The organism is Streptomyces sp. Wb2n-11 (assembly GCF_001049855.1).
In the GTDB taxonomy this organism is placed as follows: Bacteria; Actinomycetota; Actinomycetes; order Streptomycetales; family Streptomycetaceae; genus Streptomyces; species Streptomyces altiplanensis.
Genome location: NZ_CVPB01000001.1, coordinates 3,624,342 through 3,736,665 on the forward strand (window position 1 = coordinate 3,624,342; position 112,324 = coordinate 3,736,665).

101 protein-coding genes, 13 tRNA genes, 1 other RNA gene and 2 pseudogenes (2 of these 117 only partly in view) are annotated in these 112,324 nt (G+C 71.6%); 59 read left to right on the forward strand and 58 right to left on the reverse strand.

Annotated features, from left to right (window positions below):
* The 5 genes from BN1555_RS16475 to BN1555_RS16495 form a co-directional block, all read left to right on the forward strand.
* On the forward strand, positions 1 to 903 hold the 3' portion of the coding sequence (locus BN1555_RS16475) for an ABC transporter ATP-binding protein (protein WP_255306423.1). 141 nt of this gene lie to the left of the window's left edge; only the last 903 of its 1,044 coding nucleotides appear in the window; its start codon lies off the left edge, out of view; its stop codon occupies positions 901 to 903.
* Positions 893 to 1,801 (forward strand): ABC transporter permease, encoded by a 909-nt coding sequence (locus BN1555_RS16480; RefSeq protein ID WP_093800105.1) that lies wholly within the window; start codon positions 893 to 895, stop codon positions 1,799 to 1,801. Before BN1555_RS16475 ends, BN1555_RS16480 begins: the two co-directional genes overlap by 11 nt.
* Positions 1,798 to 2,709 carry an ABC transporter ATP-binding protein gene (locus tag BN1555_RS16485; RefSeq protein WP_093800106.1) on the forward strand — a complete coding sequence of 304 codons (912 nt, stop codon included), beginning with the start codon at positions 1,798 to 1,800 and terminating at the stop codon, positions 2,707 to 2,709. The genes BN1555_RS16480 and BN1555_RS16485 overlap by 4 nt, the downstream gene beginning before the upstream one ends.
* Positions 2,710 to 2,727: 18 nt before the next feature.
* Entirely contained in the window at positions 2,728 to 3,447 is a 720-nt protein-coding gene (locus BN1555_RS16490) for an ABC transporter permease (RefSeq protein ID WP_093803436.1), read from the forward strand.
* Positions 3,448 to 3,715: 268 nt separating this feature from the next.
* Positions 3,716 to 4,429 (forward strand): hypothetical protein, encoded by a 714-nt coding sequence (locus BN1555_RS16495; protein WP_093800107.1) that lies wholly within the window; start codon positions 3,716 to 3,718, stop codon positions 4,427 to 4,429.
* Between the two features lie 21 nt (positions 4,430 to 4,450).
* Here BN1555_RS16495 and BN1555_RS16500 read toward each other — a convergent pair whose 3' ends face one another.
* The 12 genes from BN1555_RS16500 to BN1555_RS16555 all read right to left on the reverse strand — a co-directional run bounded on the left by BN1555_RS16500 (position 4,451) and on the right by BN1555_RS16555 (position 16,740).
* The gene (locus BN1555_RS16500) at positions 4,451 to 4,813 is read right to left on the reverse strand and encodes a DUF488 domain-containing protein (RefSeq protein ID WP_176710048.1); all 363 of its coding nucleotides are present in this window, start codon (positions 4,811 to 4,813) and stop codon (positions 4,451 to 4,453) included.
* A gap of 13 nt (positions 4,814 to 4,826) precedes the next feature.
* A complete protein-coding gene (locus tag BN1555_RS16505) occupies positions 4,827 to 6,065 on the reverse strand; it encodes a CynX/NimT family MFS transporter (protein WP_255306424.1) in 1,239 nt (412 codons plus the stop codon).
* Between the two features lie 106 nt (positions 6,066 to 6,171).
* On the reverse strand, positions 6,172 to 6,846 hold the full coding sequence (locus BN1555_RS16510) for a FadR/GntR family transcriptional regulator (protein ID WP_093800110.1): 675 nt from the start codon (positions 6,844 to 6,846) through the stop codon (positions 6,172 to 6,174).
* A 213-nt stretch (positions 6,847 to 7,059) separates the two neighbouring features.
* A complete protein-coding gene (locus BN1555_RS16515) occupies positions 7,060 to 7,878 on the reverse strand; it encodes an HAD family hydrolase (RefSeq protein WP_093800111.1) in 819 nt (272 codons plus the stop codon).
* Positions 7,875 to 9,152, reverse strand: a complete 1,278-nt coding sequence (serS, locus tag BN1555_RS16520) for a serine--tRNA ligase (protein ID WP_093800112.1) — start codon at positions 9,150 to 9,152, stop codon at positions 7,875 to 7,877. The genes BN1555_RS16515 and serS overlap by 4 nt, the downstream gene beginning before the upstream one ends.
* Positions 9,153 to 9,734: 582 nt before the next feature.
* A complete protein-coding gene (gene pheA, locus BN1555_RS16525) occupies positions 9,735 to 10,670 on the reverse strand; it encodes a prephenate dehydratase (protein ID WP_093800113.1) in 936 nt (311 codons plus the stop codon).
* 41 nt (positions 10,671 to 10,711) lie between these two features.
* Positions 10,712 to 11,980 (reverse strand): iron uptake transporter deferrochelatase/peroxidase subunit, encoded by a 1,269-nt coding sequence (efeB, locus tag BN1555_RS16530; protein WP_176710049.1) that lies wholly within the window; start codon positions 11,978 to 11,980, stop codon positions 10,712 to 10,714.
* Positions 11,981 to 11,985: 5 nt separating this feature from the next.
* Positions 11,986 to 13,914, reverse strand: coding sequence for a copper resistance CopC/CopD family protein (locus tag BN1555_RS16535; protein ID WP_093800114.1), 1,929 nt, complete (start codon positions 13,912 to 13,914; stop codon positions 11,986 to 11,988).
* A 14-nt stretch (positions 13,915 to 13,928) separates the two neighbouring features.
* Positions 13,929 to 14,387, reverse strand: a complete 459-nt coding sequence (locus BN1555_RS16540; protein WP_093800115.1) for a copper chaperone PCu(A)C — start codon at positions 14,385 to 14,387, stop codon at positions 13,929 to 13,931.
* Positions 14,384 to 15,043 (reverse strand): SCO family protein, encoded by a 660-nt coding sequence (locus BN1555_RS16545; RefSeq protein ID WP_093800116.1) that lies wholly within the window; start codon positions 15,041 to 15,043, stop codon positions 14,384 to 14,386. Before BN1555_RS16545 ends, BN1555_RS16540 begins: the two co-directional genes overlap by 4 nt.
* 50 nt (positions 15,044 to 15,093) lie before the next feature.
* Entirely contained in the window at positions 15,094 to 15,837 is a 744-nt protein-coding gene (locus BN1555_RS16550) for a YcnI family copper-binding membrane protein (protein ID WP_093800117.1), read from the reverse strand.
* A gap of 111 nt (positions 15,838 to 15,948) precedes the next feature.
* On the reverse strand, positions 15,949 to 16,740 hold the full coding sequence (locus BN1555_RS16555; RefSeq protein ID WP_093800118.1) for a hypothetical protein: 792 nt from the start codon (positions 16,738 to 16,740) through the stop codon (positions 15,949 to 15,951).
* Between the two features lie 181 nt (positions 16,741 to 16,921).
* Here BN1555_RS16555 and BN1555_RS16560 point away from each other — a divergent pair, with 181 nt between their 5' ends.
* Entirely contained in the window at positions 16,922 to 17,380 is a 459-nt protein-coding gene (locus BN1555_RS16560) for an ATP-binding protein (protein ID WP_093800119.1), read from the forward strand.
* Positions 17,381 to 17,411: 31 nt separating this feature from the next.
* Here the strand turns inward: BN1555_RS16560 and BN1555_RS16565 are convergent, their stop codons facing one another.
* Both BN1555_RS16565 and BN1555_RS16570 read right to left on the reverse strand, forming a co-directional pair.
* On the reverse strand, positions 17,412 to 18,881 hold the full coding sequence (locus BN1555_RS16565; protein ID WP_093800120.1) for an aminopeptidase P family protein: 1,470 nt from the start codon (positions 18,879 to 18,881) through the stop codon (positions 17,412 to 17,414).
* Between the two features lie 88 nt (positions 18,882 to 18,969).
* Positions 18,970 to 20,493 carry a PP2C family protein-serine/threonine phosphatase gene (locus tag BN1555_RS16570; protein ID WP_093800121.1) on the reverse strand — a complete coding sequence of 508 codons (1,524 nt, stop codon included), beginning with the start codon at positions 20,491 to 20,493 and terminating at the stop codon, positions 18,970 to 18,972.
* A gap of 444 nt (positions 20,494 to 20,937) precedes the next feature.
* Between BN1555_RS16570 and BN1555_RS16575 the strand changes: the two genes are divergently transcribed.
* Positions 20,938 to 21,642 carry a bifunctional DNA primase/polymerase gene (locus BN1555_RS16575; protein WP_093800122.1) on the forward strand — a complete coding sequence of 235 codons (705 nt, stop codon included), beginning with the start codon at positions 20,938 to 20,940 and terminating at the stop codon, positions 21,640 to 21,642.
* A 202-nt stretch (positions 21,643 to 21,844) separates the two neighbouring features.
* On the forward strand, positions 21,845 to 22,477 hold the full coding sequence (locus tag BN1555_RS16580) for a hypothetical protein (RefSeq protein ID WP_255306055.1): 633 nt from the start codon (positions 21,845 to 21,847) through the stop codon (positions 22,475 to 22,477).
* A gap of 204 nt (positions 22,478 to 22,681) precedes the next feature.
* Here BN1555_RS16580 and BN1555_RS16585 read toward each other — a convergent pair whose 3' ends face one another.
* The 3 genes from BN1555_RS16585 to BN1555_RS16595 form a co-directional block, all read right to left on the reverse strand.
* On the reverse strand, positions 22,682 to 23,656 hold the full coding sequence (locus tag BN1555_RS16585; protein WP_093800124.1) for a DUF5926 family protein: 975 nt from the start codon (positions 23,654 to 23,656) through the stop codon (positions 22,682 to 22,684).
* 136 nt (positions 23,657 to 23,792) lie between these two features.
* Positions 23,793 to 24,350, reverse strand: a complete 558-nt coding sequence (locus tag BN1555_RS16590; RefSeq protein ID WP_093800125.1) for an ATP-binding protein — start codon at positions 24,348 to 24,350, stop codon at positions 23,793 to 23,795.
* 95 nt (positions 24,351 to 24,445) lie between these two features.
* A complete protein-coding gene (locus tag BN1555_RS16595) occupies positions 24,446 to 25,264 on the reverse strand; it encodes a glycerophosphodiester phosphodiesterase (RefSeq protein ID WP_093800126.1) in 819 nt (272 codons plus the stop codon).
* A gap of 224 nt (positions 25,265 to 25,488) precedes the next feature.
* Here BN1555_RS16595 and BN1555_RS16600 point away from each other — a divergent pair, with 224 nt between their 5' ends.
* Together BN1555_RS16600 and BN1555_RS16605 are read left to right on the forward strand one after the other, a co-directional pair.
* Positions 25,489 to 27,036, forward strand: coding sequence for a S1C family serine protease (locus BN1555_RS16600; protein ID WP_093800127.1), 1,548 nt, complete (start codon positions 25,489 to 25,491; stop codon positions 27,034 to 27,036).
* Positions 27,037 to 27,079: 43 nt separating this feature from the next.
* Positions 27,080 to 27,164, forward strand: a tRNA-Ser gene (locus BN1555_RS16605).
* A gap of 103 nt (positions 27,165 to 27,267) precedes the next feature.
* Here BN1555_RS16605 and BN1555_RS16610 read toward each other — a convergent pair.
* Complete coding sequence (locus BN1555_RS16610; RefSeq protein WP_093800128.1) at positions 27,268 to 28,137, reverse strand: bifunctional DNA primase/polymerase; 870 nt, start codon at positions 28,135 to 28,137, stop codon at positions 27,268 to 27,270.
* A 358-nt stretch (positions 28,138 to 28,495) separates the two neighbouring features.
* Between BN1555_RS16610 and BN1555_RS16615 the strand changes: the two genes are divergently transcribed.
* The 3 genes from BN1555_RS16615 to BN1555_RS16625 all read left to right on the forward strand — a co-directional run bounded on the left by BN1555_RS16615 (position 28,496) and on the right by BN1555_RS16625 (position 31,885).
* Positions 28,496 to 29,368, forward strand: coding sequence for a DUF1906 domain-containing protein (locus BN1555_RS16615; RefSeq protein WP_093800129.1), 873 nt, complete (start codon positions 28,496 to 28,498; stop codon positions 29,366 to 29,368).
* A gap of 174 nt (positions 29,369 to 29,542) precedes the next feature.
* On the forward strand, positions 29,543 to 30,112 hold the full coding sequence (locus tag BN1555_RS16620) for a SigE family RNA polymerase sigma factor (protein WP_093800130.1): 570 nt from the start codon (positions 29,543 to 29,545) through the stop codon (positions 30,110 to 30,112).
* Positions 30,113 to 30,238: 126 nt separating this feature from the next.
* Positions 30,239 to 31,885, forward strand: a complete 1,647-nt coding sequence (locus tag BN1555_RS16625) for a long-chain fatty acid--CoA ligase (RefSeq protein WP_093800131.1) — start codon at positions 30,239 to 30,241, stop codon at positions 31,883 to 31,885.
* Between the two features lie 66 nt (positions 31,886 to 31,951).
* On the opposite strand, the gene BN1555_RS16630 is transcribed toward BN1555_RS16625, so the two are convergent.
* Both BN1555_RS16630 and BN1555_RS16635 read right to left on the reverse strand, forming a co-directional pair.
* Positions 31,952 to 35,890 carry a hybrid sensor histidine kinase/response regulator gene (locus BN1555_RS16630; protein WP_093800132.1) on the reverse strand — a complete coding sequence of 1,313 codons (3,939 nt, stop codon included), beginning with the start codon at positions 35,888 to 35,890 and terminating at the stop codon, positions 31,952 to 31,954.
* A 235-nt stretch (positions 35,891 to 36,125) separates the two neighbouring features.
* Positions 36,126 to 36,596, reverse strand: a complete 471-nt coding sequence (locus BN1555_RS16635; protein ID WP_093800133.1) for an SSI family serine proteinase inhibitor — start codon at positions 36,594 to 36,596, stop codon at positions 36,126 to 36,128.
* A 194-nt stretch (positions 36,597 to 36,790) separates the two neighbouring features.
* Between BN1555_RS16635 and BN1555_RS16640 the strand changes: the two genes are divergently transcribed.
* From BN1555_RS16640 to BN1555_RS16695, 12 genes are all read left to right on the forward strand, one after another.
* A tRNA-Ser gene (locus BN1555_RS16640) sits at positions 36,791 to 36,881 on the forward strand.
* A 173-nt stretch (positions 36,882 to 37,054) separates the two neighbouring features.
* A tRNA-Arg gene (locus BN1555_RS16645) sits at positions 37,055 to 37,127 on the forward strand.
* An 80-nt stretch (positions 37,128 to 37,207) separates the two neighbouring features.
* The gene (locus BN1555_RS16650) at positions 37,208 to 38,113 is read left to right on the forward strand and encodes a DUF2797 domain-containing protein (RefSeq protein WP_093800134.1); all 906 of its coding nucleotides are present in this window, start codon (positions 37,208 to 37,210) and stop codon (positions 38,111 to 38,113) included.
* 86 nt (positions 38,114 to 38,199) lie between these two features.
* A complete protein-coding gene (locus tag BN1555_RS16655; protein WP_093800135.1) occupies positions 38,200 to 39,132 on the forward strand; it encodes an amidohydrolase family protein in 933 nt (310 codons plus the stop codon).
* Positions 39,133 to 39,257: 125 nt separating this feature from the next.
* Positions 39,258 to 39,980: a response regulator transcription factor gene (locus tag BN1555_RS16660; protein ID WP_093800136.1), complete on the forward strand. Its 723-nt coding sequence runs from the start codon at positions 39,258 to 39,260 to the stop codon at positions 39,978 to 39,980.
* A gap of 3 nt (positions 39,981 to 39,983) precedes the next feature.
* The gene (locus tag BN1555_RS16665) at positions 39,984 to 41,483 is read left to right on the forward strand and encodes a sensor histidine kinase (RefSeq protein WP_255306056.1); all 1,500 of its coding nucleotides are present in this window, start codon (positions 39,984 to 39,986) and stop codon (positions 41,481 to 41,483) included.
* Between the two features lie 63 nt (positions 41,484 to 41,546).
* Complete coding sequence (locus BN1555_RS16670; RefSeq protein ID WP_093800137.1) at positions 41,547 to 42,836, forward strand: bifunctional glycosyltransferase family 2/GtrA family protein; 1,290 nt, start codon at positions 41,547 to 41,549, stop codon at positions 42,834 to 42,836.
* Positions 42,833 to 44,824 (forward strand): ArnT family glycosyltransferase, encoded by a 1,992-nt coding sequence (locus tag BN1555_RS16675; RefSeq protein ID WP_093800138.1) that lies wholly within the window; start codon positions 42,833 to 42,835, stop codon positions 44,822 to 44,824. Before BN1555_RS16670 ends, BN1555_RS16675 begins: the two co-directional genes overlap by 4 nt.
* Positions 44,825 to 44,950: 126 nt before the next feature.
* Positions 44,951 to 45,697 (forward strand): MFS transporter, encoded by a 747-nt coding sequence (locus BN1555_RS16680; protein ID WP_255306425.1) that lies wholly within the window; start codon positions 44,951 to 44,953, stop codon positions 45,695 to 45,697.
* Between the two features lie 74 nt (positions 45,698 to 45,771).
* Positions 45,772 to 46,527, forward strand: coding sequence for a TetR/AcrR family transcriptional regulator (locus tag BN1555_RS16685; RefSeq protein WP_093800140.1), 756 nt, complete (start codon positions 45,772 to 45,774; stop codon positions 46,525 to 46,527).
* A gap of 194 nt (positions 46,528 to 46,721) precedes the next feature.
* Positions 46,722 to 47,399, forward strand: a complete 678-nt coding sequence (locus BN1555_RS16690) for a GAF and ANTAR domain-containing protein (protein WP_093800141.1) — start codon at positions 46,722 to 46,724, stop codon at positions 47,397 to 47,399.
* Between the two features lie 40 nt (positions 47,400 to 47,439).
* Complete coding sequence (locus BN1555_RS16695) at positions 47,440 to 48,207, forward strand: GAF and ANTAR domain-containing protein (RefSeq protein WP_093800142.1); 768 nt, start codon at positions 47,440 to 47,442, stop codon at positions 48,205 to 48,207.
* 24 nt (positions 48,208 to 48,231) lie between these two features.
* On the opposite strand, the gene BN1555_RS16700 is transcribed toward BN1555_RS16695, so the two are convergent.
* The 3 genes from BN1555_RS16700 to BN1555_RS16710 all read right to left on the reverse strand — a co-directional run bounded on the left by BN1555_RS16700 (position 48,232) and on the right by BN1555_RS16710 (position 52,138).
* Positions 48,232 to 49,050: a YceI family protein gene (locus tag BN1555_RS16700; RefSeq protein WP_093800143.1), complete on the reverse strand. Its 819-nt coding sequence runs from the start codon at positions 49,048 to 49,050 to the stop codon at positions 48,232 to 48,234.
* 148 nt (positions 49,051 to 49,198) lie between these two features.
* Positions 49,199 to 51,637: an MFS transporter gene (locus BN1555_RS16705; protein WP_093800144.1), complete on the reverse strand. Its 2,439-nt coding sequence runs from the start codon at positions 51,635 to 51,637 to the stop codon at positions 49,199 to 49,201.
* Between the two features lie 15 nt (positions 51,638 to 51,652).
* Positions 51,653 to 52,138, reverse strand: coding sequence for a MarR family winged helix-turn-helix transcriptional regulator (locus BN1555_RS16710; protein ID WP_093800145.1), 486 nt, complete (start codon positions 52,136 to 52,138; stop codon positions 51,653 to 51,655).
* Between the two features lie 232 nt (positions 52,139 to 52,370).
* Here BN1555_RS16710 and BN1555_RS16715 point away from each other — a divergent pair, with 232 nt between their 5' ends.
* Positions 52,371 to 52,586, forward strand: coding sequence for a hypothetical protein (locus BN1555_RS16715; protein ID WP_093803440.1), 216 nt, complete (start codon positions 52,371 to 52,373; stop codon positions 52,584 to 52,586).
* Positions 52,587 to 52,711: 125 nt separating this feature from the next.
* On the opposite strand, the gene BN1555_RS16720 is transcribed toward BN1555_RS16715, so the two are convergent.
* The 8 genes from BN1555_RS16720 to BN1555_RS16750 form a co-directional block, all read right to left on the reverse strand.
* Positions 52,712 to 53,575, reverse strand: a complete 864-nt coding sequence (locus BN1555_RS16720) for an RNA polymerase sigma factor SigF (RefSeq protein ID WP_093800146.1) — start codon at positions 53,573 to 53,575, stop codon at positions 52,712 to 52,714.
* Between the two features lie 210 nt (positions 53,576 to 53,785).
* Positions 53,786 to 54,646, reverse strand: coding sequence for an RNA polymerase sigma factor SigF (locus tag BN1555_RS16725; protein ID WP_093803441.1), 861 nt, complete (start codon positions 54,644 to 54,646; stop codon positions 53,786 to 53,788).
* A gap of 179 nt (positions 54,647 to 54,825) precedes the next feature.
* Positions 54,826 to 55,119 carry a Dabb family protein gene (locus BN1555_RS16730; RefSeq protein WP_093800147.1) on the reverse strand — a complete coding sequence of 98 codons (294 nt, stop codon included), beginning with the start codon at positions 55,117 to 55,119 and terminating at the stop codon, positions 54,826 to 54,828.
* A 31-nt stretch (positions 55,120 to 55,150) separates the two neighbouring features.
* Positions 55,151 to 55,315, reverse strand: a complete 165-nt coding sequence (locus BN1555_RS38985; RefSeq protein WP_176710050.1) for a hypothetical protein — start codon at positions 55,313 to 55,315, stop codon at positions 55,151 to 55,153.
* Between the two features lie 141 nt (positions 55,316 to 55,456).
* A tRNA-Ser gene (locus BN1555_RS16735) sits at positions 55,457 to 55,543 on the reverse strand.
* A gap of 70 nt (positions 55,544 to 55,613) precedes the next feature.
* A complete protein-coding gene (tadA, locus tag BN1555_RS16740; RefSeq protein WP_093803442.1) occupies positions 55,614 to 56,042 on the reverse strand; it encodes a tRNA adenosine(34) deaminase TadA in 429 nt (142 codons plus the stop codon).
* An 80-nt stretch (positions 56,043 to 56,122) separates the two neighbouring features.
* Positions 56,123 to 56,665 (reverse strand): tRNA adenosine deaminase-associated protein, encoded by a 543-nt coding sequence (locus BN1555_RS16745; protein WP_093800148.1) that lies wholly within the window; start codon positions 56,663 to 56,665, stop codon positions 56,123 to 56,125.
* A 184-nt stretch (positions 56,666 to 56,849) separates the two neighbouring features.
* Positions 56,850 to 57,035, reverse strand: a complete 186-nt coding sequence (locus BN1555_RS16750) for a hypothetical protein (protein WP_093803443.1) — start codon at positions 57,033 to 57,035, stop codon at positions 56,850 to 56,852.
* Positions 57,036 to 57,141: 106 nt separating this feature from the next.
* On the opposite strand from BN1555_RS16750, the gene upp reads away from it, so the two are divergent.
* Positions 57,142 to 57,777, forward strand: a complete 636-nt coding sequence (upp, locus tag BN1555_RS16755; RefSeq protein WP_093800149.1) for a uracil phosphoribosyltransferase — start codon at positions 57,142 to 57,144, stop codon at positions 57,775 to 57,777.
* Between the two features lie 25 nt (positions 57,778 to 57,802).
* Here upp and BN1555_RS16760 read toward each other — a convergent pair whose 3' ends face one another.
* The 4 genes and pseudogenes from BN1555_RS16760 to BN1555_RS16775 all read right to left on the reverse strand — a co-directional run bounded on the left by BN1555_RS16760 (position 57,803) and on the right by BN1555_RS16775 (position 62,389).
* Positions 57,803 to 58,429: a LytR C-terminal domain-containing protein gene (locus BN1555_RS16760; protein ID WP_093800150.1), complete on the reverse strand. Its 627-nt coding sequence runs from the start codon at positions 58,427 to 58,429 to the stop codon at positions 57,803 to 57,805.
* A gap of 126 nt (positions 58,430 to 58,555) precedes the next feature.
* A complete protein-coding gene (locus tag BN1555_RS16765) occupies positions 58,556 to 58,858 on the reverse strand; it encodes a type II toxin-antitoxin system VapB family antitoxin (RefSeq protein ID WP_093800151.1) in 303 nt (100 codons plus the stop codon).
* A 472-nt stretch (positions 58,859 to 59,330) separates the two neighbouring features.
* Positions 59,331 to 59,981 (reverse strand): annotated as a pseudogene (locus tag BN1555_RS16770) (ATP-binding cassette domain-containing protein); the annotation flags it as partial.
* Between the two features lie 113 nt (positions 59,982 to 60,094).
* On the reverse strand, positions 60,095 to 62,389 hold the full coding sequence (locus tag BN1555_RS16775; protein WP_093800153.1) for an ATP-binding cassette domain-containing protein: 2,295 nt from the start codon (positions 62,387 to 62,389) through the stop codon (positions 60,095 to 60,097).
* Positions 62,390 to 62,691: 302 nt separating this feature from the next.
* On the opposite strand from BN1555_RS16775, the gene BN1555_RS16780 reads away from it, so the two are divergent.
* The 4 genes from BN1555_RS16780 to BN1555_RS16795 all read left to right on the forward strand — a co-directional run bounded on the left by BN1555_RS16780 (position 62,692) and on the right by BN1555_RS16795 (position 64,884).
* On the forward strand, positions 62,692 to 62,907 hold the full coding sequence (locus BN1555_RS16780; RefSeq protein ID WP_093800154.1) for a hypothetical protein: 216 nt from the start codon (positions 62,692 to 62,694) through the stop codon (positions 62,905 to 62,907).
* A 354-nt stretch (positions 62,908 to 63,261) separates the two neighbouring features.
* Complete coding sequence (locus BN1555_RS16785) at positions 63,262 to 63,645, forward strand: hypothetical protein (RefSeq protein WP_141662859.1); 384 nt, start codon at positions 63,262 to 63,264, stop codon at positions 63,643 to 63,645.
* A 73-nt stretch (positions 63,646 to 63,718) separates the two neighbouring features.
* A complete protein-coding gene (locus BN1555_RS16790) occupies positions 63,719 to 64,276 on the forward strand; it encodes a helix-turn-helix domain-containing protein (RefSeq protein WP_093800156.1) in 558 nt (185 codons plus the stop codon).
* Positions 64,273 to 64,884: a GNAT family N-acetyltransferase gene (locus BN1555_RS16795; protein WP_093800157.1), complete on the forward strand. Its 612-nt coding sequence runs from the start codon at positions 64,273 to 64,275 to the stop codon at positions 64,882 to 64,884. The genes BN1555_RS16790 and BN1555_RS16795 overlap by 4 nt, the downstream gene beginning before the upstream one ends.
* A gap of 67 nt (positions 64,885 to 64,951) precedes the next feature.
* Here BN1555_RS16795 and BN1555_RS16800 read toward each other — a convergent pair whose 3' ends face one another.
* Positions 64,952 to 65,344, reverse strand: a complete 393-nt coding sequence (locus tag BN1555_RS16800) for a TetR family transcriptional regulator C-terminal domain-containing protein (protein ID WP_255306058.1) — start codon at positions 65,342 to 65,344, stop codon at positions 64,952 to 64,954.
* Between the two features lie 83 nt (positions 65,345 to 65,427).
* A pseudogene (locus BN1555_RS41620) lies at positions 65,428 to 65,631 on the reverse strand (TetR family transcriptional regulator); the annotation flags it as partial.
* Positions 65,632 to 65,646: 15 nt separating this feature from the next.
* Here BN1555_RS41620 and BN1555_RS16805 point away from each other — a divergent pair.
* Positions 65,647 to 66,678 (forward strand): carboxylesterase family protein, encoded by a 1,032-nt coding sequence (locus BN1555_RS16805; RefSeq protein ID WP_176710051.1) that lies wholly within the window; start codon positions 65,647 to 65,649, stop codon positions 66,676 to 66,678.
* Positions 66,675 to 67,181 (forward strand): carboxylesterase family protein, encoded by a 507-nt coding sequence (locus BN1555_RS16810; protein WP_093800159.1) that lies wholly within the window; start codon positions 66,675 to 66,677, stop codon positions 67,179 to 67,181. The genes BN1555_RS16805 and BN1555_RS16810 overlap by 4 nt, the downstream gene beginning before the upstream one ends.
* A gap of 66 nt (positions 67,182 to 67,247) precedes the next feature.
* Here BN1555_RS16810 and BN1555_RS16815 read toward each other — a convergent pair.
* Positions 67,248 to 67,335, reverse strand: a tRNA-Ser gene (locus BN1555_RS16815).
* A 98-nt stretch (positions 67,336 to 67,433) separates the two neighbouring features.
* On the opposite strand from BN1555_RS16815, the gene ffs reads away from it, so the two are divergent.
* From ffs to BN1555_RS16845, 6 genes are all read left to right on the forward strand, one after another.
* Positions 67,434 to 67,532, forward strand: an RNA gene (ffs, locus tag BN1555_RS16820) — signal recognition particle sRNA small type.
* Between the two features lie 42 nt (positions 67,533 to 67,574).
* Positions 67,575 to 69,719 (forward strand): DNA polymerase III subunit gamma and tau, encoded by a 2,145-nt coding sequence (locus BN1555_RS16825; RefSeq protein WP_093800160.1) that lies wholly within the window; start codon positions 67,575 to 67,577, stop codon positions 69,717 to 69,719.
* Between the two features lie 61 nt (positions 69,720 to 69,780).
* A complete protein-coding gene (purD, locus tag BN1555_RS16830) occupies positions 69,781 to 71,034 on the forward strand; it encodes a phosphoribosylamine--glycine ligase (protein WP_093800161.1) in 1,254 nt (417 codons plus the stop codon).
* A 220-nt stretch (positions 71,035 to 71,254) separates the two neighbouring features.
* Entirely contained in the window at positions 71,255 to 72,928 is a 1,674-nt protein-coding gene (locus BN1555_RS16835; RefSeq protein ID WP_093800162.1) for a M48 family metalloprotease, read from the forward strand.
* 349 nt (positions 72,929 to 73,277) lie between these two features.
* Positions 73,278 to 74,786 carry a N,N-dimethylformamidase beta subunit family domain-containing protein gene (locus BN1555_RS16840; protein ID WP_093800163.1) on the forward strand — a complete coding sequence of 503 codons (1,509 nt, stop codon included), beginning with the start codon at positions 73,278 to 73,280 and terminating at the stop codon, positions 74,784 to 74,786.
* An 85-nt stretch (positions 74,787 to 74,871) separates the two neighbouring features.
* The gene (locus tag BN1555_RS16845) at positions 74,872 to 75,771 is read left to right on the forward strand and encodes a phosphoribosylaminoimidazolesuccinocarboxamide synthase (RefSeq protein WP_093800164.1); all 900 of its coding nucleotides are present in this window, start codon (positions 74,872 to 74,874) and stop codon (positions 75,769 to 75,771) included.
* Positions 75,772 to 75,823: 52 nt separating this feature from the next.
* Here BN1555_RS16845 and BN1555_RS16850 read toward each other — a convergent pair.
* The 8 genes from BN1555_RS16850 to BN1555_RS16885 all read right to left on the reverse strand — a co-directional run bounded on the left by BN1555_RS16850 (position 75,824) and on the right by BN1555_RS16885 (position 80,352).
* Positions 75,824 to 75,896 (reverse strand) — tRNA-Gly (locus BN1555_RS16850).
* Between the two features lie 22 nt (positions 75,897 to 75,918).
* A complete protein-coding gene (locus BN1555_RS16855; protein WP_093800165.1) occupies positions 75,919 to 76,542 on the reverse strand; it encodes a response regulator transcription factor in 624 nt (207 codons plus the stop codon).
* The gene (locus tag BN1555_RS16860) at positions 76,539 to 77,834 is read right to left on the reverse strand and encodes a sensor histidine kinase (protein WP_093800166.1); all 1,296 of its coding nucleotides are present in this window, start codon (positions 77,832 to 77,834) and stop codon (positions 76,539 to 76,541) included. The genes BN1555_RS16855 and BN1555_RS16860 overlap by 4 nt, the downstream gene beginning before the upstream one ends.
* Positions 77,835 to 77,866: 32 nt before the next feature.
* Positions 77,867 to 78,634, reverse strand: a complete 768-nt coding sequence (locus BN1555_RS16865) for an ABC transporter permease (protein WP_093800167.1) — start codon at positions 78,632 to 78,634, stop codon at positions 77,867 to 77,869.
* Positions 78,631 to 79,602, reverse strand: coding sequence for an ABC transporter ATP-binding protein (locus tag BN1555_RS16870; protein ID WP_093800168.1), 972 nt, complete (start codon positions 79,600 to 79,602; stop codon positions 78,631 to 78,633). The genes BN1555_RS16865 and BN1555_RS16870 overlap by 4 nt, the downstream gene beginning before the upstream one ends.
* Positions 79,603 to 79,736: 134 nt before the next feature.
* Positions 79,737 to 79,809, reverse strand: a tRNA-Gly gene (locus tag BN1555_RS16875).
* A gap of 53 nt (positions 79,810 to 79,862) precedes the next feature.
* Positions 79,863 to 79,934, reverse strand: a tRNA-Gly gene (locus BN1555_RS16880).
* Between the two features lie 100 nt (positions 79,935 to 80,034).
* On the reverse strand, positions 80,035 to 80,352 hold the full coding sequence (locus BN1555_RS16885) for a histone-like nucleoid-structuring protein Lsr2 (protein ID WP_093800169.1): 318 nt from the start codon (positions 80,350 to 80,352) through the stop codon (positions 80,035 to 80,037).
* Positions 80,353 to 80,664: 312 nt separating this feature from the next.
* Here BN1555_RS16885 and purS point away from each other — a divergent pair, with 312 nt between their 5' ends.
* The 3 genes from purS to purL are packed head-to-tail and all read left to right on the forward strand — an operon-like array spanning position 80,665 to position 83,839.
* The gene (gene purS, locus BN1555_RS16890; protein ID WP_093800170.1) at positions 80,665 to 80,916 is read left to right on the forward strand and encodes a phosphoribosylformylglycinamidine synthase subunit PurS; all 252 of its coding nucleotides are present in this window, start codon (positions 80,665 to 80,667) and stop codon (positions 80,914 to 80,916) included.
* Positions 80,913 to 81,593: a phosphoribosylformylglycinamidine synthase subunit PurQ gene (purQ, locus tag BN1555_RS16895; protein WP_093800171.1), complete on the forward strand. Its 681-nt coding sequence runs from the start codon at positions 80,913 to 80,915 to the stop codon at positions 81,591 to 81,593. The genes purS and purQ overlap by 4 nt, the downstream gene beginning before the upstream one ends.
* On the forward strand, positions 81,590 to 83,839 hold the full coding sequence (gene purL / locus BN1555_RS16900; RefSeq protein ID WP_093800172.1) for a phosphoribosylformylglycinamidine synthase subunit PurL: 2,250 nt from the start codon (positions 81,590 to 81,592) through the stop codon (positions 83,837 to 83,839). Before purQ ends, purL begins: the two co-directional genes overlap by 4 nt.
* A gap of 91 nt (positions 83,840 to 83,930) precedes the next feature.
* On the opposite strand, the gene BN1555_RS16905 is transcribed toward purL, so the two are convergent.
* Positions 83,931 to 84,470: a nuclear transport factor 2 family protein gene (locus BN1555_RS16905; RefSeq protein ID WP_369688979.1), complete on the reverse strand. Its 540-nt coding sequence runs from the start codon at positions 84,468 to 84,470 to the stop codon at positions 83,931 to 83,933.
* Between BN1555_RS16905 and BN1555_RS16910 the strand changes: the two genes are divergently transcribed.
* The 3 genes from BN1555_RS16910 (at position 84,469) to BN1555_RS16920 (ending at position 87,108) form a co-directional block, all read left to right on the forward strand.
* Entirely contained in the window at positions 84,469 to 85,269 is an 801-nt protein-coding gene (locus BN1555_RS16910) for a maleylpyruvate isomerase family mycothiol-dependent enzyme (RefSeq protein WP_093800174.1), read from the forward strand. The genes BN1555_RS16905 and BN1555_RS16910 overlap by 2 nt on opposite strands.
* A gap of 169 nt (positions 85,270 to 85,438) precedes the next feature.
* Positions 85,439 to 86,230 (forward strand): putative protein N(5)-glutamine methyltransferase, encoded by a 792-nt coding sequence (locus BN1555_RS16915; protein ID WP_093800175.1) that lies wholly within the window; start codon positions 85,439 to 85,441, stop codon positions 86,228 to 86,230.
* Complete coding sequence (locus BN1555_RS16920; protein WP_369688980.1) at positions 86,227 to 87,108, forward strand: META domain-containing protein; 882 nt, start codon at positions 86,227 to 86,229, stop codon at positions 87,106 to 87,108. Before BN1555_RS16915 ends, BN1555_RS16920 begins: the two co-directional genes overlap by 4 nt.
* A gap of 72 nt (positions 87,109 to 87,180) precedes the next feature.
* On the opposite strand, the gene BN1555_RS16925 is transcribed toward BN1555_RS16920, so the two are convergent.
* Together BN1555_RS16925 and BN1555_RS41625 are read right to left on the reverse strand one after the other, a co-directional pair.
* Positions 87,181 to 88,608, reverse strand: a complete 1,428-nt coding sequence (locus BN1555_RS16925; protein ID WP_255306060.1) for a sulfatase-like hydrolase/transferase — start codon at positions 88,606 to 88,608, stop codon at positions 87,181 to 87,183.
* A gap of 149 nt (positions 88,609 to 88,757) precedes the next feature.
* Entirely contained in the window at positions 88,758 to 88,850 is a 93-nt protein-coding gene (locus BN1555_RS41625) for a putative leader peptide (RefSeq protein ID WP_369688981.1), read from the reverse strand.
* A gap of 115 nt (positions 88,851 to 88,965) precedes the next feature.
* Between BN1555_RS41625 and purF the strand changes: the two genes are divergently transcribed.
* Together purF and purM are read left to right on the forward strand one after the other, a co-directional pair.
* The gene (gene purF, locus BN1555_RS16930) at positions 88,966 to 90,489 is read left to right on the forward strand and encodes an amidophosphoribosyltransferase (RefSeq protein WP_093800176.1); all 1,524 of its coding nucleotides are present in this window, start codon (positions 88,966 to 88,968) and stop codon (positions 90,487 to 90,489) included.
* A 35-nt stretch (positions 90,490 to 90,524) separates the two neighbouring features.
* Entirely contained in the window at positions 90,525 to 91,619 is a 1,095-nt protein-coding gene (gene purM / locus BN1555_RS16935) for a phosphoribosylformylglycinamidine cyclo-ligase (RefSeq protein ID WP_093800177.1), read from the forward strand.
* Positions 91,620 to 91,703: 84 nt separating this feature from the next.
* Here purM and BN1555_RS16940 read toward each other — a convergent pair whose 3' ends face one another.
* The gene (locus BN1555_RS16940) at positions 91,704 to 91,958 is read right to left on the reverse strand and encodes a DUF3073 domain-containing protein (protein WP_028815102.1); all 255 of its coding nucleotides are present in this window, start codon (positions 91,956 to 91,958) and stop codon (positions 91,704 to 91,706) included.
* 288 nt (positions 91,959 to 92,246) lie between these two features.
* Positions 92,247 to 93,329, reverse strand: coding sequence for a Leu/Phe/Val dehydrogenase (locus BN1555_RS16945; protein WP_093803446.1), 1,083 nt, complete (start codon positions 93,327 to 93,329; stop codon positions 92,247 to 92,249).
* 188 nt (positions 93,330 to 93,517) lie between these two features.
* On the opposite strand from BN1555_RS16945, the gene BN1555_RS16950 reads away from it, so the two are divergent.
* Together BN1555_RS16950 and bldC are read left to right on the forward strand one after the other, a co-directional pair.
* On the forward strand, positions 93,518 to 94,369 hold the full coding sequence (locus tag BN1555_RS16950; protein WP_093800178.1) for a DUF8083 family protein: 852 nt from the start codon (positions 93,518 to 93,520) through the stop codon (positions 94,367 to 94,369).
* A gap of 472 nt (positions 94,370 to 94,841) precedes the next feature.
* Positions 94,842 to 95,048 (forward strand): developmental transcriptional regulator BldC, encoded by a 207-nt coding sequence (bldC, locus tag BN1555_RS16955; RefSeq protein ID WP_003949541.1) that lies wholly within the window; start codon positions 94,842 to 94,844, stop codon positions 95,046 to 95,048.
* Between the two features lie 422 nt (positions 95,049 to 95,470).
* Here the strand turns inward: bldC and BN1555_RS16960 are convergent, their stop codons facing one another.
* From BN1555_RS16960 to hrpA, 3 genes are all read right to left on the reverse strand, one after another.
* The gene (locus tag BN1555_RS16960) at positions 95,471 to 95,698 is read right to left on the reverse strand and encodes a DUF6274 family protein (protein WP_093800179.1); all 228 of its coding nucleotides are present in this window, start codon (positions 95,696 to 95,698) and stop codon (positions 95,471 to 95,473) included.
* A gap of 125 nt (positions 95,699 to 95,823) precedes the next feature.
* Positions 95,824 to 95,898 (reverse strand) — tRNA-Asp (locus BN1555_RS16965).
* 93 nt (positions 95,899 to 95,991) lie between these two features.
* Positions 95,992 to 99,912 carry an ATP-dependent RNA helicase HrpA gene (gene hrpA, locus BN1555_RS16970; RefSeq protein ID WP_093800180.1) on the reverse strand — a complete coding sequence of 1,307 codons (3,921 nt, stop codon included), beginning with the start codon at positions 99,910 to 99,912 and terminating at the stop codon, positions 95,992 to 95,994.
* A 115-nt stretch (positions 99,913 to 100,027) separates the two neighbouring features.
* Between hrpA and BN1555_RS16975 the strand changes: the two genes are divergently transcribed.
* The 3 genes from BN1555_RS16975 to BN1555_RS16985 all read left to right on the forward strand — a co-directional run bounded on the left by BN1555_RS16975 (position 100,028) and on the right by BN1555_RS16985 (position 102,364).
* A complete protein-coding gene (locus BN1555_RS16975) occupies positions 100,028 to 100,474 on the forward strand; it encodes a hypothetical protein (protein WP_093800181.1) in 447 nt (148 codons plus the stop codon).
* Between the two features lie 265 nt (positions 100,475 to 100,739).
* Positions 100,740 to 101,531 (forward strand): DsbA family protein, encoded by a 792-nt coding sequence (locus BN1555_RS16980; protein ID WP_093800182.1) that lies wholly within the window; start codon positions 100,740 to 100,742, stop codon positions 101,529 to 101,531.
* A complete protein-coding gene (locus BN1555_RS16985) occupies positions 101,528 to 102,364 on the forward strand; it encodes a cytochrome c biogenesis CcdA family protein (RefSeq protein ID WP_093800183.1) in 837 nt (278 codons plus the stop codon). Before BN1555_RS16980 ends, BN1555_RS16985 begins: the two co-directional genes overlap by 4 nt.
* 37 nt (positions 102,365 to 102,401) lie before the next feature.
* Here the strand turns inward: BN1555_RS16985 and BN1555_RS16990 are convergent.
* The 4 genes from BN1555_RS16990 to BN1555_RS17005 form a co-directional block, all read right to left on the reverse strand.
* Positions 102,402 to 102,478: transfer RNA gene (locus BN1555_RS16990), tRNA-Phe, on the reverse strand.
* Positions 102,479 to 102,500: 22 nt separating this feature from the next.
* Positions 102,501 to 102,575, reverse strand: a tRNA-Asp gene (locus tag BN1555_RS16995).
* 39 nt (positions 102,576 to 102,614) lie between these two features.
* A tRNA-Glu gene (locus tag BN1555_RS17000) sits at positions 102,615 to 102,687 on the reverse strand.
* Between the two features lie 79 nt (positions 102,688 to 102,766).
* On the reverse strand, positions 102,767 to 104,323 hold the full coding sequence (locus tag BN1555_RS17005) for a metallophosphoesterase family protein (protein ID WP_093800184.1): 1,557 nt from the start codon (positions 104,321 to 104,323) through the stop codon (positions 102,767 to 102,769).
* A gap of 87 nt (positions 104,324 to 104,410) precedes the next feature.
* Here BN1555_RS17005 and BN1555_RS17010 point away from each other — a divergent pair, with 87 nt between their 5' ends.
* The 7 genes from BN1555_RS17010 to BN1555_RS17040 form a co-directional block, all read left to right on the forward strand.
* Positions 104,411 to 104,773, forward strand: coding sequence for a metallopeptidase family protein (locus BN1555_RS17010; RefSeq protein WP_218058192.1), 363 nt, complete (start codon positions 104,411 to 104,413; stop codon positions 104,771 to 104,773).
* Between the two features lie 44 nt (positions 104,774 to 104,817).
* Positions 104,818 to 105,243 carry a fluoride efflux transporter FluC gene (locus BN1555_RS17015; RefSeq protein WP_255306426.1) on the forward strand — a complete coding sequence of 142 codons (426 nt, stop codon included), beginning with the start codon at positions 104,818 to 104,820 and terminating at the stop codon, positions 105,241 to 105,243.
* Complete coding sequence (locus BN1555_RS17020) at positions 105,240 to 105,602, forward strand: fluoride efflux transporter FluC (protein WP_093800186.1); 363 nt, start codon at positions 105,240 to 105,242, stop codon at positions 105,600 to 105,602. The genes BN1555_RS17015 and BN1555_RS17020 overlap by 4 nt, the downstream gene beginning before the upstream one ends.
* 299 nt (positions 105,603 to 105,901) lie before the next feature.
* Positions 105,902 to 106,438, forward strand: coding sequence for a hypothetical protein (locus tag BN1555_RS17025; protein WP_141662860.1), 537 nt, complete (start codon positions 105,902 to 105,904; stop codon positions 106,436 to 106,438).
* Positions 106,439 to 106,664: 226 nt separating this feature from the next.
* Positions 106,665 to 108,890 carry a DEAD/DEAH box helicase gene (locus tag BN1555_RS17030; RefSeq protein WP_093800188.1) on the forward strand — a complete coding sequence of 742 codons (2,226 nt, stop codon included), beginning with the start codon at positions 106,665 to 106,667 and terminating at the stop codon, positions 108,888 to 108,890.
* Between the two features lie 442 nt (positions 108,891 to 109,332).
* Entirely contained in the window at positions 109,333 to 112,212 is a 2,880-nt protein-coding gene (locus BN1555_RS17035) for an FG-GAP repeat domain-containing protein (protein WP_141662861.1), read from the forward strand.
* A gap of 87 nt (positions 112,213 to 112,299) precedes the next feature.
* Positions 112,300 to 112,324, forward strand: a tRNA-Lys gene (locus tag BN1555_RS17040); it runs 48 nt beyond the window's last position.

Consider the following 112,324-nt stretch of genomic DNA (forward strand, 5'->3'; position numbering starts at 1 on the left):
GGTCTGTCCCCCGCCACGGAAGGCACGGCCGCCGTACTCGGCCTCGACGTCGCCACCAGCGGCGGCGCCATCCGCGAGCAGGTCGGCTACATGCCCGAGCACGACGCGCTGCCACCCGACGTCTCGGCCACCGAGTTCGTCGTCCACATGGCGCGCATGTCGGGGCTCCCGCCGACCGCCGCCCGCGAGCGCACCGCCGACACGCTGCGCCACGTCGGCCTGTACGAGGAGCGCTACCGCCCCATCGGCGGCTACTCGACCGGCATGAAACAGCGCGTGAAACTGGCCCAGGCCCTGGTCCACGACCCGAAGCTGGTGCTTCTCGACGAGCCGACCAACGGTCTCGACCCGGTCGGCCGCGACGAGATGCTCGGTCTCATCCGCCGCGTCCACACCGACTTCGGCATCTCGGTGCTGGTCACCTCGCACCTCCTCGGCGAACTGGAGCGCACCTGCGACCACGTCGTCGTCGTCGACGGCGGCAAGCTGCTCCGCTCCAGTTCCACCAGCGACTTCACGCAGACCACCACCACCCTCGCCGTGGAAGTGACCGACAGCGACGCCCACCCCGACGGCACCCGCGCCCTGCGCGAGGCGCTGACCGCCGCGGGAGCGACGCTCCACGCGCGTGGGGAGGACGGCCTGCCGGGCGCGGGCCACATCCTGCTCGTCGAAGCGACCGGCGAGGAGACGTACGACCTGGTGCGGGACACCGTCGCCGGCCTCGGGATCGGGCTCGTACGGATGGAACAGCGCCGCCACCGCATCGCGGAGGTCTTCCGCGCAGGCGCAGGCACAGACGCTCATGTCGCATCGGACGCTCACGCCGCATCGGACGCCGAGGCCGCCCGCGAGCCCTTCGCCGCCGTACAGCAGAAGGGAGGCGGCCGCGATGGCGTCTGACCTCACGACACCGCCGGGCACCGACCCGACCCGTATCCACAACATCGGCTACCGGTCGTACGACGGCCCGCGCCTGGGCCGGGCGTACGCACGCCGCTCGCTCTTCTCGCAGTCCCTGCGCGGCGCGTACGGACTGGGCCGCAGCGCCAAGTCCAAGGTGCTGCCGATGATCCTCTTCGCGGTGATGTGCCTGGTCGCGGCGATCATCGTCGCGGTCGCCGTCGCCACCCCCGGCATGACGGACCTGCCGCTGGAGTACACGCGGTACGCGATCGTCATGCAGGCCGTCGTCGGCCTCTACCTGGCCTCCCAGGCCCCGCAGTCCGTCTCGCGCGACCTGCGCTTCAAAACGGTCCCGCTGTACTTCTCGCGGCCCATCGAACGCGTCGACTACGTCCTCGCCAAGTACGCCGCGATGGCGTCGGCCCTCTTCATCCTCACGGCGACCCCCCTGGTGATCCTGTACGCCGGTGCGCTGCTCGCCGAATTCGACTTCGCGGACCAGACGAAGGCGTTCGCACAGGGGCTGGTCTCCGTGGCACTGCTCTCCGTCCTCTTCGCCGGCCTCGGCCTGGTGATGGCCGCCCTCACCCCGCGCCGCGGCTTCGGCGTGGCCGCCGTCATCGCCGTACTGACGATCTCGTACGGCGCGGTGTCCACGGTCCAGGTGATCGCCTGGGAGCAGGGTTCCACCGGGGCGGTCGAATGGCTCGGCCTCTTCTCGCCCCTCACGCTGATCGACGGCGTGCAGACCGCCTTCCTCGGCGCCACTTCCGCCTTCCCCGGAGGGGAGGGCCCCTCGGTCGGCAGCGGCGTGGTCTACCTGCTCGCCGTCCTCGCGCTCATCCTCGGCTCGTACGCCGTGCTGATGCGCCGCTACCGAAAGGTCGGGCTGTGACCACCATCGACATCGACCACACCTCGCGCTGGTTCGGCAACGTGGTGGCCGTCAACGACGTCACCATGCGCGTCGGCCCGGGTGTGACCGGACTGCTCGGCCCCAACGGCGCCGGCAAGTCCACCCTGATCAACATGATGGGCGGCTTCCTCGCCCCCTCGACCGGCACCGTCACCCTCGACGGAAAGCCGATCTGGCGCAACGAAGCCGTCTACAAGGAGATCGGCATCGTTCCCGAGCGGGAGGCGATGTACGACTTCCTCACCGGACGCGAATTCGTCGTCGCCAACGCCGAACTGCACGGCCTGACCGCCGGGGCGGCCCAGCAGGCGCTCGCGACCGTCGAGATGGAATACGCGCAGGACCGCAAGATCGCGACGTACAGCAAGGGCATGCGCCAGCGCGTGAAGATGGCCTCCGCCCTCGTCCACGATCCGTCGGTGCTGCTCCTGGACGAGCCGTTCAACGGCATGGACCCGCGCCAGCGCATGCAGCTGATGGACCTGCTGCGGCGGATGGGCGCGGAGGGCCGTACGGTCCTCTTCTCCTCCCACATCCTGGAGGAGGTCGAGCAGCTCGCCTCGCACATCGAAGTGATCGTGGCCGGACGGCACGCCGCCTCCGGCGACTTCCGCAGGATCCGCCGCCTGATGACGGACCGCCCGCACCGCTATCTCGTACGGTCCAGCGACGACCGGGCACTCGCCGCCGCGCTGATCGCGGACCCGTCGACGGCGGGCATCGAAGTGGACGTCACGGAGGGCGCCCTGCGCATCCAGGCCGTCGACTTCGGCCGGTTCACGACGCTGCTCCCGCGGGTCGCCCGTGCGCACGGCATCCGGCTGCTGACGGTCTCGCCCTCCGACGAGTCGCTCGAATCGGTCTTCTCCTACCTCGTAGCGGCCTGAAAGGAGCTTGCAGCGATGATCTACGAACCCACAGTCGCCCGGCTCACCTACCGGGCCCTCCTCGGCCGCCGCCGGGCCGCCGTCCTCTTCGTCCTGCCGGCCCTGCTGATCGCCATCGCGGTCGCGGTACGGCTGCTCACGGGAGCGGACGACCAGATCGCGTCGGACGTCCTGGGCGGCTTCGCGATCGCCACGATGATCCCGCTGATCGGCGTGATCGCGGGCACCGGTGCCATCGGACCGGAGATCGACGACGGCTCGATCGTCTACCTGCTCGCCAAGCCGGTGAAGCGGCCCACGATCATCTTCACCAAGCTCATCGTCGCGATCGCCGTGACGATGGCCTTCTCCGCGATCCCCACGTTCGTCGCGGGGATGATCCTCAACGGCAACGGCGGCCAGATCGCCATCGCCTACACGGTCGCGGCGCTGGTCGCCTCGGTCGCGTACAGCGCGATCTTCCTGCTGCTCGGTACGGTCACCCGGCACGCGGTGGTCTTCGGCCTCGTCTACGCGCTGGTGTGGGAGACCCTCTTCGGCAGCCTCGTCCCGGGCGCGCGCACGCTCAGTGTCCAGCAGTGGGCGCTGTCCCTGGCCGAACGGATCGGAGCGAACGGCGCGATCACCTCGGACGTCGCCCTGCCGACGGCGGTGGTGCTGCTGGTGGCGGTCACGGCGGCCGCGACCTGGTACGCGGGCCAGAAACTCCGCACGCTGACCCTGGCCGGCGAGGAGTAAGCGGAACACCGGCCTCCGTCAACCCCCGTTCACTGAGCGGGGGTTGACGCATTTCCGTGCAATTGTACGCTTATCGGCTCGTTGTTCCCTGTGCGTGGAGGCAACTGGAATCTGAGACGTCGAGCGTTCGTGAATACGGGGATGGCCGGTGCCGGAGCGGATCCGGGCCGGTCACCGGAGTGAGTAGCCGCCTTGAGCGCCCTCCGCCCCCAGAAAAGCCCGGGGACAGGGCTGTCCATCACCGGCTTTCACGACGGAAGGCATCCTCATGCCATCAGAAGTCACCCTGCTCGAATCGCGCATGATGCGCGACGAGCACCCGGGGCGCGTCGACGTCCTCGACAAGGTCAAGGCGCTTGTCATGCTCCCGAACGGAGTTCACGTTCGCACAGAGGACGTGGCCCGGCGCTTCGAAGTATCCACAGAGATGCTGAAGAAGGTGGTCCAGTGCCATCGGGCCGAATTCAACGAGAACGGGTTGCAAGTACTGCGAGGGGATGACCTGCGCGTTTTCCGGAGGGACATCTTGTCCCTCCGGAACGACGACCTGGGGACAGGTTATCCACAGGCGGCCACGAATCTCACCCTCCACACCCGCCGGGCCGTCCTCAACGGAGCGATGCTTCTTCGCGACAGCGACATCGCCCGCTGCGTCCGTACGTACCTCCTCGACGCAGAGGAGAGCGGCCGCCGCACGGGCTACGCATCGCTCGACCGCCGCGTCACCAAGATCGAGTCCCACCTCGACACGGTGGGGCACGCGCTCCAGGAGCTCGGCCCCGTCATCAACGGGATCTCCGTACGGTTCGACCGCCTCGACGCCACCCACCAGGTGGTCGGTGCCATGAGCAACCGGCTCTGCGATCTCTCCGACCACATGCGCCGCATGGAGGATCGGATCGACCGCAGGCTCGACGACGTGTCCTACCGGCTGAGCGCCCTGGAGCGCGGTCAGCGCGGCAAGAGGGGTGAGCGCCGCTGATCCGTCGCCGCCGCCGGGACCTCAGGTCAGCAGCAGCCGCCGCAGTACGGCGGTGTGCCCGCGGTCCGGGTCCCTGGCGGCGGTGAGCAGGGTGATCCGGTCGCCCGCCTTCGCGAGCTCACGCAGGTCGCGAAGGGCCGCGGCCGCTTCGGGACCGGCCAGCTCGGCCTCGTAACGTCGGGTGAACTCCTTGAAGCCGCCGGAAGGGCCGTGGTACCAGCGGCGCAACTCCGTCGACGGGGTGAGGGCCTTCGGCCACTCGTCGACCTCCGCCGTCTCCTTGCTCAGGCCGCGTGGCCACAGCCGGTCCACCAGGACGCGCGTACCGTCGTCGGGCGACGGCGGCTCGTACACCCTGCGCACTCTCACATCGGTTCGGGTCACGAGGACCAGCCTGCTACACCTTCCGGTCGCGCGCCGCGAACAGCCCCACCACCAGGGCAGCCGCGCACACCCCCAGCATCAGGGCGATCGGCAGCGTCCAGTTTCCCGTCGCCTCGTACACCGCGCCGGCCGCCAGCGGGCCCGCCGCGGCCAGCAGGTAACCCACCGTCTGCGCCATCCCGGACAGCCGGGCCGCCGTCACCGCGTCCCCCGAGCGCAGCACGATCAGCGTCAGCGCCAGGCCTACCGCGCCGCCCTGGCCGACACCGAGCACCGCGGACCAGATCCAGGCGCCGGACACCGGGGCGGTCATCAGACCGGTGTAACCGGCCGCGACCATGGTCGTGACCACGACGACCAGCGGGCGCTGACTGCGCATCCGGCCGGCCAGCAGCGGTACGCCGAACGCGCCCGCGATCTGGATGAGGTTGTTGAAGGCGAAGACCACACCAGCGGTGGAGCGGCTCATTCCGTGGTCCGTGAAGATCGTCGGCATCCAGGCGATCAGGACGTACGACCAGAGCGACTGCAACCCCATGAAGAGCGTGACCTGCCACGCCAGCGCGGACCGCCACACGCTGCGGGTGCGGTCGCCGCGCGCCGGCGCCGCGACCCGTACCTCATGTCCCGTACGGCAGCGTGCGATCAGCACCTGCGGCAGCCACGCCACGGCGGCGACCACGGCGAGCAGCGACCAGAAAGCCAGCGACGCCTCCCAGCTGTTCCCGAACGCCTTCTCCAGCGGCACCGAAGCGGCCGCCGCGACCGTCGCGCCCGCGATCATCGCGCCGGTGTAGACCGACGTCATCGGGGCGGCCCGGTCGGGGAAGTCACGCTTGATCAGGCCCGGCATCAGGACGTTGAGCAGGGAGATCGCCAGACCGATCAGCAGGCTGCCGCCGTACAGCGCCGGCACCTGGGGAACGACGCGCACCACGATGCCCACGCCGAGCAGGAGCAGCGCGCAGAACAGCACCAGTTCGGTGCCGAACCGCCGCCCCAGCCACGGCGCGACCAGCGCGCCCACACCGAGGAAGAGCACCGGCACCGATGTCACCAGGCTGGTCGCCGTCGACGACAGCCCGAACGTCTCGCTGATCTCGCTCACCAGCGGCGACGCACTCGCGAGCGCCGCCCGCATGTTGACGGACGCGAGCACGATCCCGATCAGCAGCATCACCGGACGGGCGGGCAACGCCCTTCTCGCGACGTCCCCTTGAGGCGACGGCCGTACGTCGGCCTCGGCATCCAGGAGGAGCTGATCAGAATCCGGGCGTGACAAAACGAGCACCTTTCACAGGGAGAAGGGGGGAAGGCAGAAGGGAAGAAGGGAAAAGGAGGGAGGGCCGGGGCGGAGGTCAGGTGCCGATCAGGGCGGTGACGACGTCGATCGGCACCTGGAGGACCGCCCGTGCGGCCCGTTCCGCCGCCGCCGGGTCACCGCTCTCGATCGCGTCGACCAGCGCCGCGTGCGCGGCGAGGTCGATCGGCGGCATCTCGTGGTCGCCGAGCGAGGTGACCAGCGTCTCGTGCACCTGGGTGGAGAAGAACCGGTAGACCTCGGTGAACGCGGTGTTGTGCGTCGCCTCGACGATGCCGAGGTGGAAGGCGAGGTCGGCGTCGGCGGCCCGGTCGCCCTGTTCGTGCAGCTCGGCGAGGGCGTGGCGCAGCGTGCGCAGATTCGCCTCGTCGCGCCGTACGGCCGCCAGCCTCGCCGCCTCGGCCTCCAGCGCTACCCGCAGTTCCAGTACGTCCAGTACGCCCGCGTGCCGCATGCCGCGCAGCACCGCTGCCGGATCCGCGGCCGAGCGTACGAAGGTGCCGTTGCCCTGCCGCGATTCCAGGAGCCCGGCGTGCACGAGCACGCGCACCGCCTCACGCACCGTGTTGCGGCCGACGCCGAGCTGTTCGGCGAGCTCGTGCTCGGTCGGGATCCGGTCGCCGACGGCCCACTCGCCCTCCGCCAGCTGGGCCCGCAACTGCTCCACGACGGTGTCCACCAGGGACTTCCGCCCCGCCGCCCGCAGCGCCATGCCCGCCTCCGCTTCGCCGGCCGCCCACTGGCCGGCCGCTCACTGGTCACCGAGCAATTCGCCCGGTTGCCCAGTCATCCTACAACTCGGCATATGGGTGGCACCGTCCTGCGGGCCCGGGCACAGTGGTGACGTACACCTCACGGGGGAAGGGTGTTGGCCGGTGACGTATCCACCCGGCCAACACTCGCCATGCGTCCTCTGCCACCGGCCTCAGCCGGACAGCAACTGCTCCAGCACCACCGCGATGCCGTCGTGGTCGTTCGACGCCGTGATCTCGTGCGCCACGGCCTTGAGTTCGTCGTGCGCGTTGGCCATCGCCACGCCGTGCGCCGCCCAGCCGAACATCGGGATGTCGTTCGGCATGTCGCCGAAGGCGATCGTGTCCGAGGCCCTGAGTTTCAGCCGCCGCGCCGCCAGCGACAGGCCCGTCGCCTTGCTCAGGCCCAGCGGGAGGAGCTCGACCACGCCGGGGCCCGCCATGACCACGTCGACCAGGCTGCCGACGGTCTGGCGCGCGACCCGCGCCAGCTCGTCGTCGTCCAGGTCGGGGTGCTGGATGTAGACCTTGTTCAGCGGCGCCGACCACAGCTCGGCCGGGTCCTCGAAGGCGACGTACGGAAGCGGGCCTTCCTGCACCCGGTAGCCCACCCCGACCAGCACTTCGCCGTCCAGGCCGTCGCGGCTCGCGGCGAGCGCCAGCGGGCCGGTCTCCGCCTCGATCTTGGCCAGCGCCAGCCCGGCCAGCTGCCGGTCCAGCGTCACCGAGGTCAGCAGCCGGTGTTCGCCGGCGTGGTAGACCTGCGCGCCCTGGCCGCAGACCGCGAGACCCTCGTAGCCCAGATCGTCCAGGATGTGACGGGTCCACGGGACCGCGCGCCCGGTGACGACGATGTGGGCCGCGCCCGCCGCCGTGACGGCGGCGAGCGCTTCGCGCGTACGGACCGAGACGGTGTCGTCGGAGCGCAGCAGCGTCCCGTCGAGGTCGGTCGCGACGAGTTTGTACGGGAACGGCCGGGAAGCGGTGCTCACTTGGAAAGGGGCTCCAGGATCTCTCGTCCCCCGAGGTACGGGCGCAGCACTTCCGGCACCCGCACCGAGCCGTCGGCCTGCTGGTGGTTCTCCAGGATCGCCACGATCGTGCGCGGTACGGCGCACAGCGTGCCGTTCAGCGTCGCGAGCGGCTGCACCTTCTTGCCCTCGCGCATCCGGATCGCCAGCCGGCGCGACTGGAACTCCAGGCAGTTCGACGCGGACGTCAGCTCGCGGTACTTGCCCTGCGTCGGGATCCACGCCTCGCAGTCGTACTTGCGGGAGGCCGAGGCACCCAGGTCACCACTGGCCACGTCGATCACCTGGAACGGCAGCTCCAGCGACGACAGCCACTGCTTCTCCCAGGCCAGCAGCCGCTCCAGCTCGGCCTCGGAGTCCGCCGGGTCGACGTACGAGAACATCTCGACCTTGTCGAACTGGTGCACCCGGAAGATGCCCCGGGTGTCCTTCCCGTACGTACCGGCCTCGCGGCGGAAGCACGGCGAGAAGCCGGCGTACCGCAGCGGCAGCTTGTCGGCGTCGATGATCTCGTCCATGTGGTACGCCGCGAGGGGGACCTCGGAGGTGCCGACCAGGTAGTAGTCGTCCTTCTCCAGGTGGTAGACGTTCTCGGCGGCCTGGCCGAGGAAGCCCGTGCCCTCCATGGCGCGGGGCCGGACCAGCGCGGGCGTCAGCATCGGGACCAGGCCGGCCTCGGTGGCCTGCGCGATCGCCGCGTTGACGAGGGCGAGTTCGAGGAGCGCGCCGATGCCGGTCAGGTAGTAGAAGCGCGAGCCGGACACCTTGGCGCCGCGCTCGACGTCGATCGCGCCGAGTGCCTCGCCGAGCTCCAGGTGGTCCTTGGGCTCGAAGCCCTCGGCCGCGAAGTCGCGCGGGGTGCCGACGGTCTCCCGTACGACGAAGTCCTCCTCGCCGCCCACGGGGACGTCGGGGTGGACGATGTTGCCGAGCTGGAGCAGCAGCCGCTTGGACTCCTCGGCCGCCTCGTCCTGCTCGGCGTCGGCGGCCTTGACGGCGGCGGAGAGCTCGCCGGCCTTCTTCAGCAGCTCGGCCTTCTCGTCGCCGGAGGCCTTGGGGATGAGTTTGCCGAGCGACTTCTGCTCGGAGCGGAGTTCGTCGAAGCGGACGCTGGACGACCTGCGCCGCTCGTCGGCGGAGAGGAGAGCGTCGACGAGGGCGACGTCTTCTCCACGGGCGCGCTGGGAGGCGCGAACACGGTCGGGGTCCTCACGGAGCAGGCGAAGGTCAATCACCCCACCAGGCTACCCGCGACCGCTTCCGCTGATCGACCTGATATCGCATTGCGTGGCGCTTTGTCCGTATTGCGCAAATCCGGCCGGTGGTGACGGGGGTGCTTCGGCCGCCCGCCGCCGCGCGTCAATAAAACGTGCCCTATTCCTCGAAACGGGGCACTTCCCTCCGCTCGCCTTGACGCTTCTCCCTTGAGTGGGGCGGGAGTTGGCGAACGGGTTGTCCACAGGAATGCGCGCCCCCCGCAACTTATCCACAGGCTGTGCGAAAGATCTGTGGACACCGGAAGAGATCGTTCCGAAAGGTCGGGAGGGCGAAGGATTCCTTGCTGAAACCTACTTCACACACTCATTCGGGTGGGAATTACTCGCTCTAAAGTGTTGATCAATGGAATTGAGGTGACGGAACCCCGTCTGCCCGTACTGCTGCACTGTGGAAGGAAGGAGGCCGTCCGAGCTGCTTTGTCGACAATGTCGGCATGTGTTGTCGACTTGTCCCCAGGGTGGAAACCAGCCCTGTGGATAACTTCTGTGGGTAACGCGGGCCTCCGGCGACCTCCAGCGAGAGGACGGGCGCCCGGCCGGTCAGACCCGCCCGTCCTGGCTCCGCGCCAGCCAGTCCGACGCCGCCACGAACTCCGCGTCCGAGGTCCCCGGCCGCAGCGCCCGTACGTCCTCGGCCGCCACACCGGCCCGCGGGTACGACCCGAGGAACCGCACCTTCGGGCAGATCCGTTTGAGCCCCATCAGGGCCTCGCCCACCCGCCGGTCCGAGATGTGGCCCTCGGCGTCCACGGCGAAGCAGTAGTTGCCGATCCCCGCACCTGTGGGCCGCGACTGGATCAGCATCAGGTTGACCCCGCGCACCGCGAATTCCTGGAGCAGTTCGAGCAGCGCGCCCGGGTGGTCGTCGCCCAGCCAGATGACCACGGACGTCTTGTCCGCCCCGGTCGGCGCCGCCGGCCGCGCGGGCCGCCCCACCAGCACGAAGCGGGTCTGCGCGTTGACCGCGTCGTGGATCTCGGTGACGAGCGGTACGAGACCGTACGTCGCCGCGGCGAACTCACCCGCGAAGGCCGCGTCGTACCGGCCCTCCTGCACCAGCCGGGCCCCGTCCGCGTTCGACGCCGCGGACTCCCACAGCGCGTCCGGCAGGTTCGCCGCCATCCAGTTGCGGACCTGGGGCTGGGCGGCGGGGTGCGCGGTGACCGTCTTGATGTCGGAGAGCCGGGTGCCGGGACGGACCAGCAGCGCGAAGGTGATCGACAGCAGCACCTCGCGGTAGATCATCAGCGGTTCGCCGGACGTCAGCTCGTCGAGGGTGGCGCTGATCCCGCCCTCGACGGAGTTCTCGATCGGTACGAGCGCCGCCGCCGCCTCCCCGCACCGCACCGCGTCGAGGGCGGCCGGTACGGACACCATCGGGACGAGCTCCCGGGTGGCGGCTTCCGGGAGCGTACGGAGGGCGACCTCGGTGAAGGTGCCTTCGGGACCGAGATAGGCATAGCGCGTGGCCGACATACGGTCACCCTAATGCGCCGTGCGGGACGCGTGCCGCGTCCTCACGACTCCAGCAGCCGCTGTCCCACGTACTCCCCGTCCCGCGCCCCGCCCGGCACCGCGAACAGCCCGCTCGCCTCGTGCCGGATGAACGGCGACAGCGCGTCCCCCCGGTCGAGCTTGCGCTGCACCGGAACGAAGCCGCGCAGCGGATCCGCCTGCCAGCAGATGAAGAGCAGCCCCGCGTCCGGCGTACCGTCGGCGGCGATCCCGTCGTGGTAGGAGAACGGCCGCCGCAGCATCGCCGCGCCGCCGTTCTGCTCGGGCGCGGAGATACGGGCGTGCGCGTTGGAGGCGATGACGAGCTTGCCGTCGGGCCCGGTCTTCTCCAGGTCGGGCTCGGTGGTCTCGCTCCCGCCGGTCAGCGGGGCGCCGTCGCTCTTCCTGCGCCCGATGACCTTCTCCTGCTCGCCGCGCGCCAGCTTCTCCCAGTCGTCGAGGAGCATACGGATGCGGCGTACGACGGCGTACGAGCCGCCCGCCATCCATCCCGGCCCCTCGCCGCTCCCGTCCGCCGGTACGAAGATCCGCCGGTCGAAGTCGGCCTCGGACGGCTTCGGGTTGCCCGTCCCGTCGACCTGTCCCATCAGGTTGCGGGCGGTCATCGGCTGCGCGGTCGCGCCCGGGGAACGGTTGAAACCGTTCATCTGCCACCGCACCCGGGCGGCTTCCCCCGCCTCCCACTGGATCGCGCGCAGCGCGTGGAAGGCGACCAGTGCGTCGTCGGAGCCGATCTGCACCCACAGGTCGCCGTCGCTGCGCCGCGCGTCGAGGTGGTCGGAGGAGAAGTCGGGCAGTGGGTCGAGCGCGACAGGGCGCTGTCTGTCCAGGCCCGTGCGGCCGAAGAAGGTGCGTCCGAAGCCGAAGGTGACGGTCAGCGAGGAGGGCCCCGCGTCCAGCGCCACCCCGGTGTCGGCGTCCCCGAACGGCTCGCCCGCCGTCATCCTCCGCGCCGCCGCCGACCAGCGCCGCAGCAGGGCAGCGGCCTCCTTGCGCCCGGCGCCCGGCGCCAGGTCGAAGGCGACGAGGTGGCCGCGGGCCTGGAGGGGCGTGGTGATGCCGGCCTGGTGCTCGCCGTGGAAGGGGACGGCGGTGGAGCCGACGGACGCCAGCGCCTTCGCGCCCCCGTCGTCCCCGCCGGAGCCCGAGACCGCGGCGTACCCGGCCGCTCCGCCCCCGGCGCCGAGCACCAGGCCCGCGGCGCCGGCCGCGCCCGCCGCCCCGAGCAGCCGCCTCCTCGGTATGCCGTTGTCGATGTCGCTGTCACTCACGCCGGTCAGCCGATCTTCACGTTCTTCTTCACGGTCACTTGGTCGATGTCGGAGGTGCGTACGGTCACTTCGAGCTCCCAGGTCCCCGGCATGGGGATCTGCACTCCGTCGGCGCTCCAGTGTCCGGTGGCGATGCGGTCGGGGACGACGGGCAGCGGCCCGATCTCCTTGGCGTTGTTCGTGAACGCGACCTTCAGTTCGGGTGCGTCCATGGCCCGTCCGTTGGGCCGCTCCAGCCACACGTGCAGGGCGTTGCCACCCGAGCGCCCCGGGTCGAGCTCGACCCGGGCGGTGCCCCTGCCGTCCTCGCCGCCCGTGTCGAAGGGGACGCGGACGTCGACCGGGCGGTCGGGGACGGCGGCGGTGGCGGACCCGCTCCGGCCCGCCTCCTTCTCCTCGGTGCGTCCGGGCTCGGTGCTCGTCAGTACGGTCGTCACGGCCAGGACCACCACGGCGACCGCGGCCTCCGCCAGTACGGAGCGCCGCAGCCCGAGCCGCCCGGGGTCGGCGTCCCGTACCCGCTTCACGCGCGCGGTGGTCATCGCGGCCTTCTGCCGGGCGAGCTGCGCGGCCCGCGCGGGGTCCTCGGGCACGGTGACCGGCTCGGCCTCCGCCTCCGGCGCTTCCTGCTCCCCGGCCCGCTCTTCGGCCCGCTCCCCGGACGTCGCGGCGGCCTCCGCCTCCGGCACGAGCCGCTCCCCGAGCCGCCCCGTCCAGCGCCGTGAGAACCACGCGGTCCCGACGAGGACGGTGACCAGAGCGATCTTGACGAGCAGGAGCCGTCCGTACGCCGTCCCGGTCAGCGCCGACCAGGAACCGACCTGCCGCCAGGACTGGTAGAGCCCGGTCGCGGCCAGCACGGCTACGCCCGCGAAGGCCACGCGGGAGAAGTTCCGTACGGCGCCGCGTTCGATGTCCGGCACCCGGTAGAGCGCGACCAGCAGCGCGGCCAGGCCGCCCAGCCAGGTCGCGACGGCCAGCAGGTGCAGTATGTCGACGGGCATCGCGAGGCCGGTCTGGATGCCGGTCGACGCGTGCTCGGAGAGCGCCCAGGTCGCCGCGATCCCCGCGGCCAGTACGCCGCCGCCCAGGGCGAGTCCGAAGGTGAGGTCCTTCTTCTCCTGGGGGTCCTCCCGCTTCGCGTACGCCCCGAACAGCACGGCGACGAAGAGCGCGGCCGCGCCGAGCAGCAGCAGCCGCGAGACGAGCGAGGCGCCGGCCCTGGTGTCCAGCACGGCCTTGAGCCCGCTGAGGTCGAAGGCGTCGGCGAGTTTCCCGGAGCCGGTGTAGGGCGCGCGGAGCAACAGCATGACCAGCGTCGACGCGGTCAGCGTGATCCAGCCCCGCACGACGAGGCGCTGCAGCGGCCGCTCGCCCGCGCCGCGCTGCCAGCAGGCCAGGACGAAGGCGCCGCCGCCGACGAGGAGGACGAAGCCGGCGTACGCGGTGTAGCGGGCGATGCCGTAGAGCGCGCCGACGATGCCGCCGCCCGCGGACTGCTCGGGCAGGGCGACGGTGGTCTTGGAGGGGGCGCCGACGGAGAAGGTGAAGGCGCCGGAGATGGGGTGGCTGTCGGCGGAGACGGCCTGCCAGGCGACGGTGTACGTGCCGTCCGGCAGCCCGGCGTGCAGGGAGACGCCGTACTTGACGACGCCCCCGGCGCTCATGTCGCGCACTTCGCCGGTGTCGGAGCGCTTGCCGCTCGGCTCCAGTACGCGGATCGAGTCGTCCCCGAGAGCGATCTTCTCGGAGAAGGTGAGGGTGACCTGCTCGGGCGCGGTGGCGACCACCGCCCCGTCCTTCGGGTCGCTCCCGGTCAGCGCGGCGTGCGCGGACGCGGGAGCGGCTCCTGCGAGGAGGGTGCCGAGGAGCGCTGCGGTGACGAGCAGCAGCCTGATCACTGCGGCTCCGAAGGGCGGGGCGGTTGCGGGCATGGCGGGTCAGTCCCTCACTGCTTCTTCGGGTTGTGGGTGGTCTCCTTCACGGGAAGCTCGGCCCTGACCGGGCCGGCCTTCTCGAAGTGCAGTTCCACGGACACCTTGTCGCCCTGCTCGGGCTTCTTCCTGAGCTCCATGAACATCAGGTGGTTCCCGCCGCGTTCGAGGTTCAGCTCGCCGTCCGCGGGAACGTCGAAGGACTCGACCTCCTGCATCTTCTGGCCCGTGGTCCGGTGGATCGTGACCTCCTCCGCGATGTCACTGGTGACGGAGGTGAGCCTGTCCGCCGTGTCGCTGTCGTTCCTCACGGTCAGGAAGCCGGCGGCCATGTCGTCCATGACCGGCTCCGGCATGAAGGCTCCCTCGATCTTCAGCTCGGGTCCGCCGCTCCCGGACCCGGTGGAGCAGCCCGCCAGTACGAGGCCCGCGGTGAGGGCCGCGACCGCGGCGAGGGTGGTGCGGCGGTTCACGGGTTCTCCCCCTCGACCAGCTCCGGGAGGTCCTCGGTGTAGTCGTCGGCGGTGGTGTCGTCGCCGTACAGCACGTACCCGGTGTCGGTCTTCGGGGAGAACGCGACGACCTGGGCGCCGTGCATGGAGACGACCGAGCCGTCCTTCTCCTTCTTCGGCGGGTCGATGCCGATGCCCATTTGGCGGGCCCCGGCCTGGATGGCCGGGAAGTCGCCGGTGAGTCCGGTGAAGGCGGGGTCGCCCGCGCCCTTGAGCCACTTGCCGAGCGCCTCGGGGGTGTCCCGTTCGGGGTCGGTGGTGACGAAGACGACCTGGAGCTTGTCCCGGTCGGCCGGGGGGAGCTTCTTGTACGCGATGGCGATGTTGCTCATCGTCAGCGGGCAGACGTCGGGGCAGTTGGTGTAGCCGAAGTAGATGAGCGTCGGCTTGCCCTTGGTCCGCTCGCGCAGGTCGTACTTCTTGCCGTGGGTGTCGGTGAGGACGAGGTCCGGCTTCTTGAAGGGCCGGTCGAGTACGGTCGCGGCCTTCTCGTCCGTACCGGTGGAGACGTCGGAGACGGGGCTGGAGCCGCTGTCGGCCTTGTCGCCGGCGCAGGAGGACAGGGTGAGCGCGGTCGTGGCGACGAGCGCCACGGCCAGCGCGTTCTTCTTGAGCATGGAGGTGGGTCCCGGTGTTTCAGTGAGGGTGCGGGGGGTGTCGGGAGACGTCAGGAGGTGCGGCGGCGGCCGGCGAGGATGCCGAAGGCCACACCCGCGGCACCCACGACGATGCCGACGACGCCGAGGACGCGGGCGGTCGTGTCGCTGCCGGCGGTGTCGCCGTCGGCGGCCGTCCCGCTCTCGTGGCCGTCGTCGGCCTTGGCGGTCTCCTCGCTCTCGCTCTTGGCCGCATCGGCGGAGCCGCCGTGGTGGTCGTCGCCGGCGGGCTCGCTCAGCCTGAGGACGGCGGCGGGGTGCTCCGGCTCCTCCTCGCCCTCCTTGGGCTCCTCGATCCAGCGGACGACTTCCTTGTTGTCGTACGTCTGGACGGCCTTGAGGACCAGCTGGTCGGCGTCCTCCGGCAGCTGTCCGAGGGAGAGCGGGAATTGCTGGAACTCGCCGGGACCGATCTTGCCGCCGCTCCAGGTGACCTTGGAGACGGCCTCGTCGATCTCCCTGCCGTGGACCTTCAGCGGCTTGTCGAGCTTCGTCTTGGTGACGTCGGCCTCCCAGCCGGGCACGGGCTGCGGCATCACGGAGGACAGCGGGTGGTCGGCGGGGAAGGAGACCTCGAGTTTGACGGTCGAGGCGTTGTCCCGCTCGTTGGGCACCTTGACGTTGACGGTGGCGTAGCCGCCCTTCTCGGCGGAACCGACGGGCTGTACGCCGACGTGCGCGAAGGCCGTTCCCGCGAAGAGCAGGACGGTGGAAGCGGCGGCGGCAGCGGCGACGGAGACACGGGTGATGTTCATGTGGTGAGCACTCCACGGAGCGGGGAAGGGTGTTCCGGCGCGCGGGTGCGCACCGGCATCACGACGCCGCTCCCGTGACGTGGTGTGTGCTGTTCCGGGGAGTGCGCCGTGTCAGGCTGCGAGTACGAGCGCCGCGGCGGGCGGTCCGCGCCTGATCACCGTGTGCTGGAGGGCTTCCCCGGCCGGCCGCAGGGGCGTGACGAAGGGGGTGCGCAGGGCGCGCGGCCCGTGCGCGGGCGCCCCGGGGAGCAGGCCGGCGCGCAGCGACCGTACGAGCGCCAGGGCGGCGCGCAGGGACCGTACGAGCGCGCCTTCCGCGACCCCGTGGGCCGACAGCAGGACCAGCCGGGACAGCGCGCTCTCACCGCGTCGCAGGAGCCATCCGGTCGCGACGGCTGCCAGCAGGTGGCCGAGCAGCATGGGGAGGGTGGGCAGCAGCCCGGCGGCCGCACTCGGGTGCGCGGCGTGCGCGAGGTGCTGCTGCGTCGTGTGTACGGACGCGGGGTCGATGCCCGCCTCGGTGATGATCCGCCGCGCTTCGGCCGTGCTGAGCGGCAGTGCGCCCGCGCCGCACACGAGCTTCGCGGCGAAGGCGCGCAGCGAGGTGTCGGTGGCCGCGCTCTCGAGGGCAGGGCTGTGCTGGCCGAGTGCGAAGAGGGCGTGCAGGGCGAGCTGCCCGCAGGCCAGTGCGGCGGCGATGGCGGGCATCGAGCGCGCGCGTCCGGCGAGCGGGGCGACCAGGCCGAACAGGGCGGTGGCGCCGAGCGCCAGCGTCCACCAGGGGACGGTGGCGCAGGACGCCATGACGTGTCCTGTCGCGGACAGCACGACGCAGACCGCGGTGAACACCGCGGTCCTCAGCAACCGCAGACCGGCTCCGGCGTGTGCGACGGACGTAGACATGGCTTCGACATCATCGCATTGCGCCCCCCGGTATGCCTACGGCAGGTCCAGGAGCGCATACACCGGCGTAAGAAGTGCTCGCGTCGGCCGAATGAGCGCAAACACGTTGACTCCACGCTTATGGAGCGTTGCTCACGGCTATACGTAACCGTATGTCGAGCCGCAGCCAGGAGGCTGGAGCATGAGCATCTGGTGGTCTCTCCACTTGCGGCGCGAAGCCGCGAGCGTTCCGCTCGCCCGCCGCCTTCTGCTCGGCACCATGGAGACGGCGGGGGTTGATCCGGACGTCTCCTACGACCTGTCGGTCGCGCTCAGCGAAGCCTGTGCGAACGCGGTCGAGCACGGCGGGGACGAGCGGTCCGGAGTCCCCTGCGCGGAGTACCGCGTGACCGCTTACCTGGACGGCGAGAAATGCCGTATCGAGGTCGCCGACTCCGGGCCGGGCTTTCCCCCCTCGCGGCGGAACCGCCCCGCCGCACCACGTCCCGCGCCCGCCTCGGCGGAGAGCGGCAGAGGCCTGTGCCTGATCGAGCAGCTCGCCGATCACGTGCATTTCGGGAACAGGCCGGGGCACGGCGCGGTGGTCAGCTTCGACAAGATCCTGAAATGGCGCGAGGGCGCGCTGCTCAAGGTGTCCTGAAGGCCCTGAGCGGCACGCCCGCGCGGGTACGTCAGCCCTGCTTGACCTGCGCCATCCAGGTCTCGACCTCGTCGGAGCGGCGCGGCAGCGCTGCCGACAGGTTCAGGTTGCCGTCCTCGGTGACGAGGATGTCGTCCTCGATGCGCACGCCGATGCCGCGGTACTCCTCGGGCACGGTCAGGTCGTCGGCCTGGAAGTACAGGCCGGGCTCGACGGTCAGGCACATGCCCGGCTCCAGCGTGCCGTCGGCGTACGCCTCGCGGCGGGCGGCGGCGCAGTCGTGGACGTCCATGCCGAGCATGTGGCCGGTGCCGTGCAGGGTCCAGCGGCGCTGGAGGCCGAGCTCCAGGACCTTCTCGACCGGGCCTTCGACGAGGCCCCACTCGACGAGCTTCTCGGTGAGCACGCGCTGCGAGGCGTCGTGGAAGTCGCGGTACTTGGCGCCGGGCCTCACGGCGGCGATCCCGGCTTCCTGGGCCTCGTACACCGCGTCGTAGATCTTGCGCTGGAGGTCGGTGAAGGTGCCGTTGATCGGCAGGGTGCGCGTGATGTCGGCGGTGTAGAGGGTGTGGGTCTCCACGCCGGCGTCGAGCAGCAGCAGGTCGCCGGAGCGCACGTCGCCGTCGTTGCGCACCCAGTGGAGGGTGGTGGCGTGCGGTCCGGCGGCGCAGATGGAGCCGTAACCGATGTCGTTGCCCTCGACGCGGGCGCGCAGGAAGAAGGTTCCTTCGATGTAGCGCTCGCTGGTCGCCTCGGCCTTGTCGAGGATCCTGACGACGTCCTCGAAGCCGCGGACGGTGGAGTCGACGGCCTTCTGGAGCTCGCCGATCTCGAACTCGTCCTTCACGGCGCGGGCCTCGGAGAGGTGGACGCGCAGCTCCTCGTCGCGCTCGGCGGTGACCTTGTCGGTCAGCGCGGCCTCGACGGCGGCGTCGTGCCCGCGGACGCACCGGACCGGTCCGGTGGCTTCCTTCAGCGCGGCGGTCAGTTCGCGGACGTCCTTGGCGGGGATCCCGAGGATCTGCTCGGCCTCGGTGAGGGAGTGACGGCGGCCGACCCACAGCTCGCCCTGGCCGTCGAGCCAGAACTCGCCGTTCTCACGGTCGGAGCGGGGCAGCAGGTAGACCGTCGCGTCGTGGCCCCCCTCGGCTTCCGGGCGGGGTTCCAGCACGAGGACGCCGTCCTGGGTCTGGTCGCCGGTGAGGTACGCGTACTCGGTGGAGGCGCGGAAGGCGTACTCGGTGTCGTTCGAGCGGGTCTTGAGGTTGCCCGCGGGGATCACGAGACGCTCACCGGGGAAGCGCGCGGAGAGCGCGGCGCGGCGGTCGGCGGTGTGCCGGGCCTGCGCGATCGGCTCCAGGCCGTGCAGCTCGGTGTCGGCCCAGCCGGACTTCATGTTCTCGGCGAGCTCGTCGGAAACGCCCGGGTACAGGCCGTTCTTCCGCTGCTTGATCGGCTCTTCGGTCTCTTCCGGGGTCTCCGGGCTGAGCTCTTCGGACACGACTGTCTCCTTGATACGACACTGGACCGCCCTCCATCGTATGTGCGGCGGGAAGACGGCCCAGGACCTTGTGGACAACTGTGAGGAATCAGTCGAACCGTGCCGCCAGCAGCACGATGTCCTCCGCCGAGTCCGCCGTGTCGCCGCCGTCCGGCAGCGCGGTCCGCAGCACGTGGTCGGCGATCGCTCCCGGGTCGTCCCTGTCGGCCCTGGGCACGCTCGCGGCGGCCGCGTGCAGCCGTGCGAAGGCGCGGTCCATCGGGTCACCGGTGCGCTGGAGCAGCCCGTCGGTGTAGAGGAGGACTGTTTCGCCGGGTGCGGGCGCGAACTCCACGCTCGGAGCCTCCCAGCAGGACAGCATGCCCAGCGGTGCGGAGAGCGACGTCTCGACGTACTCGGTGCGCCGGGCGCCGATGACGAGCGGCGGGCTGTGCCCGGCCCCGGCCAGCACGATGCGGCTCCCCCGGCCTCCGGCCCGGAGGGCTCCGGCCGGTTCGCAGTAGGCGAAGAGCGTGGTGGCCGACCGGGCGGGTTCGGTGAGCCGGAGCAGCAGTTCCAGGTCGGACAGTACGGCGACGGGGTCCTCGCCCTCCATCACGGCGTACGCCCGGAGGCCGGCCCGCAGCCGCCCCATCGCGGCCAGGGCGCTGGGCCCCGATCCGGAGACCGATCCGACGGCCAGTCCCAGGGCGCCCTCGGGCAGCGGCAGCGCGTCGTACCAGTCGCCGCCGCCGTGCGGTCCGGTGCGGTGGCGGGCGGCGAGCCGCACCCCGGGGACCCGGGGCAGCCTGCTGGGCAGCAGTTCCTCGGCGACGGTCGCCACCTGCGCGCGGGCGTGCTCCAGTTCCATCAGCCGGGCCAGGTGCTCGGCGGCGTAGCGCGTGTAGAGACCGGCGAGGTGACGCCGGCGCTCCGTGGGTTCGGCCGGTTCGTCGTACAGCCAGACGGCCGCGCCGAGCCGCGGGGAGGTCTCGGCGGCCAGGGGCAGCGCGTAACTGGCGGCATAGCCGAGGCGCGCCGCGACTTCGCGGTGGCGCGGGTCGAGTCCCGGCTCGCCGAGGAGGTCGGGGTGGGCGACCTCGCCGGGGCGGGGGGACCCGGGGAGGCCGTCGAGGAGCCGGCCGTACGACATGGCGCCGCGCGGCACGGTCTCGATGTGGCCGAGGTCGGCGTGGCCGAGGCCGAGGCCGACGGTGGTGGACGGGCCGTCGTCCTCGGCCGGACCGAGGACGACGAAGCCGCGGCGGGCGCCCACGAGGGCGGCGCCGGCGCGGAGCAGTTCGTGCAGCGCGCCGTCGGTCGAACGGGTGCGGGCCAGGCGCTCGGTGAGTTCGTGCAGGGTGGTGAGGTCGGAGACCCAGCCCGCGAGCCGGTCCTGGAGCACCGCACCCGCGGCGGGTGGGGCAGGGGTGGGCGGAAGGGGTGCGACATTGTGTGTGGGGGAGGGAACTGCTGGATCGATTCCAGCCACTTTCCGTACGTGTGGGGCGCTCATGATCGCAGGCTTTCCTGCTGGTGCGTTCTGCTCAATAGCATCGCAAACCCCCATGTCATTCTGCGCCGCTATCAATGCATCCACATGTACACGTACATGTGAGGCGATGTCCAGCATCGCGATCGTGGGACTCTTGGTGTCTGTGGGGATAGTCAACTTGGCTTAAAAATGCCACACACGGCCGTAATTTGAGGTCGACTGAGGGCGTTCGACAGTGCGTCATATCAGCCGTGACGGGTACCTAATCGGTGATGGCCAGGGGCAGTTGGGACCGCCCTGGAACCTGGTGGCGGGACCGGGCGTCTTAACCGCCGCGGGCCGTGCCCCATCCCCGAGTGGCGGGACCGCAGCACTACGGATCTCCTACGGATCAGTTAAGCGCCATGCGTGCGCCACCCTCCGCTACGTTTCACGCTCAGCCCCAGGGGCTGCCCGTGCCGCAGGCTGGAAGTGCGGCGATGTGCCACCAGTACGCAGCCAGTACGCGACGTGCACGACCAGTGAAGACGCACACACAGTGCGATATGGACCTCGGCGTTCAACGGAAAGGAACGAGCGCTCATGCGCGAGATCCTCGGAAGGCGACGCAGGCTCCTTCGGTTCCGGCGGAGTGCGGGGCCTGCCCGACTCGGTGCGGCGCTGACCTGCGCCACCGCTTGGCAGTGGCCCGTACTCCCCGGCGTGGGGCTGAAGGCGTCCGGCGGACGCGGCGGCCGTGGCAGCCGCGACGGCCTTGGGCAGGGCTGTGCCTGCCCCGATCCCGAATGCGCGGTGCCCGGCGCGCACCCCTTCGATCCGGGCATCCTGGCGGCCACCACCGACGAACGCATGATCCGCTGGTGGTGGACCAACCGTCCGACGGCCCCCGTCGTGCTGGCCACCGGGGGCGCGGCTCCGTGCGCGATCAGCCTCCCCGCGGTCGCCGGCGCCGTCGCGCTGACGGCGCTCGACGGCATGGGGATGCGCCTCGGCCCGGTCGTCGCGACCCCGACCCGCTGGTCGCTGCTGGTCGCCCCGTACTCCCTGGAGCGGCTCGGTGAGTTGCTGTACGCCAAGGACTGGGTGCCCAGTTCGCTGCGGTTCCACGGAGAGGGCGGCTACCTGGTGCTGCCGCCCTCGGAGACGGGCACCGGACAGGTGCGCTGGGAGAGGGCGCCCCTGGCGGGTTCGGCCGCGCCCTGGTTGCCGGACGTCGAGGCGGTCGTGGACGCGCTGGTCGCGGCGAGCAGCGGCGCACCGGACGGCGGCAGCCGGCTCGCGTACTGAGTGCGCGTGCTGAGCGGGTGTGCGTGAGGCCGGCGGCTGTTGTACGACGGCGCGCCGCCGGCTCACCCGTACGGGTGCGGGGGAGCCCGTGTTCCGGGGGATTCCGGAGGACTCGGGCGCGCGGCGGCCCTGACGGGGGCCATCCGTCGATACCTTCGGCTCACCGCAAGAACCTCCGGGCAGCTGACAGGTGGGACCCGCCTTGAACCTCCGCATGATCGGGCTCGCGGCCGTCGTGGTGTTCACCGTCCTGTTGCCTCTGGCCGGCGCGTCGGCGGAGCCCGAGCCCGCACCCGCGCCCGACGACGCCAAGGCCGCTCCGGCGACCGTTCCCGGGAATGCCCCCGGGACTGTTCCCGGGAACGCCCCCGCGGCCCTTCCCGGGAGCGTCTCCGTGACCGTCCCCGGGAGCGCTTCCCGGGCCACCTCTTCGCCCGCGCCGCTGCCCGCCCCTCCGTCGGTCCCCCCGACCACCCCTCCGTCCGGCAGTGACCCGGCCGCACGGTGCGGCCCCGAGCTCAGCTCTCCGGAAGGCGTCGAGGGCCAGACCTGTGTGCTGACCGACGGCGACGACACGTGGGCGCGCACCTACTACCGCAATGCCACGGGTACGGAACTGCGTTCCGTACTCACTCTGATGGGCCCCGGCGGCCGGACCGTTCAGATGCATTGCACGGTGAGCGCCGAGGACGAGCCGGGAGTATGCGAAACACCGCGTGAACCGTCGCGCGGAAAGGCCGCCGAATATTCGGCGGTGTCGGAGTTCGCCGAGGCGGGAGACGGCCCGCTGCTGCTGCGTTCGGGGAGCAACCCGACTTCTCCCGCACCCCGCTGACCGTATGGTTACGGAGAGTGGCGGGTCGGGGCACGGAAAGGCCCGGTCGCTGGCGACGGGGGATGCACCAGCGACCGGGCTTTCAGAACCGTAACAAGATATCCACGGTTGGCAAATCTGATCCCCCCTATTCGGACAGGGGTTTACCTGCCGATATGGGGAGTTGTGACCGGAGTCGCCGGCCGTCCGCGGGAAGGGCGGCTGTCAGCTGAGCGTCACCTGGCGGTTGGTGAGTCCGCCCCGCGCGCGGCGCTCCTCCGGGGTCAGCGGGGCGTCCGACGCGAGGGCAGCGGCGAGACGCTCGGCGAACTCCGCGGCGGGCTTCTCGATGTCCTCCGCCTTGATCTCGCTCGGCAGGTCCCACACCGGAACCATCAGCCCGTGCGCCCGGAAGGAACCGACCAGGCGGGTTCCCTCGCCGAGCGAGGAGGTGCCGGCGGCATGCAGCCGGGCGAGCGCGTCGAGGAGCTGCTCCTCGGCGTGCGGCATGACCCAGCGCAGGTGGTTCTTGTCGGGGGTCTCGCACCAGTACGCGGCGTCGACGCCGGACAGCCTGACGGTGGGGATCGCGGCGGCGTTGGCACGCTCCAGGGAGGCGCTCACCTCGGGCGTCGCGTTCTCCGCGTCGGGCACCCAGAACTCGAAGCCGGAGTGCACTTCCGGCTCGAACGCGGCGTCCGGGTCGAGCAGGTCCTGGAGGCGCGGACCGTCCGCCGGGGCGCGTTCGGCCGTCACCGGGGAGCCGGGCTTCGCGGTCAGCGCACGCCGCAGGGTGTCCGCGAGGTCGCGGCTGAGGTCACCGGAGGGGGTGTCGTTCTGCAGGCCGAGCAGGACGGAACCGTCGTCGCGGCGCAGGGCGGGCCAGGCCATCGGCAGTACGGTCGCCAGCGTGACGGAGGGGACGCCGTCCGGCAGCCCGTCCTTCAGCGTCAGCGCCGCGGTCGCGGCCGGCACCAGTTCGCGCAGGGCGACCCAGTCGCTCTCGCCGGCCAGGCCCTCGAAGGGGCGCTGGACCAGCTCGGTGACGGCGTGCGAGGCGGCGCGGCCGTGGCAGGCCTTGTAGCGGCGGCCGGAGCCGCACGGGCAGGGTTCGCGGGCTCCGACGACCGGCACCTCCCCGCTGCTCACCTGGGCCTGCGGCTTGGTACCCCTTGCGGGCTGGGGGCGCTTCTTGGCCATGGCTTGGCTTCTCCCGTTCACGGCAGTGCTGTGTCGGGCGCGAGCCTAGTCGCTGAGACGCCCCCGGTCGGGACCGGCGAGGTCGGTTCGGGGCCCGGCCCCCGCCCGGCCGGGCCGGTTCGGGAACCGGTTCCGGTCAGTCCAGGTCGTCGAACGGGACCGCGAAGTCCAGTCCCGGAACCGCGACGCGCGTGGCGAAGTCGTCGCGTCGGTGCCCCTCGGTGACGTTCGCCCACACCGTGACCTCGCCGGACGCGTTGTCCCGTACGCCCCAGTCCCGTGCCAGCGCCGTGATGATGTTGAGCCCGCGGCCGCCGCGTGCGGTGACCGAGGGCGTGGCTGGAACCGGCCGGGTGGGACCGCCTCCGTCCGTCACTTCGACGGTCAGCCTGCCCGACGTGTCGACGTGCCATGCGGCACGTACGTCACCGTCGCCCACCTCGGCCTGCCCCAGTGGCCTGCCGTGGCGGCAGGAGTTGCTGAGCAGTTCGGACAGGATCAGTACGGCATCGTCGATGACCGAATCGGACACCCCGTTGATGCGCAGTTCGTCGCGCATACGGCGTCTTGCCTCACCCACGCCCGCAGGGCCATGGGGTACGGCCATGCTCGACGACGTGGGCACTTCTCGTGCCACCACCAACGCCACCCCCGAGACCTCCTTCACCCCACGCCAGGGAGTGAATGCCCCAATGGCCTGAACCGGAAACCGGACAAGTGCCGGTCAGTGACGCACTCGCGCTGATCGAATACGGACCGAACGCGCCGGTGCACTCCCTGTAGTGGAAATTATGAGCGGCCCAGTTGGGAAAGTACCTGCTTCGGGCGGTTTGTGATGATCGCTTCCACGCCGAGGCGTTCGCAGAGTTCGACGTCCTCCGGCTCGTTCACCGTCCAGACGTGCACCGGATGGCCCGCGCGGTGCAGCCGTTCGATGTAGCGGGGGTGGCTGCGGACGATCCGGATGCCGGGACCCGCGATGTGCGCGCCGGCCGGAAGCCGCCCGTCGCGCAGGAGCGGGGAGGCGAACTGCATCAGGTAGACGGTGGGGAGGGTGGGCGCGGCGGCCGCCACCCGGTGCAGCGAGCGCGCCGAGAAGCTCATGACGCGTACGGGTGAGGGCTCGCCGGCCACGGGGGCGTCCAGGCCGAAGCGCTTCAGCAGCTGGAGCAGCCGTTCCTCGACCTGTCCGGCCCAGCGGGTGGGGTGCTTGGTCTCGATGGCCAGCTCGACGCGGCGCCCGGCGTCCGAGACCAGCTCAAGAAGGCGCTCCAGGGTGAGTACGGAGGTGAACTCACCAGGGCTGTGCCCCCTGGCCGGGTCCCAGTCCGGCGACTCCTCGCCGCCCTGCCAGGAGCCGAAGTCGAGGGCGGCGAGGTCGGCCAGTTCGAGGGCGGAGACGGCGCCTCGGCCGTTGGAAGTGCGGTTCACCCGGCGGTCGTGGACGCATACCAGGTGCCCGTCCGCGGTGAGCCGTACATCGCACTCGAGGGCGTCCGCGCCGTCCTCGATGGCCTTGGTGTACGCCGCCAGGGTGTGCTCGGGGGCGTCCTCGGAGGCGCCGCGGTGAGCGACGACTTGGATGGTGTGCTGCCGGGCGTGGGTCACTGCGTCATGGTGTCACCGTGGAGGGGCAGGCGCGTAGACACATCACGGGGGAGCCGGTTCGGCCCTTCTCGGGATGCGGGTGTTTTGACCGATGTAAAGGATGTTCCGTGGATGCACAGGAACCGCTTACGGCCGTCTGATGTGCGGTGAGAAAAGCTGACAGCGGACACTTGCACAGTGGTGACGTTGACCAAGACCGACGTGGTACCGAGGAGAAGAGAGCTGTGAGCACCGAGAACGAGGGCACTGCGGTTCCGGCCGCCCCGTCAGCACCTCCCGTGCCGGTGGCCGCTCCCGGGCCCGCCTCCGACACCACGGGCACGAACGCCGCGGACCCCGGCCACGAGCCGGCGCCGCCCGCCGCGAGCCAGTCCGCCCAGAACCCCGACTCCGGCCGGCCCGTCGGGAACCCCGCCCCCGACCGGCCCGCCCACGACCCCACGACGCAGGGGCACACCCCCACCCCGCAGCCGGGGTACATGCCCGTGCCGCAGCCCGTGGCTCCTGCCCCGCAGCCGCCGGGGCAGCCCGGGGCAGGATGGCCGCCGCCCCCGCCCTCCCACCCCACCTACGGCGGCGGTGGCAGCGGTGACGGCGGCGGTCCCGGGTGGGGCGCGCCCATGGGGCCCGTACCCCCCGCCCACAGGAAAAAGCGCGCCGGCGGTCTCGTCGCCGGGGTGCTGGCCGCCGCGCTGGTCGCGGGCGGCGTCGGCGGCGGCATCGGGTACTGGGCCGCCGAGCGGGGCGACAGCCCCACCGACTCGACCACCGTCTCCGCTTCCGGCAACGCGAAGGACTTCAAGCGCGACCCGGGCACCGTCGCGGCGGTCGCGGCCAAGGCCCTGCCGAGCGTCGTCACCATCGAGGCGCAGGGCGGCGACGGCGAGGGCGGCACGGGAACGGGCTTCGTCTACGACGTGCAGGGCCACATCGTCACCAACAACCACGTGGTGGCGTCCGCGGCGGACGGCGGCGACCTGTCGGTCACCTTCTCCAACGGCAAGGAGTACGACGCCGAGGTGGTCGGCCGCGCGCAGGGCTACGACGTGGCCGTGCTGAAGCTGAAGAACGCCCCCTCCGGTCTGGCCCCGCTGCCGCTGGGCAACTCGGACAAGGTCGCGGTCGGCGACTCGACGATCGCCATCGGCGCGCCCTTCGGCCTGTCGAACACGGTGACCACCGGCATCATCAGCGCCAAGAACCGGCCCGTGGCCTCGGGCGACGGCCAGAACAGCAAGGCGTCGTACATGAGCGCCCTGCAGACCGACGCGTCGATCAACCCGGGCAACTCGGGGGGACCGCTGCTCGATTCGAGCGGCGCCGTCATCGGCATCAACTCGGCCATCCAGTCGGCCGGCACCGGTGGCTTCGGCCAGTCCCAGGCGGGCTCCATCGGCCTGGGCTTCGCGATCCCCGTCAACCAGGCGAACACGGTCGCCCAGCAGCTGATCAAGACGGGCCGGCCGGTCTACCCGGTGATCGGTGCCACGGTCTCCATGGACCCGAAGGGCGACGGCGGCGCCGTCATCGCGGACCGTGGCACGGGCGGCACCCCGGCGGTCCCGTCGGACAGCCCGGCGGGCAAGGCCGGTCTGAAGGCGGGCGACGTCATCACCAAGCTCGACGACCGGGTGATCGACAGCGGTCCGACCCTGATCAGCGAGATCTGGACCCACAAGCCGGGCGACAAGGTCACGCTCACGTACGAGCGCGACGGCAAGACCTCGACGGTCGAAGTCACCCTGGGCCAGCGGGAAGGCGACGACAGCTGACCGGTTAGGCTGTCCTCGCGCCACCGCGGGCCGGTGGCGCGAGGGTGGGTTGCCCGAGCGGCCTAAGGGAACGGTCTTGAAAACCGTCGTGGCGCGAGTCACCGTGGGTTCAAATCCCACACCCACCGCAGTACGTCCGAAGGGGCGTCCGGAGTCTCCGGACGCCCCTTCGGCGTGTCCGGCGCCCTGCTTCGTGCTCTCACGCGCGGTGCCGGTGCCGTGTGCGCGGGCTCAGGACGCCGTGGTGAGGCGGGCGGCGGAGGCGAGGGTGGCGCGGGCCTCGCGGTCGGTGAGACCCGCGTGGACGGCCGCTTCGGCGAGCGCGTCCGCGAGGGAGTCGCCGATGCCGTTCTCGTACGCGCGGCAAGCAGCCCAGAACAGGCGGGTGTTGCGCTGGCCCTCGTGTGCCGCCCGTACGAACTGGACCAGGCCGTGGCCGCGGCCGGTCCCGTCGGCGGGGTGGCCCGCGCGGGGGTGGGAACGCGCGGGGGGCGTGAGGAGGCGCAGGAGCGCGCTGGGGCAGGGGGCCGGCGCGAGGTGGCCGGTGCCGGGCGCGGTGCGGTAGATGCCGTGGGTGGTGAGGGAGCCGGGGCCCACCAGGTAGCCGCCGGTACCGCGGATGTCGATGCCGGGGGCGAGGCGGCTCGCGGAGTTGGGGACGGTGACGCCGGGCGGGCCGGTCAGCCAGATGTGGCGGCCGCCGCTGGGGGTGAGGACGACGACGGTCTCCGGGATCGTGAAGAGGTGCCGCAGTGCCAGGTGCCGGAGGGACGCGGTGGCGTCGGTGTCCGATTTCGTGTCGAGGTCGATGCCGATGAGGTGGTGCGGGGGCCGGCCGCAGGCGATGCCGTAGCCGGTGGCCCAGGGGGCGGCGGCGAAGAGGGCGCGGACGGCGGCGGGGTCGGCGGTGGCGTCGTGGACGCCGTGTCCCGGGCGCCCGCACTCGCCCCGGCACAGGAACGGTTCGGGGGCGTCCCGGTGCGGGGAGCGCAGGGCGGGGAGCTTGGTGCGGGACAGGGGGATGACGGGGAGCCCGCGCTCGGCGGCGGAGAGAGCGTGGGCGAGGGCCAGGGTGGCGGCGCGCCGGTCGGAGGTGGCCATGAATCTATTTTCGTACTCACGTTCGAAGAAAGGAAGGGGGCGGGCGGGGGAAGGGGCCGACCGGAAATGTGCTGGAACGCTTCTTCCCTTGCCGTGTCCGGGTTGCGGGGTGCGGTGAGGGTGAGCCGGGGCCCGGCCGGGGTCTGTGCTGAGGGGTGAACGACGGCCTGCGTGACGGTGCTCCCGGCACCGTCACGCAGGCCGTTCCCGTTCCGGCCCGATCGCGGCCGGGTTCGGCCGACTGGGTTCGGCCGGCCGGGTACGCGGTTCCCACCGTCCGGGTTGAACCTGGGCGCGGATGGCTGACGGCGGGGTGTGAGAGGCGCCCGGCGGCGCCGGGGGCACGTTCACTCTCCCCATGCACCTGCAGAGACTCCTCGGATACGCAGTCGCGCTGGTGGCCGTGGTCGGACTGCTGGGCGTTCCGCAACAGGCGGACGCGCAGTCGGGAGCCCCGGCCCCCGCTCCCGCCCCGGCCCCCGCTCCCGCCCCGGCCCCCGTCGCGGCCCCCACCGTGACCTTCCGCGGCCGGGCCTTCGACACCTGCCTGACCCCGTCGCTCTCCACCCTGCGGGCCTGGCGCTCCTCCCCGTACCGGGCCGTCGGCGTCTACTTCGGAGGCCGCGGCCGGGCCTGCCCCAAGCAGAGCAACCTCACCAAGAAGTGGGTGGCGGACGTGGACCGGCTGGGCTGGCGGCTGCTGCCCGTCTTCGTCGGCTCGCAGTCCCCCTGCGTACTGGCCAAGAACAAGCGGCACGTCAGGATGGGCAACGCGCCCTGGCGCCAGGGCAAGAAGGAGGCCAGGGAGGCGGTCGGCGCGGCGAAGAAGCTGGGCATGCTCAAGGGCAGCGCGCTCTACCTCGACATGGAGGCGTACGACGCGGGGAACAGCCGCTGCGCCCGTACCACCCTCGACTTCGTCCGCGGCTGGAGCCGCGAAGTGCGCAAGTACGCGTACCTCCCCGGCTTCTACAGCAGCGCGGATTCCGGCGTGCGGCACATGGAGCGCGCCCGCAAGGCGAAGGAGGCGGACCTGCCGTCGGCGATGTGGTTCGCCCGCTGGAACGGCAAGCCGTCGCTGTACGGCGAGCGGTCCCTGTCCGACCGGGCCTGGACGCCGCACCGCCGCATCCACCAGTACGCCGGGAACGTCACGGAGAAGCACGGCGGCCGGCGCCTGAACATCGACCGCAACGCGGTGGACGCCCCTGTCGCCCGGATCCGCCCCTGACCTGCCACAACGGGCGATGAGCCGGCCCTGCCCCCGAGACGCGCCCCTTACGGAAGCCCGGGCGTCCTCCACCCTCAGGAGGTGGGGCCGGCACCACCCCTACAACCTGAGGCGGATCCGGCTTCGGGACCTGTGGCCGATCCGCGGCGCGGTACCCGCTCCTAGCGTGGAGCCATGACCACGCCTGTCCGCACCAGCGCACCCAAGGCGGCGACGAGGGCGCCGGCGACGGCACCCGCGCCCTATCCGTCGTTCTCCGTGTACGTCCGCGCCCGGGGGCCCGTGCTGCTGCGCACCGCGCGCTCGCTCATCGCGAACCCGTGCGACGCGGAGGACCTGCTGCAGACGGCGCTCACCAAGACGTACGTCGCCTGGGACCGCATCGAGGACCACCGCGCCCTCGACGGCTACGTACGCCGCGCCCTGCTCAACACCCGCACCTCCCAGTGGCGCAAGCGCAAGGTCGACGAGTTCACCACCGACGAGCTGCCCGAGCCCGCCGCCACCGCCGCCGCCACGGCCGCCGACCCCGCCGAACGGCAGGTGCTGCGCGACGCGATGTGGCGGGCGGTCATGAAGCTGCCGGACCGCCAGCGCGCGATGGTCGTCCTGCGCTACTACGAGGACCTCAGCGAGGTTCAGACGGCCGAGGTCCTGGGCGTCTCCGTCGGTACGGTCAAGAGCGCCGTCTCGCGCGCCCTCGGCAAGCTCCGCGAGGACCCGGAGCTGTCCCCGGCCCGCTGACCTCCTCCGGCCTCCCCGCGGGGCCCGGACGATTCGTACTCCCGGAAGTAGTGACATACCGAGCGGTACGTGCGCAGAATCAGGCCACCCTTATTACTGCCACGTAGCGCCCACCGGGAGGACGCCGTGCTGAGCACCATGCAGGACGTACCACTGACCGTGACCCGCATCCTGACGCACGGGATGACGATCCACGGCCGCTCACAGGTCACCACCTGGACTGGTGAGACCGAGCCCCGGCGCCGCACCTTCGCCGAGACCGGCGAGCGCGCGATCCGGCTCGCGAACGCCCTGCGCGACGAGCTCGGGGTCGACGGCGACCAGCGGATCGCGACCCTCATGTGGAACAACTGCGAGCACGTGGAGGCGTATCTCGCGATCCCCTCCATGGGCGCCGTGCTCCACCCGCTCAACCTGCGCCTGCCCCCCGAGCAGCTGGCCTGGATCGTCAACCACGCCGCCGACCGCGTCGTCATCGCCGACGGCTCGCTGCTGCCGCTGCTCGCGCCGCTCCTGCCGCACCTGAGGACCGTCGAGCACGTGGTCGTGTCGGGCCCCGGGGACCGCTCGCTCCTCGACGGCTGCGCGCCGCGCGTGCACGAGTACGAGGACCTGATCGCGGACCGCCCCACCACGTACGACTGGCCCGAGCTGGACGAACGCGCCGCCGCGGCCATGTGCTACACCTCCGGCACCACCGGTGACCCCAAGGGCGTCGTCTACTCCCATCGCTCCCTCTACCTGCACTCCATGCAGGTCAACATGGCCGAGTCGATGGGCCTGACCGACCGCGACACCACCCTCGTCGTCGTGCCGCAGTTCCACGTCATGGCCTGGGGGCTGCCGCACGCCACCTTCCTGACCGGCATCAACATGCTCATGCCGGACCGGTTCCTCCAGCCCGCCCCGCTCGCCGAGATGATCGAGCGCGAGAAGCCGACGCACGCCGCCGCCGTCCCCACCATCTGGCAGGGCCTGCTCGCCGAGGTCACGGCCAACCCCCGCGACCTCTCCTCCATGGCGAGCGTCACCATCGGCGGCGCGGCATGCCCGCCCGCCCTCATGGAGGCGTACGACAAGCTCGGTGTGCGCCTGTGCCACGCCTGGGGCATGACGGAGACCTCGCCGCTCGGCACCATGGCCCACCCGCCGGCCGGCCTCACGCCCGAGGAGGAGTGGCCGTACCGCGTCACGCAGGGCCGCTTCCCGGCCGGTGTCGAGGCGCGCCTGGTCGGACCCGGCGGCGACGTCCTCGCCTGGGACGGCGAGTCGGCCGGTGAGCTGGAGGTACGCGGCAACTGGATCGCGGGGGCGTACTACGGCGGCGCGGCCGGCGAGGACCTCAGGCCGGACGACAAGTTCAGCGAGGACGGCTGGCTCAAGACCGGCGACATCGGCGTCATCAGCCACGACGGCTACCTCACCCTCACCGACCGCGCGAAGGACGTCATCAAGTCCGGCGGGGAGTGGATTTCGAGTGTGGAGCTGGAGAACGCCCTGATGGCCCACCCGGACGTCGCGGAGGCGGCCGTCGTCGCCGTACCGGACGACAGGTGGAGCGAACGCCCGCTGGCGACGGTGGTGCTGAAGGAGGGCGCGACCGCGGACTACGAGGAGCTGAGGGCGTTCCTCGCCGGCAGGATCGCGAGGTGGCAGCTGCCGGAGCGGTGGGCGACGGTCCCGGCCGTGCCGAAGACGAGCGTGGGCAAGTTCGACAAGAAGGTGATCCGCAAGCAGTACGCGGACGGCGAGCTGGACGTCACGAAGTTCTGACGCGCCCGTGAACCGCTGAAGGGGCCCCACCGCGGCGGGGCCCCTTCAGTCCGTGCCGGCCACGGCTCAGTTGGTGCCGATCTTCGCGAGCAGGTCCACGATCCGGCCCTGCACCTCACCGCTGGTCGAGCGCTCCGCGAGGAAGAGCACCGTCTCCCCCGAGGCGAGCCGGTGCAGTTCGCCCTCGTCGAGTCCGGCCGAGGTGTAGACGACCAGCGGAGTGCGGTTCAACTGCCCGTTCGCGCGCAGCCAGTCCACGATTCCGGCCCGGCGGCGGCGTACCTGCATCAGGTCCATCACCACCAGGTTCGGCCGCATCTGCGTCGCCAGCGCGACCGCCTCGGTGTCCGTCGCGGCGCGCGCCACCTGCAGGCCGCGCCGCTCCAGCGTCTCCGTGAGCGCGAGCGCGATCTCCTCGTGCTCGTCGATCAGCAGGACGCGCGACGGGTGCTGCTCGCTGTCGCGCGGCGCGAGCGCCTTCAGCAGTACGGCGGGGTCCGCGCCGTACGCCGCCTCACGCGTCGCCTGCCCGAGCCCGGCCGTCACCAGGACGGGGACCTCGGCGGCGACGGCGGCCTGGCGCAGCGACTGGAGCGCGGTACGCGTGATCGGCCCGGTCAGCGGGTCGATGAACAGCGCGGCAGGGAAGGCCGCTATCTGCGCGTCGACCTCCTCGCGGGAGTGCACGATCACCGGGCGGTAGCCGCGGTCGCTCAGCGCCTGCTGCGTCGAGGCGTCCGGGGCCGGCCACACCAGCAGGCGGCGCGGGTTGTCGAGCGGCTCCGGGGGCAGCTCGTCGTCGACGGGCTGCGGCTGGGGCCGGTTGGCCACCTCCACGGCGCCGTTGGGGCCGTCCAGCGGTTCGGGCCCCTCGGAGCCCTCGTCGGGTGCGCCTATGGCGTACGCGCGCCCCTCGGCCTGGGCCGGCAGCCGGTGCTGGAGCGGGCCCTGGGAGTGCGGGTGCGGGCGGGCGGCGGCCTCGGCGTCCGGGGCCTCGGTGCCCTCGGCGGGCGCGGGCTGCTCCGCCTCGGTGCGCACGGCGGCGAGCTTGCGGCGGCGCCCCGAACCCAGGGTCTCGTTCTGCTGCTGGGCGATCTGCTGCGCGAACGGCATGCCCTGGCCGAGGGTGCGCACGCTGAACGCGCGGCCCTGCGAGGAGTCGGCGGGCACGGGCTGGGCGGGCGGCAACGGCTGCGCGGTACGCGGCGGCTGGGGCCCGGCGGCGGGGTCCGGGGCGGGAGCGGCGGCGTTCGGGCCGCCCCCGTGCTGCTCGGCATCGTCCTCGCTCACCCCTGCCGCGAAGTCGCGGGCGGGCCAGGTCTGGGTCGTACCGGTGGCCGTGGCGGTGGTCCCGCCGGCAGCGGAGGACCAGCCCGGGGGCACGGAGGCGGCGTCACCGGTCCGCGCGGCGTCGTGGGTGGAGCCGCGGGCGTCCGGAGCCGAAGACCCTTCCCCTGCCCCCGCCTTCGTCCGCTGCTCTCCCGCGTCACTCGGGGAGGGCATGGCCGTTCCGTGTCCCGGGGGAGTCCCGCCCACCGCCCAGTCGGGCTGTCCCGGCTCAACGTCCCTGCGCGCCCTGCGCCGTCCCGTGGGCGCCGGGGCGGGGTGCGGCTGCGGCGGGGTGCGGTCCGCGTCCGGAGCGGTGCGTACGGCGTCGTGGCGCCCCGGCAGCGAGGTGTCCGCCTCGCCCGCCGTCGGCCGCACGCGGTCGGCGTCGGCCGGCGGCAGCGCGAACGCGCTGCGGGGAGCCTCGGGGGACCGCTCCTGCGCCGGCGCGAGCGCCCTGCGCGCACGCCGCCCGGAGGACTGCTGCGGGGACTCGCCCCCGGCGGGCGGCGCGGCGGACAGCGCGGGAAGAGCGGTCTCGTGCGACCCGCCCCCGCCGCGCAGCGCGCGCTGCCCCGCCGTTCCCGGTACGTCGACGGGCACCCCCTGGGGCGGCACCGTCTCCCCGCGCGCCGCGCGCCCGGTTCCGTGCGCCCCTTCGGAGGCCGTCACGACGGAGCCCTCCGAGACGGCGCCGGGAGTGCCGGAAGCCCCGGAAGGACCGGCGGCGGGCAGCGCGGCACGCGGTTCTGCGCCGCGACCGTCCCCGCCCGGGCGCCCCTCGACCGGACTCGGCCGCCCGCGCCTGCGCCCCGTGCCGCCGGACCCCGGACCGAGGGCCGGGACGCCCGGGCCGCCGTCCCCCGTGGCCTGCGCCGGAATACGTTCCTGCGGACCGGCGGCGCCGGCCTCGCCCGGACCGCCGCGCCGCGCCCGGCGCCGCCCGGTGGGCGCCACCGCCTCGCCGTCGGCGTCCGCCTCGGCCGGCTCGGCCGCCGTGCTCTTGCTCTCCAGTTCCAGGAAGGCGTCCGTGGACGCCCGCCGTGCCCGCCGCCCGGCCCCGTCCGTGGGAGCCGACTGCTGCGCCGGCACCGGCACCGGGTCGGGAGCGGCCACGGCCGCCTTGCCCCGCGCCGGGACCGCCGCCGCCCCCGCACCCGCGCCGAGCGGCACCTCCAGTACGTACGCGCTTCCGCCCCTACCGGGCACCTCATGCGTCTGCAGCACACCGTCGTGCGCTGCCACGATGCCGCGCACGATCGGCTCGTGCACCGGGTCTCCCCCGGCGTACGGGCCGCGCACCTCGATGCGTACGACCTCGCCGCGCTGCGCCGCCGCGACCACGATCGTCGAGTCCGTGTGCCCGCCGCCGGCGGCCGCCGCCGGGGCGTTGCCCGTCGAGTCGATCCCGGCCACGTCGGCGACCAGGTGCGCGAGCGCCGTCGCCAGCCGCCCGGCGTCCACCTCGGCCTCGATCGGCGGCGCGTGCACCGCGAACTGCGCGCGCCCGGGCCCGATCAGCTCGACCGCGCCCTCGACACCGGCCGCCACCACGCCGTCGAGCAGGACCTTCTTCTTGTCCAGCTGCTCCATGCCCTCCGCGAGGCGCTGGAAGCCCAGCACGTTGTCGACGAGGGTCGTCATCCGGGCGTAACCGGCGGCCAGGTGATGCAGGATCTGGTTCGCCTCGGGCCACAGCTGCCCGGCGGGGTCGGACGCCAGCGTCCCCAGCTCGCCCCGCAGCTCCTCCAGCGGCCCGCGCAGCGAGTCGCCCAGTACGGCGGTCAGCTGGGCGTGGCGCGCGGCCATCTCCTCGTACCGCCGGTTCTCGCGGTCGAGCACCTCGGCCTGCTTCTCGACCAGTTCGTCGTACGGCCGGCGGTCGGTGAAGGTCATCACCGCGCCGACCAGCTGGTCGCCGTCCCGCACGGGGGCGGTCGTCAGGTCGACCGACACCGGCTTGCCGTTTTTCGCCCACAGGACCTGCCCGCGCACCCGGTGCTTGCGCCCGGACTTGAGCGTGTCCGCGAGCGGTGACTCGTCGTACGGGAAGGGGCTGCCGTCGGCGCGCGAGTGGATCGCGAGGGTGTGCAGCTCCTTGCCGCCGAGATCGCTCGCGCGGTAGCCGAGCATCTGCGCGGCGGCCGGGTTGACCAGCACCACGCGCCCGTCGGTGTCGGTCCCGACGACGCCCTCGGACGCGGCCCGCAGGATCATCTCGGTCTGGCGCTGCGAACGCGCCAGCTCCGCCTCGGTGTCGACGGTCCCCGACAGGTCGCGCACGACGAGCATCAGCAGCTCGTCGCCGGTGTAGCCGGGGCGCTCGGTGTGGGAGGCGTACGCGTCCCGGCCGTCCTCCAGGTTCGCGCTGGTCACCTCGACCGGGAACTCCGTCCCGTCCGTGCGCCGCGCGATCATCCGGGTCGGCTTCGTACGTCCCCGGTCGTCCGCGCCGTCGGCCCGCCGCATCGATCCCGGGATCAGCTTCGAGTCGAAGGAGGGCAGCAGGTCCAGCAGCCCGCGCCCGACGAGCCCGGTGCCCGGCGACTCGAACGTCTCCAGGGCGATGGTGTTGGCGTTGACGACGGTGCCGTTGCAGTTGACGAGCAACAGCCCGTCAGGGAGGGCGTCGAGTATCGCTGCGAGGCGAGCAGCGCCTCGGGATGGCCTGCTGCTCACGTCGACGGTTCCTCCCTGAACTACTGCACCTTGCCGACAACCGGCCTCATTTTGACCCTCGGGCCGCAAGCTGTCACTGGAGGGAGTCTAAAGGCAGGCGGTGGGCGCGCGACGGCGGATGAGGGGGAGCTCTCACCAAGGTTGTGTGCGCTTGCGGGCACATCGGACGTCATGGCGTACGCCCTGACCAGGTGCGAGCGCCCCGTGGCACTGCTGGAGGCGGAGCGGGGGCGGACTAGGAACGCACGCTGGGAAGCACCGGCTCCATGTCGCGCCAGCGGGCGATTTCGCAGCCATTGCCCTGATTGAAGCTCGCGTCGACGCGCTGCCCGTCCCACGTTCCGGTGATCCGGGCCGTGGCGGGGCCGCCGTGCTGGTGGGTGCACATCCGGTTCTGCGGCACGGGCGCGAAGGGGTCGCCCTGCCTGGCCAGCTCGTCGAGCCGGTCGCACGCGGAGCGCGCGTCGGGGTGCGTGCCGCCGGCGGGCCCGCAGCGCAGTTCGTACGTCCCGTTGGCGGCCCGGTTGCCCGTCCCGGCCGTCGTCACGGTGAGCCGGTCCTGCGGGCCCCGCGGAGCGTCCGTCACCGGGATCATGTCCTGGAGTGACGGCAGCGGGATGGGCACGGCCGCGGCGGAGGCGCCGGGGAGGGCGGCGGACAGTACGGCGGCGGACGCGGCGGCGGTGAGGGCGAGGCGACGCAGCATGGAGACTCCTGGAACGAGGAAAAGCGGGGCCGGGTGCCCCGCACTCTCTAACGCTCCGCGGCCCGCGGCGTTGCGCAACCGCCAAGACTTTGCTCTGTGGCCCACCGGCCTAGTACCGTGGGCAGCGATTGGTGACACCCCGCAAGGCTGTGTCATCATCTGCACGCACCCACTCGCGCAGGCGAGAGTGTGCTGGAGGCGTCGCCTAGTCCGGTCTATGGCGCCGCACTGCTAATGCGGTTTGGGTCTTAAAGCCCATCGAGGGTTCAAATCCCTCCGCCTCCGCGCTTGATCACCGAAGCCCCGGTCCCTGGACCGGGGCTTCGGTCGTTCCAAGGCTGTCCGAGGACTGTTTTCGCAGCTCAGCAGGGCTACGGGGAATGGATTTCGCGTCACGGCGCAGGTCATGTAATGTTGTTCTCGCAACGCCGACGGGGCAGAAAAGCCCAGGACGCCAAGCACTCGTAGCTTAACGGATAGAGCATCTGACTACGGATCAGAAGGTTGCAGGTTCGAATCCTGCCGAGTGCACAACAGGCCGGAGGCCCTGACGAGAAATCGTCAGGGCCTCCGGTTTTTTGCGTTCCGGAGGACGCCGTTAGCCTCCGGGTATGAGCTGGCTGTGCGGTGGGCTGCGGTGGACAGCGGGGCGGCCGGTGCTCGCCTGGTACGCGTACGGGCACGGGCCGAGCGGGAGCGGGGGCCGGGGGCGGGCCGAACGGGTCAGTGAGCCGGCGTACGGGAGTGACATCGCGTTCCGGGTGACGGGTGCGGAGCGCCTGTGCGTCGGGGCGCGCCGGGGCGGGTGCCCGCTGCACGCCGTGGTGCCGGGGCGGAGCAGCGGCGGGCAGTGCCCCGAGTGCGCGCGGCTGGACCGGTCGCGGTCGGTGGCGGCGGACACGATGGCGGACGATCCGCGGCCGTACGCCGTCTACCTGGCCTGGTTCGGCCCCGGGATGGTCAAGGTCGGGATCACGGCGGACGAGCGCGGGTCCGCGCGGCTGCTGGAGCAGGGGGCGGTGGCGTTCAGTTGGCTGGGGCGCGGGCCGCTGATGGCGGCGCGGCGGACCGAGGAGCTGCTGCGGGCGGCGCTGGGGGTGCCGGACCGGATTCCGTACAAGGAGAAGCGGGCCGTGCGGACCTCGTTGCCCGGGAGGGCGGAGCGGGCGCGGGAGATCGAGGAACTGCACCGGCGGGCCGGGGTGCTCGCGGGCTGGCCGGAGTCGCTGGAGCGGGCGCCGTTCGAGGTGGTGGACCATGCCGGGGTCTTCGGGCTGGAGGGGCTGCGGCCGATGACCGGCGCGGTGACCGAACTGACCCCGGGCGGGGTGGTCGCGGGGAGGCTGCTGGCCGCGGCCGGGCCCGATCTGCATCTGGGGACGGCGGACGGCGGGGTGGTGGTGCTCGACACCCGGCTGATGAGCGGGTGGGAGCTGGCCGGCGACCGGAGCGGGGCGGCGGGTGTGAGCGTGCCGGTCAGAAGCGCGGAGCGGGGTGTGCAGGGCGGGCTCTTCTGACCGGGAGGGCGGTGCGCGGATCTCCTCCGGGCCCCTTGCTCCGGGAGGGTGGACCGTGGGGGCGTCCGCGGTGGAGGGTGACCGGCATGGACGAGAGGTACGGGGAAGAACCGCGCCGCGTGCGCGGTGGGGACGTGCCCGGGGCCGAGGGGGAGGCCGCGGGCGTACGGCGGTTCTGGGAGCGGCTCGGGCTGCCGGGGATCGTCGACGTGCACACGCACTTCATGCCGGAACGGGTGCTCAGGAAGGTGTGGGCGTACTTCGACGCCGTCGGGCCGCTGACCGGGACGGAGTGGCCCATCGCCTACCGGCACGAGGAGGAGGAACGGGTCGCGCTGCTGCGGGAGTTCGGGGTGCGGCACTTCACCTCGATGCTCTATCCGCACAAGGCGGGGATGGCGGTCTGGCTCAACGGCTGGGCGGCGGATTTCGCGGCCCGGACCCCCGAGTGCCTGCGCACGGCGACGTTTTTTCCGGAGGAGGGGGCCGCGGCGTACGTGCGGCAGGCCGTGGAGAGCGGGGCGCGGGTCTTCAAGTCCCACCTCCAGGTCGGGGCGTACGACGCGAACGACGCGCTGCTCGACCCCGTGTGGGGGCTCCTGGCGGAGGCCGGGATCCCGGTGGTGACGCACTGCGGCTCGGGGCCCGTGCCCGGCAGGCACACCGGACCCGGGCCGGTCGGGCGGCTGCTGGCGCGGCATCCGCGGCTGCGGCTCGTGGTGGCGCACATGGGGATGCCCGAGTACGGGGACTTCCTCGCCCTGGCGGAGCGGTACGGGGAGGTCCGGCTCGACACGACCATGGCGTTCACCGACTTCTCCGAGCGGCTGATGCCCTTTCCCGGGAGGGAGCTGGGGCGGCTCGCGGATCTGGGCGACCGGATCCTGTTGGGGACGGACTTCCCCAACATCCCGTACGGCTACGGGCACCAGCTGGAGGCCCTGGAGCGGCTGGAGCTGGGGGACGACTGGCTGCGGGCCGTCTGCCGCGGGAACGCGGCGCGGCTCTTCGGGCTCTGACGGCGGGTGCGCGGGCGGGTGCGCGGGCGGGTGGGGATGAGTGGGGTGCGGGTTTCTCAGGTTTCTCAGGGGATTCACAGGAACGGGAAAGGAAGCTCTCAGAGGCGCCGTCCAGGCTGGGGCCCATGCGTACCGAGATGCTCAGACCCGGTGGCGGGCCCGTGCGGGTGCTCGTCGTGGACGACGAGGCGCCGCTCGCCGAGCTGCTGTCGATGGCACTGCGATACGAGGGGTGGGAGGTCCGCAGCGCCGGTGACGGCGCCGGCGCGGTCCGCTCCGCGCGCGACTTCCGGCCCGACGCGGTCGTACTGGACGTGATGCTGCCGGACATGGACGGCCTCGCCGTCCTCGGGCGGATGCGCTGCGAACTGCCGGACGTCCCCGTGCTGTTCCTGACGGCCAGGGACTCGGTCGAGGACCGGATCGCCGGGCTGACGGCGGGCGGCGACGACTACGTCACCAAGCCGTTCAGCCTGGAGGAGGTGGTGGCGCGGCTGCGCGGGCTGATCCGCCGGTCGGGGACGGCGGCCGCGGCCGTACGCGACGAGTCGCTGCTGGCGGTGGGGGACCTGACGCTCGACGAGGACAGCCACGAAGTGGCCCGGGGCGGCGAGGGGATCCATCTCACCGCGACCGAGTTCGAGCTGCTGCGCTTCCTGATGCGCAACCCGCGGCGTGTGCTCAGCAAGGCGCAGATCCTGGACCGGGTGTGGAGCTACGACTTCGGGGGGAAGGCGAACGTCGTCGAGCTCTACATCTCGTACCTGAGGAGGAAGATCGACGCCGGCCGCCCGCCGATGATCCACACCCGGCGCGGGGCGGGGTACCTGATCAAGCCGGGCGGGTGAGTGGTGTCCCTGCGCAGCCGGCTGGTGCTGTCGGCCCTCGCGCTGATCGCGGTGGTCGCGGCGGTGATCGGGACGGTCACGACGATCGCCCTGCACTCGTACCTGGAGAGCCAGCTCGACGGCCGGCTGGTGTCGTCCGTGCGGCGGGCCGAAGGCGTCCCTCCGGGGGAGGCCGGCCAGGAGCTGAGGTTCGTGGCGGCGCCCGGACAGCCGCTGGGGACCGTCGGCGGGCTCGTCGCCCCGGACGGGACCGTGCCGGCGAGCGCGAAGAGCACCGAGGCGCGGGGAGCGCGGCCCGAGGCGCACCTGGAGGCGCTGTCCGGCGCGCAGGCCCGGGCGCTGGGCTCGGTGGAGCGGGACGCCGCGCCGCACACGGTGACCCTTCCGGGGCTCGGTGACTACCGGGTCGCTTCGGCGCGCGACGGGTCCGTGGTGCTGGGCTTTCCGCTCGGCGGCGTACAGGACACCGTCAGCACGCTGATCGTCGTCGAGGTGTGCGTCACGGCCGCCGGGCTGGTCGCCGCCGGGCTCGCGGGGACGGCGATCGTGGGCGTCGCGCTGCGTCCGCTGCGGCGGGTCGCCGCGACCGCGACGCGGGTGTCCGAACTTCCGCTGCACAGTGGTGAGGTGGCGCTCCACGAGCGGGTGCGCGGGCAGGAGGCCGATCCCCGGACCGAGGTCGGACAGGTCGGGGCGGCGCTCAACCGGATGCTCGGGCACGTCGGTTCGGCGCTGGCGGCGCGGCAGGAGAGCGAGACGCGGGTGCGGCAGTTCGTCGCGGACGCGAGCCACGAACTGCGCACGCCGCTCGCCTCGATCCGCGGGTACGCCGAGCTCACCCGGCGCGGGCAGGAGACGGCCGGGCCCGACACGCGGCACGCCCTCGGGCGGATCGAGTCGGAGGCGGCGCGGATGACGGGCCTGGTGGAGGACCTGCTGCTGCTGGCGCGGCTGGACGCGCGGCCGGACGCGGGGCCGGACGCCGGCCGCCCGCGCCCGCTGTCGTACGAGCGCACCGATCTCTCGCCGCTCGTCGTGGACGCGGTCAGCGACGCGCGGGTGGCCGGGCAGGGGCACGTCTGGCGGCTGGAGCTCCCGGACGAGCCCGCCGTCGTACGCGGCGATCCCGCCCGCCTCCAGCAGGTCCTGGTGAACCTGCTGGCCAACGCCCGCACCCACACCCCGCCGGGGACCACCGTCACCGCCCGCGTGCGCCTGGAGGACGGCCGGGTCGTGACGGAAGTCGCGGACGACGGCCCCGGCATCGCTCCCGCCCTCCTCCCGTACGTCTTCGAGCGCTTCGCCCGCGGGGACGCGTCCCGCGCGCGGCGCGCGGAGGCGGCGGGGGAGACGGCGTCGACCGGCCTGGGCCTCGCGATCGTGCGGGCCGTGGTGGTCGCGCACGGCGGCGGCGTCACGGTGGAGAGCACGCCGGGCCGCACGGTCTTCGCGGTACGTCTTCCGGCCGCGGCGCGGGAAGCGCGGGAAGCCGCGCCGGCGTGACTCACAGGTGGGTCACAGGGCTGCCACACCGCCCTGACAGGGCGGTTCACGAGGGTCGGGGCCATGCGAACCGACACTTCAGCGGGCGCCCTCCCGGCCAGGGAGCATCTCCCGGCCGGGGAAGCGGGCGGCGCCCCCGTACCCGTGCTTGACGTCGTCATACCGGTCCACAACGAGGAGAAGGACCTCGAAGCGTGCGTGCTCCGCCTCCACGAGCACCTGGCCCGCACGTTCCCGTACGGATTCCGGATCACCGTCGCCGACAACGCGAGCACCGACCGCACGCCCGGGATCGCCGCCCGGCTCGGGCGCGTGCTGCCCGGCGTGACCTCCGTACGGCTGGAGCAGAAGGGGCGCGGGCGGGCCCTGCGCGCGGTCTGGGAGCGTTCCGACGCGCCGGTCCTCGCCTACATGGACGTCGACCTCTCCACCGACCTCAAGGCCCTGCTCCCGCTGGTCGCCCCGCTGATCTCGGGCCACTCCGACCTCGCCATCGGCTCCCGGCTCGCGGGCGGTTCGCGGGTCGTGCGCGGGCCGAAGCGCGAGTTCGTCTCGCGTACGTACAACCTGATCCTCCGTTCCTCCCTCGCCGCCCGCTTCTCCGACGCGCAGTGCGGGTTCAAGGCGATACGGGCCGACGTCGCCGAGCGGCTGCTGCCGATGGTCGAGGACACCGGGTGGTTCTTCGACACCGAGATGCTCGTGCTCGCCGAACGCGCCGGACTGCGCATCCACGAGGTGCCGGTGGACTGGGTCGACGACCCCGACAGCACGGTCCGCATCGTGCGGACGGCCGTCGACGACCTCAAGGGCGTCTGGCGCGTCGGGCGCGCGCTCGCCGTCGGCTCGCTGCCGCTGGACCGGCTCGCGCGGCCCTTCGGCGACGACCCGCGCGACCGTGCGATCAGCGGCGTCCCCGGCGGCCTCGCCCGCCAGCTGGTCGGTTTCTGCGTCGTGGGCGCACTGAGCACGCTGGTCTACCTGGCGCTCTACTCCGCCTTCCGTACGGGGGCGGGGCCGCAGGCCGCCAACGCGCTCGCGCTGCTCGTGTCGGCCGTGGCCAACACGGCGGCCAACCGGAGGCTCACCTTCGGGGTACGGGGCCGTGACCGCGCCCTGCGCCACCAGGCCCAGGGCCTCGTCGTGTTCGGCATCGGGCTCGCCCTCACCAGCGGCTCGCTCGCCGCCCTCGACGCCGCCGCGTCCTCGGACGCCCCCTCCCACGGCACCGAACTGGCCGTGCTCGTCGCGGCGAACCTCGCCTCGACCGTGCTCCGCTTCCTGCTCTTCCGGGCCTGGGTCTTCCCCGACAGGCCCACCGACCGCACCGCACCCCAGAGGGCCGACCGATGACCACACACCGACGCGACGACCCCCGCTGGGCCCGTCCCGCGCTGTGCGCGCTGCTGCTCGCCACCGCGCTGCTCTACCTCTGGAACCTCGGCGCCTCCGGCTACGCCAACTCCTTCTACTCCGCCGCCGTCCAGGCCGGCAGCGAGAGCTGGAAGGCCTTCTTCTTCGGCTCGTCCGACGCCGCGAACTCCATCACCGTCGACAAGCCCCCGGCCGCCCTGTGGCCGATGGCCCTGTCCGTACGGCTCTTCGGCCTCGGCTCGTGGCAGATCCTCGTCCCCGAGGTGCTGATGGGGGTGGGGACGGTCGCGGTGCTGTACGCCGCCGTACGCCGCCGCTTCTCCCCCGCCGCCGGCCTGATCGCGGGCGCCGTGCTCGCGCTCACGCCCGTCGCCGCGCTGATGTTCCGGTTCAACAACCCGGACGCGCTGCTCGCGCTCCTGATGACCGTCACCGTGTACTGCGTGCTCCGCGCCCTCGAGGACGCGCGGGCGAAGTGGCTGGTGTGGGCGGGGGCGGCGGTCGGCTTCGCGTTCCTGACGAAGACCCTCCAGGCGTTCCTGATCCTGCCACCGCTCGCCGTGCTGTACGCCGTGTGCGCGCCCACGTCCGTACGCCGCCGCCTCGGCCGGCTCGCCCTCGCCGGGCTCGCGGCCGTGGTCGCGGGCGGCTGGTGGGTCGCGATCGTCGAACTGTGGCCGGCGGCCTCGCGTCCGTACGTCGGCGGCTCGCAGACCGACAGCTTCCTGGAGCTGACCTTCGGCTACAACGGCCTGGGCCGCATCAACGGCGAGGAGACCGGAAGCGTCGGCGGCGGGGGAGGCCGAGGGGGCGGCTGGGGCGAGAGCGGCATCGGGCGGATGTTCGGTGCGGACATCGGCGGCCAGATCTCCTGGCTGCTGCCCGCCGCGCTGATCCTGCTCGTCGCGGGGATCGTCGTCACCCGGAAGGCGAAGCGCACGGACACGGCGCGGGCCGCGTTCGTCGCGTGGGGCGGCTCGCTGCTGGCGACCGCGGCCGTCTTCAGCTTCATGGCCGGGATCTTCCACGAGTACTACACGGTGGCCCTGGCCCCGTACATCGCCGCCCTGATCGGCATGGGCGCGACCGTGCTCTGGGAGGAACGCCGCTCGCTCGCGGCGGCGGCGACGCTGGGCGCGACGGCCGCGGTGACCTCCCTGTGGGCGTACGTCCTGCTGGGGCGCACCTCCGACTACCTGCCGTGGCTGCGCTGGGCCGTGCTCGTCTGCGGTCTGGTGGCCGCGCTCGGGCTGGCGCTCGCGGGGCGCGTGGACCGGAGAGCCGCGCTGGGGGCCGCGGGGCTGGGTCTCGCGGCGGCGCTGGCGGGGCCGGGCGCGTACGCCCTGACCACGGTCGCCGACGCGCACACCGGATCCATCGTCACGGCGGGACCGGCCTCGGCGCGGGGCGGTCCCGGCGGCGGGTTCGGCGGGGGCGAGCGTCCGGCGGGCGGTGCGGGGCAGCCTCCGGCCGGTGCCGGTGCCGGTGCCGGTGCCGGTGCCGGTGCGGGGCGGCCGGGCGGCCCCGGTGGCCAGCAGGGCGGCGCGATGCCCGGCGGCTTCCCCGAAGGACCCGGCACGGCCCGCGAGAGCGGCGCGGGCGGTGGCATGGGCGGACTGCTCGACGGGCAGAGCGTCGGCTCCGAGGTGGAGGCCACGATCCGGGACGGCGCCGACGACTACACCTGGGCCGCGGCCGCCATCGGCTCGCAGAACGCCGCGAGCTACCAACTCGCCACCGAGGAACCGGTGATGGCGATCGGCGGCTTCAACGGCAGTGATCCCTCCCCGACCCTGGCCGAGTTCACGGCGTACGTACGGAAGGGCGAGATCCACTACTTCGTCGCGAGCGGCAGCGGCGGAGGTCCCGGTGGCGGCGGCTCCGCCGTCACCACATGGGTGGAGGCGAACTTCACGAAGGTCACCGTCGACGGGACGGTCCTCTACGACCTGACCGAGCGGAAATAGTTATACGGCGTACAGGGGCTCCTTGTGCGGTGTACGGGAACAGGCCGAACGCCCCGCACCCGTACGAGGGGACCCCCGCATGACGGCGACGACCGCCCCACCGCGCAAGGCCACCCGCAGCGCTGGCTGATCCCCGGTGTCATCTGCCTCGCCCAGCTCACCGTGCTGCTCGACAACACCGTCCTGAACGTCGCGATCCCCTCCCTCACCGAGGAACCGGACGCGTCCACCGCCGACATCCAGTGGATGATCAACGCGTACTCCCTGGTCCAGTCGGGCCTCCTCCTCACCGCCGGCAGCGCCGCCGACCGCTACGGCCGCAAGAAGATGCTCGTCACCGGCCTCGCGCTCTTCGGCGTCGGCTCACCGGTCGCCGGACTCGCCCGGTCCAGCGCCCGGTTGATCACCGCCCGCGCGACCATCGCCTCCGGCATGACCCTGCTGTCCGCCGGTCTCGCCGCGATCGCGGTACTCGGCGGCGGCACCGGGTCCGGCCACGGCGGAATGCTGCTCGGACTGGTCGTGATGGGCGCGGGCATCTCGCTCGCGATGCCCGCCATGGCCAACGCCATCATGAGCGCCATCCCGCCGGAGAAGGCCGGTGTGGGCGCGGGCGTCAACGGCACGCCGGCCGAGTTCGGCAACGGCCCGGGCGTGGCCGTCCTGGGCGCGGTGCTCAACTCCCGCTTCGCCGCGCTCGTTCCCGCCGCGGCCTCGCTGCCCGCGGCGCTGGCGGCGGCGGACGGCGCGGAGGAGCGGGCCCGTATCGCGGACGCCTTCGCCTCGGGGGTCGAGACCAGCCAGCTGGTCGGCGCGGTGCTGTTGCGCCGTGCGGAGCGGGCAGACTCATCCGGAGCAGCATCAGCGGCTTAGCATCGGAACGGGAGGCGGACCGGATCATTCCGGTTCGTTGCCCGCCCCGCCGGGAGAACGAGGAGTGTGCGTCCATGGTGTCCGCGGCCGACCGCGTCAGGAACCCAGCCCGCAACAGCGTCTGGCTGGAGGGGAAGACACCACGCACCCGCAAGGCGGACCAGCCGGCCGGTCTCGACCGGGACCGGATCACCGAGGTGTCGGTGCGGTTGCTCGACGCCGAGGGACTCGCGAAGTTCTCCATGCGCCGGCTCGCCGCCGAGCTGAACGTCACCGCCATGTCCGTCTACTGGTACGTCGACACCAAGGACGACCTGCTGGAGCTGGCCCTCGACTCGGTCTTCAGCGAGATCACGCCCCCGGCGGACACCGGCGACTGGCGGGACCGGCTGCGCGCACTGGCCACCAGCTACCGGGAGTTGCTGGTCCGGCACGTGTGGGTGTCGCCGCTGATCGGCACGTTCCTCAACATCGGGCCGCACTCGCTGGCGTTCTCCCGGGCCGTCCAGGACGTGATGCGCGCGACCGGACTGCCGCCGCACGGGCAGATGGGCGGCCTGTCCGCGGTCTTCCAGTTCGTCTACGGGTTCGGCACGATCGAGGGCCACTTCGTGCAGCGGTGCGCGTCGGCGGGCATGAGCCAGGACGAGTTCTTCGCCCAGGCGATGGGCACGATGAGCACCGCGCCGCAGCTGCGCGAGACGTTCGAGAGCGCGAAGGACCTGATGGAGGCGCGGGGCGGGGACACGGTGGCGGAGATGCGCGAGCGCGACTTCCAGTTCGCGCTGGAGACACTGATCGCGGGCATCGAGGTGATGACGGCCCGCTGAGCGGTCGGCCATCACCACGAATGCTTCGTCGTGGGACAGAAGCGGATAGAGATAGAGTCTATCCGTCCTTTGCTCGCAGTCGGGAATGTGCTGCGGAGCTCTCCTGCGCATGGCCGCACCTTCAGTCATGCTCGCCGAAGAGGTTCGTGGTGTCTGCGTTCGACATTCCTGAGATTTCCTACGGTTCTTCCCCCATGGGGAAGTCTGTCTCGTTGGCGGAGTCGTTGGCCGCTGCCGCGATCACCCTGTACGAAGCCGAAGGACATGCGGAGACGGCACGGGCCGGGGTGCGACTGGCCAGGGAGATCGTGCCCGACGCCGATCACGCGGGTATCTCCCTCGTCGAACGCGCCGGAGACGTCCGTACCGTCGCCTGGACCGACGAGGTGATACGGACCCTCGACGCGGCCACCGGATGCGGAGCGGGCTGCGCCATGGGCCGGCCGGAGCTGTGGACCAGCCCCGTCGCCCGCATAGAGGAGATCGCCGCGTGCGACGGCCACGGGCCGGTGCTCGCCGAGAACGGCCTGCGCTCCGTCCTGTTCCTCCGGCTCCGGGGCCACCAGCGAAGATTCAGCGTGCTGACGCTCTACTCACGCAAGCCGAGCGCCTTCGACGACGAGTCCGTACGCGTCGGGCGGCTGTTCTCGGCCCACCTCGGCATCGCCCTGGACTCCGTCGAAGTGCAGGAGCAGCTCTCCGAGGCCATGCACACACGGGACGTGATCGGGCAGGCCACCGGCATCCTCATGGGGCGCATGAACATCGACGCGTCGCAGGCCTTCGACCGTCTCGTGCGCGCCTCGCAGAAAGGCAATGTGAAGCTCCGCGACATCGCGTCACGCATCGTCGAAGTCAGGACCACGGAATAGCACCCAGAGTGACCGGCGCGATCGCGGGCACAGGAAACGCATGACGGATACGGCAAGGAGCGCAGAGGGCACGGGGAGCACCCCGGCCGACGGCTTCGACTTCGCCTCGCTCCACGACGCGTTCACGGACTGGCGTGGCCTGCACGCCTTCCTCCAGGACGTGACGCGGCGCGCCGTACGCGCGATGGACGGCGCACAGGCGTGCAGCATCACGATGCGCCGGGGCGGCCGCCTGGTGACGGCCGCCGCCGAAAGCGGCGAAGCGCTCCGGCTGGATCTGCTGCAGTACGAGGCCGAGGCCGGGCCCTGCGTGTGCAGCATGGAGAACGGCGAGGAGAACTACGTACCCGACATGCTCCAGGAGCGGCGCTGGGGCCCGTACCCGGCGGCGGCCGCCGCGCACGGCGTACGGTCCGTCCTGGCCACTCCGCTGGCGCTGAACTCCCACGCCCTCGGCGCCCTCAACCTCTACTCCGGCCGGCCCCACGCCTTCAGGACCCAGCGGGACACGGCGCGGCAGCTGTCCGCCCAGGCGGCCGGGGCGGTCGCCGTCGCCGAACGCATCGAGCGGGAGGCGGAGACGGTGCACGACCTGCGGACCGCGATGCTCTCGCGCTCGGTCATCGACCAGGCGATCGGCATCGTCATGGCCCGCAGGCGCTGCACGGCGGGTGTGGCGCTGAACATACTGCGCCGGGCCTCGCAGGGACGGAACGTCAAGCTGCGGGACCTCTGCTACGCCCTGGTGTCCGAGGCGGGCGACGGCCCGCCCTCGCCCGGCTCCTTCACCGGCCGCGCCTCCCGCTAACGCTCCGCCAGCGCTCCGCGGACGCTATGCCTGCGGGAGCCGGTCCCCCTGCACCGCCTGCATGTCGAGTTCGACCCGCAGCGTCGCGCCGATCGCGGAGATGCCCGCCTGGACGACCTGGTTGTAGTTCATGGCGAAGTCGTCGCGGCGCAGCTCGGCCGTCGCGCGGAAGGCCGCCCGTACGCCGCCCCACGGGTCCGGGCCCGTCCCCAGGTAGCTGAGGTTCAGGTCGACGGCGCGCGCCACCCCGTGCAGGGACAGCTCGCCGTGCACGGTCCACCGGTCGGGGCCCGCCGGGGTCAGGCCCGTGCTGCTGTACCGGATCTCGGAGAACCGCGCCACGTCCAGGAAGTCGGGCGACTTCAGGTGGCCGTCCCGCATGCCGTTGCCGGTGTCGATGCTGGCCGCCGTGATGACGGCCTCGACGCGCGACTTCTCCAGGTCCTCGGCGATCTCGATGCGCCCGCCGAACTCGGTGAAGCGGCCGTGCACGCTGGAGATGCCCAGGTGCTGCGCGACCGCGGCCACCGAGGAATGCGCCGGGTCGAGCGTCCAGGTGCCGGGGGGCGGGAGTTCCACGCCGCCCTGGCGGGCCAGTACGACCGTTCCGGCGTCCGCCCGTCCGCTCGCCGTGACGAACGCCGTCGACGCCGCGGGGGCGTAGCCGGCGGCCGTCACGATCACCGTGTAGGGACCGGCGGGCAGAGGGGTCTCGGTCCTCGCCGTCCCCTCCTCGTCCGCGGCCGCCCGGATCACCTGGGTGCCCGTCATGTCGGTCACGGTCACCACCGCGTGCTGCACGGCCCAGCCGTCCCGGGTCCGTACCTGTGCGCGAAGTCCCATCCCGTTCCCTCTCCTTGAAGACTGTGGGCCCCGGCCGGGCCCGACAGGCCGTCCCCTGCCTGTCGGGCCCGCTGCCGGGGCCCGTTTCCACACCGGCCGTGGGGGGCGCGCCTCCGCTAAGGACGCGCCCCGGGCCGGGGGCCTTGGGTTACTCGCCCGGGTGGGCGAGCTCGATGTCGTGGGCGTCGACGCCGCGGCCCGAGACGGTGAGCACTCCGGCCACCGGCGGGTAGCCGGTCGCGACGACCGTGTACTCGCCCGAGTCGAGGTCGGCGAAGGCGTACGCCCCGTCGTCCCCGGTGGTGGAGGAGGCGACCACGTTCCCGGCGGCGTCCATCAGCGTCACCCGGGCGTCGGCCAGCGGGCGCCGGGCGGCGCCGCCGCGTACCGTGCCCCGGACCAGCGCGCCGGACTGGAGCGCGACCTCGACGCGGGTGACGCCCTGGCCGCCGATCTCCACCGGCAGCGCCACCGGCCGGAAGCCGGCCGCGTTCACCGCGACGGTCACCGTTCCGGGGACCAGCTCGCCGAAGACGAAGTCGCCGTGTGCGGCCGACCTGCCGGTGGCGAGCACGTCGCCGCGTACGTCGGTCACGACGACCATCGCGTCCTCGACGGGCAGGCCGCCGTCCGCGGTGCGCACGGTGCCGGCGAGTCCGCTCGTACCGGACAGGAGGATGTCGTACGCGACGGGCCCGTCGCCCACGACCACCGTGGACGCCTGCGGCTGGAAGCCGTCGGCGGAGGCGATCAGGACGTACGAACCGGCCGCCGGGGCGTCCAGCGCGTAACGGCCCTCCTGGGCGACCGCGCGGCCGAGCTGCCGTCCGGCGAGCGAGATCAGCGTGACCGCGGCGTGCGGTACGGCCGTTCCCTCGGCGGTACGGACCGTGCCGTGCAGGGTCCTGCCGGTCACGATCGGGGCGGTGGCCCCGGTGGCCCCGGTGTCCTCGGTGGTCACGTCGGCGGGCGCCGCGGACACCGGCTCCGCGTCCGGCTGCGACGACTGCGTCGCGTCGTCGTTGGACGACTTCAAGGCGACCTCCTTCACGAACAGGACCAGGACCAGACCGACCAGCGCGATGGGCGCGGCGTACAGGAAGAGGTCGGCGACCCCGTCTCCGTAGGCGCTCTCCATGACGGTCCTGATCGGCGCGGGCAGCGCGTCCATGTCCGGGATGGTGTTCCCGTCGCCGGCCGCGCCCGGCTTGATGTGGAGGGCGGCGAGGCCGTCCTCGACGTAGTGGGTGATGCGGCTGGAGAGCACCGCGCCGAGCGCGGAGACGCCGATGGCGCCACCGAGGGTGCGGGTGAAGGTGACCAGCGAGCTGGCCGCGCCGAGCTCGTGCGGCTTGACCTGGTTCTGGGAGGCCAGGACGAGGTTCTGCATCATCATGCCGAGGCCGAGGCCGAGGACCGCCATGTAGAGGGCGACCTGCCAGTACTCGGTGTCGTACGTGATGGTGCTGAGCAGGCCGAGGCCCGCCACGAGGCCGACACCGCCGCCGACCAGGAAGCCCTTCCAGCGGCCGGTCCTGGTGATGATCTGGCCGGAGACCGTCGAGGAGACGAAGAGGCCGGCGATCATCGGGATCGTCATGACGCCGGACATCGTCGGCGACTTGTCCCGGGCGAGCTGGAAGTACTGGCTCAGGAAGACGGTCGAGCCGAACATCGCGACACCGACGAAGAGGCTCGCGAAGGACGTGAGCGCGATCGTGCGGTTGCGGAAGAAGCGCAGCGGGATCAGGGGCTCCGCGGCCTTCGTCTCGACGAGGACGAAGATCAGGCCGAGCACGACGGATCCGCCGGCCATCGCGTACGTCTGCCACGAGATCCAGTCGTACTTGTCGCCCGCCAGGGTCACCCAGATCATCAGCAGGGAGACGGAGGCGGCCAGGAAGAAGGCGCCGAGCCAGTCGATCTTGACCTTGCGCCTGACGACCGGAAGCTTGAGGGTCTTCTGGAGGAGGACCAGTGCGATGGCCGCGAACGGCACACCGACGTAGAAGCACCAGCGCCAGCCCAGCCAGTCGGTGTCGGTGATGACGCCGCCGAGCAGCGGACCGCCGACCGTCGCGACCGCGAACGTGGCGCCGATGTAACCGGCGTACCGGCCGCGCTCACGCGGCGGGATCATCGCGGCGATCACGATCTGCGAGAGCGCGACCAGACCACCGGTGCCGACGCCCTGGAGCACGCGGAAGGCGATGAGCGTGCCGGTGTTCTGCGATATGCCGGCGAGCGCCGAGCCGATCACGAAGATGACCAGGGCCACCTGGACGAGCAGCTTCTTGCTGAAGAGGTCCGCCAGCTTGCCCCAGAGCGGGGTGGTCACCGTCATGGACAGGAGCGCCGCGGTGACGACCCAGGTGTACGCGCTCTGGGTGCCGTCGAGGTCCCTGATGATCTCGGGGAGGGCGTTGGACACGATCGTCGACGACAGCATCGCGACGAACATGCCGAGCAGAAGACCGGTGAGGGCCTCCATGATCTGCCGGTGAGTCATCGGCGCGCCGTCGGAGGAGTGGGAGGACCCCTGCCTGGCGTGGCCGCCCCGCACACCGGCTGGTGTGGTCGTAGCCATTGAATTCCTTTGCTCTTACGCGGGTGTTGCGGGTGTTGCTGCGTCGTGCTCGAAGTGGTGCGGTGACCGCGCCCGGCATTCGCCGAAGCTGCGGCGCAGGCGCGCCAGCATCGTGTTGAGCTGTCCGACCTCGTCGTCGGACCAGTCGTCGAGGGCACCGGCGAGCGTCTGGATGTAGCGCTCGGAGAGTTCCTCCAGGAGCGCCCGGCCCGCCGGGCTGAGCCGCAGGATGCGTGAACGCTTGTCGCACGGGTCGGGGGCCCGGTCGACCCAGCCGCGCTCCGCCACGTGTGCCACGTGCCGGCTGGTCACCGACATGTCGACCGCGAGGAGCTCGGCGAGCCGGCTCATCCGCATCTCGCCGTGGTGGTCGAGAAGGGTGAGCACGGCGGCCGATCCGGCCGGGCAGTGCGCGGGGAGGATGCGTGCGAGATCGCGCTTCACGGCACCGATGGCGCTGAGCTGCCGGGCCAGTTCCGCGAACTGGCTCTGTGCGGCCATGGGCACCTCCGAACATCTTGTTGCTTAGGGCAACCATATAAGCGGTTGGTTGCTACAGGCAAATGAATTCGGGCTTGACGGAGTAAAGGAACCCAAAAGGATCCGTTCGTGGCGGGTCAAGGGCGGCCGAGTGGCCGGTAAAGCCGCAGATCAGGCCCGCGGAGGCGTGGTGGCGCCGCTACCGGGGTCCTGGGGTGTGCTGGGCGGTTCCACTTCGCTAGTGTCCTTCCCCATGGCACACAACCCCCATGCCCCCCAGGGCCCCGAGGGTCACCACGACCCGGCGGGCAGCACCCAGATGTTCCGCGCCTTCGTGGACGACGGCGAACCGCAGCGACAGCAGCCGGCCGCGGCCGCGGCGTCGGGCGGTCCCAGGACCGGCCTGATCGTCGGCGTCGTGGCCGTCGTCGTGATCCTCGCGGCGGTCGCCTGGCTCGCGCTCGGCTGACCGCCGCTCCCGGTCGGCGGACACGCCGCCCGGAACGGCACGACCGCCGGGGCGCTCGTCGTAGCGCCCCGGCGGTCGTGTGCCGGGCCTCGTGACAGTGGTGCCGGTCGTGCCGGTGACGCCGCTCAGTCCGCGATGAGCCCTTCCCTGAGCTGCGAGAGCGTGCGGGTCAGCAGGCGCGAGACGTGCATCTGGGAGATGCCGACCTCCTCGCCGATCTGGGACTGCGTCATGTTCGCGAAGAACCGCAGCATGATGATCTGGCGCTCGCGCGGCGGCAGCTTCGCCAGCAGTGGCTTCAGGGACTCGCGGTACTCGACACCCTCCAGCGCCATGTCCTCGTACCCGAGCCGGTCCGCCAGCGAGCCCTCGCCGCCGTCGTCCTCCGGGGAGGGCGAGTCCAGCGAGCTCGCGGTGTAGGCGTTGCCCACCGCGAGGCCGTCGACGACGTCCTCCTCCGACACCCCGAGCACCGCGGCGAGTTCGGGGACGGTCGGCGAGCGGTCGAGCCTCTGCGCGAGGTCGTCGCTGGCCTTCGTCAGCGCGAGCCGCAGCTCCTGGAGGCGGCGCGGAACCCGTACCGACCAGCTGGTGTCGCGGAAGAAGCGCTTGATCTCGCCGACCACCGTCGGCATCGCGAACGTCGGGAACTCGACGCCCCGTTCGCAGTCGAACCGGTCGATCGCCTTGATCAGCCCGATCGTGCCGACCTGGACGATGTCCTCCATCGGCTCGTTGCGGCTGCGGAACCGGGCGGCGGCGTACCGCACCAGGGGCAGGTTGAGCTCGATCAGCGTGTCCCGTACGTACGTACGGTCCGGGCTGTCCTTGTCGAGGGCGGCGAGCCGCAGGAAGAGCGAGCGGGACAGAGTGCGGGTGTCGATGGCTTCCGGCTGCGACACCAGCGGCGGCGGAGCCGTCACCTGGTCGAGCACGGCGGGCACTACTTCCTTCGTGAGCACCTTCGAGCTGCCCTGTTCTGCGGACATGCCACCCCCTTGAGGTCGCTGACGGTAGCGGCGGGCGCTCCCGTCGGAGGAAGCAGCCTCCACCTGAATACCGGAGGAGTGGCTGCGGCAAACGCGGTCTCAGCAGAATGTCACATGTCGGCAACGCGCTGTAGCGCCAAGTCGACAAACCTGCGCAGGAAAGAGGGGGTGTGCGGCTTTTCGGCCACGAACAGGTTCTACCCGATCCGGTTACGCCTCGATCCGATTTGCGGATCTGAGCCGGGCGAAGCTTCTCGCCAGAAGTCTCGACACATGCATCTGGGAGACACCCAGTTCGGCGCTGATCTGGGACTGCGTCAGGTTGTTGTAGTACCGGAGCAACAGGATCCGCTGTTCGCGTTCGGGCAGCTGTACGAGCAGGTGCCGCACGAGGTCGCGGTGCTCGACCCCGGCCAGCGCCGGATCCTCGTACCCGAGCCGGTCGAGCAGTCCCGGCAGTCCGTCACCCTCCTGGGCCGCCTCCAGCGAGGTCGCGTGGTACGAGCGCCCCGCCTCGATGCACGCCAGCACCTCGTCCTCGGAGATGCGCAGGCGCTCGGCGATCTCGGCGGTCGTGGGGGAGCGCCCGTGGGCCGTCGTGAGGTCCTCGGTGGCCCCGCTGACCTGCACCCACAGCTCGTGCAGCCGGCGCGGCACGTGCACGGTCCTGACGTTGTCGCGAAAGTACCGTTTGATCTCGCCCACGACGGTCGGCATCGCGAAGGTCGGGAACTGCACGCCGCGGTCCGGGTCGAACCGGTCGATCGCGTTGATCAGCCCGATCGTGCCGACCTGGACGACGTCCTCCATCGGCTCGTTGCGGCTGCGGAACCGGGCGGCGGCGTACCGCACCAGCGGCAGGTTCGCCTCGATGAGCGCCCCGCGCACGCGGTTGTGTTCGGGCGTGCCCGGGTTCAGCCCCTTCAGCTCCGTGAACAGGACCTGGGTGAGCGCCCTGGTGTCCGCGCCCCGGCGCTTCGCGGGACCGCCCGCCGGGCCGTCGGGCGCGGTCTCGGGGGGAAGTGGCTGAAGCTGCTGGGGCGGAGCTTGAGGTGCTGTACTGGCCGGCACGGTCACGCCACCCCTTTTCTCGGTCAACCACGTCAACTCATCCGTCAAAAGCGGTCATAGCATCACAAGACATGTGCAGTGTGTGCAAGCACCGTATAGAGCCGTGTTGAAGGCAAGTTGGGTCTTAAACATGCAAAAACCCCGCACCGGAACGATGCGGGGCCTGGTGTCCCTGGGGCTCAGAACTCGTAGTCGGCGATCACCCACGTGGCGAATTCGCGCCACCGCGCGGCGGCCGCCTGGTGGGCCGGGTGTTCGATGTAGCGCTTCAGCGCATCGCGGTCCTGGACGGCCGAGTTGATGGCGAAGTCGTACGCGATCGGCCGGTCGGTGATGTTCCAGGCGCACTCCCAGAACTCCAGCTCGGGAACGGTCCCGTCGAGCGCTTCGAAGGCCTTCGCGCCGGCGACGACGCGTGGCTCGTCCCGCTCGACACCCTCGTTGAGCTTGAAGAGGACCAGATGGCGGATCAAGGAGCACTCCTTCGATGCGGAGGGCGTCCGCTCACTGGATCAGCTGGGACATGAGATCGCCGACGCCCTGGGCGGCAGTGGACACGCCTTCGAACCCTACCTGGACGAAATCGGCCGCCCGCTGGGGGAAATTGATGATCGTGTACAGCACGAAGACGACGACCACGTAGAGCGCTATCTTCTTCGCTTGCACCATGTTCTTCGGCCTCTCCTGCCGGTCCCCTGAGTCGCGTGAGTCTAACCGCAGGAACCAGCAGTTCAGGGGACATGTTTTCGACCGGGACGGCCGGAGCAACACGAAAGCCCCGACTCGGGGAGTCGGGGCTTTCGTTCTGAGCGGTAGCGGTGGGATTTGAACCCACGGAGGAGTTGCCCCCTCACACGCTTTCGAGGCGTGCTCCTTAGGCCGCTCGGACACGCTACCGAGAGAGAGCTTAGCCCACGGGGGGCCGTGCTCCGAAATCGGTTGTCCGGCCGGTCCTCCGGCCGACCCCTCAGCGGTCCCTGAAGAAGGCCGTCAGCCGGTCCGAGCACTCTTCTTCGAGCACGCCCCCGATGACCTCGGGCCGGTGGTTCAGTCTCCGGTCCCGTACGACGTCCCAGAGCGAACCGGCCGCGCCCGCCTTCTCGTCGAGCGCTCCGTAGACCACCCTCTCCACCCGCGACTGCACGAGCGCTCCCGCGCACATCGTGCACGGCTCCAGGGTGACGACGAGCGTGCAGCCCGTCAGCCGCCACTCGCCGAGCGCGTGCGCCGCCCTGCGGATGGCCAGCACCTCGGCGTGCGCCGTCGGGTCGCCCGTCGCCTCACGCTCGTTGTGGCCCGCCGAGAGCAGCGAGCCGTCGGGGGCCAGCAGGACGGCGCCGACCGGTACGTCACCGGCCACCGCCGCCCGTGCCGCCTCGTCCAGGGCCAGGCGCATGGGCGCCCGCCACCGGTCCCGTACCGGATCCGGGCCCGGATCCGGTACCTGTTCCTGTTTCTCTGTCACTGCCGGACCCACTACTGGACGGTCTCCAGCACGTCGGCGGCGCCCAGGGCGTCCGCGATCTCGTTGAGCGCGTCCGTGCCGAGCGCCAGCAGCTCCTCCCCGGGCAGGCCGAGGTCCGCCAGGATCCCCGCTTCCCCGAGCGGGCCCGCCGGTACGGCACCGCTGTCGTCCGCCGTGATCTCCTCCTCGTCGTCGATGGCTTCCTCGTCCGGTTCCCCGTCCTCGGTGCCGTCGAGGTCGACGAGCACTTCCAGGACGTCCGGGTCCTCGGGGTCCCGGCCGAGCAGTTCGTCGGTGAGCAGGATCTCCCCGTACGAGGAACGGGCGGCCGCGGCCGCGTCCGAGACATAGATACGAGGGTCCTCCTCGCCGTCCACCCGGACGAGGCCGAACCATGCGTCTTCCTGTTCGATGAAGACGATCACCGTGTCGTCGTCGACCGTGGCCTCACGGGCCAGATCGGTCAGGTCGGACAGGGTTTCCACGTCGTCGAGCTCCGTGTCGCTCGCTTTCCACCCGTCTTCGGTGCGCGCGAGCAGTGCGGCGAAGTACACCGTGACTCTCCCACTGGTCTTGAGAAGTGCCGGTTGGAGTTCCTCCCGGCTGGAGGGTTCGCTGAGGTGGGGGGAAACCGTTTCGCAGCTCCGAGCCCCGCCCACTCGGAATCGTGGCAGAAACAATCGCTCCGTGAGAGGTCTTCCGCTCTTGCGTCGTGTCCCAGTCCCGCGAGCAGGCCCGCTACCAGCGGAAGGTGCGCATCCGCATCTGCTGCCGCATCCGGGCCGCCCGGGCCCGGCGCGGCTGCACCCGGTCACGCAGTGCCTTGGCCTCGTACAGCTCGCGCAGGAACTGGGCGCGCCGCCGCCTCCGGTCGGCCTCACCTGTGTTTTCCTGCTGTTCCTGACCGTGCTCCCCGTCCGGCATCGACCACACCACCCCAAACCCGGGTTTGTTCCCCACCCCACCTTCCCCCCGGCCGGCGGATTGATGCCAGCGCGGGCGGCCGGGATGCCCGGTTACTGTTGACGCCATGCGGATCCATGTTGTCGACCACCCGCTGGTGGCGCACAAACTCACCACGCTGCGCGACAAGCGCACCGACTCCCCGACCTTCCGGCGCCTCGCCGACGAGCTGGTCACCCTGCTCGCGTACGAGGCCACCCGGGACGTGCGCACCGAGCAGGTCGACATCCAGACCCCGGTCACGTCGACGACGGGCGTGAAGCTGTCCCACCCGCGCCCCCTGGTCGTGCCGATCCTGCGGGCCGGCCTGGGCATGCTCGACGGCATGGTGCGGCTGCTGCCGACCGCCGAGGTGGGTTTCCTCGGCATGATCCGCAACGAGGACACGCTCCAGGCGGAGACGTACGCGACCCGGATGCCGGAGGACCTCTCCGGCCGCCAGGTGTACGTACTCGACCCGATGCTGGCCACCGGCGGCACCCTGGTCGCGGCGATCCGTGAACTGATCAAGCGCGGCGCGGACGACGTCACGGCGGTCGTGCTGCTCGCGGCGCCCGAGGGCGTCGAGGTCATGGAGCGGGAACTGGCCGGCGCTCCGGCCACCGTGGTCACCGCCTCGGTCGACGAACGGCTCAACGAGCACGGCTACATCGTGCCGGGCCTCGGCGACGCGGGCGACCGGATGTACGGGACCGCCGGCTAGCGGCAGCCGTACGGACGCGGCGTTCTCAGCACTTGGAGGAGGGCGCGGGCGCGGGCTTGGCCAGAACGGCCAGGGCCCTGTCCGCGTCCTTCTTCGCGTCCAGCTTCTTGAAGTCCGTGCCCAGGATCAGGTCCACGTCGGCGCCCTTGCGGGTGTCGGCCTTCCGCAGGGCGCCCTTGAGTTGCGTGCCGAGTACGGGCAGGGTGCCGGCGAGCGCCTTGGGCGAGCCCAGCAGCAGCCCCGAGCCCTTGACCTTCTTGTCGTACTCCTTGGGGGCGTTGCCGATCTCGCCGATGGCGAAGCCGCGCTTCTTCAGCTCGTCGGCGGTGTTCTTGGCGAGGCCGGAGCGCGGTGTCGCGTTGTAGACGTTGACCTTGATCCTGGCCGGCTCGGGCAGCGCGGCCTTCGGCGACGCGGACGGCGCGGGCTTCTCGCAGCCCTGCCCGCGTCCGGCGGCCCTGGTCCGCTTCTCGCCGCCCGTGAAGACGTCGATGAGCTGCAGAGTCCCCCAGCCGGCCAGACCGAGGGCCACGATCGAGGCCGTCACCACGAGGAGGGTCCTGCGTCGGTTCCGGGGGCGTCGCATGCGCGGGAACTTCTTGCCCGTAATGCGGTACTTTCCGCCCATGCCGGGGGGTGTCAGCATGCTCATGGGCGCAGCGTAGTGCGCCTCGGTGATGATGCCTACTAAATGATCAATGACGTGGGTCGGACCAACCCGTAAGGACCAACAGGGGCGGCCTTCCGGGGCCGTCCGGGTGACCGGGCGGCCCGATGATCAGATGTTGTCGAGCTCGAGGACGCGCGCGTGCAGCACCTGGCGCTGCTGGAGCGCGGCGCGGACCGCGCGGTGCAGTCCGTCCTCCAGGTAGAGGTCGCCCTGCCACTTCACGACGTGGGCGAAGAGGTCGCCGTAGAACGTCGAGTCCTCGGCGAGCAGTGTCTCGAGATCCAGCTGGCCCTTGGTGGTCACCAGCTGATCGAGGCGGACCGGGCGCGGCGCGACATCCGCCCACTGCCGGGTGCTTTCCCGGCCGTGGTCGGGATACGGCCGGCCGTTTCCGATGCGCTTGAAGATCACACGGAAAGCCTACCGGGCGAGCGGCTCCGGGCGCAGCCATGAGGGCGGGGCGCAAAGGCCGTATCAACCGCCAGAACGGGAGCAAGCAATGAGTGGAAGTGATCCTTCCGGTGATGTGGTGCGGTTCGGGCGGCCCTACCGCGGTGGATTGCGGCGGGTCGTGGCGGACGCCACCGTACGGGGAGCGGGGCGGGCGGGTTTTCCCCCGTTCGGGGGACGCCCGTCACGGGAGCGGCTCCGCTGCGACTCCGGGCTCGTCGGTTCCGGCCTCGTCCTGCGGTGATCACGCGTACACGCCCGCTTCGCGCACCTCACCGCCCGCCACCTCCAGTCGCGTCCCCGTGAATCCGCCCCGTATCCGCCGGTCGTGCGTGACGATCACGAGCGCGCCCGTGCAACAGGCCAGGGCCGCCTCCAGCTCCTCGACAGGGCCGGCGCCAGGTGGTTCGTCGGCTCGTCGGCTCGTCGAGCAGAGGAACACGCGGTCGTGGGTGACCGCGACCACCGTGCCGCGGTGCGCGAGCAGGTGCTCCTCCAGCCGCCCGAGGGCCTCGTCGTCGAGGTCGTCGGTGGGTTCGTCGAGCAGCAGCACCTCCGGCGCGGCGGCCAGGGCCGCGGCGAGCGCGAGCCGGGAGCGCTGCCCGCCGGAGAGCGTGCCGAGGGGGCGGGCGCGGTCGGGGGCGGTGCGCTCGCCGAGCCTGCGCGGGGCGGTGTCGACACGGCGGTCGGCGTCGTGGCCGCCGCGCGCCTCGAACCCGGCCACGAGGGCGGCGTACGGCGAAAGCCCGTCCGGACCCGTGTGGCCGAGGTCCGCTTCGGCCTGCCGCATGCGCCGCTCCAGCGCCCGCAGTTCGGCGAGGGCGAGGTCGACGGCGGCGCCGACCGGTGCGGTGGGCGGCGGGCCGAGGGTCCGGGCGAGGTGGCCGACGCCGCCGGGGGCGATGACGGGGCGGCGGGTGCCGGCGAGGAGGCGGAGCAGGGTGGACTTGTCCGACCCGTTGTCGCCCACGACGCCTGCTTTCCCGCCGGGCCGGACGGTGAGGGAGACGCGGTCGAGGACGACGTGGTCGTCGTACCGCACGGTGACGCCGGACAGGGCGAGTCGAGTACCGGATCGGAACAGGAGCGGCCTTCTTCCACGGAAATCGATATGAGACGTTCCGTATCGACTTCGCCGCAGCCGCCCCCTCCCCTTCTACGCGAAACGTTTCGTCTCGCCTCTCCGCGAGGCGGCTGTCAGCCGATGTACTGCCGCAGGTGCTCCGCCGTCAGGGTGTCCCCGTCCGCGACGAGCTCCGCCGGGGTGCCGGTGAAGACCACCCGGCCGCCGTCGTGGCCGCCGCCCGGCCCCAGGTCGATCAGCCAGTCCGCGCGCGCCATCACCGCCTGGTGGTGTTCGATGACGACGACCGTGTTCCCGGCGTCGACCAGCCGGTCGAGGAGCGCCAGGAGCTTGTCGACGTCCGCCATGTGCAGTCCGGTCGTCGGCTCGTCCAGGACGTACGTCGTCGACTTCTCCGCCATGTGGATGGCGAGCTTCAGCCGCTGCCGCTCGCCGCCCGACAGGGTGCTGAGCGGCTGGCCGAGACGGAGGTAGCTCAGCCCGACGTCGATCAGGCGGCCCAGGATCGCACGGGCCTGCCCGGACGGGAAGAAGTCGTACGCCTCGGCCGTCGACATGCCCAGCACCTCGCTGATGTTCTTGCCGCGCAGGGTGTAGGTGAGCACCTCCGGCGTGAAGCGCCTGCCCTCGCACTTCTCGCAGACCGACGCCACCCCGGCCATCATGGCGAGGTCGGTGCAGACGAGGCCGAGGCCGTTGCAGCCCGCGCAGGCGCCCTCCGAATTCGCGCTGAAGAGCGCCGCCTCGACCCCGTTCTCCTTGGCGAAGGCGGTGCGGATCGGGTTCAGCAGGCCGGTGTACGTCGCCGGGTTCGACCGGCGCGAGCCCCGGATCGGGGACTGGTCCGCGACCGCCACGCCGTCGCGCACCGACAGGTAGCCGTGGATCAGCGAACTCTTGCCGGAGCCGGCGACGCCGGTGACCACGGTCAGTACACCCGTCGGGATGCCGACGTCGACGCCCCGCAGGTTGTGCAGGTCCGCGCCCTCGATCGAGATCTTCCCGCGCGGCTCGCGCACGCTCTCGCGCAGCCGCGCCCGGTGCCCCAGATGGCGCCCGGTGAGGGTGTCCGAGGCGCGCAGGCCGGGCACGTCGCCGCTGTAACAGATCCGGCCGCCCGCCGAACCCGCGCCCGGGCCCAGGTCCACCACATGGTCGGCGATCGCGATGACCTCGGGCTTGTGCTCGACGACGAGGACCGTGTCGCCCTTGTCGCGCAGGCGCAGGAGGAGGTCGTTCATGCGGTTGATGTCGTGCGGGTGCAGTCCGACGGTGGGCTCGTCGAAGACGTACGTGACGTCGGTGAGGCTGGATCCGAGGTGGCGGACCATCTTCACGCGCTGTGCCTCACCGCCGGAGAGCGTGGACGACGTACGGTCCAGGCTCAGATAGCCGAGGCCGATCTCGACGAGCGAGTCGAGGGTGTGGCGCAGGCCGGCGAGCAGCGGCGCGACCGACGGTTCGTCGATCCTCCGTACGAAGGCGGCCAGGTCGCTGATCTGCATGGCCGAGCACTGGGCGATGTTGACACCGTCGATCACCGAGGACAGCGCGGCGGCACTGAGTCGGGCGCCGCCGCAGGCCGGGCAGTCGGTGAAGACGACGGCCCGGTCCACGAAGGCCCTGATGTGGGACTGCATCGCGTCGCGGTCCTTGGAGAGGTAGACCCGCTGGACCTTCACCACGAGGCCCTCGTACGTCAGGTTGTTGCTGCCGACCCTGATCTTGGTGGACGGCTTGTGGAGGAAGTCCTCCCACTCGGTGGGCGTGAAGTCCTTCAGTTTCCTGTCCGGGTCGTAGAGGCCGGAGCCGGCCATGACCTGCCAGTACCAGGAATCGACCGCGAAGCCGGGAACGGTGATCGCGCCTTCGTTCAGGGACAGTTCACGGTCCACCAACTGGTCGGTGTCGATCTTCGACACCTGCCCGATGCCCTCGCACTCGGGGCACATGCCCTCCGCGCTGTTGAAGCTGAAGGCGCTGGACGTCCCGATGTGGGGCGTGCCGAGGCGGCTGAAGATGATCCGCAGCATCGTGTACGCGTCCGTCGCCGCGCCCGCCGTGGAACGGGAGTTGGCGCCCATCCGCTCCTGGTCGACGACGATCGCCGCGCTCAGGTTGTGCAGGGCGTCGACGTCGGGGCGGCCCGTGCTGGGCATCAACGACTGGAGGAAGGCGGTGTACGTCTCGTTGATGAGCCGCTGCGACTCGGCGGCGATGGTGCCGAAGACGAGCGAGGACTTGCCCGATCCGGAGACGCCGGTGAAGACCGTGAGCCGGCGCTTGGGGAGGTCGACCGACACGTTCGCCAGGTTGTTCTCGCGGGCACCGCGCACCTGGATCACGTGGTGGCGGTCCGCGGCGGTCGGCTGGTGGCTGGACGGGCCGGCGGACGGGTCGGCGGGCATGGCGGCGCTCCTGGAGGCGAGAGGGCGGGGAAGTCGTGCATTCTGTCGGTTCCGGCAGCCCGGCGGGGGCCGGAATCGGGCAATCCGGAACTGGGCGGGCCGGTGCGCCCTCTCCGCCGGGAACCCTCCCGCCTCCCGCCGCGCGCCGCCCGTGCTCGGGCGGCGGGGCCGGCACCACCCCTCGGGCGCGTTCCGGGCCGGACCGGCAGGGGCCTGACGGAGCCGCGCGGCATGATTGTCAGACCCTCGTGGAACGATTCCCTGGTCGGCTGTAAACAGCACAGTTTACGGGTGGGGGAGTCATGGTCTCGTACGACGAGCGCGACGCATGCGACGCGTGCGGTGTTCCGCGCGGCAGGTGGCGGGCGGTTCTGGGGATGACGCTGTGCGGTCCGTGCGAACGGACCGGAGGCAGCCGTCCCGGCCGTGAACCGGTGCTGCTCGCCGAGGTGCTGGCCGTCACGGTGGCCGGGTTGTCCTTCGATGTCACACGTGACGCGGCGGTGTCGTCCTCATGACGGGAACGAAGAAAACGACGCGGCAGGGGAAGCAGAGGAATTCGACGCGCTCCGCGGACGCCTGACGGGCATCGCCCACGGGATTCTCGGCGGCGTCGACGAGGCCGAGGACGTGGCCGGGCGTCACCCTGCGCCGGGTGGACGCGCGCGGCCGAGCTGTCGGACGGGACGGTGCTGGACGCCCGTACCGTCATGTGGACGGTGGACGGTGGACGGTGGACGGTGGGCAGTGGGCAGTAGACGGTGGGCGGTGGGCGTCCGGGCCGGCCCGCTCACCGCCCTGCTCCCCGCCCCTCCGCCTCCCCCGACCGCATCGGCCGCCTGACGGCCGATCCCTTTCTCCGGGTCGCCGGTGTGCCCGGGGTGCACGCCGCCGGGGACACGGCAGCGGCGTACGCCGAAACGGGCCACCGGGTGCTGCCGAGCTGCCGGCACGCCGTCCCCCTCGGCATACTCGCGGGGCACAACGCGGCCGCCGCCCTGCTGGGCCTCGCGCCCGCCGCCTTCGCGCCGAAGCCGTACGTGACGTGCCCGGACCTCGGCGGCGCGGGGGCGGTGTTCACCACCGGCTGGGAACGGACCGTACGGCTGACCGGGCCGGAGGCGAAGGCACGCAAGCGCATGATCACAGAGCGGTGGATCCACCCGCCGCTCGACGACGCCGAGGAGATCCTGCGCCAGGCCGACCACAGCCGTCCCCTCGGCGAAGAGGAGGGGGAAGGGGAGCGGGCGGCGTGACGGACTGACGGACTGACGAACTGACGGACTGACGGACTGACGGGCGTCCCAGGAGTGGGATATCTTCTCTGATATGAGAAGTATCGAGGACCGTCTGGCGGCCAGGCTCTCCGAGCTGCGCACGGAGCGCGGCTGGTCGCTGGACGAGCTGGCGCGGCGTACGGACATCAGCCGGTCGACCCTTTCGCGGCTGGAGCGTGCCGAGATCAGCCCGACGGCGGCGGTGCTGGGCACCCTGTGCACGGCGTACGGGCGGACGATGTCGCATCTGCTCGCCGAGGTGGAGACCGAGCCGCCGCAACTGGTCCGTAGCGACCGCCAGTTGGTGTGGCGCGACGAGGAGTCGGGCTTCACTCGGCGGTCGGTGTCCCCGCCGCACCCCGGACTGCGGGGCGAGATCGTCGAGGGGGTGCTGCGGCCGGCTGCGGACATCTCGTACGAAGGACCTCCCGTGCCGGGCATCGAGCAGCACATCTGGGTACTGGAAGGCGCCCTGGAGGTCACGGCGGGCAGCGGCGTCCACGAGCTCCGCGCCGGGGACTGCCTGCGCTTCCGGCTCTGGGGCCCTTCGCGATTTCGCTGCCCGGGCCCCGGTCCGGTCCGCTACGCGGTCATGGTCGTCCTGCCATGACCGCCGCCACGCGGACTCATGCCGTGGCGCGCCTGTCGCCCGACGAGTTCCGCGACAGTGTGCAGGGCCTGGCCGGCCTCCTCGTGGACACGGTCGACGGCAACGCGTCCGTCGGCTTCCTCGCCCCCTTCGGCCACGACGAGGCCGTCGCCTGGTGGACCGCCCGGCAGCCGGCGGTGGACGACGGCAGCCTCGCCGTGTGGGCCGCCCGAGGCCCCGGCGGCATCGTCGGCACCTTCAGCCTCGTCCGCAGCCCCAAGCCCAATGGCCGGCACCGCGCCGAACTGGTCAAGCTCATGGTCCGCCGCGACGCCCGCGGCCAGGGACTGGGCCGCGCACTCCTCGCCGCCGCCGAAGAGGCCGCCGCCCGCGCCGGAGCCACGCTCCTGCTCCTGGACACCGAGACCGGCAGTCCCGCCGAACACCTCTACCGCGCCGCGGGCTGGACCCGCTACGGCGTCGTCCCCGACTACGCGGGCGACCCGGCCGGCACCCTCAGGGACTGCAGCTTCTACTTCAAGCGCCTGACGCCCACGCGCGCCGCGGCCGCGGCCGTGGGCCGGGGCCACCGCCCGGAGGAGGCCGGCGGCGTCGAAGACGGCGCGTGAGACCGGCGCCGGCGGCTTCTGCGAGTTCCACGGATTTCACGGGTCCCGCGGAGGCGGCCGGTGCGCCTCAGCGCGCGAGATCGCCGAGACCGCGCAGTCCTTGGAGCACTTCGGCGGTGGTGGGCGCGGTGGCCGGGTCGCCGAGGTGCTGGATCATCAGGCCCGACATCAGCGCGAGCTGGACGCTGCCGAGAGTCCGGACGGAAGTCTCCGCCACCTCGCTCTCGGGGACGTTCTCCAGGATCGCCGCCATGCCACGGCGGCCCTCCGCCATGCCTTCCCCCAGCGCGGCGCGCAGTTCCGGCTGACGCTGGGCCTGCATGAACAGCTCCATGGAGGCCAGCCACAGGTCGGGATGGGCGGTGAAGTCCGCGATGAGGCTTTCCCACATCTGCTCGAAGTGACGCTCCGTGGAGCCGTCGGCGTCGGGGACGAGCGCCCGGCCCATGCTGTCCCCCACTCGTCGAGGATCTCGAAGAGGGCTTGGTTGAGCAGCGTCTCCCTGGATCCGTAGTGGTAGCCGATGGCAGCCATGCTGACGCCGGCCGCGGTGGCGATGTCGCGGACGCTGGTGCGGTCGTACCCCTTCTCCCGCAGGCATGACTTGGCGCCTACGAGGAGGGCTTCACGGTTCCCCATGCGCGGCAGCGCAACACCCCTGTTGGGCGATTGCATGAGGCGCACGAATGATGCGAACGCATTGCGCGATCGCCCAAATCTGTTCAGCGTTCCTCCCATGAGACACATCAGGGGCGTTTCCAGGTGGTTCGTCGCCGCGCTGACGCTGGGGGACTGGGATGGGGGCCGGGCCTCGGTCCGGCCGCGTCCGCCGATGCGGGGAGGGCCGGGACGTCGAAGACGCAGACCCTCGGCACGGTCGTCACCACGACGACGGGAAAGGTGCGCGGCGAAGCCGACGGGACTCTGCGCAGTTTCCGGGGCGTCCCCTACGCGACTCCGCCGGTCGGCGCGCTGCGCTGGGCCCCGCCCAGGCCGGCCGCGGCCTGGACCGGCGTGCGCGGGGCGACCACCCCGGGCGCGCCCTGCGCGCAGCCGGCGGGACTCCCGGTCGGGATGCCGAGCGAGAGTGAGGACTGCCTCTGTCTGAACGTCACCGCACCCGCCGAGTCCGACGGCAGGCGGCCGGTGATCGTCTGGATCCACGGCGGCAGCCCGATGTACGGCACCGGTGACATGTACGGACCCGACCGTCTGGCCGCCGGAGGCGCGGTCGTGGTCTCGATGAACTACCGGCTGGGAGCGATGGGCTTCCTGAGTACCCCTGCCCTGGAGGGCGCGGACGGACTCGGGCTGGAGGACCAGCAGGCGGCTTTGCGCTGGGTCCGCGCGAACGCCGCCTCCTTCGGCGGCGACGCGGGGAACGTCACGGTCATGGGCCAGTCCGGCGGTGGCTACAGCGTGTGCGGCCACCTCGCCTCACCCCTGTCGGCCGGCCTCCTCGACCGGGCCGTCGTGCAGAGCGCCCCGTGCGCCACGGGCGGCTCCCGCACCCGGGCCGAGGCGGAAGCCAGGCGGATCGTCACGGCGGTGAAGTGCGAGAAGAACACGGCGGCCTGCCTGCGCGAGGTGCCCGCAGCCGATCTGCTGAAGGCGTACGGCCCGTTCAACGAACCCCGCCCGGTGTCCGGTACGAAGCTGATGCCGCTGTCCCCGCGGGAGGCGCTGCACACCGGACGGTTCAACCGGGTGCCCGTGCTCATCGGCGTCAACCACGACGAGGAGCGCGGCATGGTCCTCGGCCAGGAGCTGGCGCCGGGGGGGGCGCCCCCATGAAACCGGAGGCGTACGAACCCGCGATCCGCGAGGAGTTCGGCGACAGGGCCGACGACGTACTGAAGCGCTACCCGCTCGGCGCGTTCCCCTCGGCGGGCGAAGCCCTGGCGGCGGTCCGCACGGACGCGGCCTGGTCGGCCCCGGCCCTGGACACCGCGCGGCTGCCCTCGAAGTGGGCCCCGACCCGGATGTACGAGTTCGGCGAGCGTGACACGCCCTGGTTCGACGCGTACCCGGCGCCGAGCTTCGGCCAGCGCGCTCAGCACATGTCGGAGCTGGCCTACCTGTTCGGCATGGACCTGTTCCAAGAGGTGAAGGACGGGCAGGCGCGATTCCGCGACCGGATGATCAGCACGTGGGTGGAGTTCGCCGCCTCGGGCCGGACGGACTGGCCGCGCTTCCAGGAGGACGGCGGACACGTGCAGACGCTGGCCTCGGACGCCTGGAGGCGCGCGGACTTCGCGAAGGACCACGCCTACCCGTTCTGGAAGAACCACCGCTGACCGACCTGGAGCACGACGAAGGCCCCGACCGGAATCCGGTCGGGGCCTTCTGTACCGCGGAAGCGGTGGCGGAGGATACGAGATTCGAACTCGTGAGGGGTTGCCCCCAACACGCTTTCCAAGCGTGCGCCCTAGGCCACTAGGCGAATCCTCCGCCGCAAACAATACAAGACGTTGAGGAGTGCTCGCGAACGCGTTCCGCGTGGTCGGGGTCCGGCTCGTTTTTCCGGGGGGTGATCCGCTACTGTGGGGGCCAGCCCCTCACGTGGCGCTATCTCACCGAACTCCCCCAGGGCCGGAAGGCAGCAAGGGTAAGTGAGCTCTGGCGGGTGCGTGGGGGGCGCTTGCGTTGGGCGGGGACGGTTGTCGGTGGGTCCCGATAACCTCGTATGCGTGTCGTCCCTTGCGCTCTACCGCCGCTACCGTCCCGAGTCGTTCGCCGAGGTCATCGGGCAGGAGCATGTCACTGCCCCGCTGCAGCAGGCCCTGCGTAACAACCGGGTCAACCACGCGTACCTGTTCAGCGGGCCGCGGGGCTGCGGAAAGACGACCAGCGCGCGCATCCTCGCCCGCTGTCTGAACTGCGAGCAGGGGCCCACGCCCACCCCTTGCGGCACGTGCCAGTCCTGTGTCGACCTGGCCAGGAACGGCCGGGGATCGATCGACGTCATCGAGATCGACGCCGCCTCGCACGGTGGCGTGGACGACGCCCGTGACCTGCGGGAAAAGGCGTTCTTCGGTCCGGCCAGCAGCCGCTACAAGATCTACATCATCGACGAGGCGCACATGGTCACCCCGGCGGGCTTCAACGCCCTGCTGAAGGTGGTCGAGGAGCCTCCGGAGCACCTCAAGTTCATCTTCGCGACGACGGAGCCCGAGAAGGTCATCGGCACGATCCGGTCGCGTACGCACCACTACCCCTTCCGCCTGGTGCCGCCCGGGACGCTGCGCGACTACCTCGGCGAGGTGTGCGGCAAGGAGAACATCCCGGTCGAGGAAGGGGTGCTTCCGCTGGTCGTGCGGTCCGGGGCCGGGTCCGTGCGCGACTCGATGTCCGTCATGGACCAGCTGCTCGCCGGCGCGGCCGAGGACGGTGTGACATATGCCATGGCCACCGCGCTCCTCGGGTACACGGAGAGCTCGCTCCTCGACTCGGTCGTGGACGCCTTCGCGGCGGGCGACGGAGCCGCCGCGTTCGAGGTCGTGGACCAGGTCATCGAGGGCGGCAACGATCCGCGCCGGTTCGTGGCCGACCTGCTGGAGCGGCTCCGGGACCTGGTGATCCTGGCCGCCGTTCCCGACGCACGCGAGAAGGGCCTGATCGACGCGCCCGCGGACGTCGTGGAGCGGATGCAGGCCCAGGCCTCGGTGTTCGGCGCGGCCGAGCTGAGCCGCGCCGCCGACCTGGTCAACACGGGGCTCACCGAGATGCGGGGCGCGACGTCGCCGCGGCTCCAGCTGGAACTGATCTGCGCCCGGGTGCTGCTGCCCGCCGCCTTCGACGACGAGCGTTCGCTCCAGGCGCGGCTGGACCGGCTGGAGCGCAACGGCGCCGGCGGCGCGTTCATGGCCGCGGCCGCCGCTCCCGGCCCCGCGATGGGGTACGCACCGGGGCCCGACGCGCACGGGGGAGCGGGTGCGGCCGTGCCCGCTCCCGCTGTGCCCGTGGCTCCCGCTCCCCCGCAGGTGGCCGCACCGCCCGCTCCCGCCGCCGTCGAGGGCGGGCAGCGTCCCGGTGCGTGGCCCGGTGCGGGCGGCGGCGCCGGCGGCGGCGCCGGGCAGGACGCCGGTCGCCGGCCCGGCGGGTGGCCCACCGCCTCCGCTCCGGGCCAGGGCCGGCCGGAGTCGCAGGCCGCGCCCGTCGCGGCCCCGGCGGCCCCTGCCGCGCCCGCGCCCGCCGTGTCGCAGTCGGCCGCCCAGGGCGCCGCACAGGTGCAGAACATGTGGCCGGGCATCCTGGAGGCCGTCAAGAACCGGCGGCGCTTCACCTGGATCCTGCTCAGCCAGAACGCCCACGTCAGCGGCTTCGACGGGACCACGCTCCAGATCGCCTTCATCAACGCCGGCGCCCGGGACAACTTCGCGAGCAGCGGCAGCGAGGACGTGCTGAAGCAGGCGCTGGCCGAGTCCTTCAACGTGCAGTGGAAGGTCGAGTCGGTCGTCGACCCGTCCGGTGGCGGCGCGCAGCCGCCCGGTGGCGGCGGCTTCGGCGGACGGCCCCCGGCCCCGGCCCCGCGTCCCGCGCCCCAGTACCAGGCGACCCCGGCCGCCCCCTCGGCTTCCCAGCCCCCCGGCCCGCAGCGCCCGGCGCCGGAGACCGCCCCGGGTCCCGGGCCCGGAGCTGGTCCCGGTCCCGGTCCCGGTTCTTCCTACGCCGCGGATTCGGCGCCCCCGCCTCCTCCCCCGCCGCCGATGGCGATCGAGGACGACGTACCGGAAGAGGACGATCCGGACCTCGTCGACTCGGCGCTGTCCGGCCACGACCTGATCGTGCGGGAGCTGGGTGCGACGGTCGTCGAGGAGTTCACGAACGAGTAGCCGGCGGGAGCCCGGCCGACGCCCGGCGGGGGGAGCGCGGCGCGCGGGCTAGGCTGCACCCGTGAAGGTCCTCGTCATCGGCGGCGGCGCCCGCGAACATGCCCTGTGCCGCTCTCTGTCCCTCGATCCCGACGTCACCGCGCTGTACTGCGCCCCCGGCAACGCCGGGATCGCCGAGGTGGCCGAGCTGCACCCGGTCGACGCCCTCGACGGTGCGGCCGTTGCCCGGCTCGCCGGCGAGCTCGGCGCCGGCCTCGTCGTCGTAGGCCCGGAGGCGCCGCTCGTCGCCGGGGTCGCCGACGCCGTGCGCGCGGCCGGCATCCCCTGCTTCGGCCCGTCCCGGGAGGCCGCTCAGCTGGAGGGCTCCAAGGCCTTCGCCAAGGACGTGATGGCCGGGGCGAACGTTCCCACCGCCCGCAGCTACGTCTGCACCACCCCCGAAGAGATCGACACGGCGCTGGACGCCTTCGGCGCGCCGTACGTCGTCAAGGACGACGGTCTCGCCGCGGGCAAGGGCGTCGTCGTCACCGACGACATCGAAGCGGCCCGCGAGCACGCGCTGGCCTGCGACCGCGTGGTCATCGAGGAGTTCCTCGACGGCCCCGAGGTCTCGCTCTTCGCGATCACGGACGGTGTGACCGTCCTCCCCCTCCAGCCCGCGCAGGACTTCAAGCGCGCGCTCGACGGCGACGAGGGCCCGAACACCGGTGGCATGGGCGCGTACTCCCCGCTCCCGTGGGCCGACCCCAAGCTGGTCGACGAGGTCATGGCGACCGTGCTCCAGCCGACCGTCGACGAGCTGCGCCGCCGCGGCACGCCCTTCTCCGGGCTGCTGTACGCGGGTCTGGCGATCACCTCGCGCGGCGTGCGGGTCATCGAGTTCAACGCCCGTTTCGGCGACCCGGAGACCCAGGTGGTCCTGGCCCGCCTCAAGACCCCCCTGGCGCGCGTGCTCCTCGGCTCCGCCCACGGCACTCTCGACGTCGAGCCCCCGCTGAACTGGCGCGACGCCGCCGCCGTGACGGTCGTCATCGCCTCGCACAACTACCCGGACACCCCGCGTACGGGCGACCGGATCGAGGGTCTCGACGAGGTCGCGGCCCAGGACGCGCCCCACGCGTACGTTCTGCACGCCGGAACCAGGCGGGACGGCGACGCCGTGGTGAGCGCGGGCGGCCGGGTGCTGTCGGTGACCGCGACGGGAGCGGACCTGACCGAGGCCCGCGAGCGGGCGTACGCCGCGGCGGCGCGGATCCGGCTCGACGGGGCGCAGTACCGGACGGACATCGCCCGGAAGGCGGCGTCCGAGGCCTGATCCCACGCCCCTTCCGACGCCCGACCGCGTCAGCAGCTTTCCCCAAAGCCATTCCATCGAGTGACCACTGGTCCATCCGGCTGACGGCCGCCGAACCCCCAACTAGGGTGCGGCGCAAGCATTCCGGCACTTGGCCCACCGACATTGCGATGTCAGTGGCGGGTGCCACAGTGGGGGAATGAGCAAAGCCGTCGCAGGGCGAAGGGGGTGACGTCCGGCCGTGTCCGGTACCGGTAAGGGTGTGGAGAAGGGCGCACAGGCCGCGCGTTCCAGGGCTCTCGCCGTGCTGCGCGTCCGCGGCAGGGCGCTTGCCGTCGCCCTGCTTCCCGCGGCCGTCGCCGTCGTCCTGCTGGTGGGCGGCGCCACGGGCCATGCGGTCGGCGGAGGCTGGGACGCCGCGCGCTGGGTGACGTCCGTCGTCGCGGTGGTGGCGCTGCTGGCGGCCGTCGCGGTAGGGGCCGTGGTCGTACGGGCGAGGCCGGCCGTCACCCCGACGGTGGAGGTCGCCGAGGAGTCCGCGCCGGACCTCTACCGGCTGGTGCGCGACCTGGCGGACCGCCTGGAGGTGCCGGCGCCGTCCGCGATAGCGCTCACGCCGGACTGCGACAGCTGGCTGGAGGACCGCACGCACCCGGCATCGGCGTCCGTACCGGCCGCCCCGGCCCCCGCCCCCGCGCGGCGCAGAACCGCGGCCGCCCCCGTGCTGGTCATCGGCTCGCCGTTCCTGTGGTGGATGCGGGTGGCCGAGCTGCGGGCGGTGCTCGCCCCGGTCGTCGCCGGTACGGGGCCCTCCGCGCACCCCGACATAGCCGCCGCGCGCCGCTTCGTGCGGGGCCTGGACGCCGCCGTCGCGGTCGCCGCCCACCCGGACCAGAGCCTCCTGCGCCGCGTACCCCTCGGTTTCATCGGCTGGGCCTCCCGGCTGATGCTGCGCAGCTGCCGCGTGCACGCCGCCGAGATGGAGCGGGGCGTAGCGACCGCCGCGTCCGAGCGCGCGCAGACCGTGGACTACGGCCTGCGGATCGTGGCCCAGGAGCAGGTCGGCCTGGCGTACGCGGGCTGGGACCGGCTGCTGACCCGGGTCGCGCTGCCCGCCTGGCGCATGGGCCGCTGGCCGTCCCGCCTCGACGCGGGCGTGGTCTCCGCCCTCACCGAACTCTCCCGGCGCGACCGTCTGGCCGAGGGCTTCACCTCCCGGCTGGGCGACCGGCCGGCGTGCGACCTCCTGGAGGAGCCCGGCGCCGTGGACGAGGCCGCCTCCCTCCTCGCCGCCCGCCTCTTCCACGGCGGCCCCGTCGAACCGGGGCCGGACTGGTCCCCGGTGGACTGGCCGCAGTACCCGGAAGAGGTCGTCGATCGAAAGTGGCGCGCCGACGCCGCCCGCCTGCACCGTGTGCTGGACACCCTGGGCATACGCCGCCCCGCGGCCCCCGACGCCCCCACCCTGGCCCGGGTGATGGACCATCTGTCGGCGCCCCCGCCCACGAGCGACGCGCCCCGCCCGGCGGCCGAGGCGCTTGCCACGGCCATCGAGGCGGAGGTCGCCCGGGAAGGAGCGCCCGCCCCGGCGACCGCGCCGCCCGGGCCCGACGAGGGCGACGGCCTGTGGGAGACCGGTCCCCTCCCGCTCTTCCCGCTCCAGCCGCCCAGGGCCGGCCGTGACCTGCTCGCCGACCACGTCACCGCGATGGTCTGCTGCGCCGCCGTCGACACCGCCGGCGCCGTACCCGGCCTGGACTGGCTCGACGGTCCCGTACTCCTGGTCGAGGGCGAGCGTCACGCGGATCTGCCCGCCCATGTCCTGAGCCTCGTCGAGGACGGCGACGCGGCGCCGCTCCGCTCCTGGCTGGCCTCTGCCGGCGTACGTCCGGAGAAGCCGGTCCGCCTGGTCTGAGACCCCCCGCGCCGCGTGCCACGCCGGCGGGAGGGGGACGTGCCGGGGCGCTTCCCGCAGGGCGTCGGACGCAGCCACCCCGAAGCAGACCCGTACCCGGACGTCCGGCACCCGAGGAGGCGCCCCGGCACGGCTCCGGCCCCGAAGCCCCCGTACCCCCAGAGGCACCGCACCTCGGACGCCTCGCAAGCCCTCTACCACGCCCCTCGCGTACCGGAGGCTCGGATTCCGTTCACGTCTATTCGCGACGAACGGTGACGGAGTGCGTGCGTTATGTGATGTGCTGGGGGTCAGTAGCTGACAAGTGGTGCACCACTGTTGTCTCGGGGGCTTGAGGGAGGGAAGCGGTATGGGGGACGAATTCATCCGGCGCTGGGAATCGGGAGCTCTCGCGCATGCCGTTTCCGACCCCTTCGGCCAGGGTCCCCTGCCCTGGCTGCGCGGTGGCGAGCACTACTTCAGCGACAGCGGTCAGGTCATCCCCTGGTACGCCGAGCACACCGAGTACACCGAACACGTCGACCCCGTCACCGGCGTCAGGCTCCCGCAGCCCCGCTCCACCTCCGCCGGCGGCCCCCGCAACGCCGACGACGTGGGCCAGCAGATCAAAGGCTTCGCGTCCCCCGGCGCGGCCGCGCCCGGCGAGGCGATCGACTTCCACATCACCGTGGACCCGCCCCAGCAGTTCTCCGTCGACATCTACCGGATCGGCCACTACAGCGGCCACGGCGCGGCCAAGATCACCACCAGCCCCCGTCTGTCCGGCATCGTCCAGCCGGCCCCGCTCGCCGCCGACCGCACCGTCTCCTGCCACCACTGGTGGCTTTCCTGGCGTCTGCAGATCACGGAGTTCTGGAACGTCGGGGCGTACGTCGCCGTGCTCACCACCGCCGACGGCTACCGCTCGCACATTCCCTTCACGGTCCGCGACAGCCACCCCGCCGACCTCCTCCTGCTCCTGCCCGACATCACCTGGCAGGCGTACAACCTCTACCCGGAGGACGGCCGCACCGGCGCCAGCCTCTACCACGCGTGGGACAGCATGGGCCGCCTCCTCGGCGAGGAGGACGCGGCCACGACCGTCTCCTTCGACCGCCCGTACGCCGGAGCGGGCCTGCCCCTCCACGTGGGCCACGCGTACGACTTCATCCGCTGGGCCGAGCGCTACGGCTACGACCTCGCCTACGCCGACGCCCGCGACCTGCACGCGGGCCGCATCGACCCGACCCGCTACCGCGGCCTGGTCTTCCCCGGCCACGACGAGTACTGGTCCGCCCCCATGCGCCGCACCACCGAGCTCGCGCGCGAGGCGGGCACCTCCCTCGTCTTCCTCTCCGCCAACACCATGTACTGGCAGGTCGAACTCGCGCCCTCCCCCTCCGGCACCGCCGACCGCCTCCTCACCTGCCGCAAGCGCCGCGGCCCCGGCAAGCCCGCTCTCTGGCGCGAGGTCGACCGTCCCGAGCAGCAGCTGATGGGCATCCAGTACGCCGGACGGGTCCCCGAGCCCAGCCCCCTGGTCGTACGCAACGCGGACCACTGGCTCTGGGACTCCACCGGCGCCCACGAGAACGACGAGATCGAGGGCCTGGTGGCCGGCGAGGCGGACCGTTACTTCCCGCGCACCGCCCTCCCCGAGCACCAGCGCCGCATCCTGCTCGCCCACTCCCCCTACCGGGACGGCGACGGGGCCCTCCGCCACCAGGAGACATCGCTCTACCGGGCCCCCAGCGGCGCCCTCGTCTTCGCCTCGGGCACGTTCGCATGGTCCCCGGCCCTGGACCGTCCGGGTCACATGGACCCGCGCATCCAGCGGGCCACGGCCAACCTCCTGGACCGCATCTGCAAACGTGACTGAGCTCCCGGGCCGCCCCGCCACGACGTCCGCGCTCCGCATACGGGAGAATCGGAAGCGCTCCTGGATCAACCTACGCGGAGGAACCGTGTCCGGATTCGTAGAAAAGCCCGAGCCTCTCCAGCTCCCGGGCCTGACCCACCTCCACACGGGCAAGGTGCGTGACCTCTACCAGAACGAGGCGGGCGACCTCGTCATGGTCGCCAGCGACCGCATCTCCGCGTACGACTGGGTGCTGCCCACGGAGATCCCCGACAAGGGCCGGGTGCTGACCCAGCTCTCGCTCTGGTGGTTCGAGCAGCTCGTGGACATCATCCCGAACCACGTCATCTCCACCGAGCTCCCGCCCGGAGCCCCCGCCGACTGGGCCGGCCGTACGCTCGTCTGCACGTCCCTGCGGATGGTCCCGGTCGAGTGCGTGGCCCGCGGCTACCTCACCGGCTCGGGCCTCGCCGAGTACCAGCAGTCCCGCACCGTGTGCGGCCTGGCCCTCCCCGAAGGCCTGACCGACGGCTCCGAGCTCCCCGCGCCGATCTTCACGCCCGCCACGAAGGCGGCCGTCGGCGATCACGACGAGAACGTCAGCTACGAGGAAGTCGCCCGCCAGGTCGGCGCCGAGACCGCCGCCAAGCTGCGCCAGACGACCCTCGCCGTGTACAGCCGGGCCCGCGACATCGCCCGTGACCGGGGCATCGTCCTCGCCGACACGAAGTTCGAGTTCGGCTTCGACGGCGACCGGCTGGTCATCGCCGACGAGGTGCTGACCCCGGACTCCTCCCGATTCTGGCCCGCCGCCACCTGGGAGCCCGGCCACGCCCAGCCGTCGTACGACAAGCAGTACGTCCGCGACTGGCTGACCTCGCCCGCCTCCGGCTGGGACCGCAAGGCGGAGCTGCCGCCGCCCGCTCTCCCGCAGGAGATCGTCGACGCGACCCGGGCGAAGTACCTGGAGGCGTACGAGCTCCTCACCGGCACCAACTGGTCCTAGGCCAACGCAGAAGGCCCCGGTCGTGACGACCGGGGCCTTCTGACTCACTCTGAGCGGACGACCAGGTTCGAACTGGCGACCTCAACCTTGGCAAGGTTGCGCTCTACCAACTGAGCTACGTCCGCATGCGCCGTGGCGCGATGCCCACTATACCCAACCCCGCTCGCGTGCGATGCGTACAGCCGTATGACGATTTTCCGCACCCAGCTTCGAAGCGGCCGACGACAGGTAGTTGCGCACTGTCCCCGGCGACAGTGCGGCCCGCTCCGCGATCTCCGCGACGGGCGCCCCGTCCGCCGCCAGCTCCAGCACCTCCGCCTCGCGCGCGGTCAGCGGCGAGTCTCCCGCGGAGATCGCGTCGGCCGCCAACTCCGGGTCCACATAACGGTTTCCGTCCCGTACGCTCCGGATCAGTTCGGCCAGCCGCTGCGCGCTGACGGTCTTCGGCACGAACGCCCGCACCCCCGCCGCGAGCGCCCGCTTCAGGTGCCCGGGCCGCCCGTGGCTGGTCACGATCATGCAGCGGCACCCGGGCAGCTCGGTCCGCAGGGATGTGGCCACACTCACACCGTCGATCCCCGGCATCTGCAGATCCAGGACGGCGACGTCCGGCCGGTGCGTCCGCGCCATCGCCAGCGCCTCGGGCCCCGTGGCCGCCTCGGCGACGACGACCAGATCGTCCTCCAGCGCGAGCAGCGCGGCGAGCGCGCCCCGGATCAGATGCTCGTCGTCGGCCAGCAGCACCCGTACGGGAACCGGGGGAGCGGTCATCGCAGCGCCTCCCGAGCCGGCGCCCCTTGCGCCGGCACCTCCTGCACCGGCACCCCCTGCGTCCGCGTCGCCCGCGTCCGCGCCTCCTGTGCCAGCGGCACTTCGGCCGTGAGCCGGAACCTGCCGTCCTCCACCGGCCCCGCCCGCAGCGTCCCGCCGACCGCGGTCAGCCGCTCCCTGAGCCCGGCAAGCCCCGACCCCGGGGTGCCCGGAGCGGACCCGCCCTCCGCGCCGTCGTTCTCCACGACCAGCACCGCCCGCCCGCCGCCGGACGTCAGCCGCACCGTGCAGCTGCGCGCGTCCCCGTGCCGCAGCACATTGGTCGTCGCCTCCCGTACGACCCAGCCGAGCGCCGACTGCACGCCCGACGGAAGCCCGTCGCCGAGCGGCTCCCGAACCATCAGGCAGTCGATGCCCGCCGCACTCAACACGCCCCGTGCTCCTTCCAGTTCGGCGGACAGATCCGCGTCCCGATAGCCGCGTACGAGCTCACGCACCTCGCGCTGCGACTCCTGCGCGATCCGCTGCACCTCGGCCATCTGGTCGGCGGCCTCCGGCCTGGCGCGCCGCGCCAGCCGCACCGCCAGCTCGCTCTTGAGCGCGATGACGGCCAGATTGCGGCCCATGACGTCGTGCATGTCCCGCCCGAAGCGCAGCCGTTCCTCGGCGACCGCCAGCCGGGCGGACACGTCGCGGGACCGGTCCAGCTCCCAGATCATCGCCATGAACCAGGCCGTCGAGCGCGTGGTGACCAGCGCGAACAACCCCACGAAGAACACGACGACCGCAGCCGACACCGCGAGCGGGGGCTCCGCCCCGGTGGCAGCCGTCGCGCCGGCCACCAGCGCCGCGGTCACCACCGATCCCAGCACCAGCCGTCGCAGCGTCGACAGCATGAACGTCGACATGGCCGGGGACAGCAGGGCGTACGGCAGCATGTGCAGCATCGCCGCCCCGTCGCCGATCCCGCCGATCGCCTGGAGCACCAGGAGCAGGCTCACCGAAACGCCGCCCAGGGCCAGCGCGACGGCCGCCGACCGCCACGGCGCCGGAGCCCCGTCGACGTAGTGCGCGAGCCCGTGGTGGATGGTGTGCATCGCGACCGCGCACTGGGCCACGGAGAGCGCCACCAGCCCGCGTGCGAGCGCGACGGCGTCGGGGTCGCGGGCGAGCTCCTGGGCGAGGGGGGTGAGGATGCTGACCGGGATCAGCCACGGCAGGACGTACAGCACCGCCCGCATGTACAGATCCAGCTTCGCGGCCTGGCTCCGCTTCCGCCAGAAACCCCTCATCCCCGTCCCCCCGCTCTCTTCTCTCCGGTCGCCTAGCGCCGCGGTTCCCAGCGGAACCATCGCTGCACGGCGAACACCGACAGTACGGTCCAGGCCACCGCCGTGGCGACGGCGCCCAGCGCCTCGTACGCCCCCAACTGCCCGGTCCAGCCGCCCCGCACCAGTTCCACGGCCGGCGACAGCGGCAGCAGCTCGCAGACCGAGGCGAGCGCGTCCGGCATCAGCTCCAGCGGTACGACGACCCCCGACCCGGCCATCGAGACCAGCAGCATCGGCATGATCGTGATCTGCGCGCCCTCGGCGGACCTGGTGAAGACCGTCGTCGCCGCCGCCGTCGTGCTCGCGACCGAAAGACCCAGCACCACCCCGGCCACCACCCACAACGGATCGGCGGGCATCTCCATCCCCAGGACCACCGCCCCCGCGACCACCAGCAGCACGCACTGCGCGCACCCGGCCGCCAGCGTGGCGGCCGCCGTCCCGGCCAGGATCTCCGCGTCGCCCGGCTCCCCGGTCCGCAACCGCTTGAGCACAAGCTCCTCGCGCCGCACCACATAGACCGTGACCAGCGCCGAGTACACCCCGAAGAGCAGCACGAACGCCACGGACATCGGCATCAGCGCCGCGCCCAGTGACATCCCGGCCTCCTTCAGGGCCGCGCCGTCGAGGAACGGCCGCATCGCGTAGGTCATCGCGACCGGCAGCACCAGCGCCGTGATGAGCACCGCCTTGTGCCGTACGAGCAGCGTCAGTTCGGCCCGCGTCAGCGCCGCCATACGCCCCGCGACAGCCGTGCTCATCGCGCCGCCCCCTTGCCCGCCGTGTCCGCGTCGTCCGCTTCCTTTTCCTTCGCCTCCCGCGCGATGCTCAGGAAGGCCTCCTCCAGCGAGGCCGACCGCGCATCGAGCCCGCGCAGCTCCACCCCCGTCGTGCCGGCCCATGTCAGCAGCCCCGTGGCGGCCGCCTGGAGCCGGTCCGTGAACAACCGCACCGACCGGCCCGCCACCTCGTGCCCCGTGACGCCCAGTTGCCCCAGCGGCGGCAGGTCCCCCAGGTGGTAGCCGTCCGGCAGCTCGAAGGCGATCTGCGACGGGTACGCCGCCACGACCTCGTCGACCCGCCCCTCGGCGGCGATCCGCCCCTCGTGCATGATCGCCAGCCGGTCGGCGAGCTCCTCGGCCTCCTCCAGGTAGTGCGTGGTCAGCAGTACGGTCGTTCCCCCGTCGCGCAGCTCGCGCACCAGCTCCCACGTCTCGCGCCGCCCCTCGGCGTCGAGACCCGTCGTCGGCTCGTCGAGGAAGAGGACCTCCGGCCGCCCGAGCAGCGCCATCGCCAGGTCGAGCCGCCGCCGTTCACCGCCGGACAACTGCTTGACCCGTACGCTTTCCCGCCTCCCCAGTCCCACCAGCTCCAGCGCCTCGCCCACCGGCCGCGCTCCGCTGGTGCACCCCGCCCACATCCGGGCCGTCTCGCGCACGGTCAGCTCGGACGGGAAACCGCCCTCCTGGAGCATCACGCCGACCCGGGGACGTACCTTCGCGCGTTCGGTGTACGGATCGTGGCCCAGCACCCGGACGCTGCCGCCGCTGGGCGGGGCCAGGCCCTCCAGGAGCTCCAGGGTCGAGGTCTTGCCCGCGCCGTTCGTACCGAGCAGCGCGAAGAGCTCGCCGCGCGCCACGGAGAAGGAGAGCGAGCGGACGGCCTCGAAGCCGCCGCCGTAGACGCGCCGCAGCCCTTCCGCGTCGATCACATAGTCATCGGTGGTCATGTCCCCAGACTCCCGCCGGACCACGGCCGGCGGCAGTGCGTGCTGTCACCACTGCACATGACAAATGTCAGTACGGCCGGGGGCGGACACGACGAAGACCCCGGTCGCAATGACCGGGGCCTTCGTACTCGCTGAGCGGACGACGAGATTCGAACTCGCGACCCTCACCTTGGCAAGGTGATGCTCTACCAACTGAGCCACGTCCGCATATGGTGCCACCACTGTACCCGACCACCGAAGTGGCCGGTCTAGCGATGCAGAGCGGGTGACAGGAATTGCACACTGCGCCTTCCCCCTGGAAGGGGGATGTTCTACTACTGAACTACACCCGCACGCTGCTCGGGGACCGGCCCTTCGGCCTTGCCCCTCGGCGTGATCCAGACTCTAGCCGACAGGTGGGGGGGCAATGCAAATCGGCTCCTCCACGCGTCGTCAGGAAGCCTCCGTGAAGGCCTCGTAGACCTTCTTCGGGATGCGGCCGCGGGCCGGCACGTCCATCTGGTGCGAGCGTGCCCACGCGCGCACCGCCGCCGGGTCGGGGGCCACGGAGGTGTGGCGGTAGGTCCTGCCCGACTTCGACTGCTTCCGGCCGGCCTGGATGAAGGGCTCCAGCGCCGTGCGCAGTTTCTTTGCATTGGCGGGATTCAGGTCGATCTCGTACGACTTCCCGTCCAGGCCGAAGCTGACCGTTTCCGCTGCTTCCCCTCCGTCGATGTCGTCGAAGAGCGTGACCACTACGCGCTGAGCCACGGATATCGGTCCTTTCCTACGGCGTCACCACGCTTGACGTGGGGCGACGCCGGCCTTCCGGCTGTTTTGGGGCAATGCTGATTTCTTCGCTATTCCTTTGTACAGCGACAGCCATTGCATGGTGTAGCCCAGTTAATTCCGTCCGCGTGTCCGTACGCAATCGGAGACGGCCGTTTTCCCTGATTTTTTCTCGGGGCTGCCGCCCCCGATGCCGGTCCGTGATCCACGTCAACCTATATCTACCCGCGTAGAATTTCTGGGCGGGTACGCTGATGGAACCGCCTTCGCACCACACCACCACCGGGAGTGCCAGTGGCACGCGTCGTAGTCGACGTCATGCTCAAGCCCGAGATCCTCGACCCGCAGGGACAGGCGGTGCAGCGTGCACTGCCCCGTCTCGGCTTCGAGGGAATCGCGGACGTCCGTCAGGGAAAGCGTTTCGAGCTCGAGGTCGAAGGGCCGGTCGATGACGCCGCCCTCGCCCGCATCAACGAGATGGCCGAAACGTTCCTCGCCAACACCGTCATCGAGGACTTCACCGTGAAGGTGGAGGAGTCGAAGTGACCGCTCGTATCGGAGTCGTCACCTTTCCTGGAACGCTCGACGACCAGGACAGCCTCCGCGCCGTCCGGACCGCAGGCGCCGAGCCGGTCTCGCTGTGGCACCGCGACAAGGACCTCAAGCAGGTCGACGCGGTCGTCCTCGCGGGCGGTTTCTCCTACGGCGACTACCTGCGGGCCGGTGCCATCGCCCGCTTCTCGCCCGTGATGGAGACGATCATCGAGCAGGCGAAGGCCGGCCTGCCGGTCCTCGGCATCTGCAACGGTTTCCAGATCCTCACCGAGGCCCACCTCCTGCCCGGCGGAATGCTGCAGAACAACCACCTGCACTTCATCTGCCGCGAGCAGAAGCTGCGCGTGGAGACGAGCGGGACGGCCTGGACGGCGGACTACACCGCCGGGCAGGAGATCCGGATCCCGCTCAAGAACATGGACGGCCGCTACGTCGCCGACGAGCGCACGCTCGACGAGCTGGAGGCCGAGGGCCGCGTCGCCTTCCGCTACCTGGACGTCAACCCGAACGGTTCGCTCCGCGACATCGCCGGCATCACCAACGCCGCCGGCAACGTCGTCGGCCTGATGCCGCACCCGGAGCACGCCGTGGAGCCGCTGGTCGGCACGGGACGCACCGACGGCCTCGGATTCTTCACCTCGATCCTGAAGAAGCTGGTCAACGCATGACTCTCGACACCGTCAAGCACGCCTCGGAGACCCCCGAGGCCGAGCAGCCCTGGAAGGAACTCGGCCTCAAGGAGGACGAGTACGCGCGCATCCGCGAGATCCTGGGCCGCCGTCCGACCGGCGCCGAGCTCGCCATGTACAGCGTCATGTGGTCCGAGCACTGCTCGTACAAGAGCAGCAAGGTCCATCTGAAGCAGTTCGGCGAGAAGGTGCCGGTCAACGACGCGATGCTCGTCGGCATCGGCGAGAACGCGGGCGTCGTCGACGTCGGCCAGGGCTACGCCGTGACCTTCAAGGTCGAGTCGCACAACCACCCCTCGTACATCGAGCCCTACCAGGGCGCGGCCACCGGCGTCGGCGGCATCGTCCGCGACATCCTGGCCATGGGCGCCCGCCCGGTCGCGGTCGTCGACCCGCTGCGCTTCGGTGCGGCCGACCACCCCGACACCCGGCGCGTACTGCCCGGCGTGGTCGCGGGCATCGGCGGCTACGGCAACTGCCTGGGCCTGCCGAACATCGGCGGCGAGGTCGTCTTCGACGCGTGCTACCAGGGCAACCCGCTGGTCAACGCCGGCTGCATCGGCGTCATGAAGCACGAGGACATCCACCTCGCCAAGGCGAGTGGTCCCGGCAACAAGGTCATCCTGTACGGCGCCCGCACGGGCGGCGACGGCATCGGCGGCGTGTCGGTCCTCGCCTCCGAGACCTTCGAGTCGACCGGTCCCGCGAAGCGTCCGGCCGTCCAGGTCGGCGACCCCTTCCAGGAGAAGCTCCTCATCGAGTGCACCCTGGAGATCTTCCGCGAGCAGCTCGTCGCGGGCATCCAGGACCTCGGTGGCGCGGGCCTGTCCTGCGCCACCTCCGAGCTGGCCTCGGCCGGTTCCGGCGGTATGCGCGTGGAGCTGGACGCCGTTCCGCTGCGCGACTCCTCCCTCTCGCCCGAGGAAATCCTCATGAGCGAGTCGCAGGAGCGCATGTGCGCGATCGTCGAGCCGGACAAGGTCGACCGCTTCCTGGAGATCTGCGAGAAGTGGGACGTCATCGCCACCGTCATCGGTGAGGTGACCGACGGCTCGCAGCTGGAGATCTTCTGGCACGGCGAGCAGATCGTCGACGTACCGCCGCGGACCGTGGCCCACGAGGGCCCCGTCTACAACCGGCCGTACGCCCGCCCCGCGTGGCAGGACGCGCTCCAGGCCGACGACGCCAACAGGCTGGCGCGCCCGGCGAACGCCGCCGAGCTGCGCGCACAGGTGCTGAAGCTCGTCTCGTCGCCGAACCAGGCGTCGAAGTCGTGGATCACCGACCAGTACGACCGCTTCGTGCAGGGCAACACCGTGCTCGCCATGCCCGAGGACGCCGGCATGGTACGGATCGACGAGAAGACGAACCTGGGCGTCGCCATGGCGACCGACGGCAACGGCCGGTACGCCAAGCTCGACCCGTACACGGGCGCGCAGCTGGCGCTCGCCGAGTCCTACCGCAACGTCGCCGCCTCCGGCGCCAAGCCGCTCGCGATCTCCGACTGCCTGAACTTCGGCTCCCCCGAGGACCCGGACGTCATGTGGCAGTTCGCGGAGGCCACGCGCGGTCTCGCGGACGGCTGCCTCCAGCTCGGCACCCCGGTGACCGGCGGCAACGTGTCGCTCTACAACCAGACCGGCGAGACGGCCATCCACCCGACGCCCGTCGTCGCGGTGCTCGGCGTGATCGACGACGTGACGCGGCGCACGCCCGTCGCCTTCGCGGAGGAGGGCCAGCTCCTCTACCTGCTCGGCGACACGCACGAGGAACTGGGCGGCTCGGCCTGGTCCCAGGTCATCCACGACCACCTCGGCGGCATGCCGCCGAAGGTCGACCTGGACCGGGAGAAGCTGCTCGGCGAGATCCTGATCTCCGCCTCGCGCGACGGCATGATCGACGCGGCGCACGACCTCAGCGACGGCGGCCTGGTCCAGGCGGTCACCGAGTCCTGCCTGCGCGGCGGGAAGGGTGCGCGGCTGGTCGTGCCGGACGGTCTCGACTCCTTCGTGTTCCTGTTCTCCGAGTCGGCCGGCCGGGCGGTCGTGTCCGTGCCGCGCAGCGAGGAGCTCCGCTTCACCGACATGTGCGGGGCACGCGGTCTGCCCGTGACCCGGATCGGTGTCGTCGACGGCGACGAGATCGAGGTCCAGGGCGAGTTCAGCATTCCGCTGAGCGAGCTCCGTACGGCGCACGAGAAGACCCTTCCGGGCCTCTTCGCCTGATTTCCGCACGGATCACCGGGGATGTGCGTACGGCCCCGCCCTCCAGGAGGGCGGGGCCGTCGGCCGGTCCGGCGCGGTGCCCGAGGACGGCTCACTCCGCCGTGCCCCAGAAGGCGTCGGTCTCGTCGATGTCCTGGACGCACTCGTCGATGTCCGACAGCTTGCCGCCCACGATCGTGAAGAAGAGCGCGCCCTTCATCTCGATGCCGCGGTCCCCGCGCTCGGCGTACCACTTGTGGGCGGCCACGGCGTGTCCGCGCCCGTCCACGTAGACGCCCTCCAGGTCGGCGCGCATGGAGCCGCCCGACAGCTCGAAGAGCCTGCGGAACAGGTCCAGGACGTTGTCCCGGCCCTTGTAGTGACCGGAGATCTGACTCGACCCGGGCGTGTGGAACGTGCAGTCCGCCATCATCATGGTCGCGAGGGTCTCCATGTCGCCCTTGTTGAACGCCTCGTAGCCCCGGCGTACCAGGGCACTGTCCGGGTGCTCACCCATGGCTGCTTCCCACCTTCCGTAATCCGTACGACCGCCTTCCTCCATCGTCCGCCGGGTGTGCGCCCGCTGCCACGCGGCCACGACCGGTACGACGGCCACGACCGGCGCGACCGGGTCGGTTAACCTCGCCCCCATGCCCCCTGCCAGGAAGCGCGCCCGCAGGTACGACCCCGCCAAGATCCGCGCCGCCGTGCTGGCGCAGTCCGCCCAGGTGCGGGCGGGAGTCCGCACCCTCACCCCCGAGCAGCTCGCCGCCCCCACCCGGCTGGGTGACTGGACGGTCCGCGAGCTGTCGGCGCACGTCTGCATGGCGCTCGGCTCCGTCGCCCGCTCACTGGAGGAGCCCGAGCCCGCCGGGCAGGAGATGGCGCTGCTCGACTGGCCTTTCGCCACCGTGACCGCCGCGGGCCGGATCGACGAGGACACCAGGGCGCTCGCCGCCGGGGCCGGGCCGGGCGAGCTGGGCGAGCTGTACGCGCGTACCGAGGCGGCCGTCGCCGCCGCGCTGCCGGGCGCTTCGGACGACCGGCTGGTGCCCATGCGGTTCGGGGCCATGCGGTTCGGCGACTTCCTGGTCACCCGTACCGTCGAGCTGATCGTCCACACCGACGATCTGAACGACGCGACCGGGCTGGGCATCCCGTACGACCGCCAGGCCCTCGCCGCCTGCACCCGCGTCCTCGCCGACGCCCTCGCCGTGAAGGCGCCCGGCGGTTCGGTCGAGGTCCGCGTCCCGCCGTACGCCGTGGTGCAGTGCGTGGAGGGCCCCCGGCACACCCGCGGGACCCCGCCCAACGTCGTCGAGACCGACCCGCTCACCTGGATCCGCCTCGCCACGGGGCGTACGGACTGGGACACGGCCGTCGGCGAGGCGAAGGTCAGTGCCAGTGGCGAAAGGGCCCACCTGGCCGGGTTGTTGCCCCTTCTCGGGTAGCGGTGACAAATGATCATGTACTGTTGCCGACGCCAACGCAGGACGTACGCACCGAGGAGGTGAGACCCATTACCGCTGTACCAGGTCGGGTGCTCTCCTCTCGCGACCGCGCGGTCCCCCTGACATAGGTGACCGAGGGAGCGCCCATCGGCGTCCCGAAAGGTTTCCCGTGTCCCTTTCCCCTTCCGTCGTCGTCACCAGGCTTCGCGCCGCCGGCTGTGTGTTCGCCGAGGACGAGGCGGAGCTGCTCCTCTCCACCGCGCGAAATCCCGCGGACCTCGCCGCCATGGTGGACCGGCGGACCGCCGGCCTCCCCCTGGAACACGTCCTCGGCTGGGCCGAGTTCTGCGGCCGTCGCGTCACCGTCGACCCCGGGGTCTTCGTCCCGCGCCGCCGCACCGAGTTCCTCGTCCGGCAGGCCGCCGCCCTCGTGCCGTCGCGGGCCGTCGTGGTCGACCTGTGCTGCGGCTCGGGCGCGCTGGGCGCGGCGCTGGCCACGTCCATGGAGCAGGCCGAGCTGTACGCCGCCGATGTCGACCCGGCCGCCGTGCGGTGTGCCCGGCGCAATGTCGGTCCCATGGGCGGGCAGGTGTACGAAGGCGACCTCTACGAGCCGCTGCCGGCGGCCACGCTGCGGGGCCGGGTCGACGTACTGCTGGCCAATGTGCCGTACGTACCGACCGGGGAGATGGAGCTGCTGCCCCCGGAGGCCCGCATCCACGAGGCGCGGGTCGCGCTCGACGGCGGGGCGGACGGGCTCGACGTACTGCGGCGGGTGACGGCGGAGGCGGCGCGGTGGCTGGCGCCGGGCGGCCACCTGCTGTTCGAGACGAGCGAGCGCCAGGCGCCGCAGGCCGTGGAGACCGTCGCCCGCGACGGGCTGGTCCCGTGGGTCGTCACGTCCGACGAGCTGTACGCCACCGTCGTCATCGGAAGGAAGGAGGACGGACAAGCCGGGTGACGGGCAGACGGAACCAGAAACGCCACTGGTTCCGTCCCACCGCCATGGATACGTCGCGCACCCGCCTCTGCGGCCCCCTCACCGGCGCCGCCACCGTCCTCGCCCTCCTGACCCTGGCCGCCTGCGGTACGGAACCGGGCCCGGGCGCCGGAGGTGACGCCACCGTGAAACCGGCCCCCCAGGTCACCGGCGTCGACTGGACCGTCGACAGTGTGACCGTCGACGGCGAGAAGGTGCCGGCGCCCGAGAGGGCCACGGTCCGGTTCGACGAGAAGGGCCGGGCCGAGGGCAGCACCGGCTGCAACCACTTCGGCGCCGATGCGACGGTCGAGGGCGACACGATCACGGTGGGGCCCGCCCGGACCACCGAGATCGGCTGCCCCAAGAGCGTCGCGAAGTTCGAACAGCACCTCCAGCGCACCCTCACCGGTGAGCTCAAGGCCGAGGTCGCGAACGGCAGGCTCACGCTGACCACGGCCGGGGGCGACACCATCGCCCTGTCCGAGACGGCCCCCGAGCCCGGCGCGCAGCTGCTCGGCACCGAGTGGCGGGTGGAGTCGCTGCGTGACGGCGACACCGCGACCTCGCTGCCCGGGGACGCGGCGGGCAAGGCGAAGCTGGTCTTCGCCGAGGACGGGTCCGTGGGCGGTCATCTCGGCTGCAACAACGTCTCGGGCCGGGCGAGGGTCTCCGGGGACACCATCACCTTCTCCAAGATCGCAACGACCCGGAAGCTGTGCCCTCCGCCGGTGATGGACGCCGAGCGGGCGCTGCTCGGCATCCTCGACGGCAAGGCGGCCTACGAGATCCGTGAGCGCGCCCTGTCCCTCACCGCGGCGGACGGCAAGGGACTGGACGCGGTCGCGATCGCCAAGTGACCTGAGCACCGGTGTTCGCGGTACGGGGGCCGAAGCCGCCGACGGGGCGGGTACGACACCGCGTCACCCGGCTCAGGACACCGCCCCGTACGGCAGCAGCCCCGCGTCCGTCCTCTCCCAGGCGGCCCGCAGCGCGCCCAGCCGCTCCGGCTCCCGGGACGCCCTGTCCGCCTGCTCCCGCGCGTCCTCGGTGAGCCGGAAGAGCTGGTCCCTGCCGCCCGCGTCCCGGTAGTACTTCCACTCGCCCCGCCGCAGCGCCCGTTCGCCCCGCACCCGCCAGAACAGGTCACGTGCCGGGGCCCGCTCGCCCCGCAGCAGGTACCCGGCGAGGCTCGCGCCGTCCAGGGGGTACGCCGGGTCGGGGCGCGCGCCCGCCACCTCGAGCAGCGTCGCCGTCCAGTCCGGCGTGAAGACCGGCACCTCGCTGACCTGGCCGCCGTCGATCCGCGCGGGCCAGCGCACGAGGGTCGGCACGCGTATGCCGCCCTCCTTCAGGGAGGACTTGTTGCCCGACAGGGGCCAGTTGTACGAGAAGCGCTCGCCGCCGTTGTCGCTCGCGAAGACGACCAGGGTGTCCTTCTCCTGCCCCGACCGCCGCAGCGCGCCCAGCACCTCGCCGACCGACCGGTCCAGGTCCTCGACCATCTCCCGGTACTTCTCGACCGAGCCGCCGTCCTGGTGCCACAGCGCGCCCCGCTCGCCCGCCTTGATCCGCCGCACGATCCCGGCGCTCGCCTCCTCGTCGCCGTCGGCGATCCAGGGCCAGTGCGGGGTGGTGAAGTTCAGGTTCAGCAGCCACGGTCTGTCGTGTTCGCGCTCCATGTAACCGCTCGCCCGCTCGGTCAGGATCCGCGTGTAGTACCGCAGGTCCTTGTACGGGGCGTCGCCCTCGTAGAGGTCGTACTCCCCGCCGAGCCCCAGCTTCGAGTAGTACTCCAGCGCGCCCCCGAAGTTGCCGAAGAACTCGTCCCAGCCCGACCGTGTCGGGCTGTAGTCCGGCAGGTGCCCGCAGTGCCACTTGCCGATCAGTGCGGTCGCGTACCCGGCGCCCTTCAGCAGCGAGGCGAGCGTGGGGTGCGTCGGCTCCAGACCCACCGACCTGTCCGCGATCGGCTCGGCGAGCCCGCCCTTCGTACGCCCCGGGAAGCGCCCCGTGTAGAGGCTGAAGCGGGTCGGGGAGCAGGTCGCGGACCCGGAGTACGCGTCGGTGAAGCGCACCCCCTGCCGGGCGAGCCGGTCGAGGTGCGGCGTACGGATGTGGGGGGATCCGTACGAGGAGAGGTCGGCCCAGCCCAGGTCGTCGCCCAGGACGAACAGGATGTTGGGCCGCCGGGAGCGCCGGCCGGCGGCCGCCCGGAAGGGCCGCTCCTCCGGGGTGCCGGCGGTGGCTCCGGCAGGGGCGGCGGAGGCCGGCCCGGCCGCGAGGCCGACGGCGGCGGCGCTCGCGCCGACGACACCGCCGAAGGCGCGCCGGGACAGCTTCTTGTCGTGCGAGGTCACGGGATCTCCAGTGATGAAGAGCACGCCGACCGGGCCCGTGACGGCGCGGTTCAGCGCTCTGCCGGGGCCGGACCGGGGCAGGGGGAGGCCGCGGGAAGGCGGCACGGAGAAAGGAGAGGTGATCTACGGGGCGCGGAAGGGGAACGCGCCTACGCGCAGCGACAGATGGCGCTCGCGACACGGACCAGGTCGACGTGGCGGCGCTCCACCAGCGTGACCGAGCGGTCACCGAGGGGCTGCATGGGGCAGGAGCCTGGCGGAGTCATCGCGCACCTGTCAAGCCCCGCCCCGCCTCGGCCGGCGGCCGACCGCGTCCCCAATTCGGACCAGTGGTCGATCTCGCCTACACTCGGTGGCGTGCCTCGTGGTGATGGACGACTCAACCACGACCTGCTCCCCGGTGAGAAAGGCCCCCAGGACGCTTGCGGCGTCTTCGGTGTCTGGGCTCCCGGCGAAGAGGTCGCCAAGCTCACCTATTTCGGACTGTATGCCCTGCAGCACCGTGGACAGGAGTCCGCGGGCATCGCAGTGAGCAACGGGTCCCAGATCCTGGTCTTCAAAGACATGGGACTGGTCTCGCAGGTCTTCGACGAAACCTCTCTCGGATCCCTCCAGGGCCATATCGCGGTGGGCCATGCCCGCTACTCCACCACCGGAGCATCGGTGTGGGAGAACGCGCAGCCGACCTTCCGTGCCACCGCGCACGGATCGATCGCCCTGGGACACAACGGCAATCTGGTCAACACGGCGCAGCTCGCCGAGATGGTCGCCGCCCTCCCCAAGGAGAACGGCCGCGCGACGCAGGTCGCCGCGACCAATGACACCGACCTGGTCACAGCGCTGCTGGCCGGCCAGACGGACGACGACGGCAAGCCCCTCACGATCGAGGAAGCCGCCGCCAAGGTCCTTCCCGACGTCATGGGCGCCTTCTCCCTCGTCTTCATGGACGAGGGCACGCTCTACGCCGCCCGCGACCCGCAGGGCATCCGCCCGCTGGTCCTCGGCCGGCTGGAGCGCGGCTGGGTGGTGGCCTCCGAGTCCGCCGCCCTCGACATCTGCGGCGCCGCGTACGTCCGTGAGGTCGAGCCGGGCGAGATGCTCGCGATCGACGAGAATGGTCTGCGCACCTCCCGATTCGCGGAAGCGAAGCCCAAGGGATGTGTCTTCGAGTACGTCTACCTGGCGCGCCCGGACACCGACATCGCCGGCCGCAACGTCTATCTCTCGCGTGTCGAGATGGGCCGGAAACTGGCCAAGGAAGCCCCGGTCGAAGCCGACCTGGTGATAGCGACGCCCGAGTCCGGCACCCCCGCCGCGATCGGTTACGCCGAGGCGAGCGGAATTCCGTACGGCTCGGGCCTCGTCAAGAACGCGTACGTCGGCCGGACCTTCATCCAGCCGTCCCAGACGATCCGCCAGCTCGGCATCCGTCTGAAGCTCAACCCGCTCAAGGAAGTCATCCGCGGCAAGCGCCTGGTGGTCGTCGACGACTCGATCGTCCGCGGCAACACCCAGCGCGCCCTGGTCAAGATGCTCCGCGAGGCCGGCGCCGCCGAGATCCACATCCGGATCTCCTCCCCGCCGGTGAAGTGGCCCTGCTTCTTCGGCATCGACTTCGCGACCCGCGCGGAGCTCATCGCCAACGGCATGACGATCGACGAGATCGGCACCTCGCTGGGCGCCGACTCGCTCTCGTACATCTCCATCGACGGGATGATCGAGTCGACCACCATCCCCAAGGCGAACCTGTGCCGCGCCTGCTTCGACGGCGAGTACCCGATGGAGCTCCCGGACCCCGAGCTGCTCGGCAAGCAGCTTCTGGAGACCGAGCTCGCGGCCGGCCCGGCGAGCGCCGCGGCCGAGGCGCTCCGTCGCCCGTAACGCCCCCCTTTCACGACACGAAAGATCTCAAACTCATGTCTGCTGAATCTGCTGGGCGTGCTCCGCACGCGGGCACCGGTGCCAGCTACGCGTCCGCGGGCGTAGACATCGAAGCCGGCGACCGCGCCGTGGAACTGATGAAGGAGTGGGTGAAGAAGACGCAGCGCCCCGAGGTCCTCGGCGGCCTGGGCGGCTTCGCCGGCCTCTTCGACGCCTCCGCCCTCAAGCGCTACGAGCGTCCGCTGCTCGCCTCCGCCACCGACGGTGTCGGTACGAAGGTCGACCTCGCCCGCAAGATGGGCGTGTACGACACGATCGGCCACGACCTCGTCGGCATGGTCGTCGACGACCTGGTCGTCTGCGGCGCCGAGCCGCTCTTCATGACCGACTACATCTGTGTCGGCAAGGTGCACCCCGAGCGTGTCGCGGCCATCGTGAAGGGCATCGCCGAGGGCTGTGTCCTCGCGGGCTGCGCCCTGGTCGGCGGCGAGACGGCCGAGCACCCCGGCCTGCTGGGCGAGGACGACTTCGACGTCGCCGGCGCCGGTACGGGCGTGGTGGAGTACGACCGGCTGCTGGGCGCGGACCGTATCCGCGAGGGTGACGCGGTGATCGCCATGGCGTCCTCCGGTCTTCACTCGAACGGGTACTCACTCGTCCGGCACGTGGTCTTCGACCGCGCCGGCTGGACGCTGGACCGCGAGATCGAGGAGTTCGGCCGCACCCTCGGCGAGGAACTCCTGGAGCCCACCAAGATCTACTCGCTGGACTGCCTGGCCCTCACCCGCACCACCGAGGTGCACGCTTTCAGCCACATCACGGGCGGCGGTCTTGCGAACAACCTGGCCCGCGTGATCCCGGACGGCCTGCACGCCACGGTCGACCGCTCCACCTGGACCCCCGGCGCGGTGTTCGACCTCGTCGGCAAGGCCGGACAGGTCGAGCGGCTCGAACTGGAGAAGACCCTCAACATGGGTGTCGGCATGATGGCCGTCGTCCCCGAGGAGTCGGTGAACGTGGCCCTGGAGACCCTCGCCGACCGCGGTGTCGACGCCTGGGTGGCCGGAGAGATCACCGAGCGCGGTGACCACGCCACGGGCGCGACGCTCACGGGTGACTACAGCAAGTAATCCTCCGGGCAGCACAGAACCCGGTCCGGGGCCGAGGCCCAGGACCGGGTTCCGTGTGTGATGCCTGTTCGAGGTGTACGGACGTCAAGCGCCGCGACGATGTGCCGAAGGACCGGACTCCTCGTCCTCGTCCCCGTCATCGTTGTACTGAGCCGCGTACTGTGCGTACGGGTCGTCTTCCTCGTCGTCGTCCTCGAACGGCTCGCCATTAGGCGGCTGTTGCGAAGTCGTCGAAGCGCCCAGCTCGTTGGCCAGACGCGACAGGTCAGTCCCGCCGCTGCTGTACTTCAGCTGGCGGGCGACCTTAGTCTGCTTGGCCTTTGCCCGGCCGCGCCCCATGGCTCGACCCCCTCGGTGACGGGGCTCGACGGCCCCAGAGTCTTGACACGCGTTCATGGTTCGGAACGGACTCCCCTGGGAGAGACCGGTCCGTAGGGCATCAACGGTACCTGCTTCCGTGGCCATACGGTACGCCGCCCGCATGCAACGCCTCGGCACAGAACCCACGAGAAGCCCCGTCCTCGCTGGTCAACTGCGATTTTAACCTCTTCTGAGGGCCGACCCGCCGACGGGGGTGAGTCATGTCTCGCCGACGGCGGGCCGGCCCCTCGGGAGAGGGCCGCGATGTCAGCGCCCGCGTGCCTCGGCCATCCTCTGCTCGGCGATCCTGTCGGCCGCAGCGGCCGGCGGAATGCCGTCTGCCTTCGCACGTGCGAATATTGCGAGCGTGGTGTCGAAGATCTTCGCGGCCTTCGCCCTGCACCGGTCGAAGTCGAAACCGTGCAGCTCGTCGGCGACCTGGATCACGCCGCCGGCGTTCACCACGTAGTCGGGTGCGTAGAGGATCCCGCGGTCCGCGAGGTCCTTCTCGACGCCGGGGTGGCCGAGCTGGTTGTTGGCCGCACCGCACACCACCTTCGCCGTCAGCGCCGGAACGCTCTCGTCGTTCAGCGCGCCGCCGAGTGCGCACGGGGCGTAGACGTCCAGGCCCTCCACCCGGATCAGCGCGTCGGTGTCCGCGACGACGGTCACCCGGGGGTGCCGGTCGGTTACGCGGCGTACCGACTCCTCCCGCACGTCCGTGATCACGACCTCGGCGCCGTCCTCCAGGAGGTGCTCGACGAGGTGGTGGCCGACCTTGCCCACGCCCGCGACGCCGACCTTGCGGTCACGCAGGGTCGGGTCGCCCCACAGGTGCTGGGCCGAGGCCCGCATGCCCTGGAAGACGCCGAAGGCGGTCAGCACGGAGGAGTCGCCCGCGCCGCCGTTCTCGGGGGAGCGGCCGGTCGCCCAGCGGGTCTCGCGGGCGACGACGTCCATGTCGGCGACGTACGTGCCGACGTCGCAGGCGGTCACGTAGCGGCCGCCGAGGGAGTCCACGAACCTGCCGTAGGCGAGGAGCAGCTCCTCGCTCTTGAGCGTCTCGGGGTCGCCGATGATCACGGCCTTGCCGCCGCCGTGGCCGAGCCCGGCCAGGGCATTCTTGTACGACATGCCGCGCGCGAGGTTCAGCGCGTCGGCGACGGCCTCTTCCTCGGTCGCGTACGGGTAGAAGCGCGTGCCGCCGAGGGCCGGGCCCAGGGCGGTGGAGTGGATGGCGATGACGGCCTTGAGGCCGCTGGCGCGGTCCTGGCACAGCACGACTTGCTCGTGGCCGCCCTGTTCCGATCGGAACAGGGTGTGCAGGACGCCTTCGGATGCGTCGGTCACGGTGGTGACTCCCAAGTACGAGGCGCTACGCCCTCCTGCGGGTGGGGAGGGCCGGTGGGCAAGAGAGTAAGACCTGGCAGGCCCCGGGTGGACCCCAGTGCCGAGGATCACCCCCCGGCGGAGTACGCGTGGGACGATTTCTCCCCGGTTTCCTTCCAGGTTCTTTCCGGTCGAAGTGAGGAGCAGGCGTGGTCCAGGCGTCATCGGTGACCGTTCCGTACGCCGCCCATCTGCGGGTGTACGAACCACTGGCCGCCTTCCCCGAGCCGGAGCGCGGCCACTGGGCGCGGTACGCGGGCCGCGAGCGGCTGCCCACGGCCCAGGACGAACTCAGGCGGTCGCTGGCCGACTTGCTGCCCACCCCGCCGGTGCCCGTGCCGGTCCACGAGAGCGGCGACGCGTTCGTGACCGAAGTGGACGGAGTGGTGTGCGTCTGTCCCTGGCGGACGAGGCTGCGCGGCTGGCTGGCGCTGGAGGAACTGCCCGCGCTCTTCCCGGAGCCGATGCTGGACGCGGCGCTGCCGCCGCTGGTGCGCCGGCAGGCGGCCGCGGACTTCGAGCGGTGGCTGGAGCGCCACCCGGACGCGAGGCCGTGGATCAGGAGTGCGACGTGGCACGTGCCGGTGCGCTGGTTCGCGCTTTTCACGGACGAGGAACGGGAGTACCGGAAGGGCGAGGGGGAGGCGGCGCCCGTACTGCGCTACCGGACGCCGATGGCCCAGGCGCGGCGGCGGGTGGCGCGGGCGCTGAAGACGCTGCGGGAGCAGCTCGACGCCGAGGCCGGCGGGCCGCTCGTCGAGGGCCTGGTGGATGTGGGCCGCTGGCTGGAGGAATTCCACCCCAGGTCGCTGGTGGAGCTCGATTACGGCGGTCTGGTGCACGTGCTTCCGCAGGAACATCTCGCCGAGGACCACTCCGCGGCGGATGTGGCCGAGGGGATCGCGGCGCTGCGGGCCGGGGACGGCGCGGGGGCCGGCGAGGCGTACGGGAGGCTGACGGAGCGGTGGCGGGTGGTGCGCGGGCTTCAGTTCGCGAACTGACCGTGAGGGGGCGCTGATCCGGCGGCCGGGACGTAGGTCCTGATCCGGGCCTTTGCCTCAAGCGTGATGGACAGCACTTAGCGGTCTCTTGCGCCCATCCCCCTTCCTCATGCCAAAATAGGACAAGGAGTCCGGCGAGGGCTCCTTCCGTCCTGCTATGGGTGGAATAGCTCGGTATTGCGCGCTATGGGGGGTCATGACGGCTCCTGATCGCTCTGTGACTGATCGTCACTGTGACGTGACTGTCCGCTATGGCATGGTCCATCGGCTTCGTCGCTGATGAACACCTGGGAGGGCAATTCCATCGGTTTGGCCGACGTGGCTGGACGGATGGTGTAGTTGTAGTGCCGAGGACAAGCCGTTCGTCCTATAACCGACTCGGCCCGCGTCCGCCATTTCGGGCAACGCGGGTCAAGGTGCAGAATTTAGAGGAAAGAACCGTGATGGTTCGGTTCTCCCGAGGAGGCCGCTCATGACCGCTCGCACCCCTGACGCCGAGCCGCTGCTGACCCCGGCTGAGGTTGCCACGATGTTCCGCGTGGACCCGAAGACGGTCACGCGCTGGGCCAAGGCAGGCAAGCTCACGTCCATCCGCACGCTTGGTGGACACCGGCGTTACCGCGAGGCAGAGGTCCGCGCACTGCTTGCGGGCATTCCGCAGCAGCGCAGCGAGGCCTGAACAACTGAATAACCCGCTTTACCGGGCAATCCTCCGGGCCCCCCAACCCGGACGCCCACCTGAGCACCACACGACAGGCGCCTGCCCCAACAGGCGCCACATCCGGGCTTGATGGATGCGTCGTTGATCGCGCTGGACTCCGCCGGGTCCAGCGCGATCTTTTTTTATGCCCGCGCCAGGGTGCCCGCCGACCGCTCTGACCTGCGGCGCGCCGGCCCCCGGGGCCCCTCGGGGGAGGGCTGGGGGGAGGGCTCCGGACGGCCCTTCAGGAGAGTGCAATTGCACATATTAAATTGACTGGTTGTAGGGAGGGTGTAAGTCCCCCAGTTCCCAAAACTCATGGGGTGACACCCGTCACATGGGGAAACACTTGTTTGTTTCCGTCCCGCCAGCGATAGGGCGGGGATGCGCGGCGCCATCCGTCATGACGGCGGGGGGCTTTCGGCCTCGGCGGCTTCGGGGGCTCCGGCGGCCTCCGTCGGCCCGGTGACCTTCGCCGGCCTCTCCGTCTCCGTCTCCGGCTCCATGGCGAGCCGCAGGAGCCGGTGGCAGATGGGGCAGTGTCTTGTGACGTGGCGGTAGCCCGTCGAGGCCGCCAGATGGGCACGCAGCAGTGCGCGCGTCTCGTGCCTGGCAGTTGATGCGGCCATGCGTCACCTCCCGGTGCGGGCTCCCGGGGGCCCTGATGCCTGGTTACCGGTGGCGGATGACGCAGTCAAGACGCAAGAAGGCCCGAATCCTTGCGGATCCGGGCCTTCCCGTACTTCTTCTTATGCGGTCCTGACGGGATTTGAACCCGCGGCCTCCACCTTGACAGGGTGGCGAGCACTCCAAACTGCTCCACAGGACCTTGCTTCGCTTTGCCGTGTTGCTCGGCGCTGCGAAGACAGACTGTACAGCAGGTCAGGGGGTGCGTGCGAACTCACTCAAGGCGACGGCGGAGTTACGGGGCCGCCGCGTCGATCGCCTTCACGATCCGCTTGTCGGAGACGGGCTGGGCCGTCCCCAGGGCGTGCGCGAAGTAGCTCACCCGCAGCTCCTCGATCATCCAGCGGATGTCCAGGACTTCCTGCGGTACGGGCCTGCCCTGCGGCAACTGCTCCAGCAGCCAGGCGTACTCGTCCTGCATCTCGTGGACCTTCTCCATGCGCGTGGTGTCGCGCTGGACGGCCGTCGGCATCTGCTGGAGCCTGCGGTCGGCGGCGACGAGATAGCGCATCAGGTCGGGCAGCCGGCGCAGCCCCGTCTTCGTGACGAACCCGGGCGGCACGAGGGCCGCCAGCTGGTCGCGTACGTCGGCGAGGTTGGTCAGCAGCGCCGGGCTGGAGGCGGCCTTCAGGCGGCGCTCGCAGGCCTGCCAGGCGGCCAGGATCTGCTGGACCTGGTTCACCGTGCGCACGGTCGCGTCCACGAGGTCGGCGCGGACCTTGTCGTACAGCTTCCGGAACGATTCCTCGTCCCAGGCCGGACCGCCGTGGTCCGCGATCAGCTTGTCGGTGGCAGCGGTCGCGCAGTCGTCGAAGAGCGCCTGGACCGAGCCGTGCGGATTGCGCGAAAGGGCCAGTTTCTGCTGGTTGCTGAGCTTGTCCGAGGCGAACTTCGCCGGATTGACCGGGATGTTGAGCAGGATGAGCCGACGCGTGCCCCGCCACATCTCCTGCTGCTGCTCGGCCTCCGTGTCGAAGAGCCGTACGGCGACGCTCCCGCCCTGGTCGACGAGGGCCGGATAGGCCCGGACCGGCTGGCCGGCCCTGCGCGTCTCGAAGACACGGCTGAGCGTGCCGATGGTCCAGTCCGTGAGGCCCGTACGTTCGACGGACTCGCCCGAGGGGCCCGCGGTCGCCGCGGCGGCCTTGGAGAGGGCCTGACGGGCCTTGGGGCGCAGCCTGAGCCGCAGCGCCTCCAGGTCCTTGTCCTCGGCGAGGTTCCTGCGGCGCTCGTCGACGATCCGGAATGTGATCTTCAGGTGGTCCGGGACGCGCGACAGGTCGAAGTCGTCCGCCTCGACCGGTACGCCGACCATCCGCTTCAGCTCGCGCGCGAGCGTCACCGGCAGCGGCTCCTGCAGGGGCACGGCCCGCTCCAGGAACTTCTGCGCGTAGTTCGGGGCCGGGACGTAGTGGCGCCGGATCGGCTTGGGGAGGGAGCGGATCAGCTCGGTGACCACTTCCTCGCGCAGGCCCGGGATCTGCCAGTCGAAGCCCTCGGACGTGACCTGGTTGAGGACCTGGAGCGGGATGTGGACGGTCACGCCGTCCGCGTCCGCGCCCGGCTCGAACTGGTACGTCACCCGGAACTTGAGCTTCCCCTGGCGCCAGCTGTCCGGATAATCGTCCTTGGTGACCGCCCCGGCCTTCTCGTTGATGAGCATCTCGCGCTCGAAGTCGAGAAGTTCGGGCTCGTCGCGCTTCTTGTGCTTCCACCACGAGTCGAAGTGCGCGCCCGAGACGACGTGTTCGGGGATGCGCCGGTCGTAGAAGTCGAAGAGCGTCTCGTCGTCCACGAGGATGTCGCGGCGGCGGGCGCGGTGCTCCAGCTCCTCGACCTCGGTCAGGAGCTTGCGGTTGTCCGCGTAGAACTTGTGGTGGGTACGCCAGTCGCCCTCGACCAGAGCGTTGCGGATGAAAAGATCGCGGCTGGTCTCCGGATCGATCCGGCCGTAGTTGACCTTGCGCTGGGCGATGATCGGGACGCCGTACAGCGTGACCCTCTCGTACGCCATGACGGCCGCCTGGTCCTTCTCCCAGTGCGGCTCGCTGTACGTGCGCCTGATGAGGTGCTGGGCGAGCGGCTCGATCCACTCGGGCTCGATCCTCGCGTTGACCCGCGCCCACAGGCGTGACGTTTCTACCAGCTCTGCAGACATGATGAAGCGGGGCTGCTTCTTGAAGAGCGCCGAGCCCGGGAAGATCGCGAACTTGGCGCTGCGGGCACCGAGGTACTCGTTCTTCTCGGTGTCCTTCAGGCCGATGTGGGAGAGCAGGCCGGCCAGCAGGGACTGGTGCACGGACAGCTCCGGCGCGTCGTCCTCGTTGACGTGTATGCCCATCTGCTTCGCGACGGAGCGCAGTTGCGTGTAGATGTCCTGCCATTCGCGAATGCGCAGGAAGTTGAGGTACTCCGACTTGCACATCCGGCGGAAGCTGGAGGAGCCGCGCTCCTTCTGCTGCTCGCGGACGTACCGCCAGAGATTGAGGAAGGCGAGGAAGTCGGACGTCTCGTCCTTGAAGCGGGCGTGCTGCTGGTCGGCCTGCTGCTGCTTCTCGGACGGGCGCTCGCGCGGATCCTGGATGGAGAGCGCGGAGGCGATCACCATCACTTCGCGCACGCAGCCGTTCTTGTCCGCCTCCAGGACCATGCGGGCCAGGCGGGGGTCGACCGGGAGCTGGGCGAGCTTGCGGCCCTGTTCGGTGAGCCGCTTCTTCGGGTCCTTCTCGGCCGGATCCAGCGCGCCGAGCTCCTGGAGGAGCTGGACGCCGTCGCGGATGTTGCGGTGGTCCGGCGGGTCGATGAAGGGGAACTTCTCGATGTCGCCGAGGCCGGCCGCGGTCATCTGGAGGATGACGGAGGCCAGGTTCGTCCGCAGGATCTCGGCGTCCGTGAACTCCGGCCGGGTGACGAAGTCGTCCTCGGAGTAGAGCCGGATGCAGATGCCGTCGGACGTACGGCCGCAACGGCCCTTGCGCTGGTTGGCGCTGGCCTGGCTGATCCGCTCGATCGGCAGGCGCTGGACCTTGGTGCGGTGGCTGTAGCGGGAGATGCGGGCGGTGCCCGGGTCGATCACGTACTTGATGCCGGGGACGGTGAGCGAGGTCTCCGCGACGTTGGTGGCGAGGACGATCCGGCGGCCGGTGTGGCGCTGGAAGACGCGGTGCTGCTCGGCGTGCGAGAGGCGTGCGTAGAGGGGGAGGACCTCGGTGTGGCGGAGGTTCCTCTTGTTGAGCGCGTCGGCGGTGTCGCGGATCTCCCGCTCGCCGGACAGGAAGACCAGGATGTCGCCGGGGCCCTCGGCCTGGAGCTCGTCGACGGCGTCGGCGATCGCGGTGATCTGGTCGCGGTCGGAGTCGTCGCCGTCCTCTTCGAGGAGCGGGCGGTACCGGACCTCGACGGGGTACGTACGGCCGCTGACCTCGACGATCGGCGCGTCACCGAAGTGACGGGAGAAGCGCTCGGGGTCGATGGTCGCGGAGGTGATCACGACCTTGAGGTCGGGCCGCCTGGGCAGCAGCTGGGCGAGGTACCCCAGCAGGAAGTCGATGTTGAGCGACCGCTCGTGGGCCTCGTCGATGATGATCGTGTCGTACGCGCGCAGGTCGCGGTCCGTCTGGATCTCGGCGAGCAGGATGCCGTCCGTCATGAGCTTGACGAAGGTGGCGTCCGGGTTGACCTGGTCGGTGAACCGGACCTTCCAGCCGACCGCCTCGCCGAGCGGGGTCTTCAGCTCGTCCGCGATGCGTTCGGCGACGGTGCGGGCGGCGATGCGGCGCGGCTGCGTGTGGCCGATCATGCCCTTCACACCGCGGCCCAGCTCCATACAGATCTTGGGGATCTGGGTGGTCTTGCCCGAGCCGGTCTCGCCCGCGACGATCACGACCTGGTGGTCGCGTATCGCCTCGGCGATGTCGTCCTTGCGCTGGCTGACCGGCAGCGACTCCGGATACGTGATCTCGGGCACGCGGGCAGCACGCTGCGCCAGGCGGGCGGCGGACTTCTCCGCCTCGGCGGCGATTTCGTCCAGCACGGCCTGTCGGGCCTCGGGCTTGCGGATGCGACGGGCGCCGTCGAGACGGCGGCCGAGCCGGTGGGCGTCGCGGAGCGGCAGCCCGGCGAGCGCGGTCTGGAGGTCGGCGAAGGAAGTAGACATACCTCATTCAGGATCTCACCCGCCGGTTGCGACTGGCGAACCGATTTCGGCCGGGGCGGGCGCGCGAGAGCCTTTACGCTTGGCGGGACGCCCCCGGACAGGAGATCCCGAGCCAATGCCCCAGGTCAGCCGTCGGTGCCGCGGTGCGGCGACGGCGAGCGCGCTGCTGGGGACGTTGCTGGCGCTGGCCGCGCTGCTCCTCTGCACGGACCCGAGGGGCGGGGCCCCGGCCGCGACCGCAGCGGTCACGGCCCCGGGCGGGGTTCCCGCCTCCGCCTCTGCCCTTGCCCCTGCTTCCGGTCCCGCCTCCGCCACCGCGCCCGGCTCCGCCGATGAGCGGGAGCCCGGCTGCCGCGGGCGGCACCGGGACGGCGTGGGGAGCGCGCCGGTCACGCCGCCGCGCAAGGGGGCGGCGTACGAGCTGCTGCCCGCCCTGTACGACGCCGGGGACGGGGCCGGTTCGTGGGGCGCCGGCGGCCCGGCCCGGCGGCCGGCGCCCGGCCACCGGCCGCCGCCGCTGGACCCACCGTCGCCCATAGGCCTCTCGATCCTGCGGGTCTAGCCGAACGGCCCTGCGGGGCCTTCCCCTGCCCGCCCCTCCCCTGAACCGGGGCGGGCCCTGGGCCCCGTGCCCGGACCCCCGGGCCCCGGGCGCACTTCGGGCGTGTCCTCAAGCACCGGCCGGGCTCGGTGCGGCCGACCGTCCGCGGGTGAGGACCGGACCCCGGGGCGGGCGTGGGAAACAGCCCCGCCGGGCCCACCGCGCTCCGGTTCATGCCCCCCTTGCCTCCTCCGCCTCCGCATTCCGTCAGGAGTACCGAACACCCATGGCTCCCTCCCGTAACCGCAACCGCTCCAAGTCCCTCGCCATCGGCGCGGCCGTCGCCGCCGCGGCCGTCCTGCTCGGCGTCGTCTCGTACACGGCCACCAAGCCCGACGGGCGCGACTCCGCCGCGACGGCCGAGGTCTCCTCCGACCCGCAGGCCGACGTCTACGCCGAGCTCGCGAAGCTCGCCCGCCGCGACGCCGGGGACACGCTCGCGCAGGGCAGGGCGGACGCGCCCGTCGTGCTCATCGAGTACGCCGACTTCAAGTGCGGCTACTGCGGAAAGTTCGCCCGCGACACCGAGCCCGCGCTTGTGAAGAAGTACGTCGACAACGGCACCCTGCGCATCGAGTGGCGCAACTTCCCGATCTTCGGCAAGGAGTCGGACGCGGCGGCCCGCGCCGCGTGGGCGGCCGGGCAGCAGGGCCGCTTCTGGCAGTTCCACGCGGCCGCGTACGCCGACGGGGCCAAGGAGAAGGGCTTCGGGGACGCCAGGCTCAAAGCGCTGGCCGGGGAGGCCGGGGTGGAGGACATCGCCCGCTTCACCCGGGACGCGGGCAGCGAAGCGGCCGTGAAGGCCGTGAAGAAGGACCAGGAGGAGGCGTACCAGCTGGGCGCCACCTCCACGCCGTCGTTCCTCGTCAACGGCCGGCCGATCGCCGGCGCCCAGCCCGCCGAGACCTTCACCGAGGCGATCGAGGCGGCGGCGGAGACGGTGAAGACACAGAAGGCGCAGAAGACGGGGAAGACGGGGAAGACGAGGACGGGGACGACGGACGAGGCGGCGAAGTGAACGCCGACATCGGATATCTGGCCGCCTTCCTCGGCGGCCTGCTCGCCCTGCTCAGCCCGTGCAGCGCGCTGCTGCTCCCCGCCTTCTTCGCGTACTCGATCGACTCGGCGTCACGGCTGATGGCCAGAACCGGCATCTTCTACGCCGGGCTCGCCACCACCCTGGTGCCGCTGGGCGCGGCCGGCTCGTACGCCGGGCGGCTCTTCTACGGGCACCGCGACCAGCTCGTCCTCGCCGGCGGCTGGCTGATCATCACCCTCGGCCTCGCGCAGATCCTCGGCATGGGCTTCGCCCCACGCCGTATCGCCTCCCTCTCCGGGCGGATCCGGCCCACGACGGCCGTCTCGGTGTACGCGCTGGGAGCCGTCTACGGCCTCGCCGGCTTCTGCGCGGGTCCCATCCTCGGCAGCGTCCTCACGGTCGCGGCCGTCAGCGGCAGCCCGGTGTACGGCGGACTGCTGCTGGCTGTCTACGCGCTGGGCATGGCCGTGCCGCTGTTCCTGCTCGCCCTGGGCTGGGAGCGCTTCGAACTGGGCAGGCGGCGGTGGCTGCGCGGGCGGGCGCTGCGGGCGGGGCGCTTCGAGCTGCACACCACGTCACTGCTGTCCGGGCTCTTCTTCGTCGCGCTGGGCACGCTCTTCCTCGTGTTCGACGGGACGACGGCCCTGCCCGGACTGCTGGACGTGGACGATTCGTTCGCCGTCGAGCAGTGGGTGGGCGGTCTCGGCGAGGCGGTGCCCGACGCGGTGCTGCTGGCCGCGGTGGTGGCGGTGGTGGCAGTGGTGCTCGCCCTGCGCGCCCGGCGCCGCAAGGCCCCGGCGGAGGAGGGATAGGACGAAAGGCCCCGTCCGGTGGACGGGGCCTTCGAAGTGGTGGCTGGGGCCGGGATCGAACCGGCGACCTATCGCTTTTCAGGCGATCGCTCGTACCAACTGAGCTACCCAGCCACTCGGATCTTTCGATCCGCAGCGGTCCTGACGGGATTTGAACCCGCGGCCTCCACCTTGACAGGGTGGCGAGCACTCCAAACTGCTCCACAGGACCAAGCGTGGTGCGAGACCAAGTCTCGCACACGGTTGTGCGTGCCCCCAACGGGATTCGAACCCGTGCTACCGCCTTGAAAGGGCGGCGTCCTGGGCCACTAGACGATGAGGGCTAGAGCCCGCCTGGGCGCTTTGCAGCGCGTCGGGGACGTGAGAAGCATATGGGATGGCGGGACCGATCGCCAAAACGGTTTACGGGGAGGGTGAGGGGGAGGCCGGGGAAGGGGTCCGCGCGGGGGACGGGGACGGGGTGGCCCCCGGGCTGTTCTCCTGGGGGAGGCGGCGGCTGACCTCGGCCGTCGTCAGGCCCAGGCCGCCCAGCGTGATCTCGTCCCAGGCCTGCAGCCGCTTGGTCGTACGGTCCAGGTAGAGCACCGACGCCCGCACCTTCTCCGGCTTCTCGTTCTGGAGCGCGCGCAGGCCGCCGCCGCCCGTCGAGCCCTCGATCTTCAGGCGGGTGCCCTGGTCGAGGACCTCGTTCTTGCGGTCGTGGATGTGTCCGGCCAGGACGAGCGGGACCGTGCCGTCCGTCTCGCGGGCCGCCACCGGGTTGTGCGCCACCGCGATGTCGACGGGCGTGCCGGCGTGCTTCTGGTCGCGCAGGGCCGAGGCGAGGCGGATGCCCGCCATGCGCTCGGCCGGGTCGCCCTGCGCCTCGACCGAGCGGTCCGGAGTGAACTGCGGGTCGCCCGTGCCCGCGATCCGCAGCCCCGCCACCGTCACCGCCCTGCCCTCGTCGAGGACGTGCACGCCCTTGAGCCGTTCGAGGTAGCGCTGGGTGGCGGCCGAGTCGTGGTTGCCGCGGACCCAGACGTACGGGGCGCCGAGGTCGGATACCGGGTCGAGGAAGCCGTTCTCGGCGGCGGTGCCGTGGTCCATGGTGTCGCCGGAGTCGATGATCACGTCGATGTCGTACTGCTCGACGAGCGAGCCGATGATGTGCCACGACGCCGGGTTGAGATGGATGTCCGAGACGTGCAGCACGCGCATCGTGGCCGGGTCCGGCTGATAGGTCGGGAGGGTCGACGTGGCGTCGTACAGCTTCGTCACATTGGTGACGAGCCGCGCCAGTTCCTTCTGGTAGACGTCGAACTCGCTGACGATGCTGCGCGCGTTGCCGACCACGGAGGGCGCGGAGGAGAGGAGCCCGGAGAACTTCGGCTCCAGGACCGACTTCGGGTTCCAGGTGGCGTACGCGCTGATGCCCGACGCCGTCAGCAGGGCGAGCGCGAGACCGCCGGCCGCCAGGGCGCGGCGCGGGCGCCGGTAGACGGCCAGGCCGAGGGCGGTGGCGCCCGACACGACGGCGACGCAGGAGCGCACGGCCAGTTCGGTGGCGCCGTCGGCGACGTCCTCGGAGATCTCCTCCTGGAGGCCGGAGAGGCGTTCGGGGTGTTCGACGAGGGCCTGGGAGCGGACCGGGTCGAGCTGGTCGACGTCCACGTCGAGACGGACGGGGGCGGTGTGGGTGTCGAGTTCGAGGGCGCCGAGAGGGGAGACGTTGATCTTCGTGCCGCCGACGGCGGACGCGCGCAGCGTCATGGTCGCGTCCACCGGGCCGACCGGTGTACGGACACTGCCGACGATCAGGAGGCCGAGCCAGGCGCCGCAGAGGACCACCGCGGTGAGGCCGAACATCCGCGCGTAGGGGTGCGGGGCGTGTACGAGGGTGCTGGTGGGGGCGGTGTGGTGGGAGCGGTAGTGGCGTTGCAGCCGGGTGAGCACGGCACGAAAAGGAGCGCGGGCCATTGCTGCCGTATGCCCATGCGGGAGGCGGCCCATGCCCACTGGCGCCCACCCCCGCCCGTCGGGCGGAATCTACGTGACAATGGCCAGGTGCTGGAGATGACGCGTGAGGAGTTCGAGGAACTGGTCGCCGAGGCGCTGGACAGGATCCCGCCGGAGCTGACGCGGCTGATGGACAACGTCGCGGTGTTCGTGGAGGACGAGCCGTCGGCGGACCACCCGGACCACGAACCGGATCTGCTCGGACTGTACGAGGGGACCCCGCTGACCGATCGCGGCGAGTGGTACGCCGGGGTGCTGCCGGACCGGATCACGATCTTCCGGGGGCCGACGCTGCGGATGTGCGAGTCCCGGGAGGACGTCGTCGCGGAGACGGAGATCACCGTCGTCCACGAGGTGGCGCACCACTTCGGGATCGACGACGAGAGGCTGCACGCGCTGGGGTACGGGTGAACCGCGCGACCGGTCCCGACGGCGCGATCGACCCGGACGTCGACCTGCATGTGCCCGCGCACCGCGCTGAGACCGCCGGGAGCGGCGGGTGGCGGGTGCTCGCGGCGGTCTCGGCGGGCGGCGTGCTGGGGGCGCTGGCCCGGTACGGGGCGGGGGTGGTGTGGCCCGGGAGCGTGTGGACGACCTTCGGCGTCAATGTGACGGGGTGCGCGCTGATCGGGGTGCTGATGGTGCTGGTGAGCGAGCAGGGGCGGGGGCACGCGTTGGTCCGGCCGTTCCTGGGGGCCGGTGTGCTGGGCGGCTTCACGACCTTCTCGACGTACGCCCTGGATGTGGCCCGGCTGCTGGACCGGGGCGACGCGCTCACCGCGCTGGGGTACGCCGCCGGGACGTTCGCGGGGGCGCTCGGCGCGGTGTGGGCGGCGGTGGCGGTGACGCGGGCGGCCGTGGGGCGGGCGGCGGACGCGTGACCTGGCTGCTGGTGGCGGCCGGGGCCGCGGTCGGGGCGCCGCTGCGGTACCTGACGGACCGCGCGGTCCAGAGGCGGCACGATTCGGTCTTCCCGTGGGGGACGCTCGTGGTCAACGCGGTGGCGAGCCTGGTGCTGGGGACGCTGGCGGGAGCGCTGGTCTCCTCGGGGACGTACGCGCTGCTCGGGACCGGGCTGTGCGGAGCCCTTTCGACGTACTCGACCTTCAGCTACGAGACGCTGCGGCTGGCGGAGCGCGGCTGGACGTTCCTGGCGGCGGCGAACGCGGGGGCGTCGCTGCTGGTGGGTCTCGGCGCGGTCTTCCTGGGATTCGATCTCGCGCGGGGGCTGCTGGGGTGACGGCCCGCGGGGCGTCCGCCGCCCGTGGGCGGTGCGCGGGCGGCGGGTGCTTGTCTCGCGCGGCCCCCGCCTGTTCTCTGCCTGTTCTCTGTTTGTTCCCCGCCTGTTCCCCGCCTGTTCCCTGAGCGCCCCTCGGGCGTCCCTTGCGTGTCCCTTGTGGGGCAAAGGGAGTTGGGCAGTGAAATCCCGCTTGCCGTGCCCCGGAGGTGCCGCCCGTGCGCCAGTTGCCCCATCCTGTCCGATTGGCCCCGGCCCGATTGGCCGCTGTCGTGCTCGTGGCCACGGCGTCGGCGGGCTGCATGAGCGTGACCGACGAGGGGAGCGAACCGGCGCCCACCCGCCCGGCGGCCCGGCAGGGCGCGGCGGCGGAACCCGACGGGACGAAGGCGAGGATCGGGACGGGGATCGGCCACACCGGCGGGCAGGCGGCGTCCGGCCGCGACGGCGGCAAGAGTGCCAGGGGCGGCAAGAACGCCAGGGCGGGCGACGACGGCAAGACCGGGGACGACGCGCCGGCGGGCCCCCGCTCGTCACCGGGCGTCTCCGCCGCGCCGTCGAAGAGCGCCCAGGCCCCGCCCCCGAAGGGCGGTACCCGGCCGAAACCGCGCCCCGGCGTGCCGACGCCGACGGAGAGCACGGCGGCACCGACGCGCCCACCCGAACCCTCCGAGCCGCCGCCGACGACGGAGCCGCCCCCCGTGACGCCGTCCGATCCGGAACCGAGCACGCCGCCGCCCTCGGCGTCGCCGGCGGCCGGCACGCAGACCGCGGCGATGGGGGAGCGGCGTGAAATGGGGCGCAAGCCGGCGGCATCACCGCAGGTCGGGCCGGTGTAGGAACCCCGGTTTGCCAGAAGGGGGGGAGGGTGCGTATGGTTATAGATCGTTTGATCCCATTGCCCGGCGCCGTTGAGTTCTCGTAAAGAACGAGGACCTGGAGCGCCCCGTGGCGCGTACTCTCCCTTACCGTGACTGACCGCACTGAGGCGGTCGATTTGCGATTGATTTGCGATTTCACGGAGTTTGGGCGCGTGCCGAGACTCCGAGAGGTTTCGCATTCCGCATGTCCATTTCCAGCACTGACCGCACCGCCGTGCCCGAGAACGAGACGGCCGTAGAGGCCGCCGACGTCATCGAGGCCACCGAGATCACCGCAGAGATCGACGAGATCGACGACGCGATCGAGGCCGACGCCGACGCTGACGCCGAGGCCGCTGAGCCCACCGAGCCCACCGTGACCTTCGCCACTCTGGGCCTGCCCGACGGCGTCGTCCGCAAGCTCGCGCAGAACGGCGTCACCGCCCCCTTCCCGATCCAGGCCGCGACCATCCCGGACGCCCTGGCCGGTAAGGACATCCTGGGCCGCGGTCGCACCGGCTCCGGCAAGACGCTCTCCTTCGGTCTGCCGACCCTGGCCACGCTGGCCGGCGGTCACACCGAGAAGAAGAAGCCCCGCGCGATCATCCTGACCCCGACGCGTGAGCTCGCGATGCAGGTCGCGGACGCGCTGCAGCCGTACGGCGACGTACTCGGCCTGAAGATGAAGGTCGTCTGCGGCGGTACGTCCATGAGCAACCAGATCTACGCCCTGGAGCGCGGTGTCGACGTCCTCGTCGCCACCCCGGGCCGTCTGCGCGACATCATCAACCGCGGCGCCTGCTCGCTCGAGAACGTCCGGATCGCCGTCCTCGACGAGGCCGACCAGATGTCCGACCTGGGCTTCCTGCCCGAGGTCACCGAGCTGCTCGACCAGATCCCCGGCGGCGGCCAGCGAATGCTCTTCTCCGCCACCATGGAGAACGAGATCAGCACGCTGGTCAAGCGCTACCTGACCAACCCGGTGACGCACGAGGTCGACAGCGCCCAGGGCAACGTCTCGACCATGACCCACCACGTCCTCGTCGTGAAGCCGAAGGACAAGGCGCCGGTCACGGCCGCGATCGCCGCCCGCAAGGGCCGCACGATCATCTTCGTCCGCACCCAGCTGGGCGCGGACCGCATCGCCGAGCAGCTCCAGGACTCGGGCGTCAAGGCCGACGCGCTGCACGGCGGCATGACGCAGGGCGCCCGTACGCGCGTTCTCGAGGACTTCAAGAAGGGCTACGTCAACGCCCTGGTCGCCACCGACGTCGCCGCTCGCGGCATCCACGTCGACGGCATCGACCTGGTGCTCAACGTGGACCCGGCCGGTGACCACAAGGACTACCTGCACCGCTCGGGCCGCACCGCCCGCGCCGGCAAGTCCGGTGTCGTCGTCTCCCTGTCGCTGCCGCACCAGCGCCGCCAGATCTTCCGCCTGATGGAGGACGCGGGCGTCGACGCCTCGCGCCACATCGTCGGCGGAGCGGGCGCGTTCGAGCCGGAGGTCGCCGAGATCACCGGCGCCCGTTCGCTGACCGAGGTCCAGGCCGACTCCGCGAGCAACGCCGCCAAGCAGGCGGAGCGCGAGGCCAAGGAGCTCACCCGTGAGCTGGAGCGCGTCCAGCGCCGTGCGACCGAGCTCCGCGAGGAGGCCGACCGCCTGGTCGCCCGCGCGGCGCGTGAGCGCGGCGAGGACCCGGAGGAGGCTCTCGCCGAGGCGGCCAAGGCCGCCGAGGCCGAGCTCGCGGCCGCCGAGGCTGCCGCCGCTGTGCCGGCCCAGTCGGTGGAGCGTCGCGACGAGCGTGGCAACTTCCAGCGCCGTGACGACCGCGGCGGCGACCGCGGTGACCGCGGTGGTTTCCGTCGTGACGACCGCGGCGGTGACCGTGGCGGTTTCCGCCGCGACGACCGTGGTGGCGAGCGCGGCGGTTTCCAGCGCCGTGACGACCGTCCGGCCGGTGGCGACCGTGGCGGCCGTCCCTTCGAGCGCCGTGACGACCGCGGCGGTGACCGTGGTGGCTTCCGCCGCGACGACCGTGGTGGCGAGCGCGGCGGTTTCCAGCGCCGTGACGACCGTCCGGCCGGTGGCGACCGTGGCGGCCGTCCCTTCGAGCGCCGTGACGACAACCGCGGTGGTGGCTTCCGCCGCGACGACCGTCGTGACGACAACCGCGGTGGCGGCGACCGTGGCGGTTTCCAGCGCCGTGACGACCGTCCGGCCACCGGTGGCGGCTTCCGCTCCGGCGGCCACGACCGTCCGTTCAACCGCGACCGCCGTGACGACCGTCCGGCCGGTGGGGGCTTCCGCTCCGGCGGCCACGACCGCCCGCAGGGCCGTCGTGACGACCACCGCGGGAGCGGCAGCACCGGCACCGGCACCGGCTCGTTCGGCCGCCGTGACGACAAGCCGCGCTGGAAGCGCAGCTGACGGCTGATCAATTCGGCGGCACAGGCCGCTGATCTGCGAAGGCGGGCCCGTTCTTCACGAACGGGCCCGCCTTTCTTTTCCCTTCCCCCACATACGTCACTGCTGTTACGCTCCGCCCACTTGCATGGGGAGCACTGCCGGGGGGCGTGGCTCGATTCGATTCGCCGACGGCGCGCACAGCCGCCGTCGCCTTCCCATGCCTTCTTCAGGCTCCCGGGGAGGGACCTCAGTGACACGTCATGCCCTTGTACGCGGCACGATCGCCGCAGCCGTGGGAATCGGCCTCACCGCAGGCCTGACGCCGCTGCAAGCAGCGGTGGCGGACGGCGGGACACAAGCGGCTGAAGGGGTCGTGATTCCGGCGGAACTCCGCACCACTGTCCGGGACGCCACTTTGCAGGGTCCCATCGTCGGTGGCGCTGACGGCACCGGGCGGCAAGGCGTGTTCCATACCGAGGAAGGCCGGAACGGCGGACTGTGGACCCGGTTCGCGGACGGGGAGACGTTTCCGGTCAGTGCTCACGAGAACGGCGTTCCCGGCCGTGCCACCGGAAGTGACGTACTGGCCTTCACGGAGGGGCACGGCGTCATCGAGCTCCGGGACGCGGCAGACGGTTCGGTCCGTACGGTCGCTGTCCCCGAGGGCCAGGAGCACCGCGCGACGTACGGCTCGACTGTCCTGACCGCCGAGAAGGTCGTGAACAGCGACGGTACGAGTACGACCTTGCTGCACCTGCTTTCGCCGGGCGCAGAGGGAGCGACCCGTGATGTGCGCGTCACCGGGCTGCCCGAGGGCACAGTGTTCCGGTCACCCGCCACAGGCGACGACACCTCCGTTGTCCTGAGGGCAGATGTCGACGGCACACAGCGTCTGATCCTCGTCGATAAATCGACGGGGATGGTGAGTGGGGTCACTCCACCGTTGGGGGCACCGTTTTGGACTCCCGAGCTGACGCCGGACCGCCTCACTCTCTACAGCTCGGCCGAACGCACCGTGTTGTCCGTTCCTCGTGACGACCTCTCAGCCGTCCCGACCGTGCTGAAGCTCGGGGCGGAGCTGTCCAGTCCCACGACCGGCTGGGCGGTTGTCGGGGAATGGCTCGTTTACCAGTCCACCGCGTCCCTGGCGCTGCAGGCGGTGCCACTCGCCGGAGGCCCGTCGATCATGCTGCTGCGGAGCAGTAAAAGGCGCGTGCTGGCGGGCCCGGACGGTACGGCAGTGACGGTCGGCGGCTACAAGGCCGACGATTGGGGTATTCGTCGCGTGACCGCCGGTCCGGACGGCAGGCCGCAGGTGACGATGGTCAAGAAGCTGCCACCTGTGTCCGCCACCGTGGAAGGGCTGTCTCTCGCCCAGGGACGCCTCGGCTTCACCGACAACAGCACGGGCGCGAAGCGAGACTACGGCCGCACGCTCAGCCCCAGCGGCACGCCGACGTACGGAGAGCGCGGCCGGCTCACCGACCACGCCTACGACGTGCCGGCGTGCGCGGACGGCGACGCGGCCTGCGGCGCGCTCCACGGCGTCGGTGACGGGCGGTTCGCGCGGCTGGACCGGGACACCGCCGAGCGGGACCTGGTCCGCGTCGAAGGGCCGGACGCCGACGACGACAGCACGCTGGTGGTCCCCGAGGGCGGAGAGATCACCTCCGTCACCCCGGACCACCTGGTCCACACCTCCGAGGCGGCGGGAAAGCAGACCGTCCACCGCCTCTCCGACGGCAAGGTCCTCGTCCGGCGCGCCCCCGGTGCCGCCGCCGTCTGGGCGGGCCGGCTGTGGACCGCGGGCACGGCGAAGGGCGTGGTCACCGCGCGGGACCTCGCCGCCGGGACGACCGCCGAAACGGCGGGCACCGGCGCGGGCTGCGTGCCCGACGAGCTCCAGGCGGTCGGCCGATGGCTGTACTGGAGCTGCCCCTCGGGCGGCCCCGCCGGGGTGTACGACCGTACGACGAAGAAGTCCGTGCCGGTGCCTTCGGGCGAGGCGCTGCTCGGCGACGGATGGCTGGTCACGCACGACAGGGCCGCCGGGAGGCTCGTGCTCACCACGGTGGACACCGGACAGGCCCGGAGCCGTACCGCCGGCGAGCTGCCCGACACGGGGGTCCCGCAGCGGCATGTGCGGTGGACCGTCGACCGCTTCGGCGGGAACGCCGCGTACGTGGACGACCAGGAGCGGACGCGTCTGATCCCGTCCGGTGTCCTCGGGCAGCCCATGACCGCCGCCGGAACGCCGGAAGACCACCCCGAGATCACGCCGCGCACCCTCGACGCCGTACCCCAGGACGTCACCACCACTGCGCTGTCCAAACCGGCCGCGTCCTGGACGCTGACGCTGCGCGACAGGGCCACCGGCAAGGTCGTCGACACGGTGCGGGGCGGGGCCGCGCGCGAGCGGCTCACCGCCCACTGGCACGGCACGGTCCGGAACGTGCCGGGTGACGTCCCCTTCCCGAACGGCACCTACGCCTGGACGCTCTCCGCCGCACCGGCGGACGGCAACGGCCCCGCGCTGCGGCGGACCGGGACCGTCAGGCTGCGGGGGGCGGGACCGGTGCGCCACGACTTCGCCCTGGGCGACGCCGTCGGCGACCTGCTGACGCTCAACAGCTCCGGTTCCCTCACCTTCCACCACGGAACGGCAGGGGGGAAGTTCTCCGGCAAGACGTCGGGCAGCGGCTGGCCGGCGTCGGCGTACGCGGTGCCGTTCGGTGACGTGAACGGCGACCGGTGCAATGACGTGCTGGTGCGGCAGCCGTCGGGCGAGCTGCGTGCGTACAAGCCCCGCTGCGGGAAGGCGCTGACGCCGTCGACCGCGTACACCTCGATCGGGACGGGCTGGGGGCGGTACGACGTGCTGACGTCCCCCGGCGACATGAACGGTGACGGCCGTACGGACCTGGTGGCACGTCAGGCGTCGACGGGAGACATGTACTTCTACGCGGGCGCGGCCGGCGGGAAGTTCAGCGCCAAGGTGCGGATCGGCACGAACTGGAAGACGTACGGGCGGATCGCCGGTGTCGGCGACATCACCGGCGACGGCAAGGCGGATCTGCTCGGGCACGACAGGTCGGGCGGGTTGTGGCGCTACGACGGTACGGGGAACGGCACGTTCAAGGGGCGGGTCCAGGTCTTCAAGGACTGGGGCCGGTCGTACAACGCCGTCGTCGGCGTCGGTGACCTGAACGGTGACGGCAAGGCGGACATCGTCGAACGCGACTCCGCCGGAAAGCTGTTCCGCAACAACGGCGACGGCCGCGGTTCCTTCGGCAGCCGCACGCAGATCGCCACCGGCTGGCAGAACTACAGGGGTCTGTTCTAGGGTCCCGGCAGACTCCGACGGGCTCGGTAACCGATACCCGATCGGCTGCCGGGCCCGCTGCGGCTATGCTCGGGGGTGACGCGCCGAGGGCCGTTAGCTCAATTGGCAGAGC

What these genes read in the sequence shown, in the direction of transcription:
- BN1555_RS16690 (WP_093800141.1), top strand. Translation starts at nt 46,722, where the DNA reads ATGGGGAAGTCTGTCTCGTTGGCGGAGTCGTTGGCCGCTGCCGCGATC.
- BN1555_RS16495 (WP_093800107.1), top strand. Translation starts at nt 3,716, where the DNA reads ATGCCATCAGAAGTCACCCTGCTCGAATCGCGCATGATGCGCGACGAG.
- BN1555_RS16570 (WP_093800121.1), bottom strand. Translation starts at nt 20,493, where the DNA reads ATGCTGGACATCGCCTCACATGTACGTGTACATGTGGATGCATTGATA.
- BN1555_RS16695 (WP_093800142.1), top strand. Translation starts at nt 47,440, where the DNA reads ATGACGGATACGGCAAGGAGCGCAGAGGGCACGGGGAGCACCCCGGCC.
- bldC (WP_003949541.1), top strand. Translation starts at nt 94,842, where the DNA reads ATGACCGCTCGCACCCCTGACGCCGAGCCGCTGCTGACCCCGGCTGAG.
- hrpA (WP_093800180.1), bottom strand. Translation starts at nt 99,912, where the DNA reads ATGTCTACTTCCTTCGCCGACCTCCAGACCGCGCTCGCCGGGCTGCCG.
- BN1555_RS16545 (WP_093800116.1), bottom strand. Translation starts at nt 15,043, where the DNA reads ATGCTCAAGAAGAACGCGCTGGCCGTGGCGCTCGTCGCCACGACCGCG.
- BN1555_RS16480 (WP_093800105.1), top strand. Translation starts at nt 893, where the DNA reads ATGGCGTCTGACCTCACGACACCGCCGGGCACCGACCCGACCCGTATC.
- purM (WP_093800177.1), top strand. Translation starts at nt 90,525, where the DNA reads ATGTCTGCTGAATCTGCTGGGCGTGCTCCGCACGCGGGCACCGGTGCC.
- BN1555_RS16720 (WP_093800146.1), bottom strand. Translation starts at nt 53,575, where the DNA reads ATGTCCGCAGAACAGGGCAGCTCGAAGGTGCTCACGAAGGAAGTAGTG.
- BN1555_RS16905 (WP_369688979.1), bottom strand. Translation starts at nt 84,470, where the DNA reads ATGGGGGCGAGGTTAACCGACCCGGTCGCGCCGGTCGTGGCCGTCGTA.
- BN1555_RS16715 (WP_093803440.1), top strand. Translation starts at nt 52,371, where the DNA reads ATGGCACACAACCCCCATGCCCCCCAGGGCCCCGAGGGTCACCACGAC.
- BN1555_RS16870 (WP_093800168.1), bottom strand. Translation starts at nt 79,602, where the DNA reads ATGACCACCGATGACTATGTGATCGACGCGGAAGGGCTGCGGCGCGTC.
- BN1555_RS16795 (WP_093800157.1), top strand. Translation starts at nt 64,273, where the DNA reads ATGACCGCCGCCACGCGGACTCATGCCGTGGCGCGCCTGTCGCCCGAC.
- tadA (WP_093803442.1), bottom strand. Translation starts at nt 56,042, where the DNA reads ATGCGCCTGGCCCTGGACGAGGCGGCACGGGCGGCGGTGGCCGGTGAC.
- purL (WP_093800172.1), top strand. Translation starts at nt 81,590, where the DNA reads ATGACTCTCGACACCGTCAAGCACGCCTCGGAGACCCCCGAGGCCGAG.
- BN1555_RS16840 (WP_093800163.1), top strand. Translation starts at nt 73,278, where the DNA reads ATGGGGGACGAATTCATCCGGCGCTGGGAATCGGGAGCTCTCGCGCAT.
- BN1555_RS16710 (WP_093800145.1), bottom strand. Translation starts at nt 52,138, where the DNA reads ATGGCCGCACAGAGCCAGTTCGCGGAACTGGCCCGGCAGCTCAGCGCC.
- BN1555_RS16575 (WP_093800122.1), top strand. Translation starts at nt 20,938, where the DNA reads ATGCGCGAGATCCTCGGAAGGCGACGCAGGCTCCTTCGGTTCCGGCGG.
- BN1555_RS16790 (WP_093800156.1), top strand. Translation starts at nt 63,719, where the DNA reads ATGAGAAGTATCGAGGACCGTCTGGCGGCCAGGCTCTCCGAGCTGCGC.
- BN1555_RS16610 (WP_093800128.1), bottom strand. Translation starts at nt 28,137, where the DNA reads ATGGCCACCTCCGACCGGCGCGCCGCCACCCTGGCCCTCGCCCACGCT.
- BN1555_RS16910 (WP_093800174.1), top strand. Translation starts at nt 84,469, where the DNA reads ATGCCCCCTGCCAGGAAGCGCGCCCGCAGGTACGACCCCGCCAAGATC.
- BN1555_RS16660 (WP_093800136.1), top strand. Translation starts at nt 39,258, where the DNA reads ATGCGTACCGAGATGCTCAGACCCGGTGGCGGGCCCGTGCGGGTGCTC.
- BN1555_RS16655 (WP_093800135.1), top strand. Translation starts at nt 38,200, where the DNA reads ATGGACGAGAGGTACGGGGAAGAACCGCGCCGCGTGCGCGGTGGGGAC.
- BN1555_RS16585 (WP_093800124.1), bottom strand. Translation starts at nt 23,656, where the DNA reads ATGGCCAAGAAGCGCCCCCAGCCCGCAAGGGGTACCAAGCCGCAGGCC.
- BN1555_RS16675 (WP_093800138.1), top strand. Translation starts at nt 42,833, where the DNA reads ATGACCACACACCGACGCGACGACCCCCGCTGGGCCCGTCCCGCGCTG.
- BN1555_RS16705 (WP_093800144.1), bottom strand. Translation starts at nt 51,637, where the DNA reads ATGGCTACGACCACACCAGCCGGTGTGCGGGGCGGCCACGCCAGGCAG.
- BN1555_RS16865 (WP_093800167.1), bottom strand. Translation starts at nt 78,634, where the DNA reads ATGAGCACGGCTGTCGCGGGGCGTATGGCGGCGCTGACGCGGGCCGAA.
- BN1555_RS16975 (WP_093800181.1), top strand. Translation starts at nt 100,028, where the DNA reads ATGCCCCAGGTCAGCCGTCGGTGCCGCGGTGCGGCGACGGCGAGCGCG.
- BN1555_RS16670 (WP_093800137.1), top strand. Translation starts at nt 41,547, where the DNA reads ATGCGAACCGACACTTCAGCGGGCGCCCTCCCGGCCAGGGAGCATCTC.
- BN1555_RS16940 (WP_028815102.1), bottom strand. Translation starts at nt 91,958, where the DNA reads ATGGGGCGCGGCCGGGCAAAGGCCAAGCAGACTAAGGTCGCCCGCCAG.
- BN1555_RS16685 (WP_093800140.1), top strand. Translation starts at nt 45,772, where the DNA reads ATGGTGTCCGCGGCCGACCGCGTCAGGAACCCAGCCCGCAACAGCGTC.
- BN1555_RS16560 (WP_093800119.1), top strand. Translation starts at nt 16,922, where the DNA reads ATGAGCATCTGGTGGTCTCTCCACTTGCGGCGCGAAGCCGCGAGCGTT.
- BN1555_RS16620 (WP_093800130.1), top strand. Translation starts at nt 29,543, where the DNA reads ATGACCACGCCTGTCCGCACCAGCGCACCCAAGGCGGCGACGAGGGCG.
- BN1555_RS16535 (WP_093800114.1), bottom strand. Translation starts at nt 13,914, where the DNA reads ATGCCCGCAACCGCCCCGCCCTTCGGAGCCGCAGTGATCAGGCTGCTG.
- BN1555_RS16550 (WP_093800117.1), bottom strand. Translation starts at nt 15,837, where the DNA reads ATGAACATCACCCGTGTCTCCGTCGCCGCTGCCGCCGCCGCTTCCACC.
- upp (WP_093800149.1), top strand. Translation starts at nt 57,142, where the DNA reads ATGCGGATCCATGTTGTCGACCACCCGCTGGTGGCGCACAAACTCACC.
- BN1555_RS16960 (WP_093800179.1), bottom strand. Translation starts at nt 95,698, where the DNA reads ATGGCCGCATCAACTGCCAGGCACGAGACGCGCGCACTGCTGCGTGCC.
- pheA (WP_093800113.1), bottom strand. Translation starts at nt 10,670, where the DNA reads ATGTCGGCCACGCGCTATGCCTATCTCGGTCCCGAAGGCACCTTCACC.
- BN1555_RS16775 (WP_093800153.1), bottom strand. Translation starts at nt 62,389, where the DNA reads ATGCCCGCCGACCCGTCCGCCGGCCCGTCCAGCCACCAGCCGACCGCC.
- BN1555_RS17005 (WP_093800184.1), bottom strand. Translation starts at nt 104,323, where the DNA reads ATGGCCCGCGCTCCTTTTCGTGCCGTGCTCACCCGGCTGCAACGCCAC.
- BN1555_RS16810 (WP_093800159.1), top strand. Translation starts at nt 66,675, where the DNA reads ATGAAACCGGAGGCGTACGAACCCGCGATCCGCGAGGAGTTCGGCGAC.
- BN1555_RS17025 (WP_141662860.1), top strand. Translation starts at nt 105,902, where the DNA reads ATGAGCGTGACCGACGAGGGGAGCGAACCGGCGCCCACCCGCCCGGCG.
- BN1555_RS16615 (WP_093800129.1), top strand. Translation starts at nt 28,496, where the DNA reads ATGCACCTGCAGAGACTCCTCGGATACGCAGTCGCGCTGGTGGCCGTG.
- BN1555_RS16855 (WP_093800165.1), bottom strand. Translation starts at nt 76,542, where the DNA reads ATGACCGCTCCCCCGGTTCCCGTACGGGTGCTGCTGGCCGACGACGAG.
- BN1555_RS16980 (WP_093800182.1), top strand. Translation starts at nt 100,740, where the DNA reads ATGGCTCCCTCCCGTAACCGCAACCGCTCCAAGTCCCTCGCCATCGGC.
- BN1555_RS41625 (WP_369688981.1), bottom strand. Translation starts at nt 88,850, where the DNA reads ATGCAGCCCCTCGGTGACCGCTCGGTCACGCTGGTGGAGCGCCGCCAC.
- BN1555_RS16780 (WP_093800154.1), top strand. Translation starts at nt 62,692, where the DNA reads ATGGTCTCGTACGACGAGCGCGACGCATGCGACGCGTGCGGTGTTCCG.
- BN1555_RS16555 (WP_093800118.1), bottom strand. Translation starts at nt 16,740, where the DNA reads ATGTCTACGTCCGTCGCACACGCCGGAGCCGGTCTGCGGTTGCTGAGG.
- BN1555_RS16510 (WP_093800110.1), bottom strand. Translation starts at nt 6,846, where the DNA reads ATGGCGCTGCGGGCGGCGGGGCGGAAGTCCCTGGTGGACACCGTCGTG.
- BN1555_RS16700 (WP_093800143.1), bottom strand. Translation starts at nt 49,050, where the DNA reads ATGGGACTTCGCGCACAGGTACGGACCCGGGACGGCTGGGCCGTGCAG.
- BN1555_RS16760 (WP_093800150.1), bottom strand. Translation starts at nt 58,429, where the DNA reads ATGAGCATGCTGACACCCCCCGGCATGGGCGGAAAGTACCGCATTACG.
- BN1555_RS16750 (WP_093803443.1), bottom strand. Translation starts at nt 57,035, where the DNA reads ATGCCGGACGGGGAGCACGGTCAGGAACAGCAGGAAAACACAGGTGAG.
- BN1555_RS17030 (WP_093800188.1), top strand. Translation starts at nt 106,665, where the DNA reads ATGTCCATTTCCAGCACTGACCGCACCGCCGTGCCCGAGAACGAGACG.
- BN1555_RS16650 (WP_093800134.1), top strand. Translation starts at nt 37,208, where the DNA reads ATGAGCTGGCTGTGCGGTGGGCTGCGGTGGACAGCGGGGCGGCCGGTG.
- BN1555_RS38985 (WP_176710050.1), bottom strand. Translation starts at nt 55,315, where the DNA reads ATGGTGCAAGCGAAGAAGATAGCGCTCTACGTGGTCGTCGTCTTCGTG.
- BN1555_RS16635 (WP_093800133.1), bottom strand. Translation starts at nt 36,596, where the DNA reads ATGCTGCGTCGCCTCGCCCTCACCGCCGCCGCGTCCGCCGCCGTACTG.
- BN1555_RS16860 (WP_093800166.1), bottom strand. Translation starts at nt 77,834, where the DNA reads ATGAGGGGTTTCTGGCGGAAGCGGAGCCAGGCCGCGAAGCTGGATCTG.